81 protein-coding genes, 2 tRNA genes, 1 other RNA gene and 1 pseudogene (1 of these 85 cut by a window edge) are annotated in these 89,216 nt (G+C 67.5%); 44 read left to right on the forward strand and 41 right to left on the reverse strand.

Annotated elements, in window-relative coordinates; translation table 11 throughout:
- Both ACWDTD_RS11120 and ACWDTD_RS11125 read left to right on the forward strand, forming a co-directional pair.
- On the forward strand, positions 1 to 720 hold the 3' end of the coding sequence (locus tag ACWDTD_RS11120; RefSeq protein ID WP_449747157.1) for a DEDD exonuclease domain-containing protein. The gene continues 1,059 nt to the left of window position 1, outside the view; only the last 720 of its 1,779 coding nucleotides appear in the window; the start codon falls outside the window, past its left edge; it ends in the stop codon at positions 718 to 720.
- Complete coding sequence (locus ACWDTD_RS11125; RefSeq protein ID WP_449747158.1) at positions 717 to 995, forward strand: Lrp/AsnC family transcriptional regulator; 279 nt, start codon at positions 717 to 719, stop codon at positions 993 to 995. The genes ACWDTD_RS11120 and ACWDTD_RS11125 overlap by 4 nt, the downstream gene beginning before the upstream one ends.
- Before the next feature lie 20 nt (positions 996 to 1,015).
- Here the strand turns inward: ACWDTD_RS11125 and trpD are convergent, their stop codons facing one another.
- Both trpD and ACWDTD_RS11135 read right to left on the reverse strand, forming a co-directional pair.
- On the reverse strand, positions 1,016 to 2,080 hold the full coding sequence (gene trpD / locus ACWDTD_RS11130; RefSeq protein ID WP_449747159.1) for an anthranilate phosphoribosyltransferase: 1,065 nt from the start codon (positions 2,078 to 2,080) through the stop codon (positions 1,016 to 1,018).
- Positions 2,081 to 2,132: 52 nt separating this feature from the next.
- Complete coding sequence (locus ACWDTD_RS11135) at positions 2,133 to 2,657, reverse strand: hypothetical protein (protein WP_449747160.1); 525 nt, start codon at positions 2,655 to 2,657, stop codon at positions 2,133 to 2,135.
- A gap of 211 nt (positions 2,658 to 2,868) precedes the next feature.
- On the opposite strand from ACWDTD_RS11135, the gene ctaE reads away from it, so the two are divergent.
- The 5 genes from ctaE to ACWDTD_RS11160 all read left to right on the forward strand — a co-directional run bounded on the left by ctaE (position 2,869) and on the right by ACWDTD_RS11160 (position 8,971).
- Entirely contained in the window at positions 2,869 to 3,483 is a 615-nt protein-coding gene (gene ctaE, locus ACWDTD_RS11140; RefSeq protein WP_449747161.1) for an aa3-type cytochrome oxidase subunit III, read from the forward strand.
- A gap of 105 nt (positions 3,484 to 3,588) precedes the next feature.
- Positions 3,589 to 4,560: a cytochrome bc1 complex diheme cytochrome c subunit gene (qcrC, locus tag ACWDTD_RS11145; RefSeq protein ID WP_449747162.1), complete on the forward strand. Its 972-nt coding sequence runs from the start codon at positions 3,589 to 3,591 to the stop codon at positions 4,558 to 4,560.
- Positions 4,557 to 5,717, forward strand: coding sequence for a cytochrome bc1 complex Rieske iron-sulfur subunit (qcrA, locus tag ACWDTD_RS11150; protein ID WP_449747163.1), 1,161 nt, complete (start codon positions 4,557 to 4,559; stop codon positions 5,715 to 5,717). The genes qcrC and qcrA overlap by 4 nt, the downstream gene beginning before the upstream one ends.
- The gene (gene qcrB / locus ACWDTD_RS11155; protein ID WP_449747164.1) at positions 5,714 to 7,327 is read left to right on the forward strand and encodes a cytochrome bc1 complex cytochrome b subunit; all 1,614 of its coding nucleotides are present in this window, start codon (positions 5,714 to 5,716) and stop codon (positions 7,325 to 7,327) included. Before qcrA ends, qcrB begins: the two co-directional genes overlap by 4 nt.
- A 93-nt stretch (positions 7,328 to 7,420) precedes the next feature.
- A complete protein-coding gene (locus ACWDTD_RS11160) occupies positions 7,421 to 8,971 on the forward strand; it encodes a diacylglycerol kinase family protein (protein ID WP_449747165.1) in 1,551 nt (516 codons plus the stop codon).
- 65 nt (positions 8,972 to 9,036) lie between these two features.
- Here the strand turns inward: ACWDTD_RS11160 and ACWDTD_RS11165 are convergent, their stop codons facing one another.
- Both ACWDTD_RS11165 and ctaC read right to left on the reverse strand, forming a co-directional pair.
- Positions 9,037 to 9,453, reverse strand: a complete 417-nt coding sequence (locus ACWDTD_RS11165; protein WP_449747166.1) for a cytochrome c oxidase subunit 4 — start codon at positions 9,451 to 9,453, stop codon at positions 9,037 to 9,039.
- Positions 9,450 to 10,604, reverse strand: coding sequence for an aa3-type cytochrome oxidase subunit II (ctaC, locus tag ACWDTD_RS11170; protein ID WP_449747167.1), 1,155 nt, complete (start codon positions 10,602 to 10,604; stop codon positions 9,450 to 9,452). Before ctaC ends, ACWDTD_RS11165 begins: the two co-directional genes overlap by 4 nt.
- 349 nt (positions 10,605 to 10,953) lie before the next feature.
- On the opposite strand from ctaC, the gene asnB reads away from it, so the two are divergent.
- The gene (gene asnB, locus ACWDTD_RS11175; protein WP_449747168.1) at positions 10,954 to 12,879 is read left to right on the forward strand and encodes an asparagine synthase (glutamine-hydrolyzing); all 1,926 of its coding nucleotides are present in this window, start codon (positions 10,954 to 10,956) and stop codon (positions 12,877 to 12,879) included.
- Between the two features lie 9 nt (positions 12,880 to 12,888).
- On the opposite strand, the gene ACWDTD_RS11180 is transcribed toward asnB, so the two are convergent.
- The 3 genes from ACWDTD_RS11180 to ACWDTD_RS11190 all read right to left on the reverse strand — a co-directional run bounded on the left by ACWDTD_RS11180 (position 12,889) and on the right by ACWDTD_RS11190 (position 15,545).
- On the reverse strand, positions 12,889 to 13,860 hold the full coding sequence (locus ACWDTD_RS11180) for a carbohydrate kinase family protein (protein WP_449747169.1): 972 nt from the start codon (positions 13,858 to 13,860) through the stop codon (positions 12,889 to 12,891).
- Positions 13,861 to 14,005: 145 nt separating this feature from the next.
- Positions 14,006 to 14,365 carry a HesB/IscA family protein gene (locus ACWDTD_RS11185; RefSeq protein ID WP_449747170.1) on the reverse strand — a complete coding sequence of 120 codons (360 nt, stop codon included), beginning with the start codon at positions 14,363 to 14,365 and terminating at the stop codon, positions 14,006 to 14,008.
- A 112-nt stretch (positions 14,366 to 14,477) separates the two neighbouring features.
- Positions 14,478 to 15,545 (reverse strand): glycerate kinase family protein, encoded by a 1,068-nt coding sequence (locus ACWDTD_RS11190; protein ID WP_449747171.1) that lies wholly within the window; start codon positions 15,543 to 15,545, stop codon positions 14,478 to 14,480.
- Positions 15,546 to 15,604: 59 nt separating this feature from the next.
- On the opposite strand from ACWDTD_RS11190, the gene ACWDTD_RS11195 reads away from it, so the two are divergent.
- From ACWDTD_RS11195 to ACWDTD_RS11205, 3 genes are read left to right on the forward strand one after another with little or no spacing between them, the layout of a single operon-like run.
- A complete protein-coding gene (locus tag ACWDTD_RS11195; protein WP_449747172.1) occupies positions 15,605 to 16,282 on the forward strand; it encodes a DUF3043 domain-containing protein in 678 nt (225 codons plus the stop codon).
- 7 nt (positions 16,283 to 16,289) lie between these two features.
- Positions 16,290 to 18,029: a nicotinate-nucleotide--dimethylbenzimidazole phosphoribosyltransferase gene (cobT, locus tag ACWDTD_RS11200; RefSeq protein ID WP_449747173.1), complete on the forward strand. Its 1,740-nt coding sequence runs from the start codon at positions 16,290 to 16,292 to the stop codon at positions 18,027 to 18,029.
- Between the two features lie 6 nt (positions 18,030 to 18,035).
- Positions 18,036 to 18,827, forward strand: a complete 792-nt coding sequence (locus ACWDTD_RS11205; RefSeq protein ID WP_449747174.1) for an adenosylcobinamide-GDP ribazoletransferase — start codon at positions 18,036 to 18,038, stop codon at positions 18,825 to 18,827.
- A gap of 21 nt (positions 18,828 to 18,848) precedes the next feature.
- Here the strand turns inward: ACWDTD_RS11205 and ACWDTD_RS11210 are convergent, their stop codons facing one another.
- From ACWDTD_RS11210 to ACWDTD_RS11225, 4 genes are all read right to left on the reverse strand, one after another.
- Positions 18,849 to 19,424: a mycothiol transferase gene (locus ACWDTD_RS11210; protein ID WP_449747175.1), complete on the reverse strand. Its 576-nt coding sequence runs from the start codon at positions 19,422 to 19,424 to the stop codon at positions 18,849 to 18,851.
- A 117-nt stretch (positions 19,425 to 19,541) separates the two neighbouring features.
- On the reverse strand, positions 19,542 to 20,648 hold the full coding sequence (locus ACWDTD_RS11215; RefSeq protein ID WP_449747176.1) for a branched-chain amino acid aminotransferase: 1,107 nt from the start codon (positions 20,646 to 20,648) through the stop codon (positions 19,542 to 19,544).
- Positions 20,649 to 20,721: 73 nt separating this feature from the next.
- Positions 20,722 to 21,831: a glycine cleavage system aminomethyltransferase GcvT gene (gene gcvT, locus ACWDTD_RS11220; RefSeq protein ID WP_449747177.1), complete on the reverse strand. Its 1,110-nt coding sequence runs from the start codon at positions 21,829 to 21,831 to the stop codon at positions 20,722 to 20,724.
- 104 nt (positions 21,832 to 21,935) lie between these two features.
- Positions 21,936 to 22,568 carry a CHAP domain-containing protein gene (locus tag ACWDTD_RS11225; RefSeq protein ID WP_449747178.1) on the reverse strand — a complete coding sequence of 211 codons (633 nt, stop codon included), beginning with the start codon at positions 22,566 to 22,568 and terminating at the stop codon, positions 21,936 to 21,938.
- A gap of 86 nt (positions 22,569 to 22,654) precedes the next feature.
- Between ACWDTD_RS11225 and ACWDTD_RS11230 the strand changes: the two genes are divergently transcribed.
- The 6 genes from ACWDTD_RS11230 to ACWDTD_RS11255 all read left to right on the forward strand — a co-directional run bounded on the left by ACWDTD_RS11230 (position 22,655) and on the right by ACWDTD_RS11255 (position 29,550).
- Entirely contained in the window at positions 22,655 to 24,181 is a 1,527-nt protein-coding gene (locus ACWDTD_RS11230; RefSeq protein ID WP_449747179.1) for a leucyl aminopeptidase, read from the forward strand.
- A 178-nt stretch (positions 24,182 to 24,359) separates the two neighbouring features.
- Positions 24,360 to 26,111, forward strand: a complete 1,752-nt coding sequence (gene sucB / locus ACWDTD_RS11235) for a 2-oxoglutarate dehydrogenase, E2 component, dihydrolipoamide succinyltransferase (protein WP_449747180.1) — start codon at positions 24,360 to 24,362, stop codon at positions 26,109 to 26,111.
- An 8-nt stretch (positions 26,112 to 26,119) separates the two neighbouring features.
- Complete coding sequence (locus ACWDTD_RS11240; RefSeq protein ID WP_449747181.1) at positions 26,120 to 27,004, forward strand: TIGR01777 family oxidoreductase; 885 nt, start codon at positions 26,120 to 26,122, stop codon at positions 27,002 to 27,004.
- A gap of 7 nt (positions 27,005 to 27,011) precedes the next feature.
- On the forward strand, positions 27,012 to 27,731 hold the full coding sequence (gene lipB, locus ACWDTD_RS11245; RefSeq protein ID WP_449747182.1) for a lipoyl(octanoyl) transferase LipB: 720 nt from the start codon (positions 27,012 to 27,014) through the stop codon (positions 27,729 to 27,731).
- Positions 27,732 to 27,733: 2 nt separating this feature from the next.
- Positions 27,734 to 28,792, forward strand: coding sequence for a lipoyl synthase (lipA, locus tag ACWDTD_RS11250; RefSeq protein WP_449747248.1), 1,059 nt, complete (start codon positions 27,734 to 27,736; stop codon positions 28,790 to 28,792).
- A 17-nt stretch (positions 28,793 to 28,809) separates the two neighbouring features.
- On the forward strand, positions 28,810 to 29,550 hold the full coding sequence (locus tag ACWDTD_RS11255; RefSeq protein WP_449747183.1) for a DUF4191 domain-containing protein: 741 nt from the start codon (positions 28,810 to 28,812) through the stop codon (positions 29,548 to 29,550).
- A 43-nt stretch (positions 29,551 to 29,593) separates the two neighbouring features.
- Here the strand turns inward: ACWDTD_RS11255 and ACWDTD_RS11260 are convergent, their stop codons facing one another.
- The gene (locus ACWDTD_RS11260) at positions 29,594 to 30,322 is read right to left on the reverse strand and encodes a gamma-glutamyl-gamma-aminobutyrate hydrolase family protein (RefSeq protein WP_449747184.1); all 729 of its coding nucleotides are present in this window, start codon (positions 30,320 to 30,322) and stop codon (positions 29,594 to 29,596) included.
- Positions 30,323 to 30,325: 3 nt separating this feature from the next.
- The gene (locus ACWDTD_RS11265; protein WP_449747185.1) at positions 30,326 to 30,823 is read right to left on the reverse strand and encodes an RDD family protein; all 498 of its coding nucleotides are present in this window, start codon (positions 30,821 to 30,823) and stop codon (positions 30,326 to 30,328) included.
- 336 nt (positions 30,824 to 31,159) lie between these two features.
- On the opposite strand from ACWDTD_RS11265, the gene glnA (ACWDTD_RS11270) reads away from it, so the two are divergent.
- A complete protein-coding gene (glnA, locus tag ACWDTD_RS11270) occupies positions 31,160 to 32,593 on the forward strand; it encodes a type I glutamate--ammonia ligase (RefSeq protein WP_449747186.1) in 1,434 nt (477 codons plus the stop codon).
- 92 nt (positions 32,594 to 32,685) lie between these two features.
- On the opposite strand, the gene ACWDTD_RS11275 is transcribed toward glnA (ACWDTD_RS11270), so the two are convergent.
- The gene (locus tag ACWDTD_RS11275) at positions 32,686 to 34,149 is read right to left on the reverse strand and encodes an MFS transporter (RefSeq protein ID WP_449747249.1); all 1,464 of its coding nucleotides are present in this window, start codon (positions 34,147 to 34,149) and stop codon (positions 32,686 to 32,688) included.
- 145 nt (positions 34,150 to 34,294) lie between these two features.
- Here ACWDTD_RS11275 and ACWDTD_RS11280 point away from each other — a divergent pair, with 145 nt between their 5' ends.
- The 3 genes from ACWDTD_RS11280 to ACWDTD_RS11290 all read left to right on the forward strand — a co-directional run bounded on the left by ACWDTD_RS11280 (position 34,295) and on the right by ACWDTD_RS11290 (position 36,884).
- Entirely contained in the window at positions 34,295 to 35,047 is a 753-nt protein-coding gene (locus ACWDTD_RS11280) for a TetR/AcrR family transcriptional regulator (protein WP_449747187.1), read from the forward strand.
- 65 nt (positions 35,048 to 35,112) lie between these two features.
- On the forward strand, positions 35,113 to 36,603 hold the full coding sequence (locus ACWDTD_RS11285; protein ID WP_449747188.1) for a hypothetical protein: 1,491 nt from the start codon (positions 35,113 to 35,115) through the stop codon (positions 36,601 to 36,603).
- A 92-nt stretch (positions 36,604 to 36,695) separates the two neighbouring features.
- Positions 36,696 to 36,884: a hypothetical protein gene (locus ACWDTD_RS11290; protein WP_449747189.1), complete on the forward strand. Its 189-nt coding sequence runs from the start codon at positions 36,696 to 36,698 to the stop codon at positions 36,882 to 36,884.
- 28 nt (positions 36,885 to 36,912) lie between these two features.
- Here the strand turns inward: ACWDTD_RS11290 and ACWDTD_RS11295 are convergent, their stop codons facing one another.
- From ACWDTD_RS11295 to ACWDTD_RS11320, 6 genes are all read right to left on the reverse strand, one after another.
- Positions 36,913 to 37,542: a biliverdin-producing heme oxygenase gene (locus ACWDTD_RS11295; protein WP_449747190.1), complete on the reverse strand. Its 630-nt coding sequence runs from the start codon at positions 37,540 to 37,542 to the stop codon at positions 36,913 to 36,915.
- A gap of 81 nt (positions 37,543 to 37,623) precedes the next feature.
- On the reverse strand, positions 37,624 to 38,571 hold the full coding sequence (locus tag ACWDTD_RS11300) for an endonuclease/exonuclease/phosphatase family protein (RefSeq protein WP_449747191.1): 948 nt from the start codon (positions 38,569 to 38,571) through the stop codon (positions 37,624 to 37,626).
- Positions 38,571 to 41,654: a bifunctional [glutamine synthetase] adenylyltransferase/[glutamine synthetase]-adenylyl-L-tyrosine phosphorylase gene (locus tag ACWDTD_RS11305; RefSeq protein WP_449747192.1), complete on the reverse strand. Its 3,084-nt coding sequence runs from the start codon at positions 41,652 to 41,654 to the stop codon at positions 38,571 to 38,573. Before ACWDTD_RS11305 ends, ACWDTD_RS11300 begins: the two co-directional genes overlap by 1 nt.
- 55 nt (positions 41,655 to 41,709) lie before the next feature.
- A complete protein-coding gene (locus ACWDTD_RS11310; RefSeq protein ID WP_449747193.1) occupies positions 41,710 to 42,120 on the reverse strand; it encodes a hypothetical protein in 411 nt (136 codons plus the stop codon).
- A gap of 54 nt (positions 42,121 to 42,174) precedes the next feature.
- On the reverse strand, positions 42,175 to 43,515 hold the full coding sequence (gene glnA / locus ACWDTD_RS11315; protein WP_449747194.1) for a type I glutamate--ammonia ligase: 1,341 nt from the start codon (positions 43,513 to 43,515) through the stop codon (positions 42,175 to 42,177).
- Between the two features lie 85 nt (positions 43,516 to 43,600).
- Complete coding sequence (locus ACWDTD_RS11320; protein WP_449747195.1) at positions 43,601 to 45,106, reverse strand: alpha/beta fold hydrolase; 1,506 nt, start codon at positions 45,104 to 45,106, stop codon at positions 43,601 to 43,603.
- A gap of 205 nt (positions 45,107 to 45,311) precedes the next feature.
- Here ACWDTD_RS11320 and panB point away from each other — a divergent pair, with 205 nt between their 5' ends.
- From panB to ACWDTD_RS11335, 3 genes are read left to right on the forward strand one after another with little or no spacing between them, the layout of a single operon-like run.
- A complete protein-coding gene (gene panB, locus ACWDTD_RS11325) occupies positions 45,312 to 46,190 on the forward strand; it encodes a 3-methyl-2-oxobutanoate hydroxymethyltransferase (RefSeq protein ID WP_449747196.1) in 879 nt (292 codons plus the stop codon).
- Between the two features lie 56 nt (positions 46,191 to 46,246).
- Positions 46,247 to 47,215 (forward strand): prolyl aminopeptidase, encoded by a 969-nt coding sequence (gene pip / locus ACWDTD_RS11330; protein ID WP_449747197.1) that lies wholly within the window; start codon positions 46,247 to 46,249, stop codon positions 47,213 to 47,215.
- Between the two features lie 44 nt (positions 47,216 to 47,259).
- Entirely contained in the window at positions 47,260 to 48,759 is a 1,500-nt protein-coding gene (locus ACWDTD_RS11335) for a CYTH and CHAD domain-containing protein (RefSeq protein WP_449747198.1), read from the forward strand.
- Positions 48,760 to 48,762: 3 nt separating this feature from the next.
- Here ACWDTD_RS11335 and ACWDTD_RS11340 read toward each other — a convergent pair whose 3' ends face one another.
- From ACWDTD_RS11340 to cobC, 6 genes are all read right to left on the reverse strand, one after another.
- A complete protein-coding gene (locus ACWDTD_RS11340) occupies positions 48,763 to 50,187 on the reverse strand; it encodes an RNB domain-containing ribonuclease (protein WP_449747199.1) in 1,425 nt (474 codons plus the stop codon).
- A 56-nt stretch (positions 50,188 to 50,243) separates the two neighbouring features.
- An RNA gene (rnpB, locus tag ACWDTD_RS11345) (RNase P RNA component class A) lies at positions 50,244 to 50,652 on the reverse strand.
- 34 nt (positions 50,653 to 50,686) lie between these two features.
- Complete coding sequence (locus ACWDTD_RS11350; protein ID WP_449747200.1) at positions 50,687 to 51,331, reverse strand: histidine phosphatase family protein; 645 nt, start codon at positions 51,329 to 51,331, stop codon at positions 50,687 to 50,689.
- A gap of 25 nt (positions 51,332 to 51,356) precedes the next feature.
- Positions 51,357 to 52,094 (reverse strand): zinc ribbon domain-containing protein, encoded by a 738-nt coding sequence (locus ACWDTD_RS11355; RefSeq protein ID WP_449747201.1) that lies wholly within the window; start codon positions 52,092 to 52,094, stop codon positions 51,357 to 51,359.
- Between the two features lie 51 nt (positions 52,095 to 52,145).
- Positions 52,146 to 53,288, reverse strand: coding sequence for a Nif3-like dinuclear metal center hexameric protein (locus ACWDTD_RS11360; RefSeq protein WP_449747202.1), 1,143 nt, complete (start codon positions 53,286 to 53,288; stop codon positions 52,146 to 52,148).
- Positions 53,275 to 54,384, reverse strand: a complete 1,110-nt coding sequence (gene cobC / locus ACWDTD_RS11365; RefSeq protein WP_449747203.1) for an Rv2231c family pyridoxal phosphate-dependent protein CobC — start codon at positions 54,382 to 54,384, stop codon at positions 53,275 to 53,277. Before cobC ends, ACWDTD_RS11360 begins: the two co-directional genes overlap by 14 nt.
- Before the next feature lie 33 nt (positions 54,385 to 54,417).
- Between cobC and ACWDTD_RS11370 the strand changes: the two genes are divergently transcribed.
- From ACWDTD_RS11370 to ACWDTD_RS11380, 3 genes are all read left to right on the forward strand, one after another.
- On the forward strand, positions 54,418 to 55,101 hold the full coding sequence (locus ACWDTD_RS11370; protein ID WP_449747204.1) for an HAD hydrolase-like protein: 684 nt from the start codon (positions 54,418 to 54,420) through the stop codon (positions 55,099 to 55,101).
- On the forward strand, positions 55,094 to 55,570 hold the full coding sequence (locus tag ACWDTD_RS11375; RefSeq protein ID WP_449747205.1) for a low molecular weight protein-tyrosine-phosphatase: 477 nt from the start codon (positions 55,094 to 55,096) through the stop codon (positions 55,568 to 55,570). Before ACWDTD_RS11370 ends, ACWDTD_RS11375 begins: the two co-directional genes overlap by 8 nt.
- Before the next feature lie 73 nt (positions 55,571 to 55,643).
- Positions 55,644 to 56,624 carry an SURF1 family cytochrome oxidase biogenesis protein gene (locus ACWDTD_RS11380; RefSeq protein WP_449747206.1) on the forward strand — a complete coding sequence of 327 codons (981 nt, stop codon included), beginning with the start codon at positions 55,644 to 55,646 and terminating at the stop codon, positions 56,622 to 56,624.
- Here the strand turns inward: ACWDTD_RS11380 and ACWDTD_RS11385 are convergent.
- Positions 56,602 to 57,579, reverse strand: a complete 978-nt coding sequence (locus ACWDTD_RS11385; RefSeq protein ID WP_449747207.1) for a cobalamin biosynthesis protein — start codon at positions 57,577 to 57,579, stop codon at positions 56,602 to 56,604. The two genes, ACWDTD_RS11380 and ACWDTD_RS11385, sit on opposite strands and share 23 nt — an antisense overlap.
- A gap of 47 nt (positions 57,580 to 57,626) precedes the next feature.
- Between ACWDTD_RS11385 and ACWDTD_RS11390 the strand changes: the two genes are divergently transcribed.
- A complete protein-coding gene (locus ACWDTD_RS11390) occupies positions 57,627 to 58,499 on the forward strand; it encodes a spermidine synthase (RefSeq protein ID WP_449747208.1) in 873 nt (290 codons plus the stop codon).
- 212 nt (positions 58,500 to 58,711) lie between these two features.
- A complete protein-coding gene (locus ACWDTD_RS11395) occupies positions 58,712 to 60,607 on the forward strand; it encodes a protein kinase domain-containing protein (protein WP_449747209.1) in 1,896 nt (631 codons plus the stop codon).
- A 27-nt stretch (positions 60,608 to 60,634) separates the two neighbouring features.
- Here ACWDTD_RS11395 and ACWDTD_RS11400 read toward each other — a convergent pair whose 3' ends face one another.
- Both ACWDTD_RS11400 and ACWDTD_RS11405 read right to left on the reverse strand, forming a co-directional pair.
- The gene (locus tag ACWDTD_RS11400) at positions 60,635 to 61,456 is read right to left on the reverse strand and encodes a maleylpyruvate isomerase family mycothiol-dependent enzyme (protein WP_449747210.1); all 822 of its coding nucleotides are present in this window, start codon (positions 61,454 to 61,456) and stop codon (positions 60,635 to 60,637) included.
- Between the two features lie 26 nt (positions 61,457 to 61,482).
- On the reverse strand, positions 61,483 to 62,814 hold the full coding sequence (locus ACWDTD_RS11405; protein ID WP_449747211.1) for a family 1 glycosylhydrolase: 1,332 nt from the start codon (positions 62,812 to 62,814) through the stop codon (positions 61,483 to 61,485).
- A 137-nt stretch (positions 62,815 to 62,951) separates the two neighbouring features.
- Here ACWDTD_RS11405 and ACWDTD_RS11410 point away from each other — a divergent pair, with 137 nt between their 5' ends.
- From ACWDTD_RS11410 to ACWDTD_RS11430, 5 genes are all read left to right on the forward strand, one after another.
- Positions 62,952 to 63,929: an alpha/beta hydrolase family esterase gene (locus ACWDTD_RS11410; protein ID WP_449747212.1), complete on the forward strand. Its 978-nt coding sequence runs from the start codon at positions 62,952 to 62,954 to the stop codon at positions 63,927 to 63,929.
- A gap of 80 nt (positions 63,930 to 64,009) precedes the next feature.
- Positions 64,010 to 64,993 (forward strand): helix-turn-helix transcriptional regulator, encoded by a 984-nt coding sequence (locus ACWDTD_RS11415; protein WP_449747213.1) that lies wholly within the window; start codon positions 64,010 to 64,012, stop codon positions 64,991 to 64,993.
- Positions 64,994 to 65,065: 72 nt separating this feature from the next.
- Positions 65,066 to 66,166, forward strand: coding sequence for an SDR family NAD(P)-dependent oxidoreductase (locus tag ACWDTD_RS11420; protein WP_449747214.1), 1,101 nt, complete (start codon positions 65,066 to 65,068; stop codon positions 66,164 to 66,166).
- A gap of 4 nt (positions 66,167 to 66,170) precedes the next feature.
- Entirely contained in the window at positions 66,171 to 66,869 is a 699-nt protein-coding gene (locus ACWDTD_RS11425) for a CPBP family intramembrane glutamic endopeptidase (protein WP_449747215.1), read from the forward strand.
- Positions 66,870 to 66,969: 100 nt separating this feature from the next.
- A tRNA-Val gene (locus ACWDTD_RS11430) sits at positions 66,970 to 67,041 on the forward strand.
- Here the strand turns inward: ACWDTD_RS11430 and ACWDTD_RS11435 are convergent.
- Positions 67,015 to 67,245, reverse strand: a complete 231-nt coding sequence (locus tag ACWDTD_RS11435) for a hypothetical protein (RefSeq protein ID WP_449747216.1) — start codon at positions 67,243 to 67,245, stop codon at positions 67,015 to 67,017. The two genes, ACWDTD_RS11430 and ACWDTD_RS11435, sit on opposite strands and share 27 nt — an antisense overlap.
- A gap of 77 nt (positions 67,246 to 67,322) precedes the next feature.
- Here ACWDTD_RS11435 and glgX point away from each other — a divergent pair, with 77 nt between their 5' ends.
- The gene (glgX, locus tag ACWDTD_RS11440) at positions 67,323 to 69,437 is read left to right on the forward strand and encodes a glycogen debranching protein GlgX (protein ID WP_449747217.1); all 2,115 of its coding nucleotides are present in this window, start codon (positions 67,323 to 67,325) and stop codon (positions 69,435 to 69,437) included.
- A gap of 27 nt (positions 69,438 to 69,464) precedes the next feature.
- Here glgX and ACWDTD_RS11445 read toward each other — a convergent pair whose 3' ends face one another.
- The 3 genes from ACWDTD_RS11445 to ACWDTD_RS11455 form a co-directional block, all read right to left on the reverse strand.
- A complete protein-coding gene (locus tag ACWDTD_RS11445; RefSeq protein WP_449747250.1) occupies positions 69,465 to 69,974 on the reverse strand; it encodes a peroxiredoxin in 510 nt (169 codons plus the stop codon).
- 11 nt (positions 69,975 to 69,985) lie between these two features.
- A complete protein-coding gene (locus tag ACWDTD_RS11450; protein ID WP_449747218.1) occupies positions 69,986 to 70,423 on the reverse strand; it encodes a DUF3052 domain-containing protein in 438 nt (145 codons plus the stop codon).
- Between the two features lie 119 nt (positions 70,424 to 70,542).
- On the reverse strand, positions 70,543 to 71,256 hold the full coding sequence (locus ACWDTD_RS11455; RefSeq protein WP_449747219.1) for a hypothetical protein: 714 nt from the start codon (positions 71,254 to 71,256) through the stop codon (positions 70,543 to 70,545).
- Positions 71,257 to 71,403: 147 nt separating this feature from the next.
- On the opposite strand from ACWDTD_RS11455, the gene aceE reads away from it, so the two are divergent.
- The 6 genes from aceE to ACWDTD_RS11485 all read left to right on the forward strand — a co-directional run bounded on the left by aceE (position 71,404) and on the right by ACWDTD_RS11485 (position 79,879).
- On the forward strand, positions 71,404 to 74,286 hold the full coding sequence (gene aceE, locus ACWDTD_RS11460) for a pyruvate dehydrogenase (acetyl-transferring), homodimeric type (RefSeq protein ID WP_449747220.1): 2,883 nt from the start codon (positions 71,404 to 71,406) through the stop codon (positions 74,284 to 74,286).
- Between the two features lie 40 nt (positions 74,287 to 74,326).
- Positions 74,327 to 75,583: a PucR family transcriptional regulator gene (locus tag ACWDTD_RS11465; protein ID WP_449747221.1), complete on the forward strand. Its 1,257-nt coding sequence runs from the start codon at positions 74,327 to 74,329 to the stop codon at positions 75,581 to 75,583.
- Between the two features lie 211 nt (positions 75,584 to 75,794).
- On the forward strand, positions 75,795 to 76,691 hold the full coding sequence (locus ACWDTD_RS11470; protein ID WP_449747222.1) for an ACP S-malonyltransferase: 897 nt from the start codon (positions 75,795 to 75,797) through the stop codon (positions 76,689 to 76,691).
- A gap of 125 nt (positions 76,692 to 76,816) precedes the next feature.
- Positions 76,817 to 77,128: a meromycolate extension acyl carrier protein AcpM gene (acpM, locus tag ACWDTD_RS11475; RefSeq protein ID WP_449747223.1), complete on the forward strand. Its 312-nt coding sequence runs from the start codon at positions 76,817 to 76,819 to the stop codon at positions 77,126 to 77,128.
- Entirely contained in the window at positions 77,125 to 78,393 is a 1,269-nt protein-coding gene (locus tag ACWDTD_RS11480) for a KasA/KasB family beta-ketoacyl-ACP synthase (protein ID WP_449747224.1), read from the forward strand. Before acpM ends, ACWDTD_RS11480 begins: the two co-directional genes overlap by 4 nt.
- Before the next feature lie 34 nt (positions 78,394 to 78,427).
- On the forward strand, positions 78,428 to 79,879 hold the full coding sequence (locus ACWDTD_RS11485; RefSeq protein WP_449747225.1) for an acyl-CoA carboxylase subunit beta: 1,452 nt from the start codon (positions 78,428 to 78,430) through the stop codon (positions 79,877 to 79,879).
- Between the two features lie 116 nt (positions 79,880 to 79,995).
- Here the strand turns inward: ACWDTD_RS11485 and ACWDTD_RS11490 are convergent, their stop codons facing one another.
- From ACWDTD_RS11490 to ACWDTD_RS11515, 6 genes are all read right to left on the reverse strand, one after another.
- Entirely contained in the window at positions 79,996 to 80,514 is a 519-nt protein-coding gene (locus tag ACWDTD_RS11490; protein WP_449747226.1) for a DUF3145 domain-containing protein, read from the reverse strand.
- A 148-nt stretch (positions 80,515 to 80,662) separates the two neighbouring features.
- On the reverse strand, positions 80,663 to 81,472 hold the full coding sequence (locus ACWDTD_RS11495; RefSeq protein ID WP_449747227.1) for a serine hydrolase domain-containing protein: 810 nt from the start codon (positions 81,470 to 81,472) through the stop codon (positions 80,663 to 80,665).
- A 59-nt stretch (positions 81,473 to 81,531) separates the two neighbouring features.
- The gene (locus tag ACWDTD_RS11500) at positions 81,532 to 82,662 is read right to left on the reverse strand and encodes an NDMA-dependent alcohol dehydrogenase (protein WP_449747228.1); all 1,131 of its coding nucleotides are present in this window, start codon (positions 82,660 to 82,662) and stop codon (positions 81,532 to 81,534) included.
- A gap of 103 nt (positions 82,663 to 82,765) precedes the next feature.
- The gene (gene fadD5 / locus ACWDTD_RS11505; RefSeq protein WP_449747229.1) at positions 82,766 to 84,403 is read right to left on the reverse strand and encodes a fatty-acid--CoA ligase FadD5; all 1,638 of its coding nucleotides are present in this window, start codon (positions 84,401 to 84,403) and stop codon (positions 82,766 to 82,768) included.
- Entirely contained in the window at positions 84,400 to 85,269 is an 870-nt protein-coding gene (locus ACWDTD_RS11510; protein WP_449747230.1) for an enoyl-CoA hydratase-related protein, read from the reverse strand. The genes fadD5 and ACWDTD_RS11510 overlap by 4 nt, the downstream gene beginning before the upstream one ends.
- Before the next feature lie 112 nt (positions 85,270 to 85,381).
- A complete protein-coding gene (locus tag ACWDTD_RS11515) occupies positions 85,382 to 86,014 on the reverse strand; it encodes a hypothetical protein (protein WP_449747231.1) in 633 nt (210 codons plus the stop codon).
- A gap of 70 nt (positions 86,015 to 86,084) precedes the next feature.
- On the opposite strand from ACWDTD_RS11515, the gene ACWDTD_RS11520 reads away from it, so the two are divergent.
- From ACWDTD_RS11520 to ACWDTD_RS11530, 3 genes are all read left to right on the forward strand, one after another.
- Positions 86,085 to 86,639, forward strand: coding sequence for a dihydrofolate reductase family protein (locus ACWDTD_RS11520; RefSeq protein ID WP_449747232.1), 555 nt, complete (start codon positions 86,085 to 86,087; stop codon positions 86,637 to 86,639).
- A gap of 59 nt (positions 86,640 to 86,698) precedes the next feature.
- The gene (locus tag ACWDTD_RS11525) at positions 86,699 to 86,893 is read left to right on the forward strand and encodes a hypothetical protein (protein ID WP_449747233.1); all 195 of its coding nucleotides are present in this window, start codon (positions 86,699 to 86,701) and stop codon (positions 86,891 to 86,893) included.
- 360 nt (positions 86,894 to 87,253) lie between these two features.
- Entirely contained in the window at positions 87,254 to 88,099 is an 846-nt protein-coding gene (locus ACWDTD_RS11530) for a DUF2510 domain-containing protein (RefSeq protein ID WP_449747234.1), read from the forward strand.
- A 633-nt stretch (positions 88,100 to 88,732) separates the two neighbouring features.
- Here ACWDTD_RS11530 and ACWDTD_RS11535 read toward each other — a convergent pair.
- Positions 88,733 to 88,805: transfer RNA gene (locus ACWDTD_RS11535), tRNA-Asn, on the reverse strand.
- Between the two features lie 114 nt (positions 88,806 to 88,919).
- A pseudogene (locus ACWDTD_RS11540) lies at positions 88,920 to 89,123 on the reverse strand (regulator); the annotation flags it as partial.
- Positions 89,124 to 89,216 lie beyond the last annotated feature (93 nt).

The following is an 89,216-nucleotide window of genomic DNA, read 5'->3' on the forward strand; positions in this document are numbered from 1 at the left end:
GCCGACACCATCTCCCGCGCAGCGGGTCTGCGGACCTGCACCACCCGACTCTCCGGTTCGGCGACGCATCATTGGTGTCGCACACCCGAGGACGGCGGATCACCGGTCGGCGGTTGCGCGGCCGCCGACACCCGTCCCCAGACCGTGCCCGACTACCTGCCACGCGTCACCGCCACCGTCGACCTCCTCACCGGGCAGCGCGACGACCTGCTCGACACGCTCACCGGTCGCCTCGAACGGCTCTCCGCGGCGCACATGTTCGAGACCGCGGCCCGCCACCGCGACCGGGTGGCGGCAACGATCGACAACCTTGCCCGCTGCCAACGCCTGACCGCCTTGTGCTCGATCGCGCAGCTGGTGGTGGCCCGCGGCAACGACTCGGGAGGATGGGAGATCGCGGTGATCCGCCACGGCCGCCTGGCCGCGGCCGGTGTCGCTGCCCGCGGTGTGGCGCCGATGCCCGTCGTCGACATCCTGGTGGCGTCCGCGGAAACCGTGGTTGCCGCCGACGCCGGTCCGCTGCTGGGCGCGCCCGCCGAGGAGGCCGCGCTCCTCTACCGGTGGGTGACCGACACCGGGTCGCGGATCGTGTCGGCCACCGACGCGTTCGCGCTACCCGCCCGCTCCGCACAGCGCAGACTCGAGTGGTCGCAGACGGCCCGGGAGGCCCGTGAGTCGCGAACCGCGGTGCCCGCCCGCCCACTAGGCTTGCGGCCATGATCACCGCCATCGTCCTGATCGACGCCGACGTCCATCAGATCCCGGAAACCGCGCAGGCCGTCGCCGACATTCCCGGTGTCGAAGAGGTGTATTCGTGCGCCGGCGACGTCGACCTGATCGCGAAGATCCGGGTGCGCGATCATGAACAGATCGCCGAGGTGGTGACCGGCCGGATCAATCGACTGCCCGGGGTGCGCCACAGCGCCACCCACATCGCGTTCCGGAGCTACTCCAGTTCCACCGTGGAGGGCGGATTCTCCATCGGCGAGGAGTAGAGACAGCAACCGATGACGGGTCAGGCGCGCGCGAGTGCCCCCGACAGCGCGACCCAGCGATCCAGCAGCGCCGCCGCGGCGCCGGAGTCGATCGCGTCGGCCGCGCGGGCCATGCCCGAACGCAACATGGCGTGCATGCCGGCGTCATCGGTCGGGCCGGTCTGCTCGGTGGCGACGATCGCACCGGCGGCGTTGAGCAGCACCGCATCGCGTACCGGACCGGTGGTGCCGGCCAGCAGGTCGCGCGCGATCGCCGCGTTGACCGTCGCATCACCGCCCTGCAGTGCCGAGAGTTCGACGTAGTCGATGCCGAGTGCTGCCGGGTCCACCGTCAGCGTCCGCACCTCACCTCCCACCACCTGCCACACCGTCGACGTGGTGGTGGTGGTCAACTCGTCGAGACCGTCGTCGCCGCGCACCACCAGCACCGAGCTGTCCCGGTCGGCGAAGGCCCGGGCGAGCACCGGGGCGAGGTCGGCGAATGCGCACCCGATGAGGCCGTGTCGGGGTTGCGCCGGATTCGTCAGCGGTCCGAGCACGTTGAACACCGTCGGAATGCCGATCTGCTGACGCGGCGGGCCGGTGAACCGGAAGGCCGGATGAAAGACCGGGGCGAAGCAGAAACCGATGCCGATCTGGTCCACACCGCGCGCCACGTCGGCCGCCCCGAGCGTGATGGTGACGCCGAGCGCCTCGAGCACGTCGGCGCCACCGCTCTTCGACGATGCCGCGCGGTTGCCGTGTTTGACCACGGCGATGCCGGTGGCCGCCACCACGATCGAGGTCATCGTGGAAATGTTCACCGTGTGCGACCGGTCGCCGCCGGTACCGACGATGTCGACCGCGGGCCGGGACACGTCGACGAGGGTGGCGTGCTCGATCATGGCCTGCGCCAGACCCGACAACTCGGCCGGGGCGGCGCCCTTCATCTTGACGCCGACACCGAAGGCCGCGATCTGCGCGGCAGTGGCGCTGTCGGTCATGATCTCGTTCATCGCCCAGCGGGCCTGCTCGTCGGAGAGGTCGACGCCGTCGGTGACCAGACCGAGGATCTGCGGCCAGGTGAAAGTCTGCGTGCTGCTCACGCCTTGCCACCTTAGTGGGGCCGGTGCGACGAACCTCCCCGGGAGCAGTCCGTCATCCGCCACGATGTTGCAGGATCTGCCACCCGAGGGCGACGCCGCCATGGCGTGAGGCCAGGCTGGCCATCCGCGAGCGCTCCTGTGACAGGTGCACGGCGTCGACCAGCTGCACCCGCGCGAACACCACCACCGTCGTGCCCGCGGGCGCACGCAACCCCGACAATCCGCCCTCGCCGGGGACTCCGCTGTCGGGACCGGCGACCGGTCGGTATCCGTCGAGCGCGGCCAACGTCGCCGCCGCGTCCACCCCGGCGTCGGGCAGGGCGAGCAGGTGGCGCACCACCGACTGCGCGTCGGGTCGCCACATCGAGCCGTCGAGCGCCGCCGACGAGGCCAGCGCGTCGTCGGCGGACTCGGCCACCACGATGAGCGCCGCATCGTCGGGCGTCAGCGTTTCGTCGGATGCGCGCTGACCCCCGGTCACCGCGCGCCGCAACCGATCCCACCGTCGTGGCGGTACCGGCCGGCCGTTCACGTCGTAGGCGCCCGCACCCTGCCCGCCGTGTTCACCCGCAGCCATGAACCGAGCAAACCACCATCGGTCGCGGCCCGCCCGCGTGCGCACCCTCGAACCTGAGAACCTTCCACCGTCCGAAACCGGGCCCGTACCCGCTCGGGCAACACGCCGGAACCCGCCCACCGGCGTCGTCTACCTGCGCGAAGAGAAATAGTTCCCGCGAATATTCGACCCGAGTGGTCACCGCGTACTACGAACCGTCATACTTCAACCTGTGACTAGCGCTGTAGGTACCTCAGGAACAGCCATCACCTCGCGCGTGCACTCGCTGAACCGTCCCAACATGGTGAGCGTCGGCACGATCGTGTGGCTGTCCAGTGAGCTGATGTTCTTCGCGGGACTCTTCGCGATGTACTTCGTCGCACGCGCGAACGCCGGACCCGCCGGCTGGCCGCCGGAGCCCACCGAGCTGAACCTCAAGCTGGCGATTCCCGTCACCACCGTGCTCATCCTGTCGTCGGTGACCTGCCAGATGGGGGTGTTCGCCGCCGAACGCGGTGACGTCTTCGGGCTGCGCCGCTGGTACCTGCTCACGTTCTTCATGGGCGCCTTCTTCGTCTGCGGCCAGGCGTACGAGTACTACCACCTGGTCCACGAGGGCACCACGCTCTCGTCGAGCGCCTACGGGTCGGTGTTCTACATGGCAACCGGCTTCCACGGTCTGCACGTGATCGGCGGACTGATGGCCTTCATCTTCCTGCTGATCCGCACCAAGCTGGCCAAGTTCACGCCGAACCAGGCCACCGCGGCGATCGTCGTCTCGTATTACTGGCACTTCGTCGACATCGTCTGGATCGCCCTGTTCGTCACGATCTACTTCATCCGGTGACGCGACCGTGACGACACACTGACCAGACGCGGGCACCGCTGACGCTCGAGACGCAGCCGCCCCAAGACACAGCACAGAGTCCGTCCGCTTAGTAGAGAGACCAAGATGAGTTCATCTCCACCGCGACCGTCGGATAGCGACGAGGATGCCGGTCAGGCCGACGTGGTCACGTCGAACCGGCCGAGTGCCGCCGCCGCCCGGAAGGCCAAGGCCCGCCGAAAGTTGCGCCGACGCGCCAGCGGCGCACTCCTCCTGCTCGCCGGCCTGCTGTCGGCCGGCGTCATCGCATCGGTGTTGACGCCCAAGCCGCAGGTAGCGGTTGCCGACACCAGCGACGCCGCGCTGATCCAGGACGGCAAGAAGCTCTACGAGAGCTCCTGCATCACCTGTCACGGCGCCAATCTGCAGGGTGTGCCCGACCGCGGACCGTCGCTGATCGGGGTCGGCGACGCCGCCGTGTACTTCCAGGTGTCCACGGGCCGCATGCCCGCAGCCCGCGGTGAAGCGCAGGCACAGCGCAAGCCGGCAAAGTTCAACATGACGCAGATCGACCAGCTCGGCGCCTACGTGCAGTCGATGGGCGGCGGCCCGCGCCCGTATTACGAGCGCAACGCCGACGGCACCCGCAAGACCGAGACGGTGATGCAGCGCCAGCCCGACGGAAGCATGAAGGCCGTGGTCCTCCCGGTGCTCGCGCAGTCGTCGCTGCGCGGCGAGAACCTCGGGCGCGGTAGCGAACTGTTCCGGCTCAACTGCGCGTCGTGCCACAACTTCACCGGTCGTGGTGGCGCGCTGTCGTCGGGCAAGTACGCCCCGACCCTGAGTCACGTCGAAGAGCAGCAGATCTACACGGCCATGCTCACCGGCCCGCAGAACATGCCGAAGTTCTCCAATCGTCAGCTCTCCGTCGACGAGAAGAAGGACATCATCGGATTCATCAAGTACGTCACCGAGTCGAAGCCGCAGGGCGGATTCAGCCTCGGCGGGTTCGGCCCCGTCAGCGAGGGCATGGTGATGTGGTTTGTCGGAGTTGTGGCGGTCGTCGCCGCCGCGATGTGGATGGGATCACGAGCATGAGCGCCAGCGGTAAGGACACCCCGTCGCCTGACGAGCTGGACCAGATGAGCAACGACGAACTGGTCAAGCTCGGCACCAACCTCGACGGCGTGGAGATCATCCACCGCGGCGAGCGTTTCCCCGAGCCGGGTACCAAGGTCGAGAAGCGCGCGGAGCGCCAGGTCGCCCTCTGGTTCACGATCTCGGGAATCTCGGCGATCGCCTGTTTCGTCATCTTCCTGTGGGATCACTGGCACTTCGCCATGCCCGGCACCGCCGGCTACTGGTGGTACACGCTGTACACCCCCTTGCTGGGCGTGACATTCGGCCTGTCGATCCTGTCGATCGGCATCGCTCTGGTGCTGATCACCAAGAAGTTCATCCCGTCGGAGATCTCGGTGCAGGACCGTCACGACGGCCCCGGCTCGACCGAACTCGACAAGAAGACCATCGTCGCCGAGCTCACCGACTCGGGTACCTCGTCGACGCTGGGTCGCCGCAAGATGCTGATCGGCTCCGCGTTGTTCAGTTTCGGCGCCCTCGCGGTCACCGGCCTCGTCGCCGGACTCGGCGGGTTCATCAAGAACCCGTGGGCCAAACGCGAGGACGCCCCGCTGTGGCACACCGGCTGGTCGCCGATCTACAACCCGAAGTCCCAACCCAACGAGACGGTCTTCCTGCGCCGCGACACCGGCAACCCGCTGCAGGTGGCGCTGGTGCGACCCGAAGACCTCGATTCGGGCGCGATGGAAACGGTGTTCCCGTGGCGTGTGTCCGACGGATTCGGTGAGACCGAGGAGTCCCGGGAACGCCTGATCTGGGGATTGCGCTACGTCTCCAACCCCGTGATGCTGATCCGCCTGCGGCCCGAGGACGGCGCTCACGTGATCAAGCGTCGCGGCCAGGAGAGCTTCAACTACGGCGACTACTACGCCTACACCAAGGTGTGCAGCCACCTCGGCTGCCCGACGTCGCTCTACGAGCAGCGCACCAACCGCATCCTCTGCCCCTGCCACCAGTCGCAGTTCAACGCACTCGAATACGCCAAGCCGGTCTTCGGCCCGGCCGCGCGTGCCCTGGCACAACTGCCGCTCACGGTGAATGATCAGGGATACATGGTCGCCGCGGGCGACTTCATCGAACCCGTCGGACCGGCATTCTGGGAGCGCAAGTCATGAGCAATCGTCTCGCGAAGCAGGCCGAGGAGATGGACAGCCGCTATCACCTCGCGTCGGGTATGCGGCGGCAGATCAACAAGGTCTTCCCCAGCCACTGGTCGTTCATGCTCGGTGAGGTCGCCCTCTACAGCTTCGTCATCCTGCTGATCTCGGGCGTCTACCTGACCTTCTTCTTCGACCCGTCGATGTCGGAGGTCACCTACCACGGCGCCTACCAGCCACTCAACGGCGTCATGATGACGCGGGCGTACGAGACCACCCTGAACATCTCGTTCGAGGTCCGTGGCGGCCTGTTCGTCCGTCAGGTGCACCACTGGGCGGCACTGCTGTTCGCGGCGTCGATCATCATCCACATGGCGCGCATCTTCTTCACCGGTGCGTTCCGTCGCCCGCGTGAGGCCAACTGGATCATCGGCTGCCTGCTGCTGATCCTGGCGATGTTCGAGGGCTTCTTCGGCTACTCGCTGCCCGACGACCTGCTCTCGGGTACCGGCGTCCGCGCGGCCATGAGTGGCATCGTGCTCGGAATCCCGTTGGTGGGCACCTGGATTCACTGGGCGCTGTTCGGCGGCCAGTTCCCCGGCGACATCATCATCCCGCGCCTGTACGTGCTGCACATCCTGTTGTTCCCGGGCATCATCCTGGCGCTCATCGGCGCACACCTCGCGCTGGTCTGGTACCAGAAGCACACCCAGTTCCCCGGCCCGGGACGCACCGAGAAGAACGTTGTCGGCGTCCGCATCATGCCGGTCTTCGCTGCCAAGGGTGGTGCGATGTTCGCCCTGACCGCCGGCATCCTGGCCATCATGGCCGGCATCTTCCAGATCAACCCGGTCTGGGTGCTCGGGCCCTACAACCCCGCGCACGTGTCGGCGGGCTCCCAGCCCGACATCTACATGATGTGGACCGACGGTTTGGCGCGTCTGATGCCCGCCTGGGAGCTGTACCTGGGTCATTACACGATTCCCGCGATCTTCTGGGTGGTCGTGATCATCACGATCATGTTCGTGGTGATGTTCGCCTACCCGTGGATCGAGAAGAGCCTCACCGGCGACGACGCCCATCACAACCTGCTGCAGCGGCCGCGTGACACCCCGGTGCGCACCGCGATCGGCGCGATGGCGTTGTCCTTCTACATCATCCTGACGTTGAGCTGCATGAACGACATCATCGCGCTCAAGTTCCACATCTCGCTCAACGCGACCACGTGGATGGGCCGTATCGGCCTGATCATCGTGCCGCCGATCGCGTACTTCATCGCCTACCGCTGGGCACTGGCGTTGCAGCGCAGCGATCGGATGGTGCTCGAGCACGGCATCGAGACCGGCATCATCAAGCGGCTGCCGCAGGGCGAGTACATCGAGGTGCACCAGCCCCTCGGACCTGTCGACGATCATGGCCACCCGATTCCGCTGCCCTACGAGGGTGCAGCACTGCCGAAGCGGATGAACAAGCTCGGATCGTCGGGTGCGCCCGGCACCGGCTCCATTCTGCTGGCCGATCCGCCGGAGGAGCAGCGACGCAACGTGGACGTCGAGCACGAGAACGAACTCGCCGAACAGAAGGCGTTGCGCGAACTGCAGGCGAAGGGCGGCAACCCGCTCGAGTAGCCGCACCCGCGGGCGAGACACATCTCGGCTGCCGACACGTCCATCGTGTCGGCAGCCGAGTTTCTTTCCTGTCCCATCACCTACGGTGGACTGATGCGCCCCAGACGTCTTCGCCGGCCCCGTCCCCTCCCCCACCCCACCGGGTCGGGAAACCAGGACGCCCTGCAGTCGCACGTGCGTGAGCTCACCCGTGGACTCGGTACCCTCGACGCCGAACTCTTCGAAACCCTTGCGCGATCACCGAATCGGCTGCTCGACGAGACGATGCCACCGCTGTCGCGTGCCGCCGATCACGGCAAGCTGTGGTTCGCGATCGCCGGGGGAATGTTGCTCACCGGCAACACCCGGCTGCAGCGTGGCGCGGTGCGTGGCGTGCTGTCCCTGGGGGTCACCAGCGCGTTCACCAACCAAGTGGCCAAACGCGTCCGGCGGCGCCCGCGGCCCACCCCCACGCTGGTCCCGATCCCGCGACGCGGTGCTCATCAGCCGACGTCCAACTCGCTGCCGTCCGGACACTCGGCGAGCGCAGCCGCCTTTGCCGTGGGTGTGGCACTGGAGTCACCGCCGGCCGGACTGATCACCTCCGCGCTGGCCGGCCTGGTCGGTCTCTCCCGGGTCGCCACCGGAGCGCACTACCCGGGTGACGTGATCATCGGTTGGGGCATCGGCGCCGGAATCGCAACCCTCGGCGGCCAGATCGCTCCTCCGATCACCGTGCGCCACATCTCGATCGCCGACCCGTCACTGGTTGGCACACGTCCTCGACCGCACGGAGAGGGCGTCGTCGTGCTCGCCAATCCCACTGCGGGAGACGGCAACGGTGGCGACGTCATCGATCGGGTACGCACAGCACTGCCGCATGCCGAGATCGTGGAACTGGGCCCCGACGACGACTATGCCGAAGTGGCGCAGGCCGCGGCGGCGGGTGCCGAGGTGCTGGCCGTGGCCGGCGGCGACGGTACCGTGTCGACGGTGGCCGCCGCGGCCCATGGTGCCGGAATCCCGCTGGCCGTGTTCCCCGCGGGAACACTCAATCACTTCGCCCGCGATATCGGCTGCGCCACCGTCGACGACACCATCGCCGCCCTGCGTACCGGGACGGTGACACGTGTCGATGCGGTGTGGCTCAACGACACCCGCCTCATTCTCAACACGGCGAGCATCGGCGCCTATCCCCACTTCGTGCGGGCCCGCTCACGCCTCGAACACCGGATGGGCAAGGTGGCCGCGTCGGTGTGGGCACTCGTGCACATCGTGCGGCACACCGAACCGGTGCGGATCGCCGTGGACGGGCGGACCGTCGAGACCTCGTTGTTCCTGCTGGGCAATTCGATGTACGGCTCATCGGGGTTCGCTCCCGCGCGTCGTGCCAGGCTCGACGACGGCCTGCTCGACATCCGCTACATCGACGCCGGCCGGCGATTCACGGTGCTGCGGTTGGCCACCAGCGCGCTCACCGGCCGGTTGCAGCGGTCACCGCTCTACCACGAGGTGCAAACACCGCAGTTCCGGTTCACCGCAGACGATCCGGTGGTCGTCGCGCACGACGGCGAGGTCGGCGAGGATTACCGGGATGCGCGGTTCCGGGTGGACTACCGATCACTCGAGGTGTACGGCACAAGTGTCACGCCCCGTCACATCTGAACGGGCGCAACACGAACGCGCCGCGTCCGGGATCTCCCGGACGCGGCGCGTGAGGTTGATGATCGTCAGTGTTTCTCGGGACCGACGACGTACTCGAACACCAGACCTGCCGCCGAACCCACGATGCAGGCTGCTGCGAAGATCGCGAGCCAGAAATTGCTCGTCGCGAAGCCGATGGCGAACAGTGCGGCGCTGCCGGCGATCAGGATCGGCCACCAGGAGCCCGGACTGAAGAAACCGAGTTCACCTGCGCCGTCTTCGATCTCGGCGTCCTCGTAGTCCTCGGGACGGATCTCGACGCGCCGTGACACGAACCTGAAGTAGGTGCCCGCGATCAGTGTCAGGCCGGCGCTGAAGAACATGCCGACCACACCGACCCACTCCACGCCACGGCTGGTGATCGCGGTGAGGATGGTGTAGACGACGCCCGCGAGAAAGAAGAAGACCGTCAGCAGTTCGAAGATCCGGGCCTCGATTTTCACTGTTGCGCTCCGATCGTGCAGTTGGGCAGGCGAGTGTTGTTCGGATCACCTGTCGCCGTTGCGGTTCCGTTGGACTGTCGTCGGGTGTCGAAGGGAACGGTGACCACCGAGTTGGGTTGCTGGCAGATGTACTGCAGCGCCTGCGCAGGCGTCACGGCCGGATGCCCCTCGCGGTACTTGATGTAGGTGTCGAAGTCCTCCGGAGAGACCGCACGCACCTCGAAATTCATCATCGAATGGTAGGTGCCGCACATTTCCGCGCAGCGGCCCACGAATGCGCCCTCGCGCTCGATCGAAGACACCTGGAACGAGTTGTCGCTGTGGTTCTGCTTCGGGAACGGCAACACGTCGCGCTTGAAGAGGAACTCGGGCACCCAGAAGGAGTGCACCACGTCGGCCGAGGCCAGGTCGAACTCGATGCGACGGTCGGTGGGCACCACCAGAACCGGGATGGTCGAGGACGAACCGATGGTCTCGATCTTGTTGAACTGCAGGTAGTCGCGCACCTCATCGCTGCGTCCGCCGTCGGGTCCGGGGATCTCGATGGTCTCGCCGCTGCCGATCTTCTCGCTCTGCTGCACCTGCAGTTCGAAGGGGTTCGCCCCGCGGACGAAACCGTCGTACTTGGCGCCGTCGGCGAAGGTCACCTCGCGGTAGCCGAACTTCCAGTTCCACTGGAACGCGGTGACATCGACGACGACCTTGGGATCGTCGGTCTTCTTCTCCACCGTTGTCTGCACGATGACGGTGAAGTAGAAGAGCACCGCGATGATGACGAAAGGAATGGCGGTATACGCCAATTCGAGCGGCACGTTGTATGCGGTCTGGCGGGGGAACTCGTCCTTGCCCGGGGCCGACTTGTGACGGTGGAAGGTGATGGTCCAAAAGATCAGGCCCCACACCAGGATTCCCATGACGAGCGCGGTGATGACCGACCAGGTCCACAGATTGCCCATGTCGGTGGCTTCCGGGGTCACACCCGCCGGCCAGCCGAATCGCATCGCGGTGCGGGCGTCGCAACCCGACATCAACAGCGCACCGACACCGAGCGCCACGACAGCTCCGACCCGCTTGAGGCCGACCCGGTTGGCCTTCCGCGACGCGGACGTTGCACGCCGTACGCGGGACCGTTCACCGTGTGCCAATTTCACGCCTTCCTGCTCGCCCGCCGCGCAGTTGCCGCGCACCGAGTCGCATCCCACCTGACCTGCACTGACACCATCGTCCGGTTTCGGTTCCCGCCCCGGTTCTGTGAACGGGGCCCAGCCACCGAAAAACGGTCGTCGCGCCATGTACTACGCAGCGTAGACCAACTCGTGGGAACTTTTTCGGTTGGGGTGTGAACGCGCGTCGTTTTCCGCGCGTCGCGGCCCGCACGGCCCGCGAACCTCCTGCTCGGCTCCGGCCGACGGGTTGGTCTTCCGCGGATACGGCATACTCGTCAGGCAGCCCGGGTATCCATCCCGGCCCCCGTCATCCGCGTCGAAAGAGGCTTTTCTGGTGTGTGGTTTGCTCGGTCTTCTGTCCGCCGACGGTACGGCCGCCGACGCCGTCGAGCTGGTGGCCGACGCTTCGCATTGCATGCGCCACCGCGGCCCGGACGAACCGGGCACCTGGAACGACACCGATCTGGTGTTCGGGTTCAATCGGCTGTCCATCATCGACATCGATCACTCACACCAGCCGCTGCGCTGGGGCCCGACCGACAATCCGGAACGGTACGCACTGGTCTTCAACGGGGAGATCTACAACTACCTCGAGTTGCGTGAGCAACTGGCCCGCGAGAAGGGCGCGCAGTTCGCCACGCAGGGCGACGGTGAAGCCATCGTCGCGGCGTTCCACCACTGGGGTCCCGAGTCGGTACGCCGCCTGCGCGGGATGTTCGCCTTCGCGATCTGGGACACCGAGACACGCAACCTGTTCCTGGCCCGCGACCGGTTCGGCATCAAGCCGATGTTCATCGCGACGGGCCCGGGCGGCACCGCGTTCGGTAGTGAGAAGAAGAGCCTGCTGGAGCTGATCGGCCACCTCGGGCTGTCGGAGGAACTCGACGTGCGCGCGCTCGAGCACTACGTCGAGTTGCAGTACGTACCCGAGCCCGAGACGCTGCACAGCTCGATCCGCCGACTCGAATCGGGCTCGTACGCAACGGTCCGTCCGGGGCAGCCACCGGCGATGCGCCGCTACTTCCACCCCCAGTTCACGGTGCGCCCGTTCACCGACGCCGACCGGCAGAAACGCTACGACGAGATCGCCGAGGTGCTCTCCGATTCGGTGGCCAAGCACATGCGCGCCGACGTCACCGTGGGTTCGTTTCTCTCCGGCGGCATCGACTCGACAGCGATCGCCGCACTGGCCATCCGACACAATCCGGACCTGATCACCTTCACCACCGGCTTCGAACGCGAGGGCTACTCCGAGATCGATGTGGCCGTCGAATCGGCGGAGGCGATCGGTGCCCGCCACATCGTCAAGGTGGTCAGTCCCGAGGAGTACATCGCCGCGATTCCCGAGATCATCTGGTATCTCGACGACCCGGTGGCCGACCCGTCGCTGGTCCCGCTGTACTTCGTCGCGAAGGAAGCGCGCAAGCACGTCAAGGTGGTGCTCTCCGGCGAGGGGGCCGACGAACTGTTCGGCGGGTACACCATCTACAAGGAACCGCTCTCGTTGTCGGCGTTCGACCGGCTACCCGCTTCGGCGCGCCGCCTCGCCGGCAAGATGTCCGACCGAATCCCGGAGGGCACCCGCGGCAAGAGCCTGCTGCACCGCGGTTCGATGACACTCGAGGAGCGCTACTACGGCAACGCGCGCAGCTTCGACGAGGCACGGCTCGCCGCGGTGCTGCGTAAGTACCGGCCCGAGTGGACACACACCGACGTCACCGCGCCGATCTACGCGATGAGCAAGGGCTGGGACCCGGTGGCCCGCATGCAGCACATCGACCTGTTCACCTGGTTGCGCGGCGACATCCTGGTCAAGGCCGACAAGATGACGATGGCCAACTCACTCGAACTGCGGGTGCCGTTCCTGGACCCGGAGGTGTTCGCGATCGCCGAACAACTCCCCTACGACGAGAAGATCTCGCACGGCACCACCAAATATGCGCTGCGCAAGGCACTCGAGCAGATCGTCCCACCGCACGTGCTGCATCGGAAGAAGCTCGGCTTCCCGGTTCCCATCCGGCACTGGCTGGCCGGCGGGGAGATGTACGAGTGGGCGCGCACCACGATCACCTCGTCGCAGACCGACCACCTGTTGAACAAGCCGATGATCCTCGGCATGCTCGACGAGCATCGGGCCGGGACGGTGGACAACAGCCGCCGCCTGTGGACGGTGCTGATGTTCATGGTGTGGCACGCGATCTTCGTCGAACGCTCGCTGGAACCGAAGATCACCGACCACAGCTACCCCGTCCGGCTGTAACCGCCGGTCCTAGAGGGCTTCGGCGATCTCCTTGGCCGCCTCGGCGCCGTAGGCCCCTTCGATGCGCGCGATCGCGGTGTCGAGGTCCCAGGTCCAGTCCTGTGTCGACACCGTCTCGAGAACCAGCACCGCCACCATCGAACCCACCTGCGCGGCCCGCTCGAAGCCGAGTCCCTTGGACAGCGACGAGAGGAAACCGGCGCGGAATCCGTCGCCCACGCCGGTGGGGTCGACCTTCTCGGTTTCGGGCACCACCGCGACGTGCGTACGGGTGCCGTCCCGGTCGACCACCTCGACGCCGCCCGAACCCAGGGTGGTGATCCGGACCCCGATGAGTTCGGACACCTGCGCTTCTGAGAGCCCCGTCTTCTGCCGCAGCAGGCCCCACTCGTATTCGTTGGTGAACAGATAGGCCGCGCCGTCGATGAGCTCACGCGCCTGCTCCCCGTCGAGCCGGGCGAGTTGCTGCGACGGATCGGCGGCGAACCGGACGCCGAGTCGGCGGCACGTCCTGGTGTGGCTCAGCATGGCGGCGGGGTCGTCGGCGCCGATCAGGACGAGGTCGGTGTCGCCCACTCGATTGAGCACGCCGGCAAGGTCGATGTCGCGTGCCTCGCTCATCGCCCCGGCATAGAACGTGGCCAGCTGTGCCATCGTCTCGTCGGTGGTGCACATGAATCGCGCTGTGTGGTGTACGTCGGAGACCTGCACGGCGCTGCAATCCACGCCGTGGGCCTCGAGCCATTGCCGGTAGTCGTGGAAATCCGATCCCACCGCGCCGACGAGGACCGGCGAACCGCCGAGCTCACCCATCGCGTAGGCGATGTTGCCGCCGACCCCGCCGCGCCGGATCACCAGGTCTTCTACGAGGAAGCTCAGCGAGATGTGATCGAGCTGGTCACCGAGGATCTGCTCGGAGAACTTGCCCGGGAACTTCATCAGATGATCGGTTGCGATGGAGCCACAGACGACGATTGTCACGGCGACGACCTCTCGGGGTGCAGTGATGAACACAACATGAACGGCACCCACACGCTACCCAACCGTGCGTGGCGGCCGATGGGGGGCACACGACAATCGACCGCACCCCGGCGTCGGGGTGCGGTCGATGTGGAGGTGCGGTCGATCAGTTGAAGGAGTCGCCGCAGGCGCAGCTGCCGGTCGCATTCGGGTTGTCGATGGTGAAACCCTGCTTCTCGATGGTGTCGACGAAGTCGATCGTGGCGCCCTGCACATAAGGGGCACTCATCCGGTCGACCGCGAGGGTGACACCGGCGAACGCTGCGGTCACGTCGCCGTCGAGGCTGCGATCGTCGAAGAACAGCTGGTAGCGCAGGCCCGCGCAACCGCCGGGCTGCACCGCGATACGCAGCGAGAGGTCGTCACGCCCCTCCTGGTCGAGCAGTGCCTTGGCCTTGGCCGCAGCTGCGTCGGTGAGGATGACACCGGTGGTGGTGGCGGTGCCGGATTCGTTCTGCACGGTCATCGATGCTCCTTGTGTCGGTGTCCAGGCTCTTGAGAAGAGGATTTCGGTGTCGAGGATCTGGATGTCGGGTTCCGGTGTCCGGATTTCGTCATCAACGGTACTCCCCGTCGCGCTATTCCCGCGCGAACCGCCCGGCGGCCTGCGCGGCCAGCAGGGTCAGTTGATGGTCGGCGTCATTCATCGCCACCTCGACCGAACCCGCGATCTCCACGATCGAGTACGCCGCGGCGATCCCCGCGGCCTCGATCTCGGCGGCGGGCAAGGTCACCTGTCCGGCGAACACCACGGTGGGTATGCCGGCCGCCGACGCGGTGGCGGTGAGCGCCGACACAACCTTGCCCCGCAGGGTCTGGGAGTCGAACTTGCCTTCGCCGGTCACCACGAGGTCGGCACGGCTCACCTCGGCGACCTGATCGGTGGCGTCGGCCACGACCGTCGCACCCGACACGCGGTGCCCGCCGAGTGCCAGCAGGGCTGCCCCCAGGCCGCCCGCGGCACCCGCCCCCGGTTCGGCGCTCACGTCGTTGCCCGACATCCCGGCCAGGACGCGCGACCACTGCGTCAGCCGCTCCTCGAGCACACCCACCGTGTCCGGATCCGCGCCCTTCTGCGGACCGAACACCGACGCTGCGCCGAGGGGCCCGAGGAGCGGATTCTCCACGTCCGACGCGGCCACCACCGCGATCCCCGCCATCCGTCGTGTCGCCTGGTCGGGGCCGCCGAGGGCGTCGATCATGCCGCGTCCTCCGTCGGTGGTGGCGCTGCCGCCCAGGCCCACCACCACCTCGGCCACACCGGCGCGCACGGCGGCATCGACGAGTTGACCCACGCCGTAGGTGTCGGCGGCCAGCGACGTCCGGCGCGTGGGACCGCCACCGAGTTGATGTAGGCCGCACGCCTGCGCGCATTCGATGTACCCGACGAGGTGCGCGGGATCGCGGTCGTCGAGCAGCCACTGCGCCGACACCGATGCGCCGAGCGGCCCGGAGACGGTCTCGGTGATCGTGCGACCGAACCGGGTGGCGAGCACATCCACAAACCCCGGTCCGCCATCGGATTGCGGGGCGCGCACGAGGTCGTCTGCGGGACGGACACCACCCCAGCCGCGGGCGATCGCATCGGCGGCCTGCACCGCGGTGAGGGTATTGCCGAAGGAGTCCGGCGCGATCAGGATGCGCATGCCGGGAGTATAGGGAGGTCGGGGAACCCCGGCAGCGCGGATCACCTACCCTCGTGGATGTGAAGTTGCCATGGAAGAAGGACGACGACTCGGCCGTCGAAAGCGCGGTGTCCACGCAGGACTCCGCACACACCGAGGCCGACGAGGCAACCGAGTCGAAGGGCAGTGCGTACACCCCCGGCAAGGGTCGGCCGACGCCGACACGACGTGAGGCACAGGGCCGTCGACGCGGCCCGGTGGCGCCGCCGCCCACCACCCGCGCCGAGGCGCGCGCCCGCAAGAAGGAACTCAAGACCTCGCTGAGCAGGGAGGACCGGCGCAAGGCCGCCGACGATCGAAAGGCGCAGCGCCTCGAGCAGCGCGAGCGCATGATGGCCGGCGACGAACGGTATCTGATGCCACGGGACAAGGGGCCGGTGCGGCGCTATACCCGCGACCTCGTGGACTCCCGTCGCAATTTCGCGGGACTGTTCATGCCGTTCGCGATCCTGCTGATCGTGGTGATGTTCCTGCCCAGCATCCAGGCGTTGTCGACGTATGTGCTGCTCGTGTTCGTCCTGTTCATGGCGATCGACGGCGTGATCCTCGGGCGCATGGTGAATCGACGTGTGGCCGAACGATTCCCGGACTCCACCGACACCGGCTTCCGTCTGGGCTGGTACGCCTTCACGCGCGCGATGCAGCTGCGCATGATGCGGGCGCCCAAGCCGCAGGTGTCCCCCGGCGACGCGGTCTGACGCGAGGATGACCACGAGGGGCACCCGCACGCTGGTGCTCGGGGGCGTGCGGTCGGGCAAATCCGCGGTCGGCGAATCGCTGTTGGCGGCTCACGACGCGGTGCGCTACCTGGCGACCGGTCCGACGTTGACCTCCGACGCGGACTGGGTGGCGCGCGTCGACGCCCACAAACGCCGGCGCGACTCCCGTTACACCACCGTCGAAACCACCGAACTGACCGCGGCGCTGCGCGATGCGCCAGCCACCCCCACGCTGATCGATGACCTGGGCAACTGGCTCGCGGCACGGCTCGACGCCTCGAACGGCTGGGCCGGCGGTGACGGGGGCGCCGACATCGGCGATCTGTGCGCGGCCGTCGACTCATTCGAGTCCGACCTCGTGCTGATCAGCCCCGAGGTGGGACTCTCGCCGGTGCCGCCGACCCCGGCGGGCCGGGTGTTCCAGGACCGGCTGGGGACGCTCAACGCCGCCGTCGCCGCCGTCTGCGATCGCGTGCTGCTGGTCGTGGCCGGCCGGGTCGTGGAGCTGCCGAGCGTGCCCACAACCGCGTCGAGCGTGCCCACATCCGAGTCGAGCGTGCCCACAACCGCGTCGAGCGTGCCCACATCCCCGTCGAGCGTGTCCGCGGCGGCGGCGTTCGGGGTGACCGCCGGCCGCGTGGATCCCACCGACGCCGAGGTTTTCGACGCCGTCGATCCGCCCGACGCACAGATCGTCGACGCCGCCCGAGACCGCCAGCGCTCGCTGACCAAACCTGCCGGTTCGCTGGGCCGCGTCGAGGAATTGGGGGTATGGATCTCGGCATGCCAAGGCGTTTGCCCGCCCCGGCCGATCGAGCAGCCGACGGTCGTGGTCTTCGCCGGCGACCACGGCGTGGCGGCCGACGGTGTTTCTGCCTACCCGCCGGAGGTCACCGCGCAGATGGTGGCGAACATCGCGACCGGTGGCGCGGCGGTCAATGTGCTGGCGCGCGCCGGCGGCGCGCTGGTTCGCGTCGTCGACATGGCCGTCGACGCCGACACCGCCCCGGAGATCTCCACGTTCAAGGTGCGACGCGGCAGCCGCGACCTGAGGGTCGAGGATGCGTTGACCCTCGCCGAGACCCGCGAGGCTCTCGCCGCCGGCCGGGCGATCGTCGACGATCTCGTCGATTCCGGCGTGGATCTTCTGATCGCCGGCGATATGGGCATCGGCAACACCACGCCCGCCGCCGTCATCGTCGGCACGCTCACCCGGCACGAGCCGGTCGAGGTGGTGGGCCGTGGCACCGGCATCGATGACCTGGGCTGGATGCGCAAGACCGCCGCGATCCGCGACGGCATGCGACGTGGACGCGCCTATATCCACGATCCCCTCGCCCTGCTTGCCGCCGTCGGCGGCGCCGACATCGCGGCGATGACGGGATTCCTCGCCCAGGCCGCAGTGCGCCGCACGCCGGTGATCCTCGATGGCGTGGTGGTGACCGCCGCGGCGCTACTGGCCGCCGACCTCGCGCCCGGTGCGGCGCGGTGGTGGGTCGCCGGACACCGCTCGGTGGAACCGGCGCACTCCTTCGCACTCGAGCACCTCGACCTCGAACCCATCCTCGACCTCGGCATGCGGCTCGGCGAGGGCAGCGGAGCACTCATGGCGCTGCCCACGGTGACCTCGTCGGTGCACATCCTGCGCGGGATGGCGACATTCGGTGAGGCCGGTGTCAGCGAATCCGCCGACACCGAGTCGGCGACGCGCGGCGCGAGCGTCTGATCCGTCGTGACCGAGCGCGACCGCACGGGGCGCGTCGGCCTCGTCCGTGCCCTCGGCGGTGCGCTGTCGTGGCTCACCGTGATCCCGGTGCCCGCCCCGCACACGATCGACCGGCGCTTCGGCGGCGCCGTCATCACCGCGGTGCCGGTTGTCGGGGCGCTGCTCGGCGCCACCGCGGCCGCGCTCGCCTGGGCGCTGTCGCAGACCGCGCTCCCGCCGACGCTGATCGGCGTGTTGACGGTGGCCACGCTCGCGCTGCTGACCCGCGGCATGCATCTCGACGGCCTCGCCGACACCGCCGACGGTCTCGGCTGCTACGGATCGCCCGAACGGGTCGCGGACGTGATGCGCAGCGGCAGTACCGGGCCGTTCGGGGTGGCCACCGTCGTCGTCGTGATGCTGATCGAGGCGGCGGGTATCGCGGCTCTCGGCGAACAGCACCGGTGGGCCGGGATCGCCGTGGCCGTGCTGCTCGGACGGGTGGCGGTGATCGTCGCCTGTCGACGCCGACTCCGACCGGCTCATCCGGACGGGTTCGGCGCCCTGGTCGCCGGAACACAATGGTGGTCGATATGGGTGTGGATCCCGATCGCGATCGTCTGTGCAGGCCTGGCAGGTGCCGCCGACAGTGGACCGGGCGGGGCCGTGCGGGCGGCGCTCACCGCGCTCGTCGTGTTGGGGTTCGCGTGGATGTTCACCCGACATTGCGCACGCCGGATGGGCGGCATCCCCGGTGACGTACTCGGGGCCGTCATCGAACTCGGCACGGCGATCGCCCTGGTTGGGCTGTTGATCTAGCCGGATCGTGGATCGAGTCGATCAGCCGTGCCACTCCTGCCCCTCGGCGCGGGCGTTGAGTTCATAGGCGATGGCGCCGTCGATGCTCTCACGGATGATGTCGGCCTGACCCGCATGCCGCGCCACCTCGGTGATCAAGTGATCCAACACCCATCGCACGTTCCACGACTCGAGGTCCTTGGGAAACCACGGCGCGTCGGGCACCGGCACCCGGGCGTCGAGATCGAACACCGCGATCCGCGCCGGAAGCGATGCCACCAACCGGTCGTACACCGCGAGCACGTCGTCGAGACCGAGATCGGGTACCTCCGCCCCGCTGAAGTTCTCCACGGGCAGCCCCATCTGTGCGGTCAGCTCCGCGACCTGCTCAACGGTGCGCCGCGCCGGTGCGCTCTCCACGCTCGACATCCACATCTCCACGCACTGCGCGACGTGGGTCAGCAAACCCAGGATGGACAGTGCGCCCGCGGTCGGGGTCAGCCGCGACTGCGCGTCGTCGAGCCCGAGCGCGGTGGTCCGCAGTTGCTCGCATTGCTGCACCAGGAATCGGGTGAGGGCGTCATGTTCGTCGGTGACGGTCGGTGCCAGAAATCCCATTGTTCTCTCCTCGGATCGGGGATCGGTCACGACGAGAATGACGGGTATCGCGGACACCTGCGGTCCCCGATACCCGCCTTCACGGGAAAGAGATTCTGGGCGGCTGCCGACACCGCCTCAGCGGTGATACAGCTCGGTCATCCAGCCATGGGTGTCGGCGAAGGTGCCGCGCTGAATCCCGGTGAGCGTGTCACGCAGCGCCTGGGTGACCTCACCGGTGGTCCCGTCGCCGATGGTGTAGTCCTCGGTCTCGCCCTTGACCCGGCCGACGGGGGTGATCACCGCGGCGGTGCCGCACGCGAACACCTCGGTGATGTCGCCGGAGGCGACGCCCTTGCGCAGTTCCTCCGTGCTGATCCGGCGCTCCTCCACCGAGAACCCCGCGTCGGTCGCCAGGGTGAGCAGCGACTCGCGAGTGATACCGGGCAGCAACGACCCGGTCAGTTCCGGCGTGACCAGTCGCGCGTCCGCGCCGGAACCGAACACGAAGAACAGGTTCATGCCGCCCATCTCCTCGATGAAACGACGTTCGACGGCATCGAGCCAGACCACCTGGTCACAGCCCTCGGCGGTGGCCTGGGCCTGCGCCAGGAACGCGGCCGCGTAGTTGCCGCCGCACTTGGCGGCCCCGGTGCCGCCGGGCGCGGCACGCACGTACTCGGTGCTCAGCCACACACTCACCGGTTTGATCCCGCGGGAGAAATACGCCCCGGCCGGTGAGGCGATCACCGCGTACACGTATTGACCCGACGGCGCGTTGACACCGAGGCCGGCCTGCGAGGCGAACATGAAGGGCCGCAGATACAGCGACTCCTCACCGCCGGCATCGGGCACCCATTCGTTGTCGGCGTCGAGCAGCGCGCGTAGCGAGCCGATGAAGTCGTCCACCGGGAGCGGCGGCATCGCCAGTCGCTCGGCGGAGCGCTGCAATCGCAACGCGTTGGCCTCGGGCCGGAATGCCGCGATCGAACCGTCGGGCTGCCGGTACGCCTTGAGCCCCTCGAAGACCTCTTGGCCGTAATGCAGCACCATCGCCGACGGGTCGAGCGCGATCGGACCGTAGGGCGTCACCTTCGCGTTGTGCCAGCCCCGGTCCACGTCGTAATCCACCAGCACCATGTTGTCGGTGAAGTACTTGCCGAAACCGGGGGCGGAGAGAATCTCCGCGCGCCGCGTCTCCGACACCGGATGCGGATGCTCGGTACGGGTGAACTGCAAGGTCATTGCGCAATGGTAGCGCCGCACCGCAATCGATTTCGAACCGCGGCGTGCACCCCGACCGGCCCCTGCCCCGGGATCACACGTGCGACTCGACGAACGGCGGGATCACCACCTCGCAGGTCAGTGCGCGTCCACGCACGTCGACCACCACCTCGGCGCCCTTTTTGATGCCCGACGCGGTGTCGATCAGCGCCAGCGCGATCCCCTGTTTGAGGGTCGGCGAGAAGGTCCCCGAGGTGCATTCCCCCACCTTCTCGCCACCGGGACCCGACAGCACGCTCAACCCCGCACGCGGCACGCCACGGCCCGTTGCGCGCAGCCCGTACAGCCGACGGGCGGGTCCGGCCTCTTTCTCGGCGCGCAGCGCGTCGCGACCGAAGAAGGCGGGTTTGTCCCATCCGACGGCCCAGCCGGTGCGCGCCTGATTCGGCGTGATGTCCGGGGACAGTTCATGTCCGTGCAGGGCGTATCCCATCTCGGTGCGCAGTGTGTCGCGCGCGCCGAGGCCCGCGGGTTGGCCACCGGCCGCACTCACCTGCGCGAGGAGAGCGTCGAACACCGGGCCGGCGTCGTCCCACCGCGGCAGGATCTCGTAGCCGCGTTCGCCGGTGTATCCGGTGCGGCACACCCGTACCGGATAGGCCGCGTCGCCGGCACGCAGTTCGGCGTCGGCGAAGGCCATGTATTCCATCTCGGTGGGCAACCCCACCGCCGCGAGCACGTCGGGACTCTTCGGGCCCTGTACTGCGAACACCGCGTAATCCCGATGCTGATCGGTGATCTCCACCCCGTCGGGTGCGACCGCGGCCAACGCCGCCACCACCGTGGCGGTGTTGGCCGCGTTGGGCACCAGGAACACTTCGTCGTCGGCCACCAGGTAGGCGATCAGATCGTCGATCACACCGCCGGAGTCGTTGCAGCACAACGTGTATTGCGCCTTTCCGGGGCGGATCTTGCCGAGATCGTTGGTCAGCGTGGAGTTGACGAACGTCGCCGCGCCCGGCCCGGCGACGAGAGCTTTGCCGAGATGGCTGACGTCGAAGATGCCCACCGCCTCGCGCACCGCGGTGTGTTCGGCAACGGTGCCCGCGTAGGAGACGGGCATGTTCCATCCGCCGAACTCGGCGAACGTGGCTCCGAGGGCGCTGTGACGATCGGCGATGGGTCCGGCGAGCAGTTCGGTCATGGCGCTCAGGTTAGCGTCACGCCGCAAGCACGGTCACGCCGCTTCAGCCTCCGACCATCCCCGACGGGACTCGCGTCAGCCAGGTGATTCACCGGTCTCGCGCCTCACGGCACCCCGTATCCCTGAATCCCCCGTACGGTGCGCACGTCGAAATGGGCCAGCGTGACTCCCTGCGCCTCGGCACCCCCGACAGTGGTCACGGTGTCACCGTGGCGTGCGACGACGATGTTGGTGTGCTGGCGGAAGTGACTGGGTTTGTCGTAGAGCACGATGTCCCCGGGTTCGGGGGTGCGGGTCGGCGGACGCCACCGCCCGCTGGCATGCAGATAGTCGGTCAGCGTCGCCACACCGGGGATCCGCCACGACCCCGAATTCGGGTTGTCGAACGGCACTCCCGCCTTGCGCATCGTGGTGCTGACGAAGTCGGCGCACCACGACTCCTCGACACCGTCGGAATACGTAGTGCCGGGCGCGTTCTCGTCGTACTGGGCGTGCACGATGGCGACGATCCGCGCCCGTACCGGACTCAGCCCGGCGGTGTCGACGGCGGGAAAACGCGGTCGCGCCGATCCCAGGAAGGGCGTACCCGCCGCACGGGTGAGAATGCCGTCGGGGTCGGATGCCCGATGCACCGCAACCACCGCGCCCACCCCAACGACGATGGCCACCAGGATCGCCGCGCCGGCGACCCGGGGCCACCTCCGTCGGTTGTGCGACGCGCTGGTAGTGCTGGTCACCGCGTCAGCCTAGGTGCCACACCGGCGCCGGCCGACCGAACGGGGCAGCGATGTCGGTCCGCCAAATGACGTGGCAGAGTTGACCCGTGAGCAAGAACGAGAACGTCGACCGCACACGCGGCCCACAGATCCAATTGGCCTCTTCCCTCGACAAGGCGGATGACGCCCTGGTCATCGGCCTCATCTCCCCCGACCCCGACGCCGACGAGCCACCGACCCTCGTGGTGGGCGACGGCGTGCTCGACGACGCGCAGGCGTCGGCGATCACCACCGCGTTGACCGCACTCGGCGCCACCGGCAAGCACGGCGAGGTGACATCGGTGCCCGCACCGCCGACCCTCGGCGTCGACGTCGTGGTCGCCGTCGGCGTGGGGTCCGCCGACGACCTCGACGACGACGAGAAGCTCCGACAGGCCGCCGGGGTCGTATCTCGTGCGCTCGACGGGCACACGCGGATCGCCACCACCCTCGCGACCGCTGCGATCGCGCCGGTGGCCGAGGGGTTCTTTCTCGGCTCGTACCGTTTCGACGAATTCCGCTCCGACAAGTCCCGGCCGAAGAAGACCCCGCCGTCCACCGTTCGGCTCCTCGTCGAGGACACCGGCAAAGCTGCCGCCGCCGAACTCGACCACGCCGTCGCCGTCGCCGACGCGACCGCCATCGCCCGTGACTTCGTGAACACACCGCCGAGCCACCTCTACCCGGCCGAGTTCGCCGAGCGTGCTCGGGCGTTGGGCAGCAAGGCCGGACTGAAGGTGGAGATCCTCGACGACGCGCAACTGGCCAAGGACGGCTACGGCGGCGTCATCGGCGTGGGACAGGGCAGTTCCCGCCCGCCCCGCCTGGTACGGCTGACCCACGCCGGCGCCAAGGGCGCCAAGAAGGTCGCTCTGGTGGGCAAGGGCATCACGTTCGACACCGGTGGCATCTCCATCAAGCCGGCCGCGAACATGGAGAACATGACCTCCGACATGGGAGGTGCCGCGGCGGTCATCGCCGCGACGATCCTCGCCGCGCGGCTGGGCCTCGACGTGTCGGTGACCGCAACGGTCCCGATGGCCGAGAACATGCCGTCGAGCACCGCGCAGCGGCCCGGCGACGTCCTCACCCAGTACGGCGGCACCACCGTCGAGGTGATCAACACCGACGCCGAGGGGCGTCTGGTCCTCGCCGACGCCATCGTGCGCGCCTGCGAGGACGAGCCCGACTACCTCATCGACACCGCCACCCTCACCGGCGCGCAGATGGTGGCGCTGGGCAACCGCACCTCGGGTGTGATGGGGACCGACGACTTCCGCGACCGCGTGGCCGAACTCTCGGCAGAGGTCGGAGAAAACGCCTGGCCGATGCCGCTGCCGAGCGAGCTGCGCGCCGACCTCAAATCCCGTGTCGCCGACCTCGCCAACGTGGCACCGCACCGCTGGGGCGGCATGCTCGTCGCAGGGCTCTTCCTCAAGGACTTCGTGCCCGAGGGCGTGCAATGGGCCCACATCGACATCGCCGGACCGGCTTTCAACACCAGCGGCCCGTGGGGCTACACCCCCAAGGGTGGTACGGGCGTACCCGTCCGCACCATCGCCCGGGTTCTCGAGGACATCGGCGAGAACGGGTGAGCCGGTGACCCGCCGGTGAACCCACAGTGACCCTCGTGCCGACATGCCACGTGTGCCGGGCCACCGGCGGGTAGGGTTTACACGCGTGGGGGCCGACCACCCGCAGCCACCCGGATCCGGTGACACACCCGCCACCGGCACCACCACAGACACACGTCGAGTTGAGGAGTCAACAACGATGGCCTTCTCCGTCCAGATGCCCGCCCTCGGTGAAAGCGTCACCGAGGGGACAGTCACCAGGTGGCTGAAGGAGGAGGGAGACACCGTCGAGGCCGACGAGCCATTGCTCGAGGTCTCCACCGACAAGGTCGATACCGAAATCCCCGCACCGGCGTCGGGCGTGCTCACCAAGATCATCGCGAATGAGGACGACGTGGTGGAGGTCGGCGGCGATCTGGCCCTGATCGGCGAGGAGGGCGAGTCGCCTGCCGACGACGACTCATCGGATTCCGCGTCGTCGGGCGGCACCGAGCCCGAGGACGCCGCCGAACCGGAACCAGAGCCGGAAGCACCCTCGACCGACTCCGACGCCCCGGCGGAGAAGCCGACGGCGAAGGCCGCTCCGAGCGGGTCGTCGGGCACGGACGTGCTGATGCCCGAACTCGGCGAATCGGTCACCGAGGGCACCGTCACCAACTGGCTCAAGTCGGTGGGCGACGAAGTGGCCGCCGACGAACCGCTGCTCGAGGTGTCCACCGACAAGGTCGACACGGAGATTCCGTCGCCGGTTGCCGGCACGCTGCTCGAGATCGTCGCCGAGGAGGACGACGTGGTCGAGGTCGGCGGCAAGCTGGCGGTGATCGGAGACGCCTCGGCGGCGAAGTCCGAACCCGAACCGGAGCCCGAGCCCGAACCCGAGCCGGAACCCGCGAAGTCCGAGCCGGAGCCCGAACCGGAACCGGAGCCCGAACCCGAACCGGAGCCCGAGCCGGAACCCGCGAAGGCGACGGAGTCCGAGCCGCCGACCATGGAGTCGACGCCGTATGTGACCCCGCTGGTGCGAAAGCTGGCCGCGGAGAACGACATCGACCTCAACTCGCTGAAGGGCACCGGCGTCGGCGGTCGCATTCGCAAGCAGGACGTCCTCGCTGCGGCCGAGGCGAAGAAGGCTCCCGAACCAGAGCCCACCCCGGCACCCGCTGCCGCCGCCCCGGCGGCACCCTCGGCGCCGAGCGCGGGCAAGGAGATCCGTCCGGAACTCGCCGAGTTGCGCGGCACCACCCAGAAGATCAACCGCATTCGGCAGATCACCGCGAAGAAGACCCGGGAGTCGCTGCAGACCAGCGCACAACTCACGCAGGTGTTCGAGGTCGACATGACCAAGATCGTCACGCTGCGCAAGGCGGCCAAAGATTCGTTCCGCACCGCCGAGGGCGTCAACCTGACGTTCCTGCCGTTCATCGCCAAGGCGGTGGTCGAGTCGCTCAAGCTGCATCCCAACGTCAACGCGTCGATCGACGAGGACAAGAAGGAGATCACCTACTACGAGAAGGTGCATCTCGGTATCGCGGTGGACACCGAGCAGGGCCTGCTCTCGCCGGTGATCCACAATGCCGATGATCTGTCGATCGCCGGACTCGCCCGGGCGATCGCCGACATCGCGGGCCGGGCCCGCAGCAACAAGCTCAAGCCCGACGAGTTGGCCGGCGGCACCTTCACGATCACCAACATCGGCAGCCAGGGCGCGCTGTTCGACACGCCCATCCTGGTTCCGCCGCAGGCGGCGATGCTGGGCACCGGCGCGATCGTCAAGCGTCCGGTGGTGATCACCGGTGAGGACGGTTCGGAGTCGATCGCGGTGCGGTCGATGTCGTATCTGCCGCTGACCTACGATCACCGCCTGATCGACGGCGCCGACGCGGGCCGCTTCCTGACCACGATCAAGAAGCGACTCGAGGCCGGCGAGTTCGCCGCGGATCTCGGGCTCTGACGGAACCGATGCTCATTGCCGTCGCGGGCTCACAGGGACTGATCGGGTCGTCCCTGACCACCGCGCTGACCGATGCCGGCCACACCGTGCGGCGCCTGGTCCGGCGTGAGCCGCACGCCGCCGACGAGTTCGCCTGGGACCCCGAGACCATCGGGGTGCCCGCTGAGGCGATCGACGGTGCGGACGCGGTGGTGAGTCTCGGCGGTGTCGGGGTTGGCAACCAGCGGTGGACGGGCAGATTCAAACAGGAACTGCGTGATTCGCGCGTCACCCCGACAGAGGTGATCGCCGAGGCGGTCCGCGACGCCGCGGTGCCCACCTTCATCAGTGCGAGCGCCACCGGTTTCTACGGCAACACCGGTGACACCCCGGCCACCGAATCCACCCCCGCCGGTGACGGATTCCTGGCCGACCTGGTGACCGACTGGGAGGACGCGGCCACCGCCAACGCCGGCCCCGACACCCGGGTGGTGCTGCTGCGGACGGCACCGGTGCTTGCGCCCTCCGGGGGCATTCTGGGCAAGCTCAAGCCGTTGTTCACCCTCGGTCTCGGCGGCAGCATCGGCAGCGGAGAGCAGTACTTCTCGTGGATCAGTCTTCTCGACGAGGTACGTGCGATCGAATTCCTGCTGACCTCGTCGGTCCGCGGTCCCGTCAACCTCGCCGCCCCCGGGGCGGTTCGGTTCGCCACGTTCGTCGACGAGCTCGGGCGTGCGGTGCACCGGCCCACCCTGTTCAAGGTGCCGGCCTTCGCGGCCCGGCTGGCGGGCGGCGAGATGGCCGAGGAAATGATTCTGTTCAGTCAACGCGTTGCACCCGGTGTGCTGACCGACAACCACTTCGAGTTCACTCATCCCGACCTCTCCGCGGCCCTGGCCTACGCGACAGCCTGAGGCGGCGATGAGCGAGCGCACCCGCCGGGAATCAATCCGCGTCGTCGACACGCCCGTCGAGGTCTCGCGCCTCGGCGTCGTCGACTACGGCGCCACCTATGACCACCAGCACGCCCTGGCCGCCGACCGTGCCGGCGGTGCGCTCGATCACGACGTGCTGCTGCTGCTCGAACACCCGTCGACCTACACCGCGGGCAAGCGGACCGAAGACGCCGACCGGCCCACCAACGGCGCGGAGGTCGTCGACGTCGACCGGGGCGGGCGTATCACCTGGCACGGCCCCGGACAGCTCGTCGGGTACCCGATCGTGGCACTCGCCGAGCCCCTCGACGTCGTCGACTATGTCCGGCGCATCGAGTCGGCGCTGATCGAGGTGTGCGCCCACTTCGGTGTGGACGCGGGCCGCGTGGCGGGACGCTCGGGGGTGTGGGTGTGCGACGCCGCGGGTGAACGCAAGCTCGGTCAGATCGGTATCCGGGTGGCACGCGGGGTCACCCTGCACGGTTTCGCCCTCAACGTGAATCCGGACATGAGTGCCTTCGACGCGATCGTGCCGTGCGGCATCGCCGACGCGGGCGTCACGTCCCTGTGCGCCGAGGCCGGCGCACCGATCGGTGTCGACGATGTCATCGGTCCGGTCGCCGAAGCAGTCGCGTTCGCCCTCGACCATCGCGGTCCCGCGCCGACGGGAACCCTCACCGCACCGCGCGTAGCATCGGTGCGGTGACCGTGACCGGAGATCCCACCCCCTCGTCCACCTCCCGGGTCGCAGCGCAGACGCCCAACGCGCCGGACGGCCGCAAGCTGTTGCGCCTGGAGATCCGCAACGCGCAGACCCCCATCGAGCGCAAACCCAAGTGGATCAAGACCCGTGCCACGATGGGCCCCGAGTACAGCGAACTCAAGGGCCTGGTCAAGCGCGAAGGCCTGCACACCGTGTGCGAGGAAGCCGGCTGCCCCAACATCTACGAGTGCTGGGAAGACCGGGAGGCCACCTTCCTCATCGGTGGTGAACAGTGCACCCGACGCTGCGACTTCTGCCAGATCGACACCGGCAAACCCGCCGAACTCGATCGCGACGAGCCCCGCCGGGTCGCCGAGAGCGTGCAGGCCATGGGCTTGCGCTACTCGACCATCACCGGTGTGGCCCGCGACGACCTCCCCGACGAGGGCGCGTGGCTCTACGCCGAGACGGTGCGCGCCATCCATCAGCTCAATCCCGGTACCGGCGTGGAGAATCTGATTCCCGATTTCCACGCCGAGCCGGACCTGCTCGCCGAGGTCTTCGACGCACGCCCGGAGGTGCTGGCCCACAACCTCGAAACCGTGCCACGCATCTTCAAGCGCATCCGGCCCGCATTCCGCTACGACCGGTCCCTCGATGTGCTCACCCAGGCACGCGATTTCGGCCTGGTCACCAAGTCGAACCTCATCCTCGGCATGGGCGAGACCCCCGACGAGGTGCGGGAGGCGATGGTCGACCTGCACGACGCCGGCTGCGACATCCTCACCATCACCCAGTACCTGCGGCCCTCGCCGCGCCATCATCCGGTGGAGCGGTGGGTCAAGCCCGAAGAATTCGTCGAGCACTCCGACTTCGCGCGCGACCTCGGCTTCGCCGGGGTGATGGCCGGACCGCTGGTGCGCTCGTCCTACCGGGCGGGGCGGCTCTACGCACAGGCCATGGCACACCACGGGCGGACCCTGTCGCCGGCGATGGCGCATCTCGCCGAGGAGGGGTCGGCGAGCCAGGAGGCATCGAGCCTCTTGCAGCGCCTCGCCCGCTGAGCCGTATCCTGGACGGCATGGCAAAGGCGCAGTCCACGAGCAAGGAAGCGAAGGCCGCTGCGAAGCAGGCCCGCAAGAAGGCGTCCAAGGAGCGTCGCCAACAGCTGTGGCAGGCCTTCCAGATGCAGCGCAAGGAAGACAAGCGGCTGATCCCGTACATGGTCGGCGTGTTCGCGGTGATCGTGGCGATCTTCGTGGTGCTCGGCCTCGCGTTCGGGAATGTCTGGCTCTTCACCCCGATGGGTGTGATCCTCGGTTTGCTCGCCGCCTTCGTACTCTTCGGCCGCCGTGTCCAGAAATCGGTGTACACCAAGGCCGACGGCCAGCCGGGCGCCGCCGGGTGGGCACTGAGCAACATGCGTGGGCAGTGGCGGGTGAGTCAGGCCGTTGCCGGTACCAGTCACCTCGACGCGGTGCACCGGGTGATCGGCAAGCCCGGCATCATTCTCGTCGCCGAGGGCTCCCCCACCCGGGTGAAATCGCTGGTGGCACAGGAGAAGAAGAAGGCCGCACGCGTGGTGGGCGACACCCCGATCTACGAGGTGTACGTGGGCAACGAGGACGGGCAGGTCCAGTTGTCGAAGCTGGAGAAACACCTCAACAAACTGCCCAAGAACATCGACGGCAAGCGCATGGATGCGCTCGAGGGTCGTCTGGCGGCCCTGGGCGGCCGGACCTCCGGCCCGGCGATGCCGAAGGGACCGGTTCCCGCGAACGCCAAGATGCGCAGCATGCAACGGGCCGCCAAGCGCCGCTGAGCGGCCGTCGACTTGCCACGTGACGTGCCCGATACGGCGTCCGTCATCGGCACCGTGAGTCACGGCGTGAGCGCGCGGCATCGACCACCCCGGTGAACAGCCGCAGGTCGTCGGGCGATTCCTCGGGATGCCACTGGACCCCGAGCACGAACGGTTCTCCGGGTCTCTCAACCCCCTCGATCACCCCGTCGGCGTCGCATGCGGAAACGGTCAGCGAGTCGGCAGCCCGATCGATCGCCTGATGGTGATAGCACTGCGCGGTCACCCGGTGACCGACCAGCGACGCGAGCCGGGTGCCCGGCGTCACCGTGATGTCGGTCGCCGAGAACACCGCGTTTCCCGCTCGGTGGCCCGAGTGCCCCACCACGTCGGGTAGGTGCTGGTGCAAGGTTCCGCCGAGGGCCACATTGAGCACCTGCGCTCCGCGGCAGATGCCGAGCACCGGCACGCCCTGCGCGAGCGCGGCGTCGAGGAGCGCGAACTCCCAGTCGTCCCGTGCTCGGTCCGGGGCGTCGTTCTCCGGATGCGGAACCGTGCCGTACCGTGCCGGGTCGACGTCCTTGCCACCGGTCAGCACCAGCGCGTCGAGTCCCGCCATCACGGCCTCGGCCCCGGTGATTGCCTGCGGCGGCAACATCACCGCCACCCCGCCCGCGCGCGTGACACCGTCGAGATACACATGTGGCAACAAGCTGGCGTGCACATCCCAGACGCCGGTTTGTGCCTGCTGCAGATAGGTGGTGAGGCCGACGATCGGCGGCGGCGTAGCCACCGGTCAGCGGGTGCGGATGATCGCGGTGCCGGTCGCGCGGTCGTGCAGAGCCCGCCCGTTGTAGTCGTTCATCAGGGCCGGGACGATGAAGACGATGAGGACCTGCCGCGCCAGGGCGCGCACCGGGCCGACGGCCGCCGTCGGCTCTTCGCCGGCAACCTCGGCGGCCGCGCGGTCAGGCCCGTGATCGACGCGTGCCACCCGCAGTCCGAGGGCGAACTGCCCCGGTGTGAACCCGAAGATCGACACCGTCACCACGCCGATCACGAACCACACGCCCAGCACCATCGTGCTGATGGTCGGCGAGTCGAGACGCACGAACAGCAGCGCGAGACCGTAGGCGATCAGCCAGTCCAGCAACAGCGCCGCGGTGCGATGCCATCCGCCGGCCAGCGAGCCCGGCCCGTACTCGGGCAGCCCCAGATCGGCGCCGCGATACTCGATGTCGACGTTCTGGCCGGACTGCGGTCCCGAGAGCCAGGAGCCGGTGGCGCGCCCCATCAGCAGCCCACCCAGGCCGAATCGGGGCGGGTCGGGCCGAGACAGGTGGCGCGATAGTCCATGGGTTCCATGGTAGGAGCAGGTGGCGGTACGCGACCCGCCGGATCCGGGAGTGGGCCGATTCACCCTCCACGTATGGTCGTCTTCGGGAATAGTGAGTAATGCCCCCCGTCGAGTGCGCGTAACAGATGAGAAACACGCAATTGACGTGCGTGCAACGTCACATCCATAGGTTTCAGTCAGAGATCCGCTGCTGTCTCTCGGTGGCGGTCCAGGCATGCCAGGCGAACCCTCGGGGCGCGTCTGGCCGGCGACAAGTGAAGGAGTCACCGCACGGTGTACAGCAGCAACGAAGAACTTCTCGAGGGCATCAAGTCAGAAGGTGTCGAGTACGTCGACATCCGATTCTGCGACCTGCCCGGTGTGATGCAGCACTTCTCGATCCCCGCGTCGGCTTTCGACGAGTCGGTGTTCGAGGACGGTCTGGCGTTCGACGGTTCGTCGGTCCGTGGATTCCAGTCGATCGACGAGTCGGACATGATGCTGCTGCCCGACGCGACGACCGCACGGATCGACCCGTTCCGCAAGGCCAAGACGATGAACCTCAGCTTCTTCGTCCACGATCCCTTCACCCGTGAGGCCTACAGCCGCGATCCGCGTAACGTCGCACGCAAGGCCGAGGATTACCTGGCCTCCACCGGGATCGCCGACACCTGCTTCTTCGGCGCCGAAGCAGAGTTCTACATCTTCGACTCCGTGGCGTTCGCATCCGAGATGAACGGCACGTTCTACGAGGTCGAGTCGGAGTCGGGCTGGTGGAATTCCGGTTCGCCGACCGATCCGGACGGATCACCCAACCTGGGCTACAAGGTGCGCCCGAAGGGCGGCTACTTCCCCGTAGCACCCTACGACCACTACGTCGACCTGCGTGACGAGATGTCGACCAACCTGCAGAACGCGGGATTCGTCCTCGAGCGCGGGCACCACGAGGTGGGCACCGGCGGTCAGGCCGAGATCAACTACAAGTTCGACACGCTGCTGCACGCCGCCGATGACGTGATGCTGTTCAAATACATCATCAAGAACACGGCGTGGGCGAACGGCAAGACGGTGACCTTCATGCCCAAGCCGCTCTTCGGCGACAACGGGTCGGGTATGCACGCCCACCAGTCGCTGTGGAAGGACGGCAAGCCGCTGTTCCACGACGAGGCCGGCTACGCGGGTCTGTCCGACCTGGCGCGCTACTACATCGGCGGCATCCTGCACCACGCGCCGTCGCTGCTGGCGTTCACCAACCCGACGGTGAACTCCTACAAGCGTCTCGTGCCCGGTTACGAGGCTCCCATCAACCTGGTGTACAGTCAGCGCAACCGCAGTGCCTGCGTGCGTATCCCGATCACCGGCAACAACCCGAAGGCCAAGCGCCTCGAATTCCGTTGCCCGGACAGCTCGGGCAACCCGTACCTGGCGTTCGCGGCGATGATGATGGCCGGACTCGACGGCATCAAGAACAAGATCGAGCCGCACGAGCCCGTCGACAAGGATCTCTACGAGCTTCCGCCGGAAGAGGCCAAGGACATCCCGCAGGCACCGACCTCACTGTCCGCGGTGATCGACAAGCTCGAGGAGGATCACGAATACCTCACCGCCGGTGGCGTGTTCACCGAGGACCTCATCGACACCTGGATCGCGCTCAAGCGTGAGAACGAGATCGAGCCGGTGCAGATCCGCCCGCACCCCTACGAGTTCGCGCTCTACTACGACTGCTGATCGGCTGTCGCACGTGATGATTCGGCCCGCCCGCGCGTCCGGGCGGGCCGCTTCATGTCGGCGACCGGTTGGTCGACTCGACCGGTTTGCGTTCAGCCTCGCGAGAGCACATCCGACGATTCCGGGGGCTTCTCGACGGGTCGACGGCGCATCGCCAAGGACGCCAGTACCGCGGTGACCAGTAGAATTCCGGCGCCCACCCAGCTTGCGGCGGTGAGTCCGGAGACGAACGCCGAACGTGCGACGTAGGTGAGCGGCCCAGCGCGTTCGGGCGTCAGGTGGGCGGCCTCGACCAGGGCAGCGCTCAAGCTGCGAGTTGCTTCGCCGGTGGCAGCGCCATCCGGAAACGTGGTGCGGTACACAGCGTTGACCACGCTGCCCAGTATCGCGATGCCGAGTGCTCCGCCGAGTTCACTCGACGTTTCGAGCAGACCCGATGTAGCGCCGGTTCGGTCGGCCGGCGCCACACTGACGACATAGTCGGCAATCATGGAGGTCGCCGCGACGATGCCGGCTGCCAGTATCGACGCTCCGATCAGCACACTCACGATCGAATCCGATGTGGTCAGTGCCGCCAGAACCACGAATCCGCATGCGGCAACGAGCAATCCGGCCACGATCACCATTGGCCGGCCGACACGTCCGGCGGCGACCGCCGCCACCGGGGCGGCGACCCCGACGACGATCGAGGGCACCAGACTCCACAGCGCGGCGCGCAATGGTGAAAACGCCAGCACCGACTGCAGATATTGGGTCATCAGCACGGCATTACCCAGCATTGCGAACATGCAGATCAAATTGATCCAGATCGACGTGGCGAAACGCCGTTCGGCCAACAGCCCTACGTCGAGCATGGGCTGATCGATCCGTCGTTGGCGTGTAACGAAGACCGCTCCGAACGCGAGTCCGATTCCCAGCACCACCAGATGGACCCACGACCAGCCGTCGGCGGCGAGGTTCTTGATGGCCGCCACCGTAGGCAGCACAGCAGCCAGGGCGAGCAATGCACTGAGGACATCGACACGGCGTGCCGACGATCCGGTGTTTCCGGGCAACAGGATCGGGGCCACGACGAGCAGGACGGCCATCACCGGCACGTTGATCAGAAACACCGATCCCCACCAGAAGTGTTCCAGCAGAAGACCACTCACAATGGGACCGACCGCAACGCCGCCGGCCATCACGGCGTTCCACGTCGCGACGGCCTTGGTGCGTGCCGACTCGTCGTCGAAGATGTGCCGGATCATTGCCAAAGTGGACGGCATGAGGGTCGCCCCGGCAACAGCCAGCAGCGCGCGTGCGCCGATCAACATCTCTGCCGACGTCGACAGTGCCGCTCCGATCGACGCCAGACTGAAGGCAGCGGCGCCGAGCATCAACAGCCGTCGGTGCCCGATCCGGTCGGCGAGCGAACCCATCGTGAGCAGCAGACCGGCCAGGATGAAGCCGTAGACGTCGAAGATCCAGAGTTGCTGCTCGGGCGTCGGTGCCAGGTCGGCGGCGATATAGGGAACCGCGAAGAACAACACCGAGACATCCATCGACACGATCAGCATCGGCAGGCACAACGCGGTCAGTCCGATCCAGGGTGAACGAGTCACGATCACCACTTCCTTTCTGCGTATGACATAGACTGTTTAGTCCGTACGCAAATATATGGACTAACTGTGTATTTTGCAAGCAGTTAGTAGAATGCTTGGCATGGCCGCCAACGACGAGGGTGTTCCCATACCCCGCTACCTCGCACTGCTGTGGGGACACGAGGATCCGACGCCACGACGCGGACCCAAGCCCACCCTCACCGTGCGCGACATCGGGCGGACCGCCGCAGCCATCGCCGACCGCAGTGGATGGGAGGCGGTCACGATGAAGGCGATCGCGGACGAACTGGGTATGACGACGATGTCGCTCTACCGATATGTGGACAGCAAAGAAGACGTCCTGGAGATCCTCGCCGAGGAGGCCTACGGTCGCGCCGATCCGGCACTGACCGCGTCGGGTTCGTGGCGTGATCGGATCACGGCGTGGGCGAGAGCAGCTGTCGACGGCTTCCGTACTCACCCGTGGTTGGCTACGCTGCCGTTGTCTCGTCCGCCGATGGGACCGAATGTGTTGTCCTGGACCAATACCGGACTGCAAGCCTTCGACGAGACCGCGCTGAGCGGACAGCAGAAACTGAATGCGCTGCTCGTCGTCGACGGATTTGTGCGGCAACATGTCCGGCAGAGCACCCAGCTGGGCATGTTTCCCACACCGACCGCCACCGCGGCCGAACCGGCATACGAGGCGCTCGTCGGTGCGGTGATCGACGCCGAGTCGATGCCGAGCCTGGCCGCCGCGGTCCGCTCGGCGATGGCCGAGGCGACACCGGACGACGACTTCTTCGCCGAACAGTTCGACTTCGGCCTGTCCATCGTGCTCGACGGCCTGGGCATACTCATCGACGGATCGTGAAATCTCGATGAGAAATTCAATACAGATGTTTGCTCGACGCACTCTCTGGTGATCGACTGTGGGACATGATGCTTCGCCGAGTGTTCGCGCTCCTGTTGCCGGTGATCGCGCTTGTCACACCGTCGCCGGCGCACGCGGCCGGGCCGGTGATCCCGATCCCCGGCCAGGCGGCGCCGACGATGAGCCTGCACTCCGCCGTCACCCCACGTCCGGTCGACGGTGTGGCGCCGTTCTATCAGAATCGCTTCATGGCGCCCAACCCGGACGCCTCGATCCACAACGACGCCTGGCAGACCAACACCTATCACCGTGCCGGACCAGCGGCCGGGCTCAGCACGGTACGGTCGAATAGTCTTCCGGGAGAATGCGCTTCGATCACCTTTGACCGGCGCGGACGCATCCTGACGACCTGCATCGGTGCGGTCCGCGGGCTCTACCTCCTCGACCCGAACACGCTGGCCGAGATCGCGCGGTACCCCCTCCCCTCGAATTCGGGTTCCCTCGTGACCGGCGCGGCGAAGTCCGGCACGCTCAACGGCTTCGGCGGCGGCGGGTATTTCTATCTCAACAACCGCGATCAGGCGGTGATCGGCACCAGTGATCGGCACCTGCTCATCGTCGGGGAGAACAGTGCCGGCGATGGTCTCGTGCGCGTCGCCGACATCGACATCGGTGTGCACCTGCGCCCATCGGAGACACTGACCTCCACGTTGCCCGATTCGAACGGATTGCTCTGGTTCGTCGGCAAGGAGAACGGCGTCATCGGGACGGTCGACGCCGCGAGCGGGACCCTCCGCGTGATTCGGGTGGGTTCCGGAGCCGAGGGCGAAATCGAGAATTCGTTCGCCACCGGCTCCGACGGCGACGTCTACGTCGTGACCAACCGCGAACTCTTGCGGCTGCATGCCGCGGCCGACGGAACACCGCAGATCGACTGGCGGGTGACCTACCCCAACAGTCGGCAGCACAAACCGGGTCAGGTCGACGACGGCAGCGGCACCACTCCGGCGTTGCTGCCCGGCGGTTACGTCGCGATCGCCGACAACGCCGACCCGATGAATGTCGTGGTGTATCGGACGGGGCCCTCGGCGTCCCGCACACCGCTGTGCACCACTCCGGTGTTCTCGCGCGGCGCGAGCGCCACCGAGAACTCCCTCATCGCGGCCGGCAACTCTCTGGTGGTGGAGAACAATTACGGATACTCAACGGCCAGAACGTCTTTGGGTGGGTCATCGACGCCGGGTTTCGCGCGTGTGGACGTGTCGGAGTCGGGTTGCTCGGTGCGGTGGACCAATCACACGGTTGCCGCGCCGAGCGTGGTGCCGAAACTGTCGTTGGCCACGGGGCTGGTGTACACCTACACGAAGAACTCCGGCGTCATGGCTCCCTGGTCGTGGACGGCCATCGATTTCCGCACGGGCGCCATCGTGTGGCAGCGACCGGCGGGAAGTGGACCACTGTTCAACAACAATTACGCCGGAATCGCGATCGGACCGACCGGCACCGCATATCTGGGTGTCCTCGAGGGAATTGTGTCCTTGCGAAGCCCGACGTGAGTCGAGGCGCTGAACACCGCGATTGCCGAGAAGTATCAAGTCAGGGACTTTCTTCCCTCACGTCCTCGCCACTTTTCCTTTACCGTTAATTCATGGCCCCTAGAACACGCTTTGTCGAAGATCTGGCCCCCGGAGACCGCATCAGCTTCGACGGGATGCACGGAGTCGTCCGCACCACCTCACCGCACGGCACCGACGAGCGCCTCGTCGAACTCGTCCACTCCTCCGACGACCGCAATGAGATCGTGCTCACTGTGGGTTCAAGGGTGGAAGTGCTCTAGCCTTCTCGCAACGGTTGCGCCGCGCGGGTCACGTCACCGGCGCGGCGTCGAGGTCGGCGAACATCTGCTGGTTGTGACCGAAGGCGGCCACCGCTTCGGCCACAAGTCGCTCGACGCCGTCGTCGTCGAGTCCGAGCGCATCGAGCCGCTCCCGGTAGGCATCCTTGTATCGCTTGAGCTTGTCGATTCCGTCGAATGCGAAGAAGCTCAGCGTCGTCTCGTCGAGTCCGTAGTGCAGGCGCATCCGGTGCGCCACAATCTGTCCGCCGGAGAGGTCACCGAGGTAGCGGGTGTAATGGTGCGCGACGAAGCGCACCGGATCGTGCCGCGTCGCGCTGATCGCATCGACATAGCGCCGCGTGGCCGGTAACGGCGTTCTCGCCGCGCCGGCCCCGAGCGCGGCGAGGTCGGCGTCGAGCCGCGCCGCTCGGCGGAGGCGATCGTCGAGAACCGCGTCGGCGACCGGATCACCGGCCAGATCATCACCCACATCTTCGAGCGCGCGGTACACGAACCACAGTTGGGTGGCCAGGCGCCGGTAGGCATCCACGTCGAGCCGCCCCGACATCAGGTCGTCGACGAAGGTCGCGTTCTCGGCCTGCTGATGAGCCGCAGCTGTTGCCGCACGCAGGCGCGCGGAGATCGTGGACGTGGACATGATGTGTCAGTCATACCACCGACGGCGATACCACCGAAGGGGGCGCCAACGACCGGCGATCCCGGCACACGCGCGTGGACCTCACCCGGCCACCAGGTTCACCACGATGGTCCGGTGATCGGAGCCGCGCAGCTCGTGAGTGTGCACCGACGTCGCCACGAACCCGCGCACGAGGACGTGATCGATACCGATCAGCGGCTGCTGCGCCCATCGATCGGTGGGGAAGGTCGGGACGAATCCCGCCCCGGCCTGGTCGGTGGCCGCGGCGAAACCGTTCTGCAGTAACTCCCGGAACCGCGCCTGATCCCAGGTTGCGTTGTAGTCGCCGGCCGCGATCGCGGGTCCGGGTGGAAGCGATCGCAGGTAGTCCCGGACCGATCCGAAGTCATCGAGCCAAGTGTTGCTCTGCCCGCGCAGAGGTGCGGCGGGATGGATTGCGAGTACCTGCGCGTCCGGCGCGCCGGGCAGTGACGTGCGCGCAGACAGATTGTGCAGCACCGTGTTCGGGATCTGTGCCTGATCGGTGAGTGGGTGTTTGCTCAGTAACGCGCTACCCACCGCTTCCGGTCCGGGTATCGCGTAGGAGTACGGCAGCTGTCTGCCGATGCCGCCGGCACGCACCTTCGCCAGCGCCTCGGGCGTCAACTCCTGCAGCGATACCAGATCGGCGTCCGCGTCGGCGACGATCGACGCGAGTTGGTCGATGTCGGCCCCACCGAACAGCAGGTTCGACGACACCACGGTGAATCGCTCTCCGGCCGGTGCGGTCTGCGAGACCCACAGTGGCGCTTGCGTGTAGCACAGGGCCAGGGACGCGACGACGGTCAGCGAGAGCATCATCCATCGCCGCAACGCCGCGAAGAGCACCAGCGCGAGAACACCCGGGACGATGGCGTACGGTACCGCGCTGGTCAGGTAGATGCTGAGTTCGCCACGCGAGGGGTAGTAGTGCAGCCATACCGCCACGGCGACCACGGCCAGCAGCACCCAGCCGAATACGATCAGCAGAAAGAATGCGGCTCTGCGCATTACGCTCCGAAGACCTTGCGTACCACGGCTTTCGCCCGACGGGTGACGCGCAGATAGTTCTCCAGGAAGTCGCCGGCCTGATCGTCGGGCCATCCCGCGGCGAACGCGATCTGCCGGAGCTGCCTGCCGGGGCCGGGCAACTGGTCGATGGGCTTTCCACGCACCAGCACGAGCGCGTTACGCGCTTTCGTCGCAGTGAGCCAGGCGTCCTTGAGCAGGGCGACGTCGTTCTCGCTCAACAGTTCCGCGGCGCCGATGGCGTCGAGCGTCTGCAGCGTCGAGGTGTTGTGCAGTGACAGGAAGCGGTGACCGTAGCGCAACTGCATCAGCTGGACGGTCCACTCGATGTCGGCGAGCCCACCGCGACCGAGCTTGGTGTGGGTGGCCGGATCGGCTCCCCGTGGTAGTCGCTCGGCGTCGACCCGGGCCTTGATCCGCCGGATCTCTTTGACCGCGTCGGCGGACACGCCTCCCGCCGGATACCGGATCCGGTCGGCCATGTGCAGGAATTCGACGCCCAGCGCATCGTCGCCGGCCACCTGGTGCGCCCGCAGCAGTGCCTGGATCTCCCACGGCTGTGCCCATTGCTCGTAATACGCGGCGTAGGCGGCCAGGGTCCGCACCACCGGGCCGTTTCGTCCCTCCGGACGCAGCCCGGTGTCCACTTGAAGCGGCGGGTCGTCGCTCGGGGAGCCCAGCATCGAGCGGACCTTCTCCGCGATCGTCTGCGACCACCGCACGGCAGCCGACTCGTCGACGCCGGGATTCGGCTGGCACACGAACAGCACGTCGGCGTCGGAACCGTAGCCCAGCTCCCCACCGCCCAGCCGGCCCATTCCGATGACGGCGATCCGCGCGGGCGCATTGGCCTGCGGGTCGATCCCGCCATCCCCGGTCCCCGATCCCCCGGTTTCGGATTCCTCGCTCCCCGATCCGGCGTTCCCGGCGTCGCGAACCTCCGAATCGTGGATCGCGTAGATGAGAGCGGCATTGAGCACCGCGGCCCACACACTCGACAGCGCCGCGCACACCTGCGGCACGTCCATCATCCCGAGCACGTCGGCCGATGCGATGCGCGCCAACTCTGCCCGCCGATGCGATCGCGCCACCGCCACCGCGCGCCGCAGATCGGGCTGCCGCACCGTCGATGCCACGAGTCCGCGCGCCACTTCACCGGAATCGACCTCACACAGTTTGGGGCCGCCGGCGCCGTCGGAGTACAGGTGGATCACCTCCGGTGAACGCATCAGCAGGTTGGCGATGTACTCCGACGCGCCGAGCACGTGCATGAGCCGTTTGGCCACCACACCGTCGTCGCGGAGCAGCCGCAGGAACCACTCGTTGTCCATCAGGTCGCACAGTCTGCGATAGTTCAGCAGCCCGGCGTCGGGATCGGGGGTGTTGCCGATGTACTCGAGGAGCTGCGGCAGCAGCAATCGCTGCACCTGGCCCCGCCTGCCGCCGGTGGAGGCGAGCGCCCGGATGTGGCTGAGCGCGCGGTCGGGCTGGGCGTAACCGAGTGCGGACAGTCGGCGCTGCGCCGACACGTCGGTCAGCGTCAGCTCGTCGGTGTTGAATCGGGTCGCCGCGTCGAGCAGCGGCCGGTAGAAGAGTTTCTGATGCAGTCGTCGAACCCGCAGGCTCTGGTGTTTGATCTGGTTGCGCAGCACCGTGGTGGCGTCGAGATCGCCCTCGCGGCGGATGTGCGCCGCCCGCGCGAGCCACCGCATGTTCTCCTCGTCGTCGAACGCGGGGAGCATGTGGGTGCGGGACAGTCGCTGCAACTGCAGGCGGTGTTCGAGCAGGCGCAAGAACTGATACGACGCAGTGAGGTTTGCGCCGTCGTCGCGTCCCACGTATCCGCCCGCGGTGAGCGCGTTGAGTGCGTCCACCGTGGCACGCACCCGCAACGTCTCGTCCACCCGGCCGTGCACCATCTGCAGCAGTTGCACCGCGAACTCCACATCGCGGATGCTGCCACTGCCCAGTTTGAGGTTGCGGTCGCGTTCGCTTTCCGGGACAAGCGATTCCACGCGCCGGCGCATCGCTTGCACTTCCGGCACGAAGTCGTCTCGCTCCGCGGCCTGCCATACCATCGGGTTGAGCGCCTCGTGATATCGCTCGCCGAGTTCCATGTCGCCGGTCATCGGGCGCGCCTTGAGTTGCGCCTGGAACTCCCAGGTCTTGGCCCACCGACGGTAATAGGCGACATGCGATTCCAGCGTCCGGGTGAGCGCACCGGCCTTGCCCTCGGGTCGTAACGCCGCATCGACCTCGAAGAAGGCCAGCGTACCGACGCGCATCATCTCCCCCGCGATCCGCGCCGACGTGCCGTCGGCCGGTTCGCTCACGAAGACGACGTCGACGTCGCTGACGTAATTCAGTTCGCGCGCACCACATTTGCCCATCGCGATCACCGCGAGCCGCACCGGGATCGGCCGGTCGGCGCACACCTCGCGGAACGCCACGGCCAGCGCAGCGGTCAGCGCCGCGTCAGCAAGATCGGCCAGCCGCGAACCCACCTCCGGGAACGCGAGTACCGGTTCGTCCTCGACGGTCGAGGCCACGTCGTGCGCCGCAACCTCCATCAACAGGTTGCGATAGGCCAACCGCAATGCGACCACCGCGCGGGGCCCGCTGAATCCGGCACGGTAGATGCTGTTGCCCTGTTCGATCTCGCCGGGCTCGGCGGTCGCATCGACCGCGTCGAGCATCCGCGCGAAGACCTCGTCACGGTCGGGCAGTTCGTCCTCGAGGAGCAGACGCCACGACTGCGGCTCGGCCACCAGATGGTCGGCCAGCGCGTCCGAGGACCCCGTCACCGCGAAAAGCCGGCCACGGAATCCGGTGTTCGACCGCAACCGCGCATCGATCTCCGCCCACTCCGATCCGTCCGTGGCGGCCAGGCGCACCATGGCGCGCAGCGCCAGGTCGGGGTCGGGAGCCCGTGACAGCGCCCAGAGCAGATCGACCGATTCCTCGTCGTTCCACCCCAGCTCGTCGAGGCTCACCGACGCCGAGGGGTCGAGTAGACCCAGCCGCCCCACGCCCGGCACGCCACCACGGCCACGAAGAGTTGTCACACCCCGAAAATAGCGGCCCGGCCGATCGTGCCGGAAGCGCGGGTCGTGCAATCCGCTATTTCGCCCCACTCTCCCGGTTCTCACGGGCGTGCGCCACGCCCGCCTTCGCCAGCAGCCACGGCACCACCAGGGTGGCCAGGGCTGTCACCACCCACACGATCACCGTGGCTGCGATCCAGGTGCCCACGCCACTGATCGAAATGCCGTCGCCGCCGAGCAAGGAGGCAAGCAGTAGCGCGACGAACGTGGATACCAGGCCCACTCCGCCGATGAACGCTTCCGCGTTTCGATGTACGAACTTGACGATGAACGGGCTGAGGATCGCCTGCGCGGCAGCGAAGATGATCACCGCGAGCAGGAAGCCGGCCACGTGGACGGTCATCTTGTCCAGGATCGCGGTGGCGACGAGAATACCGATCGCCGCGGAGATCAAATACACCAGGACACGAACAACGATGCGCATCATGAGGTCATCGTAGGGGTCGGCGGCCACCCCGGGTGGCATGTTCGCCGGGCCACGTCACAGCGGCAGGTAGCGCTTCAGCTCGAACGGGGTCACCTGGCTGCGGTAATCGTTCCACTCGGTCCACTTGTTGCGCAGGAAGTAGTCGAAGACGTGCTCGCCGAGCGCCTCGGCGACGAGTTCGGAACCCTCCATCGCGTGCAGGGCCTCGGCGAGGCTGCCGGGCAGCTCCTTGTAGCCCATCGCCCGCCGCTCGCCCGGGGTGAGCGCCCACACGTCGTCCTCGGCCTCGTCTGGCAGCTCGTAGTCCTCCACGATGCCCTTGAGTCCGGCCGCGAGCAGCACTGCGAACGTGAGGTAGGGATTGCACGCGGAATCGGGGCTGCGGATCTCCACGCGGCGCGAGGACGCCTTGTTCGGGGTGTAGAGCGGCAGCCGGATCAGGGCCGAGCGGTTGGCGCCTCCCCAGGTGGCCGACGTCGGCGCCTCGCCACCGTGGATCAGACGCTTGTAGCTGTTGACCCACTGGTTGGTGACGGCGCTGATCTCGGAGGCGTGGTGCAGAATTCCGGCGATGAACTTCTTGCCCGTCGCCGAGAGCTGCATCGGATCGTCGGGATTGTGAAAGGCGTTGGTCTCGCCCTCGAACAGGCTCATGTGGGTGTGCATCGCCGAACCCGGGTGCTCGCTGAAGGGTTTGGGCATGAACGTCGCCCAGGTTCCCTCCCCGATCGCCACTTCCTTGATGAGGTACCGAAATGTCATGACGTTGTCGGCCATGGACAGCGCGTCGGCATAGCGCAGGTCGATCTCCTGCTGACCCGGGGCACCCTCGTGGTGGCTGAACTCCACCGAGATGCCCGTCGACTCCAAGGCCTCGATCGCATGCCTGCGGAAGTTGGGGGCCGCGTCGTGCACGGCCTGGTCGAAGTATCCACCCGAGTCGGCCGGTGTCGGCACGCTGCCGTCGAGCGGCGCCTCCTTGAGCAGGAAGAACTCGATCTCGGGATGCACGTAGCAGCTGAAACCCCGCTCGGCGGCCTTGTTGAGCTGTCGACGCAGCACCTGGCGGGAGTCAGCCCAGCTCGGTGTGCCGTCGGGCATCACGATGTCGCAGAACATGCGGGCCGAGTGATGCTGGCCGGCGGATGTGGTCCACGGAAGGATCTGGAAGGTCGACGGATCGGGACGGGCCACCGTGTCGGCCTCGGATACACGCGAGAAACCCTCGATGGCCGACCCGTCGAATCCGATGCCCTCGGCGAATGCTCCTTCGAGTTCGGCCGGCGCGATCGCCACAGATTTCAGATAGCCGAGTACGTCGGTGAACCACAGCCTCACGAATCGGATGTCGCGCTCTTCGAGGGTCCGCAGCACGAATTCCTTTTGGCGATCCATGATCGCCGACATTAGAAGTAGCCTGTTAAATCCGTGTTACATTCACAAATCGAACTCGACATGCTGCGGAAATATACCGCAAATCTCAACATGTGAGAGGGCCGTTCGGAATCGCGAGACGCGAGAAATAGGCATCGACGGCCGAGTCCACGCAGACGTTTCCCTGCAGTGCTGCCGTATGGCCGTACCCGCCGACGCTGATCAACCGGGCCCGCAGCCGAGTGGCCGCCGCAACCCCCGCCGCGTACGGGGTGGCCGGATCGTGCACGGTGGCCACCACCACCGGTGTCGGCGCGCCATCGGCGATGCCTTCTCGTCGCGGGGCCTCCTCACGCCGCCGGTCCGATGTCGGCCAGAATGCACACTCATCGAGCACACCACGGCCGGTGCCGCGACCGTCGTCGGCATACGGGGCCGCCTGCCGCTGCTCCCGATCCAACCGGTCCACCAGCGCGCGTTCGGTGATCTGCGGACCGTCCGAACACCGCACCGCCAGAAACGCGTCGGCCGAGTTGTCGTAGTGTCCCGCCGCGTCACGGCCCTCCATCGTGTCGGCCAACGACATCAGGGTTTGCGCGCCCCGGTTCTGCCCATCAGGTCCGGGCGCGATGCCGGCCAACCCCGAACGCAAGGTGGGCCACAGGTCGCGCCGATACAGCGCCATGCCGGTCGCCTCCACCGCGGCGTCGTAGGTGAGCAGGCGACCGTCGGCAATGCGGACCGGGCGTTGCCGCAGCGGCCGGACCAGGCGTTGGTACTCCGACACCGCACCGGCGGGATCGGCACCCAGCGGGCACTCCGGAATCCGGGCGCAGTCGGCGGCGAAACCCGCGAACACATCCTGGAAAGCGCGCGCCTGGGCCAGCGTCGCGGCGATCGGATCGGCGTCGGGATCATCCACGCCGTCGAGGACCAGTGCCCCGATGCGCGACGGATGGTTGCGCGCGTACTCGATGCCCAGCCGGGATCCGTAGGAGTACCCGAGAAAGTCGATTCGGTTCTCTCCCAGAGCGATTCGGATACGCTCGAGATCCTCGACAACGAAGCCGGTGCCCAGGCGGGTCAGCACTTCGCTACCCACGCGTGTGCGGCAGAGTCCGGCGACACGGCGGGCGTCGCGTTCTGCGGCGGCGATCCCCGCCGGCGACCGGTCTCCCAGATCGGCCGAGCGTTGCGCGTCGCGTTCGGCGTCGGTGCGGCACCGGACGGTCGGCGTGGAGCGACCCACACCCCGCGGATCAAAGCTCACCACGTCGTGATCGAGAGTGAATCGCATGGCGCTCAGGCGTGGCGCCGCCCCCAAGAGATACCGCACCCCCGAGGCGCCCGGCCCGCCCGGATTGATCACCACCGTGCCCTGCGCGGGTCCGGAAGCGCGTAGCCGCGCGAGCGCCAGCGTCACGGTGCCGCCGCCCGTGGCCGGGTCCAGCGGCACGCGCAGCAGACCACATTGCAGACGCCCTGCCAGGTCGCCGACCGCGGGCGCGTCCGGGCACGCTTCCCACCCGATCGCGCCGGTGTCACCGGGTCGCGATGCGGGCGCGCAGGCAGACACCAGGCCGATCGCGACCACGAATACGGCGGGCAGCACTCGGCGCGACCACCCCCGCCGACGGGCTCGACCTCCCCCGCATCCGCCCGGCATGCCGCGAATCGTACGGCGTCGGTCCGGGCGAAGATGTGAGCAATGACACTCCGGTGCCGGGTTACCGACAGGTTGCCTGATGGGAGAATCGGGGTGTCATCAACCGCCCGGGTACCTGCCACGCAGGACTCGAGGAAGAAAAGAGACAACGATGTCGCCTGAGGCAACCTCTTCAGACGTGCCCGTATACGGCACGACTCCCGATTCGACCCCCACCGATTCCGGCACGGCCCGGCGCCGCACCACCCGTGTGCATCATCTCGCCGCGATGAAGGAAAGCGGCGAGAAATGGTCGATGCTCACCGCCTACGACTATTCGAGTGCCCGCATCTTCGACGACGCCGGAATCCCGGTTCTGCTGGTGGGCGACTCCGCCGCCAACGTCGTCCTCGGCTACGACACCACCATCCCGGTATCGATCGACGAACTGATGCCGCTGGCCCGCGCCGTGGTGCGCGGAGCACCGCACGCCCTCGTGGTCGCCGACCTGCCGTTCGGCAGCTACGAGGCCGGACCGCAACAGGCGCTGGCCTCGGCGGTGCGCTTCTTCAAGGAGGCGGGTGCGCACGCGGTCAAGCTCGAGGGCGGCGAACGCGTCGCCGAGCAGATCGCCACCCTCACCGCCGCAGGCATCCCGGTGATGGCCCACATCGGCTTCACCCCGCAGAGCGTCAACGGACTCGGCGGGTTCCGTGTGCAGGGCCGTGGTGATGGCGCCGACCAGCTCATCGCCGACGCCATCGCCGTGCAGGAGGCCGGAGCCTTCGCCGTGGTGATGGAGATGGTGCCCGCCGACATCGCCGGCCAGATCACCCGTAAGCTCACCATCCCCACCGTGGGTATCGGCGCGGGCAACGAAACCGACGCCCAGGTGCTCGTCTGGCAGGACATGGCCGGATTCACCCACGGCAAAACCGCTCGGTTCGTCAAGCGCTACGCCGACGTGGGCGGGCAATTGCGCACCGCCGCAGCGACATACGCCGACGAGGTGCGTCGCGGCGTGTTCCCCGGTCCCGAACACAGCTACTGAGCAGCTCGTGCGCCGACACCGGCGCACGAGCCATCGGCGCCCCCTACAGTTGGGGCATGCGCGACTTCTACCCGGCCCTCGAACCATATGCACGGGGCCACCTCGACGTCGGTGACGGGCAGCAGATCTATTGGGAGACCTCGGGGAATCCGGACGGCAAACCGGCCGTCTTCGTGCACGGCGGCCCCGGTGGCGGTACCGCGCCGGACCAGCGACGCTTCTTCGATCCGGCGCGCTACCGCATCGTGCTGTTCGACCAGCGCGGCTGCGGCAAGTCGCGTCCGCACATCGCCGACGGAGCCGACCTGTCGGTGAACACCACACCCAAGCTGATCGCCGACATGGAGGCGTTGCGATCGCACCTGGGCATTGATCGCTGGCAGGTGTTCGGCGGGTCGTGGGGTTCCACGCTGGGTCTCGCCTACGCGCAGACACACCCCGATCGGGTGACCGAGCTGGTACTGCGCGGCATCTTTCTGCTGCGTCGCAGCGAGATCGACTGGTACTACAACGGGGGCGCCGCCCACATCTACCCCGATGTGTGGGAGTCGTACCTGGCCCCGATTCCCGACGACGAACGCGACGGCGACCTCGTCGCCGCCTATCACCGGCTGCTCACCTCCGACGATCCGCACGTCGCGCAGTCGGCGGCCCGAGCGTGGACCGGGTGGGAGCAGGCCACCAGCTACCTGCTACCCAAACCCGAGGAGGCCGCGGCGGCGAAGGAGGACGCGGGCCCACGTTTCGATCTCGCCTTCGCCTCGATCGAGAACCACTACTTCGTCCATCACGGCTTCCTCGACGACGGTCAGTTACTGCGCGACATCGACCGCATTGCCGGCATTCCCGGCGTCATCGTGCAGGGACGCTACGACGTGGTCTGTCCGCTGCGCAGCGCATGGGATCTGCACCGGGCGTGGCCGTCGGCGACGCTGCACATCGTGGCCGATGCGGGCCACGCATCGTTCGAACCGGGAATCAAGCATCACCTCATCGAGGCCACCGACGCCTTCGCCGACCGATGATTCCGCTGCCCTAGACTGGATTCAAGCGACGAACAGGAGGACCCGTGCCGCCAACCGAACAGGTCGAGGTGGAGTTGAAGTTCGACGTCGGGTCGAACGTCGCCGCCCCGGACCTGAGGGTGTTGCCCGGTGTGGTGTCGGCCAGGGTCCCGGAGACATTCGGCCTCGACGCCACCTACTTCGACACCGAGAACCTCGATCTGGCCACCAACAAGATCACCATGCGCCGGCGCCGCGGCGGCCATGACGAGGGCTGGCACCTCAAGCGCCCCGCCGACGTTCCCGGTGCACGTCGCGAGCTCCGCATCGGCTTCGACGACGCTCCCGCCGACGGCGACATCCCCGACGCGCTGCTGATTCCGGTGCTCGCCCTCACCCGGCACCGCCCGCTGATCCCGGTGGCGGCGATCTCCACCTCGCGCACGATCACCACCCTGCTCGGCGTCGACGACGAACCGCTCGCCGAGTTCGCCGAGGATCGCGTGACCGCGCAGTCGCTGCTGCCCGGCGGGGCCTCGCAGCAGTGGTCGGAATGGGAGTTCGAACTCCTCGAGGGCGGCACCCCCAAGCTGCTCAAAGCAGCCCACAAGCTGCTGCGCGGTGCCGGCGGTACCGAACCGTCGAGCGCTTCCAAGCTCGCCCGGGCAATCGGTTCCACGCCTGCCGCCGACAACGCCGTGCCCGCACTGGGGCGTCACCCCACCGCCCTGGAACTCGTCATCACCGACGTCGCGATCCATCGCAACTCGTTGATCGCCTACGACCCCCTGGTCCGAGTGGATGCCGACGACGCCGTGCATCAGATGCGCGTGGCCACCCGACGCCTGCGCAGCGTGCTCTCGGGGTTTCCCACCGTGCTCGACGCGGCGCGCACCGCGCACCTCGACGCCGAACTGAAACTGTTGGCGCGCATCCTCGGTGAGGCCCGCGATTCAGAGGTGCAGCTGGCGATCGACACGTCGCTGCTGCGCAGCGAGTCGGCGTCGGATGCGCTGCGCAGCGTGCTCACCGGAGCCGAATCGGCGGTGCACGACCGCGCGATACGGGCCGCGCACGCGGCGATGAACTCGAACCGCTACTTCGAATTGCTCGACGCGATCGACGAACTGATCGCCGACCCGCCGCCGGGCCCGGACGCGGACATGTCGGCCTCCGATGCCGTCGACAAGGCGATCGCCAAGAGCCGCAAGCAGATCCGCAAGGCGCAGGGCACCTTGGCCGGCCTCGCCGAAGGCTCCGACGAGTGGTCCGAGCATCTGCACACCATCCGTAAACGCGCCAAGCGGTTGCGCTACAGCACCGACGCCGCCGAGCCGTTGGGCAAGAAGAAGTATCGGCAGATCGGCGACGTCGCCAAGGAGATCCAGTCGGCTCTCGGGGATTACAACGACACCCACATCAACCGGTCACGGTTGGCGGAGCTGGCCGCGTCGGGCGAACTGTCCGGGCACGATCTGTTCGTCCTCGGTCGCATCGACGCGCATCAGGAGTTCGACGGTGCGCGCGCGATCGAGGCGTACCGGAAGGCCGCGAAGAAGCTCTGAACGTCACGTCGCGGGCGAGAACAGCACTGTCCGGGTGGCGGGGTCGGCGGCGGCGAGCCGCACCGAAAGCCGGCTCGCCTGCGCGGGACTGCCCTCACACGCGGCGATGATCGCGGGTTGGTCGATCACGATGCGCGCCGGACGTGTGTCGGTGGCGGCGGCGAGCACCACGGCGTCGAACCGTTCGCCGACGCGGTCGGCGAGTACGACGGACTCGGCGAGGTCGATGCTCTGCCGGTCGGCGGCAGAACCGAGTGAATCGGCCGAGCGCAACAGTTTCGGCATCGTCGGCAACGCGCGGATCACCCAATCGGGTACCGGCTCGCCAGCGGTGACCGACAGGCACACCTCGGTGGCGAAGCGGTCACCGAGTCGGCGCAGCGGCGCTGTCACGTGCGCGTACACGCCCCCGATCGCGGCGTGCACCATCTCATTCGGCGTCTGCGTCCGGCTCTCGCCCGTCCCGGCAGGCAACGCGAGATAGCCCGCACCCCGCATCAGCGACGCGGCATGCGACATCAGTGCGAGCGTTTGCGGAGTGTCGGCGGGTAGCCCGGCGAGGAACTGTCCCGGGGTGGCTCCGGTGGGCCACGTCACCCCGAGTGCCGTGGCGGTCGCCGCGAGGTCGTCGACGGCCTCGGGCGCGGCGGGCGGCAGGGTCCGGAGCAGCCCGACCCCCGCGTCGCGCATGATGGTTCCCGCGCACATGCCGGTGAGCAGCGACAGCTCGGAGTTCCACATGTCGGCGGGCGTCTTCGGTGCGATCTGTAGTGTCCACCCGTCGGGTTCGCGCACGACCTCCTGATCGGGCAGGTCGAGTTCGATCGCTCCCCGGGCCAGCGCCACCCGGTGTCGCAGTTCCCCGAAGGCGGGCAGTGCGGCGATCGCGGGGTGCAAGCTGCCCGACTGTGCGTCGGCCCACACCCCCGCGTAGTCCAGGCGGGCGACCGAGCGTACCGACGCGCGGCGCACCGCCACGTCGGCGACCGCACCCTGCGGCGTCACCAGGATCGTCCAGAGCACGGCGGGCCGAATCCGGTCGGGCAGCAGCGATCCGGCGCCCTCGGAGAGCACCCGCGGGTGCAGCGGCACCGATCCGTCGGGAAAGTAGATGGTGCTGCCGCGGCGGCGGCTCTCCGCATCGAGTGCGTGTTCGGGGATCACCAGCGCGGCCACGTCGGCGATCGCGTAGTTCACCTCGTACCCGTCCTCGGTGACCGAGATCATCACGGCCTGGTCGAGATCCTTCGACCCCGGCGGGTCGATGGTGACCAACGGCAGGTCGGTGCGGTCTTCCCGGTCGGCGGCATGGGCGTCGACCGCGTGTTCGGCCTCGGCGAGCGCAGCGTCACCGTAGTCCTCGCTCACCCCGAGTTCGGTACGGATCGCGTCGAAGTCGATGTCGGGTGCGGAGAATCTGCGCTGCACACCAGCGACAGTATGTGAGCGCACCCTCCCGCGGGGCGCTGCACGCAGAACGGGGGCGAACGAGTCGGCGTGTAAGCCGGATCCTGTTCCGGCCCCGGGTCGGGGCCGGCGGCGACCATCCATCTGGGCACACCGTCGCCGGGTACCTCGAGCGGCCAACCCGCGGGCTCGGGCGAGCAGCCCTCGTGCACCCGCGCACGCGCACCGACCGGTGCGCGCTTCGGCCTTGCTCCGGGTGGGGTTTACCGAGCCGACGCGGTCACCCGTGTCGCTGGTGCGCTCTTACCGCACCGTTTCACCCTTACCGGTCTCGCGACCGGCGGTCTGTTCTCTGTGGCACTGTCCCGCGGGTCACCCCGGGTTGCCGTTGACAACCACCCTGCTCTGTGGAGTCCGGACTTTCCTCGGCGTGCGGCGTCCCCGGTGACCGGTCGTTCCGCGCGCCGCGGCCGCCCGGCCGACTCGTTCGCCCGTTCAGGATAGCGGGACCGCAGACGGGTCAGCGCAGGTGTGCGGTCTCGTTGACCGACCGCACCACCGACCCGCCGTCCGGGAAGAACTCGGTGACCGACACCGACGCCAGGTCGAGGTGCAGATGGAACAACAGCTCGGGTCCCACCCTCAATGCATGCTGCAGCAACGTCTTGATCGGGGTCACATGCGAGACCACGATCACCGTCTCGCCCGGGTATCGCCGCACCACCTCGTCCTTGGCGGCGATCACCCGTTGGGCGACCTGCGCGAAGCTCTCGCCGCCCGGGGCGGGCACGGTGGGGTCGCCGAGCCAGCGCGCGTGCACATTCGGATCACGATGCGCCGCTTCGGAAAACGTGAGCCCCTCCCACTCGCCGAAGTCGTTCTCCACGAACCCGGCGTCGCAGATCACCTCGCCACCGATGCGGTCGACGACGGCCTGCGCGGTCAGCCGGGCACGGTCGAGTGGCGAGCTGATGACGGCGGCGACGGGGGATTCGGCGGCGATGCGTGCGGCGGCGGCCTTCGCCTGCTGTTCACCGAGATCGGTGAGCGCGGGATTTCCCCTGCCCGAATACCGCCGATCCACCGACAGCGGTGTCTGGCCGTGCCGGAGTAGCACGATGCGGGTCGGCCGTGCACGCTGGCCCTGCCACGAGGGAGCGCTCACCGCCGGCGCGCTCCGGCGAGGTGGCTCACAGACCCGACTCGCCGGTCCGCACCAGCACCGCGCCGCACTCCTCGCAGCGGATCACCTCGTCGGCGTCGGCCCCGGCGATCGACGCGAGCGTGCCGCGGTCGATCTCCATTCGGCAGGCGCCGCAGCGGCGGGCCCGCAATAGTCCGGCACCCACCTTGCCCGCGGCACGCTGCCGCTCGTAGATCGCCGACAGTTCCGGCGCGATGTCGGCAGCGATCGCCGCGCGTCGCTCGGTTGCCGCCTGCCGGTCGGCTTCGATCTCCTGATACGCCGTGTCCCGGCGGTCACGGACGGCCGCCAGTTCGGTCTCGAGGTGTTCGGCCGTGGCCGAGGCCCGCTGACGCTCGGCCTCCACCGCCTCCTGCCGTTCCATGATCTCGAGCAGGTCGTCCTCGAGCATCGCCCGTCGGCGACCCAGCCCGGTGAGCTCGTGCTGCAGTTCGGAGAGCGCCTTGGCGGCGAGGCCACCTCCGGTCAGCAACGCGGAGTCCTTCTTCTCGCGGTCGGACATGCCGGTGACCTCGCTGTCGACGCGGCGGTACTCGCGGGTGAGGTCTTCGGCCGAGATCTCGGCGCGGACGTGGTCGTCGCGTGTCGACTCCAGCTTGCGGGTCAGTTCGGCGATCTCGGCGTCCTCGGGCAGCGTGCGGCCACGGTGATCGATCCGGGCAAGTTCGGCGTCGGCGTCGGCCAGATCGAGTAGGAGTCGTTGTGCCGCAGCATCGATCTTCATCGCACCTCCTCGGTCTCGGGTTCGCTCCACCGTACGCGCCCGCAGGTGGGCTCAGGCATCGGCATGCACGGTGAACGGATCGGTGGGCGCCGCGTACACCCGGGCGTCGATCCCGAGGGCACCACCGAGCAGTTCGACGACCTGCGGGCACCACGGGAACTCCGTCGCCCAGTGCCCCGCATCCACCAGCACCGGCCCGCCGGCACGCGTGGCCTCGTCGACCGGATGGTGGCGCAGATCTGCGGTGAGGTACAGGTCGGCGCCCGCTGCGGCGACGGCGCCGAGGAGCGAGTCGCCCGCACCGCCGCACACCGCCACCCGCGACACCAGTGCGTCGGGGTCGCCGGCGGCCCGCACGCCCCACGGCGTGCGCAGTCGTCGTGCGGCCAGCGCGGTGAACTCGCGCACGGTCATCGGGCGTTGCAGGGTGCCGATGCGTCCGAGACCCGTGTCGGAGTCGATGGGGGCGAGTTCGAGGACGTCGAATGCCGGTTCCTCGTACGGGTGGGCGGTGCGGAGCGCGGCGAGCACATCGCGTCGTATGCGTCGCGCGGCGACCATCTCGACTCGTGCCTCGTCGACGTGGGTGCGCTGCCCGATCTCCCCGATCGCCGGATTGGCCGCGTCCTGGGCCTCGAACTGGCCCGTCCCGACCACCGACCACGCGCAGTCGCGGTACTCGCCTATCGCTCCGGCGCCGGCGGCGAACATCGCCTCGGTCACCTGCTCGGCGTTGCCTTCGGGCACCATCACAGCCCATTTGTCCATCGGCGCGCGGGTTTTCGGCTCGATGGGCGAGGTGTTGTGTACGCCGAGGACATCGGCGAGCGCGTCGGAGACCCCGGGGCGTGCGCTGTCGGCGTTGGTGTGCGCGGTGAACAGGGCGGTGCGCGCCCGGATGAGCCGGTGCAGCACACGACCTTTCGGGGTGTCTGCGGCCACCGACTCGACGCCGCGCAGCAGCAACGGATGGTGGGCGACGATGATGTCGACGGCGGCGTCGGGATCGCAGGCGATGTCGACGACCGCGTCGGTCACGTCGACACACACCAGGGCGCGTCGCGCCGGTTCGTCGCGGTCGCCGCAGACCAGCCCTACCGCGTCCCACGTCTCGGCGAGTGCGGGCGGGTAGGCCAGATCGAGCAGATCGATCACGTCGCCGACCGTCGTCGCGGTCTGCTCAGCCGGTGCCATCGCCGACCTCCTTTCGCGCCCCGGTGAGGGCATCGAGCAGGGCGTCGACCTGCTGCGCGGGACGTACCGCCAACCGTAGGTGGTCGTCGGTGAGCCCGACGAAATTGGCACAACTGCGGACCGCGAATCCGCGGTCCCGCAGCGCCTGCCTGACCTGCAATCCGTTCGGCATGGCGACGAGTACGAAGGGCGCGGCCGGGTGGGTGCACACCGCCACCCCCGCATCGGTGAGCCGCTCGACCATCGCGGCCCGCTCGCCGATCATCTGTTCCGCGGCCCGGTCGGTGTACCGCCGGCCGTCGGGACCACAGCATTCGGCGAGGGCGACAAGCGCGGGCGTCGACACCGGCCACGGGCGACGGCCGCGGCTCAGCCGCTCGACGAGGTGGGGCGGGGCGAGCAGGTAGCCGGCGCGGAGCCCGGCCAGGCCGAAAGTCTTGGTGACGCTGCGGATGACGACGACATCGGGAAGCGCGACGCCGGCCAGCGACTCGGGTTCACGCCGACCGGTCACCGGGTGGGTGGTGAGATCGGCGAACGCCTCGTCCACGACGATGATCCGTCCGGGACGACGCATCGCCTCGATGGCTGCTCGTGGATGCAGCACCGAGGTCGGGTTGGTGGGATTGCCGAGCACCACCAGGTCGGCGGTGGGTGGCACGAGGTGGGCACTGTCGGTGTCGCGCAGCACCCACGGCGGCGGCAGCACCACCTGGCTGATCCGGGTTCCGGCGGCTCGCAGCGCCATCTCGGGTTCGGTGAATGACGGCTGGATCAGCGCGGCATGAGTCGCGCCCAGCCGCGGCAATGCCTCGAAGCCGTCGGCGGCCCCGGCGAGAAGCATCACCTCGGCGGGGTCGCGGCCGTGCAGGTCGGCGATGGTCGTGATCGCCCGCGTGACCAGTGCCTGGCCCGGATAGGACGTCACGTCGGCGAGCGAGGACACCAGTGCGTCGCGAAGGAACGCAGGCGGGTCGCCCCGCACATTCACCGCGAAGTCGATCAACCCGGCACCCGTGTCGGCGTCGCCGTGACGCCCGGGTGCGCGCAGTTCCTCCGTGCATTCCGGAACGCCGTGGACCGGCCCGACCGTCATACCCGACGAGCCTACGTGCACGATGGAACCGTGATGTTGCAGGCAGACCCCCGCGACCCGGCCACGACCCTGCTCGTGGACCTCGACGGCACCCTCACCGACAGTTTCGCCGGTATCGCCAACAGTTTTCGGCATGCGTTGGACGCGGTGGGCGCACCACCCCCACCCGACGAGGTGGTGGCGGGAATCGCCGGACCGCCGATGATCGACACCCTGCTCGGGCTGGGGCTCGACCAGGCCACCGCCGACGCCGCGATGCGTGCCTACCGGCGCCGTTACACCGACGTCGGGTGGCTGGAGAATGCGTTGTTCGACGGTGTCGCCGATCTGGTGGCCGATCTGTCGGCAAGTGACCGACGACTGGCGATTGCGACGTCGAAGAATCAGAACACCGCGCGCACCATCCTCGACCACTTCGGCCTGGCCGGGTATTTCGAGGTGATCGCCGGAGCCAGCGACGACGGCTCGCGGCGCAGCAAATCCGACGTGATCGCCCATGCTTTGGCAGAATTGGACATTGACCCCGATTCGGGCCCGCCGCGCCTCGATCGGCCGGCTGTGATGATCGGCGACCGATCGCACGACGTCGAGGGTGCGGCGGCTTTCGGTATCCCCACGATCGTCGTCGGATGGGGATACGCGTTGCCCGGAGAAGGGCACGACGCCGCATGGCGTGTCGAGACCGTCTCCGATCTGCGAAAGGTGCTGGGTGTCTGATCAACTGCACGTGTGTTTCGTGTGCACCGGCAACATCTGCCGTTCGCCGATGGCGCAGAACATCTTCCGTTCCGCGCTCGCCGACGCCGGACTCGCCGACCGGGTGCAGGTGTCGAGTTGCGGCACCAGCGGCTGGCATGTGGGCGAGCCCGCCGACAACCGCGCACGGACCGAACTGCTCGCGCACGGGTACTCCGACGGTCACGTCGCGTCGCAGCTCAGCCCGGACCACTTCGACGCCGACCTGCTGGTTGCCATGGACGCCGGGCACGTGAAGGAACTCGAACGCAAACGCCTCGGCGACCGGGTGACGCTGCTGCGCAGTTTCGATCCCGCTGCCGGCGACGACCTCGACCTCGCCGACCCCTATTACGGCACCGAAGCCGACTTCGCCGTCGCACGCGAACAGATCGAGGGCGCCATGCCCGGCCTGCTCGCCTGGGTCAATGCCGAGTTGGCGGAGCGCTGACGCGCCCGACCATCGGGTGCTGATCGCCACCCGCCGCCGTCTCGGGGTGCGCGATGCACAGTAACGTTGAGGTATGCGGACGCTGCGAACCTTCCTGCGGCCCGGGTGGATCGCCCTGGCCATCGTGGTGGTCGCATTCGCCGCACTGTGCTTTTCCATCCTGGCGCCGTGGCAGCTGGGCAAGAACACCCGAACCTCCGAGCGCAATCACCTGATCGAACAGGCGGTGACCATCAAACCGGCTCCGCTGGAATCGCTGACCACTCCGGGCGTCTTCGACGCCGGCAAAGAATGGCGTGAGGTCACGATGACCGGCGAGTTCCTCACCGACAAACAGGCGCTGGTCCGTCTTCGTTCGGTCGACGAACAGCCGGCGGTGGAGGTGCTGACGCCGTTCCGGGTGGCCGGTGGCGACCGGGTACTGGCCGTCGACCGCGGTTATGTGCGGCCACAGCAGGGCGGACTGCCCGACGTTCCGGCGCCCCCGTCCGGTGAGGTGACCGTCACCGGACGCATCCGGGCCGCCGAGGGCACCATCGCCGGGCGCGGCGCGGGGATGGTGGACGGGGCGTTGTCGATGTACACCGTCGACCCGCCCGAACTGGCCCGCGCCACCGGCACCCGCATGGATCCGTTCTACATCCAGCTCTCGCCCGACCAGCCGGGATCACTCGGCGAGATCCCGCTGCCCCAGCTCGATTCGGGGCCGTACCTGTCCTACGGGCTGCAGTGGCTCGCCTTCGGCATCATGGCCCCGCTCGGCGCCGGTTACTTCATCTACTCCGAGATCGGGCAGCGGCGCCGCGCGAAGGCCGCGGCCGAGGGTGTCGGCGACCCGGACTCCGTCAGCGAACCCGCGCCTGGCGAGGCACCAGCGGCCGGACGCCGACCACCACCCGACCGGGCCGCCCGGCGCCGCCTGCGACGCGCGGAACTGCGTGGCGAGACTCCGACCGGCCCCGATGACGAGTTGACCCGGATCGGCGCCGGACCCGACACCGAACACGCCCCACGGCAGGTGCGCGACAAACTCACCGAACGCTACGGCGGCTGACCCCGAGGATCGATCCCGCCACCACCGCCACCGCAACGGGCACGGCCGCGGCCTGCACCCGCTCCGACAGCGTGGCGGCCGCGCGCAACTCAACGACCCCGGGAGGCCGCCCGCGACCGAGCACCGGTCGCTCCTCGACACCGTGCGGGTAGACGGTACGGCCGCCGAGTCGCAGGCCCAGGGCACCGGCGAACGCCGACTCGACCACGCCCGCATTCGGGCTCGGGTGACGCCGCGCGTAGCGCCGCCAGGACCCCAGCGCGGCGCGTGATCGGGAACCCATGGCGGCGGTGAGCACGCCGGTCACCCGCGCCGGGATCAGATTCGCCGCGTCGTCCAACCGCGCCGACGCCCACCCGAACCTGCGGTATCGCTCGTTGCGGTATCCCACCATCGCGTCGAGTGTGTTGATCGTGCGGTACACCAGCAGACCGGGGACCCCGGCGACCGCACCCCACAGCAGCGGCGCGACGGTGGCGTCGGAGGTGTTCTCGGCGATCGACTCCACGGCGGCACGACAGATTCCCGCGGCGTCGAGCGATTCGGGATCGCGACCGCACAGGCTGGGGATCGTCGCGCGCGCGGCACCGATGTCGCCGGCGGCCAGCGCGTCGGCAACCTCATCGCCCACCCGGACGAGACTGGTCCCGCCGAGCACCGTCCACGTCGTGGCCGCGGTCAGGACGAGCAGCGGGATCGGTGAGCTGCCACGCATCGCGACCCGCTGCGCGCAGGTGCCCGCCGTGGCGCCCGCGGCCACCCAGACCGCCGTGAAGATCGTTCCCCGCATCCGCGAGTCGGCGTACAGCAGGTGTTCGGTGACCGCGATCGCCCGCCCGAGTCCGGCCACCGGGTGCAGCCGCTGCGGGTCGGCCACCAGACGGTCGAGGACGAACCCGGCAGCGAGGCCGATCGCGGTGGCCCATCGGCGGTGGCGGCCACGCGGATCGGTCATCGCGCGATCCTAACGCGCATCGCCGCACCGGTAGCATGGACTGCTCGATGGTCAGATCAGTCCCCACCCCCGTTCCCGGCAATCACCGCATCGACACCGGCATCGCCGAACTGCAGCCGGACCCGATCTCGGGTGGCTGGCTCCTGCTCATCAATGGCACGCACAGCTCGCACATTCATCCCGACGACCCCACCGCGTTGGATTTCGAGTATCTGCGGCAGATGGCCGCGGTCATCGAGGATCGATACGGGCACCGCGACGGTGGGGATGGCGCGACGCCACCGCTGCGCGTGCTGCATCTCGGTGGCGCGGCCTGCGCACTGCCCCGCTACCTCGCCGACCGGTATCCGCGCGCCCGCCAGGTTGCCGTCGAGATCGACGCCACCCTGGCGCGACTGGTGCGGGAGTGGTTCGACCTGCCACGGGCGCCCGCCCTGCGCATCCGCGTCGGCGACGCACGTGAGGTTGTCGAGGCGCTCACGGAGGGTTCCCGCGACGTCGTGGTGCGCGACGCGTTCGACGGTGACCGCGCTCCGTCGCACCTGACGACGGTGGAATTCGTCCGTGCGGTCCGCCGGGTGCTCGCGCCCGGGGGTCTGTACCTCGCCAACTGTGGCGACGGCCGCAACCTGGAGCTGGTCCGGGCCGACGCGGCCGCGGTGGCCGAGGTGTTCGCGAATGTCCTGCTCGTCGCGGACCCCGCGATGCTCAAGGGCAGACGGACCGGCAATGTGGTGGTGGTGGGCAGCGACGCTCCGCTGGAACCGTCCGCGGCACTGGTGCGGACCCTGCTCAGCGACCCGCTGCCGGCGCGAACCATCTCGGGTGCCGCGGCTCGCCAATTCGGTCGCGGGCGTGCCCGCCGGGACCCGCAGCCCGGCGACGTCGGCGAAGTCGATCAAACGAAGGACAAACGCTGAAGTACCGCGAATCTGCGAGTGTGGCATCGCGGATTTCCCGTCAAAAGCCCAGGATCGCTGTCGTCTCACCGGCCGACACGTCGCTCGATCCGACATCCGAGCCGATAGGGTGAGCACCATTCCCAACGGGCGAATCCGACGCGGATGGCGTCGTCACCCGCACCGCCGCGCGACCACTCGGAGGACACCACACGCATGACCGGGCCGAACCCATGAGCGCGCCGAACACGCGTACGGGTCAGCAGCTGGGCCCCTACCGCATAGGAAAGCTGCTGGGCCGCGGCGGTATGGGCGAGGTGTACGAGGCGTACGACACGACGAAGGAACGCACGGTCGCGCTGAAACTGCTTCCACCGCAGTACATCCAGAGCGCCGAATTCCGCGACCGGTTCGAACGCGAGTCACGCACGGCCGCGCGGCTGTCCGACCCGCACATCATCCCCATCCACGATTTCGGCGAGATCGACGGCCTGCTGTTCATCGACATGCGGTTGGTCGACGGCAGGGATCTGCGGGCCGTCCTGGCCGACGGACCACTCGACCCGGCACGGGCGGTCGCGCTGCTCAGCCAGATCGCGGGTGCGTTGGACGCCGCCCATCGCAACGGCCTGGTCCACCGCGACGTGAAACCCGACAACATCCTGGTCGACGGGGAGGACTTCGCGTATCTCGTCGACTTCGGTATCGCGCACGGCACCACCGACCCCCGCTACACCATGGTGGGAACCGCGCTCGGATCGCTGGCCTACATGGCACCGGAACGATTCGACGACGCCCCCGCCGGTCCCCCGGCCGACATCTATTCGCTGGCCTGCGTGCTCTACGAGTCCATCACCGGTCACACCCCGTTCGAGAGCAACTCCGATCAGGCGCTGATGACCTCGCACATCACCAAACCACCGCCGACAACCGGCGGGCCGCTCGACCCGGTGATCGCCAAGGGCATGGCGAAGAATCCGGCGGAGCGGTACTCCGGCGCCCGGGAGATGATGCGCGCGGCCGCCGCCGCGTTGTCGGCACCCACGACACCGATGCGCGGCCCGGCACCCGGTCTCGCGCCTCGCCCGGGTCCGCCGGCGACACCGCCGCCCGGGATCGGGTCCGGGCCCACCGTGGTCGGTCCGCTGGGTGGGGCCGCGACATCGGGCCCTACGATGCCACGCGGACTCTACGGCCGCCCCGATATGCACGCCGCTCAGCACCCGTCCGGGCCGCAGGGCTCCTGGCCCGCGGGCCCGCCCGCCCCGGCGGGCGGCGGGGGCGCATCCGGCCCACCGCCGTCGGCGTCGGGACCACAGTCGTTCTCGGGGCCGTGGTCGCCGGGCGGGCCGCCGCCGAAGAAGCCCGGGCGCGGGCGGATGATCGCGGTGTTCTCGATCATCGGCGTGGCGGTGGTCGCGCTCGCGGTGACCGCGGTGGTTCTGGTGTCCGGTGGCGGCGATTCACCACCGCCCGGACCCGCCACGTCGTCGTCGACGCCCGTCGCCGCCGCGACATGCGAGTTCCACGACACCCCGGTCACCGGACCGAAAGCTCCCAAACCCGCTGCGCAACAGCCGGACACCGGAACCGTGGACGTCACGATGAACACCACCGCGGGTTCGATCGGACTGGAACTCGACCGCGCGAAGGCGCCGTGCAACGTCGGTGCCATCGTGTCGCTGACCAAGTCCGGCTTCTACGACAACACCACGTGTCACCGAGTCGGCGACGGCTACCTCATCTGCGGCGATCCCACCGGCGGGCAGGACTCGAATCCGGGATGGTCGAGCCCCGACGAGTTCCCCACCGACCTGGTCGCGGCCGGCGGCAACGACGACAAGGGACGACCACTGGTCACCTACCCGCGCGGCTCCATCGCGGTGGTCAACGTCGATCCGCCCGACCGCAAGGACCCGAAGCAGACGTTTGCCGCCAGCGCGTTCTTCATGCTCACCAAACCGGTCGACCAGCCGGCGGCCTACACGATCGTCGGCACCGTCGACGACGCCGGGCTCGCTGTCCTCGACCGAGTCGTCGCGGCCGGCTACGTCCCCGCGAAACCCGACGCGAAATACGGCCGTCCGTCGACGCCGGTCATCGTCACCACCGCCACCGTGCAGCAGTGATCGCTACTCCCCTGCGCGCCGGATTATTCAAATGACATAGTCGAGCCGGTCGAGGATGCTCTTGCCGAGTGCCTCGTCGCCGTCGATGCGCACCGCGCCGGGGTCCGCGTCGCGCCGACCGCCCGCGAGTCGCGCGAACACGGCGGTGTCGGCCCGCAAGGACACATCGGCCGACGCGTCGCCGTCGGGAAACTCCTCGACCGCGGCGGCGCGCTGGTCCACCGCGATCCGGACGGTGCGTCCCCCGGGTCCGGTGAGTTCGATGAGAACCCGTCGGCCCGACGGGACACCTGCGCGTTTGCCGACGACGAACGGAAGCGAGGCCTCGATCTCGTCGAACGCCCAGCCCGCCGTGACCGGGTCCGAGGGCGGTGCGACCGCGACGCCGTCGCGGAGATCGAGTTCGTGCATCCAGCAATCGAACACACGGATGCGCATGAAACGCCCATAGGTGTCGGGGCCCGCGGGGGTCATGGCCTCGGCGTCGAACTCCTCGTCGGACATCGCTTCGAGTGCCGCGGTGCGCACCCCCACGATCTCGTCGAATGCGGCGAGAACGTCGGCGCGCGGCCGATCGCGGAAATGCTCCACCCAGCCCTCATTGAGTTCGCCGATGGGGTTCCGGACGTGCGAGCGGCCGGAGATGTCCGCGGCCTGCGGGCGGCGTCCGGCCAACATGCTCTCGGTGCCGACGACATGCGCGATCACGTCGGCGTTGGACCAGCCCGACAGCACCGCGGGTGCCGACCACTGCGCCTCGGTGAGATCGCCGGCCAGTGTTCGCAGTGCGGCCCATTGGGCGCGCAGTGCGTCGGTGATCGCGGCCTTGTCGATGTGGGTGTGTGGCATGGATTCTCCTGATCGTCGTGTCGTTCTCAGCGGACCGGTTGAACACAGCTGTCGGGTGCTGCCACCACAGAACACCATTGCGGTGGGCGACTGGGCCGGTAGCCGGCGGGCACCCCACCGTCCGCGGTGATCTGCCGATAGACCGGCACCGCGTCGGTGGGGCGGCGACGAAGCGCCGGATCGGCCTTCACGTCCACCGTGTAGAGGCCGAATCGGGGTGTGTAGCTACCCCATTCGTAGTTGTCGGTGAGACTCCAGTAGTTCAGGCCCAGCACCGGGATACCGTCGCCGAGGGCGCGCTGCACCCAGTAGACGAGGTCACGCAGGTGATCGCCGCGCCGGTAGCCGTCGGGGCGAGGCGCACCCTTCTCGGTGGGCATCCCCGTTTCCACCACGTAGAGCGGTATGCCGGGGTTGCGGCGCGCCAGGTCGCGCAGGGCGTAGTAGAGGCCGTCGGCGGCGATGGACGCCTGCCACGGCGAGCCGGTGGCCGCGTTGATGGCGCTGAGGTCGGTCGGTGTGCCCGCGTAGTAGTAGTCCACGCCGAGGAAGTCGAGGGTGTCGCGCACCCGGTCGACGAAGGTGGTGTCGATGGCCGGCTCCGCAGTCGGCATGTAGGCGATGTTCGACGACACCATCGCGGTGTGGTCGCGACGGTGGATGTGCTGGTAGATGGCGCGATGCGCGGCGACGAGCCGGTCGAGCATGGCCGGCGCCAGGGCGGCGGGCAGACCGCCCATCCGTAGTTCGTTGATCACGTAGAACGTCGGTTCGTTGATCGTGATCCACAGGGGGTGGTAGTGCGCGTAACGGTCGACGACGAATCGCGCATTGCGCAGCCACGCGCCGGTGGTGCGCGGATCGGCCCAGCCGCCGCGGTCGGCGATCCATCCGGGATACACCCAGTGGTCCAGGGTGATCATCGGACGCATCCCCGCGGCGACGATCGCGGCGATCATGGTGTCGTAGTAGGAGATTTCGCGGGTGTCGAGCACACCCGGCCGGGGTTCGATGCGCGCCCATTCGACGCTCACGCGATACACCCTGACGCCCAGTCCTTTCGCGAGCGCGATGTCGGAGGCATAGCGATGCCGGAAGTCCACCGACGTGCCCACTCGATCGTCGGTGCGACCGGCCCGCTCGTAGCGCACCCAGTTGCTGTCCGGGGAAAATCCCTCGCTCTGGAAACCCGACGACGAAACACCCCACAGAAAGCCGGCAGGCACCGGACGCACCGCGCGCGGTGCGGCACCGGCTACCGCCGGAGTGACCACCGACGGCGCGAGTAGCGCACACGCCAGCGCCACGAGCACGGCGGCAACCACTGGTGATCGCCGTCGTCGTGCCGACCTCCGCATCGGTTCAGGATCGCAGACGGGGGGCGCCGCCGCGGCGGCAACGATCGAACTCGGCTCTGCCGCGGCATCGGCCTGAGCGCAGGTTTCGGCCGATTACCGCGCGCGATGTGTCATCGCGACCGTCTAGGCTGTAGCGCGTGCCCGAACCCGACCAGCGCTGTGTCCGGCGATCGCTGACCCGTGCGCTTGTGCTGATGGTGCTCGTCGGTGCAGTCATCGCCGCCGGCGTTACCCCTCCGGCCGCGGCGGCACCTCGACACGTCGTGGCCGACACGGGCTGCGGGCTCGGCACACTTCGCGCCACCGCGGGCAGTACCGGTCACACCACGGTGGTCGACGGCGTCAGCCGCACCTATCGGGTGCACCTGCCCAGCGGTTACACCGGTCTCTCGTCGTACCCGCTGATCGTCGCCTACCACGGACACGCCGAACGCAGCACCAGTTTCGAGACCTACACCCGGCTCTCGTCGCTCCCGGCGATCGTTGTGTACCCGGATGGGTTGCGTGGCACCGACAACAAGGTCTCTTGGCAGGGCGCACCGTACTCGTCGCCGCGCTCCGACGACATCGCGTTCACCCGCGCTATCCTGCGCGAGGTTCGGGCGTCGACCTGCGTCGATTCGCACCGCATCTACGCGGTGGGTCGCTCCAACGGCGGTGGAATGGTGTCGGTGCTGGCCTGCCGGATGCCCGGCGAGTTCGCCGCCTTCGGCATCGTCAGCGGCGCGTTCTATCAGCAGACCATGTCCGGTTGCGGGGCGGCGCCGGCCGCGTCGATCATCGACTTCCACGGCACCGCCGACGGCGTGATCCATTACGACGGGGGTGTGCGCTTCGGCGAGCGGTACTGGTCGGTGCCCGACTGGCTGCACATGTGGGCCGCGAAGGCAGGGTGTGGCACCACCCCCGTGACGGTGCCGGTCAACGTCTTCGTCGACCGCCTCGACTGGCCGTGGTGCAGCGGCTTACGCGGAGGCGAGATCACCCACTACCGCATTCGTGGTGGCACACACCGCTGGCCGGGCTCCACCGGCAACCGCGCAGCCGGACAGGTGAGCGATTCGATCTCGGCGACGTCGCTGATCTGGCAGTTCTTCCAGACGCACACGAGCTGACACCGCGGCCGCGACGGACCGGTGACTCTCGACCCTCAATGCGGACGGCATCTGTCCGCGATGTGGGGCACGATGAGGTCATGTTGGAGACATCGGCACGCCTGCTGCAGCTGCTGTCGCTGCTGCAGATGCGGCGCGAGTGGTCGGGCGCTGCACTCGCCGAGCGGTTGAACATCACCACGCGCACGGTTCGGCGCGATGTCGACAAGCTGCGTGAGCTCGGTTATCCGGTCGACGCCACCGTCGGGGTGGGCGGCGGGTACCGGCTCGGCGCCGGCGCGGAGATGCCTCCCCTGCTGCTCGACGATCAAGAGGTTCTCGCCGTCGCGCTCGGGCTCAACGCGATCTCCACCGGCTCGGTCTCCGACATGGCCGAGGCGTCGGACGGTGCACTGACGAAACTTCGGCAGGTGATGCCGTCTCGACTGCGCCACCGCCTCGATGCGCTGTCGATGGATGCGGTGCCGCACAGCAGGGGCGACGCGACGGTGTCGGCCGAGCATCTCACCGAGATCGCCACCGCGTGCCATCGACACGAACGCCTACGGTTCGACTATCGCCGCGGCGACGGCACCGAGAGCCGCCGAGAGGTGGAGCCGCATCGTTTGGTGCGCAACGGTTTTCGTTGGTATCTGCTGGCCTGGGATCTCGGCCGGGAGGACTGGCGTTCGTTCCGGGTCGACAGGCTCGACCCGAAAACACCCACCGGACCACGGTTTACGCCACGCGAGTTGCCCGGCGGCGATGCCGCCGCCTTCCTGGCGCGCAGCCTCGGTGAGGTCTATCGCCAGGCCGCCGCACGGGTTCGGGTGTACGCGCCCGCCGAGACGATCTCACCGATGGTCGACGACGCCTGGGGCACATTGGAATCGGCGGACGAGACGAGTTGCGAGCTCACGGTGTACAGCAGATCCCTCACCTCGATCGCGTATTGGTTGCACAAGTTCGGCCATGACTTCGCCGTGATCGAACCCGAGTCGCTGCGACGGGAATGCGAGGCGGCCGCAGATCGCCACGCCGCGATCGCCGAGCGGTACCGGCGGGCGAGCACATCGTCGCCGTGACCTTTTCGTGACCGGAGCGGGCGGGCGATCACAAGTGGGCCACGCCACTCGAGCGTGTCTATCGTGGCGCCCATGAGAGTCCTTGTGACCGGAGCGTCCGGCTACGTCGGATCACGGCTGGTGTGCGCGTTGCTCGATGCCGGACACGACGTGATCGTGAGTTCGCGCAACCCCGATCGGCTGTCGAAGTATGGGTGGTCGGCGCAGGTGACTCCGGTGGCGATGGATGTGGACGATGCCGACTCGGTGCGCCACGCCCTCGGCGACTGCAGCGCCGACGGCACGATCGATGCCCTCTACTATCTGGTGCACGGAATCGGTCAGGCCGATTTCGCCGACGCCGACAGCAACGCCGCCCGGCACGTCGCCGAGGCCGCCCGGGACGCGGCGATCCCGCGGATCATCTATCTCGGCGGTTTCGTTCCCGACGACGATGAACTGTCTGATCACCTCCGGGGTCGCGCGCAAGTGGGAGAAGGACTTTCGATCGAGAACGGCCCCGAGCTGGTGTGGTTGCGGGCGGCGGTGATCCTCGGTGCCGGCTCGACGTCGTTCGAGATCATCCGCTACATCGCCGACCGCCTTCCGGTGATTCCGGAACCCTCCTGGCTACGGAACCCGATGGACCCGATCTCCGTCCGCGACGTGGTGCACTATCTCGTTGCGGTGGCCGATCCGGCGGTGCCGCCCGGCGCCTACGACATCGCCGGACCCGACACCGGTGAGTACAAGACCGTACTCGACCAGTATCTGCGTGCGGTGCGGATGCCGCGGGTGCGGATACCGATGCCGCGCATCAGTACCCGTCTGGCGGGTAGGGTCGGTGGCATCGTCACTCCAGCACCCGCCGCCCTCACCGAGGAACTGGTCACGTCACTCGACCACCCGATGCGTGCGTCCGAACACCGCATCCGTGAATTCGTGCCGCCTCCGCCGGGTGGGCTGACCGGGATGCGCGACGCTGTGGCCGCGTCGGTGGCCTCACCGTCGCCACGTGGCGTATGCGAACTCGACGATCTGCATCATCTGGCCGACACCGACCCCGATTGGGCGGGTGGGGACTGGCTCCGCGCGCGGCGCGCCGCATGCGGCGCGGCCTCGAGCGCGGTCTCGATGGTGCCAGGACTCGGGGGTGCGCTCACCCGGGTGCGCGCCATGGTGGGTCTCGGCTGACCCGATGTCGGTGCAAGACGGCATGGTCGCCGCGGTGTCGGCCGACCGCAACGCAGGTCAACCCGTCTATTCGACGCGTCGCCGCGTCGGGGTGGGCGTCGTGCTCGTTGCCGGTGCGGTGGTCCTGGGAGTGTCGCTGTCGGTATCTCCCGGTGATACCGCCTTCTATCCGCTGACCTTCGGCCTGGCCGCGGTGTGGATCGTCGGCGCGTTGATGACCGGGCCGCTGAGAGCCGGAACGTTCAGTCCGTCGAGTTCGGCGCGGGGCACGGTGGCCGGAGCCGCGGGACTCGGAGTTGCTGCGGGGGTGGCGATGGGCGCGATCTTCGTCATCGGCGCGCTGCTCACCAGACTGATCCCGGCGCTGAGCGACCTGGTGAACCAGGTCCTGGCATTCGCCGATTACGGCAGCCTGCCCGTGGTGGTCGCGATCACGCTGATCAACGCGGTCGGCGAGGAGATGTTCTTCCGCGGCTCGGTGTACTCGGCCGTCCGACCCCACCACCCCGTCGTGGTGTCCACGGTGATCTACGTGGCCGCCACACTCGCGAGCGGGAACGTGATGCTCGGGTTCGCCGCGGTGCTTCTCGGTGCCCTGTGCGCGCTGCTACGGCGCTGCACGGGCGGGGTGCTGGCGCCGGTCTGCACACATGTGGTGTGGTCGGCGATCGTCCTCGGAGCACTGCCGCCGCTCTTCGGGTGAGGTGATCCCCACTCCCCTGGCGAAGCCATTTTGAGTGTTCACCCACTCACCCGCTACATTCGTGTGTTGGTGCGCCCACTCTTCAGAGTGGGGCACACCGGCGCGTATAGCTCAGCGGTAGAGCTCTGGTCTTACACACCAGCGGTCAGGGGTTCGAATCCCTTTGCGCGCACTCATTGACGTATCCCAACTCGAGCGTGCCCAAAAACCCGTCGAGCGTGCCCAAAATCCCGTCGAGCGTGTCCACTTCCACGTCGAGCGTGCCCAAAATCCCGTCGAGCGTGCCCAAAAACCCGTCGAGCGTGCCCTCGCAGACGATGCCACCGGCCGTGGTGCGCAGCACAAGGCATGGCCCCCTGCCCGTGTTGTGCATCATCACCGGTTGGTGTGCGATGTGAAGGGCGCCTGGACACGTGCTCCGCTCGTCAGCGGCACCGGCGGCAAAGGAGCGAGATGAACACCGAAAGCACCACCGCACTCGGCGCAACACCAGTCTCGGGCGGCACTCATTTCGCGGTGGCCTCAGGTGGAGATGCAGTGTGGCTGTGTCTTTTCGACGACACCGACACCGAGACCCGCCTCGCACTCACCGACAGGGACGGTGACCTGTGGCACGGATTCGTCCCAGGAGTCGGCGCGGGGCAGCGGTACGGATTCCGTGTGGAGGGACCCTTCGACCCTTCCCGCGGTCTGCGATACAACCCGGCAAAACTCTTGCTCGATCCCTACGCCCGGTTCATCGACGGAGCCGTGCGGTACGGGCCCGAAGTACTCGGACACGACGTCGACAACCCGCGCCGCCCCAGCGCGCTGGACTCGGCCGGGCACGTGCCGCGGAGCGTCGTCATGCCCATGCCGCCCACCGGCGGGCGCCCTGCCGGCGTGCACCGACGGCCGGCGGCCGACCTGATCATCTACGAGGTTCATGTACGCGGCTTCACCGCAACCCATCCCGACATTCCGGCGCCGCTACGCGGAACCTATGCCGGGCTCGCTCATCCCGCAGCCATCGACTATCTCACCCGTCTGGGCGTCACCGCGGTGGAACTCCTGCCGATCCACCACAACGTGCCCGAACAGACGCTGGTGACTCGTGGGCTCACCAACTATTGGGGCTACAACACCATCGGTTTCCTTGCGCCGCACGCCCCGTACTCCGCGGCGGTCCGCGCCGGACGCAACGACGAACTGCTACTCGAGTTCCGCAGCATGGTCGACGGTCTGCACGCCGCAGGGATCGAAGTGATCCTCGACGTGGTCTACAACCACACCGCCGAAGGCGACGACACCGGCCCCACACTCTGCCATCGCGGCCTCGACAACCGTGGCTACTACGTCCTCGACCCGGACGACCCGGCCAGATACCTGGACACCACAGGCTGCCTGAACTCGGTCAACATGACCCACCCCACCACGCTCCGCCTGGTCGCCGACTCGCTGAGGTTCTGGGCGCGGGACATGGGAGTCGACGGCTTCCGATTCGACCTCGCACCCACCCTGGCACGCCACGGAAATCCTTACGGCGGTGGAGCATTCGATCGCTCGGCAGCATTTCTACAGGTGCTTTCGCAAGATCCGATCCTGTCGCAGGTGCGCCTCATCGCCGAGTCATGGGATGTCGGGCAGATGGACAGTTACCAAGTGGGCGCCTTCGGCCCCGGCTGGAGCGAGTGGAACGACCGCTATCGCGACACGGTGCGCGATTACTGGCGCAGCCACGAGGGCAGACTCGCCGACCTGGCGACAAGGGTGAGCGGCTCGACAGACATCTTTCTCGCTTCCACCTCGACCGGTGACGCTGCCGCACGACGCCGCGGCGGATCGGTCAACTTCGTCACCGCCCACGACGGCTTCACCCTGCACGACCTTGTCTCATACAACCGAAAACACAACGAGTCCAACGGCTTTGACAACACGGACGGGAGCGACCACAACCGTTCGTGGAACTGCGGAACCGAAGGGTCCACCAGCGATCCGCAGATCAACCTATTGCGGCGTCGACAAACGCGCGCGTTCCTGACCACCCTCATCGTCTCCGCGGGAATCCCGATGCTGCTCGGTGGCGACGAACGAGGCCGGACCCAGCGGGGAAACAACAACGCCTACTGCCAGGACAACGAGACCACCTGGTTCGACTGGTCGGCGGACGAAGAAACCGACGCACTCGTCGAGTACACCGCGAACCTGATCGCATTCCGAGCAGCACATCCACACCTGCGCAGGCTCTTCGACATCGCCCGGTCAGATGCCGCACCGCGGTGGTTCACACCTGCCGGAGAGCCGATGACCGCTCCGGACTGGCACGACCGCGCAGCGCGGTCGGCCGCATGGCTCATCGACCCCGCACCGACATCGGACACTGGCCCCCACCGGATTCTCGTGTTGTTCAACGCGTGGTGGGAGCAGTTGGACTTCGTCATTCCGACCGAGTTACGCACTCACACATGGACGGTGGCACTCGACTCGTATGAGGTCGAGACCCGTCAGGACACACCCCGGTGCGACAGGACGGACACGTGCCTGGTGGGGCCACGGTCGGTGATGGTTCTGACCTCTCCGGCACAGTGAGACCGTCTCGGTGAACGGTCTGCGACCTCAGGCCGGAGCTACCGCTGCCAGCGCTTCGTCCCACTGCTCCCGCTCACGCGATTCGCCGGGGCCCATGATGTCGGAGAAGATGATCCGTCCGTCGGTGCCCACCACGAATGTTCCGCGACGGGCGAATCCGCGCTCTTCGTCGAAGACACCGTAGCGGCGCGCGACCTCGCCATGCGGCCAGAAGTCCGAGAGTATCGGGAACAAGAAGCCTTGCGCAGACGACCACACCTTGTGCGTGGGTGGCGGTCCGATCGACACCGCCACCGTGGCCAGGCTGTCGTTGACGAACTGAGGGTAGTGGTCGCGGATGAACCCCAACTCGCCCTGGCAGGTGCCGGTGAAGGCGAGCGGGAAGAACACGATCATCACCGCACGACCGGCCGTCAACGCGGCGAGGGACACGCGCTGGTTGTTCTGGTCTCGCAACTCGAAGTCGGGGGCGAGGTCACCAGAACCGATTGACCGGCACTCGTTACGGATTCCGGCATCGACCGAGGCGCTCGACATCACCTCGTCGTTCATGCCCGTTTGCCGGAACGTGTCTTCGGTTGCACCAGACGCGAACCCGACCATTCGCCCAGACTCACGACGTTCGTCTGGGTCAGGCCCGCCGTCGGCGCGGCCTCCGCGATCTCACTGGGGTCCACGTGCCCGGGTTTTCCGGTCTTGGGCGAAATCACCCAGACGAAGCCGTCGTCGGCCAGCGGAGTGATCGCGTCCATCAGCCGGTCCACCAGGTCACCATCGTCGTCGCGCCACCACAACACCACGACGTCGATGACGTCGTCGGCGTCCTCGTCGAGCATCTCGGCGTCGATTGCGTCCTCGATGTCGGCACGCAGATCGTCGTCGGTGTCCTCGTCCCAGCCGAGTTCCTGCACCACCATCCCGGGCGAGATCCCGAGCTTCGGGGCACTGCTGCCCTCGGGGCCCTGGCCCCCTTCGGCGGCTACCACCGCGTACGACCTCCTGCTGGTGTCATGAAATTCTGTGACCGTTCGACTGTCAGCTTACGAAACAGCCTAGAGACTCACAGTGCAACACGGATAGCGCGTCGCGACAACATCGGCAGGATTCATCCGCCCGGCGTGGGCGCCGTCGATGTACCCGGCGTGGGCGCCGCCGTCGATGTACCCGGCGCGGGCGCCGTCGATGAGCCCGGCGCGGGCGCCGTCGATGTACCCGGAGACGACGGGGTGGGCGAGGCCGGTGTCGCCGGCGGGGCCGGCAGGTAGGTGGCACACGCGTCGAGCAGGGCACGCCGGTCCCGCGTCCACGCTGCCGCGGCACCGTTGAGGCCCGTCATCTCCCGGCGAGCGATGACGTCACCGAGCCGCGCGGTGGAATCCAGGAACGTCTGCGTCGTCGCACCGAGCTCAGCCGGCACGGCAGCGGTGAGCTCGGCGCGCACCATGTCGCCCCCGGCGATCAGGCTCGCCCTCGCCTTGTCGTCGAGATCGCCGAGTTTGTCGTACGACTGCACGGTGTTGAGGCGCTGCACGAATGCGTTATAGCCGCGCAGCATCAACACCATCGACGTGGTCGCAACTCGGCACACCTCGGCGGCCGCGGTGTTGGTTTGCGCCACGCGTGACACCGAGAGTTCCGACTGATAGGCGGCAACTTCTCCAGGCTTGACCACCGCGTGTCCGGTCACTCCGGCACACGCGGTGACGCTCGCCCCCAACAGCGCGAGCGCACAACCCGCACCGACCACCCGGCCGATCGTCGTCGACCACGGGCGGCCGCGAGGCAGCCCGCGACCACCTTGTTGTCCCGTGCTCGGCATTCGCCCCCCTACGCACCAGTAACAAACACCGAAACGCTACCCCAGTCCGACCAGCACAGTCATCAGCCTTGTGTTCGGCGGTGCCAAGCGGGGTCGTATGGGGCACGATGTGAGGTGACGGCGCAGTCCACACCACACCGCTGTCACATGTTCGTCGGACGCCGGCCACCACCGTGGGCGGCCTATCGAGGGAGTACACACACCGTGACCGATCAACGTACCGAGGCCGCACCCACTGCGACCGGCGCATCCACGAACGGCGCGGCGCGTGCGAGCAACAACGGTCACCCGACAACCAGGGTGCGGGTCATCCGCGAGGGTGTTGCGTCCCACCTTCCCGACATCGACCCCGACGAAACCGCCGAGTGGCTCGCGTCGTTCGACGGATTGGTCGAATCGGCCGGCCCGGCTCGCGCCCGCTACCTGATGCTGCGCATGCTGGAACGCGCGAGCGAGCAACACGTGTCACTGCCGTCGCTGACCTCCACCGATTACGTCAACACCATCCCCACCGACCTCGAACCCTGGTTCCCGGGCGACGAGACCGTGGAGCGTCGGTTCCGCCGCATCCTGCGCTGGAACGCCGCCATCATGGTGCACCGCGCCCAGCGTCCCGGCGTCGGCGTCGGCGGGCACATCTCCACCTACGCCTCGTCGGCAACCCTCTATGAAGTGGGCTTCAACCACTTCTTCCGCGGCCCCGACCATCCCGGCGGCGGCGACCAGATCTTCTTCCAGGGACACGCATCCCCCGGCATCTACGCCCGCGCCTACCTCGAGGGACGCATCGACGAGAAGCGGATGGACGGCTTCCGTCAGGAGCACAGTCACGCCGGCGAGGGCGGGGGGCTTCCGTCCTACCCGCACCCCCGCCTGATGCCCGACTTCTGGCAGTTCCCCACCGTGTCCATGGGCCTGGGCCCGATGAACGCCATCTACCAGGCGCGCTTCAACCACTACCTGCACGACCGCGGCATCAAGGACACCTCCGATCAGCATGTGTGGGCGTTTCTGGGCGACGGCGAAATGGACGAGACCGAGTCACGCGGTTTCGCCAGCTTTGCGGCCACCGAAGGCCTCGACAACCTCACCTTCGTCATCAACTGCAACCTGCAGCGCCTCGACGGCCCCGTACGCGGCAACGGCAAGATCATCCAGGAACTCGAGTCGTTCTTCCGCGGCGCCGGCTGGAACGTCATCAAGGTGATCTGGGGCCGCGAGTGGGACAAGCTGCTCTCCGCCGACCGCGACGGCGCGCTGGTCAACCTGATGAACATCACCCCCGACGGCGATTTCCAGGGCTACCGCGCCAACGACGGCGCGTTCATCCGCGAACACTTCTTCAACCGCGATCCGCGGACGAAGGAACTCGTCAAGGACATGACCGACGCGCAGATCTGGGAACTCAAGCGCGGCGGCCACGACTACCGCAAGGTCTACGCGGCCTACGCATCGGCCATGGCGCACAAGGGTCAACCCACGGTGATCCTCGCCCACACCATCAAGGGCTACATGTTGGGTACCCACTTCGAGGGACGCAACGCCACCCACCAGATGAAGAAGCTGACCCTCGACGACCTCAAGGCCTTCCGCGACAGTAACCGCATCCCGGTCACCGACGAGCAGCTCGACGAAAACCCTTATCTGCCACCCTATTACCACCCCGGACCCGACTCGGACATCATCCAGTACATGATGGACCGTCGCCGCGACCTGGGCGGTTCGTTGCCTGCCCGGCGCACCAAGTCCAAGGCGCTGAAGCCGGACATGACCCAGGCGCTGAAGACCTCGGGCAAGGGCTCGGGCAAACAGCAGGTGGCCACCACCATGGCGCTCGTACGCATCTTCAAAGATCTGTTGCGCGACAAGGAGATCGGCAAGCGCATCGTGCCGATCATCCCGGACGAGGCGCGCACGTTCGGCATGGACTCGTGGTTTCCGACACTCAAGATCTACAACCACAACGGCCAGCTCTACACGTCGGTCGACGCCGATCTGATGCTCGCCTACAAAGAGAGCGACGAAGGCCAGATCCTGCACGAGGGCATCAACGAGGCCGGCTCGGCCGGCTCGTTCGCCGCGGTGGGTACGTCGTACTCGACCCACGACGAACCGATGATCCCGCTCTACATCTTCTATTCGATGTTCGGGTTCCAGCGCACCGGAGACAGTTTCTGGGCGGCCGCCGACCAGATGGCACGCGGATTCATCGTGGGTGCCACTGCGGGCCGCACCACCCTCACCGGCGAGGGCCTGCAACATGCCGACGGGCACTCGCCGCTGCTGGCGGCCACCAATCCCGGTGTGGTGGCCTACGACCCGGCATTCGCCTTCGAACTCGGCCACATCATCGCCGACGGCATCACCCGGATGTACGGCGACGAGCCGGAGAACATCTACTACTACCTCACGGTGTACAACGAGCCGATCGATCAGCCTCCGGCCCCCGACAATCTCGACGTGACCGGCGTCCTCAAGGGCATCCACCGATTCCGGCCCGCGCCCGAGGGCAAGAAGTTCCCGGCCAACATCCTCGTGTCGGGAGTGACGATGCCCGACGCGTTGCGCGCGGCCGAGTTGCTCGCCGACGAGTGGGATGTGGGCGCCGGCGTGTACTCGGTGACCTCGTGGGGCGAGCTCGCGCGCGACGGTGTCGCCGCCGATCGCGCGGAGGTTCGTGAACCCGGCCGGACACGGCCGAAGCCGTATGTGACCGAGGTTCTCGAACAGACGTCGGGGCCGTTCGTCGCGGTCAGCGACTACATGCGTGCGGTGCAGGAGCAGATCCGCGCCTACGTACCGGGCACCTACCTGACGTTGGGCACCGACGGGTTCGGATTCTCCGACACACGGCCTGCGGCGCGGCGCTTCTTCAACGTGGATGCGCAGTCCATCGTCGTCGGGGTGCTGGTTGCCCTGGCCCGCGACGGGCACATCGGCCACGAGGTGGCGCAGCGGGCCGCCGAGAAGTACCAGATCACCGACGTGACCGCCGCCCCGAAACAGACCAGCGATCCCGGCGTCGCCTGAGGTGGCGTACGGGTGAGGTCGCACGCTCTACATTGAAGAGATGTCCGACGCCCGGCTGAACCTGACGCCCCCGAGCACCGATGTGTTCGGCGCTCGGGGCGCCCACGTTCCGGCGCCGGCCACGGTGCACGATGCGTTGCCCGACACCCTGCTGCGGCGGGTCAAGCAGTACAGCGGACGCCTCGCGACCGAGGCCGTGCATTCGATGGCCGACCAGCTGCCCTACTTCTCCGATCTCGACGCAGCCCAGCGCGCCAGCGTGCAGCTGGTGGTCCAGACCGCGGTGGTGAATTTCGTCGAGTGGATCCAGGACCCCGAAGGCAACGTCAAGTTCACCGTCCAGGCGTTTCAGGTGGTCCCCCAGGATCTCGCACGACGTATCACGCTGCTGCAGACCGTCGAGATGGTCCGCGTCGCGATGGAGTTCTTCGAGAAGTGGTTGCCGCTGCTCGCCCGCAACGACGCGCAGCTACGAGCGTTGACCGAGTCGGTGCTCCGCTACGGACGTGAGATCGGTTTTGCCGCGGCGTCGATCTACGCATCGGCCGCCGAATCCCGCGGCGCATGGGATTCGCGGCTGGAGGCCCTGGTGGTCGACGCGGTGGTGCGCGGCGACACCGGTCCGCAGCTGATGTCACGCGCCGCAGCGCTCAACTGGGATTCGGATGCGCCCGCAACGGTCATCATCGGTGCGCCCCCGCCCGAGCAGAACGTGTCGGTGCCGCTTGCGATCCACAACACTGCCAAACAGTACGACCGTGCGGCGTTGTCGGTCGTGCAGGGAACCATGCTGGTCGCCATCGTCAGCGGACCCATCCGGGCCGAGGAGCGGTTCACCACGGATCTGCTCGAACATTTCGCGCCGGGGCCGGTGGTCATCGGTCCGACCGTGCCCAACCTCGGCGGAGCGCACGCGAGCGCCACAGAAGCCATGGCCGCCATGGCGGCGGTTGTCGGCTGGCCCGGCGCCCCCCGGCCGGTGCACAGCCTCGAACTACTCCCCGAGCGGGCGCTCAACGGCGACACGTCGGCGACGGCGACATTGATCGACTCCCTCGTGCGCCCGCTGGCCAAGGGAGGAGCCACCCTCAACGCGACGCTGCAGTCCTATCTGGACTCCGGTAGCTCCGTCGAGGCATGCGCGCGGGAACTGTACATACATCCAAATACTGTTCGTTATCGACTAAAAAAAATCATGGAGATCACCGGACGTGATCCAACTAACCCTCGCGACGCCTACATCTTGCGTGTCGCCTCCACAGTCGGACGTTTGACACACTCTGGGAACGAATCATGATCAGAAACCACACCAATCACACCCGTTTCAGCCTCACTTTGGCGTTGTTCCTGCTAGTCGGCATTTAGACACTTTTGTGTAACGAATCTCGGAGTGATGACGATGCAGGTGCGGTCGCGATCACCTTTGTAGGAAACCTACAAAAGTGGTCCTCAAGGTTCATGGACCTCTACACCCACATCCGGCGACGAAACAGTGTTCTCTAATCAACGTGCTTTCGTTGCTTGCGCCCGGACAGGGCTCACAGACACCCGGAATGCTCGAGCCGTGGCTGGATCATCCAGGCGCTCGCGATCAGCTCGCGCTGTGGTCGAAACTGACGCGCCTGGACCTCGAACGGCTCGGGACCACCGCCACCGCCGAGGAGATCACCGACACCGCGGTGACCCAGCCGCTCGTGGTGGCCGCCGCACTCCTCGCGTTCAAGGCTTACGCCGACACCACCACGTTGCCCGACGACGTGATCGTGGCCGGGCACTCGGTGGGAGAACTGGCCGCTGCGGCGGTGACCGGCGTCATCAGCGCCGACGAAGCCGTCACGCTGGCCGCCGTGCGCGGGGCGGAGATGGCCAAGGCGTGTGCGCTGGCCCCCACCACGATGGCTGCGGTACTCGGCGGCGACGAGACCGCCGTCCTCGCGCGACTCGACGAACTCGAGCTGGTTCCCGCCAACCGCAACGCCGCGGGCCAGATTGTCGCCGCGGGTGCGGTCGAGGCCATCGACGAGCTCATCGCCAGCCCGCCGGAGAAGGCACGGACCCGCAAGCTGGCCGTGGCAGGCGCGTTCCACACGCACTTCATGGCACCGGCCCAGCAGGCCGTCGCCGCCGCGGCAGCCAAGATCACCCCCGCCGACCCCAGCGGAATCCTGCTGTCGAACTCCGACGGTCAGCCCGTCCGGAGTGGCGTCGAGGCACTGGACAAGCTGGTCGCGCAGGTCACCCGACCCGTTCGCTGGGACCTCTGCTCGGCGTACATGCGTGATGCGGGCACAGATTCGATCGTCGAGTTGCCGCCGGCCGGAACGCTGGTGGGCATCGCCAAACGCGAACTCAAGGGCACGCCGACCGTCGCACTCAAGACACCCGAAGACCTCGCGAAGATCTAGAACTTGGACAGCGGTCACGGCCACGCCGACGACCCCCGGAAGACCGGAACACCGGTTGTCCAACCATCCGCACCACGGATGCTCCGGAAGTCAACAACAGCGAATTCGAAGAAGGGAACCACACAGTGGCTGCCACCCAGGAACAACTCATCGCCGGCATCGCCGAGATCATCGAAGAGGTCACCGGCATCGAGCCGTCCGAGGTGACCATGGAAAAGTCGTTCGTCGACGACCTCGACATCGACTCGCTGTCCATGGTCGAGATCGCGGTCCAGACCGAGGACAAGTACGGCGTCAAGATCCCCGACGAGGACCTCGCCGGCCTGCGCACCGTCGGTGACGCGGTGTCCTACATCCAGAAGCTCGAGGCCGAGAACCCCGAAGCCGCGGCCGCCATCCAGGCCCAGGTCGAGGCCGACCAGAAAGCCGGCTCGTGACGGAATCGCTTCGCGACTATTCCACGCTGGGGGGTAACTTCCCCAGCGTGGTGGTCACGTCGATGGTGGCCACCACATCGCTCGGCGAGGATCTCGACTCCACCTGGAAGCGACTGATCGCCGGTGAGTCCGGCATCCGGCTGCTGACCGACGATTTCGTCACCCAGTACGGCGAACTCCCCTGCCGCATCGGTGGTCGGATGCTCAAGGATCCGGCCGAAGAGGTCACCCGCATCGAGGCGCGCCGCATGGCCTACGTCGAGCGGGTCGCCCACGTGATGAGCAAACGTCTCTGGGCGCAGGCCGGCGAGCCGGAGGTCGACCAGGACCGTCTTGCCGTCGTCATCGGCACCGGTCAAGGTGGCGGCGACGCCATGGTCGACAACGTGAAGGCGATCGAGCAGTCCGGGAACTACCGCAAGGTGTCTCCGCTGGCCGTGTCGATGGCCATGCCCAACGGCCCCGCCGCCGTCGTCGGCCTGAACGTGGGCGCGCGGGCCGGTGTGATCACCCCGGTCTCGGCGTGCTCGTCGGGCGCCGAGGCGATCGCGCACGCGTGGCGCCACATCGTCATGGGCGACGCCGACATGGTGGTGTGCGGTGGCGTGGAAGGTCACATCGACGCGATCCCGATCGCGGCGTTCTCCATGATGCGTGCCATGAGCACCCGTAACGACGATCCCGCGGGCGCCTCACGCCCGTTCGACAAGGATCGCGACGGATTCGTGTTCGGCGAGGCAGCGGCCATGCTGATCATCGAACGTGAGGAGCACGCCAAGGCACGCGGGGCGCACATCCACGCCCGGATTCTGGGTGCTGGAATCACCTCGGACGGCTTCCACCTCGTTGCCCCCGACCCCAGCGGTCAGGGCAATGCGCGTGCGATGAAGCGGGCGGTGCAGACCGCGGGCCTGCAGCCCTCGGACATCCAGCACATCAATGCGCACGCCACCTCAACGCCCATCGGTGACACCGCCGAGGCTGCGGGCATCAACGCGGCGATCGGTCAGCATGCGGCCGTCTACGCGCCCAAGTCCGCTCTCGGTCACTCGATCGGCGCGGTCGGGGCGCTGGAGTCGGTGATCACGATCAAGAGTGTCGAGGAAGGTGTCATCCCTCCCACGCTGAACCTGGAGAACCAGGACCCCGAGTGCGATATCGATGTCGTGCACGGGGAGGCGCGGTACGGGCAGATCGACTACGCCCTCAACAACTCGTTCGGATTCGGTGGCCACAACGTGGCCCTCGCGTTCGGTCGCTACTGATTCACCATCCCGACATTCAGGAAGAGACGGCGCGATGACCACATTGGCACCGATCACCGGTCATGAGGATTCTGTCGACCCGCGCGATCCGATGCTGCGGCTGACCAACTTTTTCGACGAAGGTACGGTCTCGCTGCTGCATCCCCGCGACAAGTCGGGCGTGCAGGCCGCGATCGGGCTGGTCAATGGGGTCCGCACCGTCTCTTTCTGCACCGATGGCACCGTGATGGGCGGTGCCATGGGTGTGGTCGGGTGCGCCCACATCGTCAACGCGATCGACACCGCCATCGCCGAGCAGGCACCGGTGGTCGGCATCTGGCATTCGGGCGGTGCCCGGCTGGCCGAGGGTGTCGAAGCCCTGCACGCCGTCGGCGGAGTGTTCGAGGCGATGGTGCGGGCGTCGGGGTACATCCCGCAGATCTCGGTGGTCGTCGGATTCGCCGCGGGCGGTGCCGCCTACGGCCCGGCGCTCACCGACGTCGTCATCATGGCTCCTGCCGGACGGGTGTTCGTGACCGGTCCCGATGTCGTCAAGAGTGTCACCGGCGAGTCGGTCGACATGGAATCGCTGGGCGGTCCGCACACCCACGGCAAGAAGTCGGGCGTCAGCCACATCACCGCCGATTCCGAACCGGATGCGTATTGGCGCGCACGACGCCTCGTCTCGACGTTCGGGCGACAGGGTCACGTGGATCTGGAGCAGGCGCGGGCCGGGGACACCGACCTGCAGGCACTGTTGCCCGAATCGGCCCGCCGCGCCTACGACGTGCACCCGGTGGTACACAATCTGCTCGACACTCAACTCGCCGCCGACGGCGAGACGGAGATCTCGACATTCGAGGAACTCCAGGCCAAGTGGGCGCCGAACATCGTCGTCGGTTTCGGCCGGTTGGCCGGCCGCAGTGTGGGCGTCATCGCCAACAACCCGCTGCGTATGGGTGGCTGCCTGAATTCGGAGAGCGCCGAGAAGGCGTCACGGTTCGTTCGCCTGTGCGACGCCTTCGGGATTCCGCTGGTGGTCCTCACCGACGTTCCCGGGTACCTCCCCGGAGTCGGGCAGGAGTGGAACGGCGTCGTGCGACGCGGCGCCAAACTGCTACACGCCTTCGCCGAGTGCACCGTCCCGCGCGTCACCCTGGTCACCCGCAAGATCTACGGCGGCGCCTACATCGCGATGAACTCGCGGGCACTGGGCGCCACCGCGGTGTTCGCGTGGCCCGGTTCCGAGGTTGCGGTGATGGGCGCCAAGGCAGCCGTGGGCATCTTGCACAAGAAGGCTCTGGCCGCCGCACCCGACCACGAACGCGAGGCACTGCACGACCGCCTCGCGGTCGAGCACGAGGCCATCGCGGGCGGCCTCGGGCGCGCGCAGTCGATCGGCGTGGTCGACGAGGTGATCGATCCGGCGAAGACGCGCAGCATCATCGCCGAGGCACTCGCCGCGGCACCGGCGCGACGTGGCCGGCACAAGAACATTCCGCTGTGACCGGTTCATGCGATAGCTGACCGCACAGCGATTCGGCCCCGGCAGTTGACTGCCGGGGCCGAATCTCGTTTCGGTGGTTGATGATCGGAGGGGCTCAGCAACCGCCGCAGGGGTGTTTATCCGGTGCGCTGCGCCAGCCAGGTCACCTCGGCCCCGGCGCCACCCATGCGGTAACGCTCCAGCGCGGTGTCCCACGCGGTGCCGAGTGCGGCCTCGAGTTCGCCGGCCAAACCCACACTGTCGGGTTGCGCGGCGATCATCGAGCGCAACTGCATCTCCCCGATCACCACGTCGCCGTTGGCGCTCGTCGAACCGCGCCACAGTCCCAAACCCGGTACGTGGCTGAATCGTTCACCGTCAACCCCGTCGCTGGCGTTCTCCGTCACCTCGAATCGCAACACAGACCATTCGCGCAGCGCGTTGACGAGCCGTGCCGCGGTGCCCACGGGCCCCACCCAGTCGACGGTCGTGCGTTGCATGCCGCGTTCGGCCTCTTGCGCCGACCATTTCAAATTGGCCCGCGCATTCAGGGTCGACGACAGCGCCCACTCCACATGTGGGCACAATGCCGTCGGCGCGGAGTGGATGTACACCACTCCGGTTGTCATGTCCGCAAACTGATTCAGGTTGCGCACCTTGTTCACCTCCGTTGTCGACGAGGAACGTCTTCCCCAACACACCTCGCGACAGCGGATTATCACACTCGTGTGATTAATTGTGCCTCATGTTGTACGTGTTGCGCTAGTTTCTGGGGTGCATTCATGAAACTGGTGTGAGTAACCGCTAGTCGTGCAGGCTTTCCACGACGGTGTCGTTGAAATCGGTCCACAGCGGTTTGGCCCAGGCGCCGAAGGGACGATCGGTCAGTACGACGCACGCCGCGCCGATCTGCGGGTCCACCCACAGGAACGTCCCGGACTGCCCGAAGTGCCCGAACGTCGACGGCGAATTGCGTGTCCCGGTCCAGTGCGGCGACTTGTGCGAGCGGATCTCGAAGCCCAGTCCCCAGTCGTTGGGTCGATGCTTGCCGTACCCCGGCACAAAGCCGTCGAGTCCGGGAAACCACACACTGGTCGCCCGCGCGATCGTGTCCGTTGAGAGCACGGTCGAGACCATCAAGTCCTGGGCGAAGCGGGTGAGGTCGCGCACCGTGGAACGCGCACCGTGACCGGCCGGACCGTCGAGCGAGGTGTCGGTGAGACCGAGTGGCGCGCACACCGCCTCCGACAGATATCCCGCGAACGAGATGTCGGTGGCCTGCTCCACGGCCTCGGCGAGTACCTCGAATCCCGCACTCGAGTAGATCCGCTTCTCCCCGACCGGCGCCTGCACCTCGCGGCTGTCGAAGGCCAAACCCGACGCATGCGCGAGTAGATGGGCGATGGTGGCGCCGGGCGGACCGGCCGGGTCGTCGAGGGTGATCGCCCCCTCCTCCACCGCAACGAGAACCGCCTCGGCCACCAGTAGTTTGGTGACCGAGGCGAGTTCGAAGACGCGACCGACGTCACCGTACTCGACGACGCCGCCGGGGGAGATCAGGGCTGCGGCGGCATTGTCCACCGGCCAGCCGGCGAGTTCATCGAGAACGGACACGTGGCATCACATTACCGGCCCCGCCGCTCGCGGCGGTGCGATCACCCGGCCGATGCGTGTCAGTGATCCTCGTCGGTGTAGCGGATGACGCCACGAATGTTCTTGCCGTCGAGCATGTCCTGATAGCCCTGGTTGATCTGATCGAGGCGGTAGCGCCGGGTGATCATGTCGTCCAGATTGAGCTTGCCCATCTTATACATCGACAGCAGTTGCGGGATGTCGAGCTTGGGGTTGGCGCCACCGAAGATGCTGCCCTGCAGGTTCTTCTGCAGCAGCGTCAGCATCGCCAGGTTGAGAGTCACGTCCGTCTCGAGCATGTTGCCCATGCCGGTCAGCACGCAGGTGCCGGCCTTGGCGGTGATGGCCATCCAGCTGTCGACGTCCTTGCCGTGCACCTCGCCGACGGTCACGATGACCTTCTGACACATGCCACCCTGGGTGACTTCGGCGATTCCTCCCATGGCCTCCTCGATGGACGCGAAGGTGCGGGTGGCCCCGAACTTCATGGCCTGCTCGCGTTTCCATTCCACCGGGTCGACGGCGAACACATTGCGCGCGCCGGCGATCACCGCGCCCTGCAGCGCGGCGGTACCCACGCCGCCCACGCCGACGATCGCGACATCCTCGCCGGGACGCACATCACCGCTGCGCGTCGAGGAACCATAGCCGGTGGGCACCCCGCAGCCCACCAAGGCGGCCACCTCGAACGGGATGTCCTTGTCGATCTTCACCACCGACGCCTCGTGGACCACCATGTACGGCGAGAACGTGCCGAGCAGGGTCATCGGATAGACGTTTTCACCCGCGGCCGTGTGGATGCGGAAGGTGTGATCGGAGACCGCCTCGCCTTGAAGAAGCATGGCGCCGAAGTCGCAGAGGTTGGCCAACCCGCTCCGACACGAGGGGCACTTGCCGCACGACGGGATGAACGAGAGCACCACGTGGTCGCCGACCGCGAAATCGGTGACACCCTCACCGATCTCCTCGATCACACCGGCGCCCTCGTGTCCACCGAGGATCGGGAATCCGGCCATCGGGATGCCGCCGGTCATCAGGTGGTGATCCGAGTGGCACATGCCGGCCGCTTCCATTCGGATCTTGATCTCGTGCGCCCTGGGGTCGCCGATCTCGATCTCCTCGATCTCCCACGGCTTGTTGAGTTCGCGCAGCAATGCACCCTTGGTCTTCATGCAGGCCCTCCCGCTTGTCCGACGTGCCCACCACTCGGCGTCGACGACACCCCGGGCACCTGACTGAGACCCTAGTCACTTTTCCAAGGAAATGGAACGTGTTCTAGTTCGACGGCGAGTGCCGGTCTGCGAGGCCCTTGTCTTTGCTGCCGAAACGTTCGCGCAACCGGGGCTTGACCACCTTGCCGCCCGCGTTTCGCGGCAATTCCTCCACGACGACAATCTCCGCGGGGTGCTTGAACCGGGCCAGGTTCTCATTCAGATGGGGACGGAGGTCGTCGATGACGAGCTCCTCGCCGTCGTCGGTCACCACCACCGCGACGGGCACCTCTCCCCAACGTTCGTCGGCGCGCCCGATCACCGCGGCCTCGCTGATCCGTGGATGGGCGTAGAGGACGTTCTCCACCTCCGAGCAGTAGATGTTCTCCCCACCGGAGATGATCATGTCCTTGGCGCGGTCCACCACGTAGAGGAAGCCTTCCTCGTCGCGACGCACGAGGTCTCCCGAGTGGAACCAGCCGCCACGGAAGGCGTCACCGGTGGCCTCGGGATTGCGCCAGTACCCGGCCATCAGGTTCGGTCCGCGGTAGACGATCTCCCCCACCTCACCGTCGGCGACATCGTTTCCGGCCGGGTCGACGATACGTGCGGTGACCGCAGGCACCACGCGTCCGATCGACCCCAGTTTGCGCAGCGAGTCCTTTCCCTCCAGCACGCAGGTGATCGGTGACATCTCGGTCTGGCCGAACACCGCGACGTTCAGTGCATCCGGAAAGGCCTCGCTCATGGCGCGGAGCACGGTGTCGGATGCGGGCGCTGCACCCCACATGATGGTGCGGAAGCAGACGTCACGCGGCCTCGACAGCTGGGCGGCGCACACGGCTTGCCATTGTGCGGGCACCAAGAAGATGGATGTGATGCGCTCCTGTTCGCACATGTCGAGCATGGCGTCGGGGTCGAAGGCACCCAACGGATGGATCACGGTCAGCGCACCCATGAAGAACGACGGCGCCATCGCACCGAGGCCCGCGATGTGGAACAGGGGCGCCACGCCGGCGGAAACATCGTCTGATCGGGTCTGCACCGCCTGCAGACACGTCACCGCCTGGGCCTGCATATTCGTGTGGGTGAGCATGGCGCCCTTGGGTTTTCCGGTGGTGCCCGAGGTGTACATGATGAGCGCCACCGTGTCTTCGGGAACGTCGGTCTCCGGCAGGTCGGCAGCATCCTCGGCAACCAGTTGGGCATAGTCAAGGCGAGCGGTGTCGAGGTGGTCGGGGCCGGCCGGACCGCCTACGACGATCACCCGGTCGATCCCGGTGGTGGCCGACACCACGGCATCGGCCAGCGGGGTGAGCACCGCGTCGGTCACGATCGTCTCGGCTTCACTGTCGGCCACCAGAAAAGCAACCTCCGCCGGACTCATCCGGACATTGACGGGCACCGGAATGGCACCGATCAGGTTGGCGCCCAACACCACTTCCACATACTCCGGGCGGTTGAGCATCAGCACCAGAATCCGGTCGCCGAACCTCACTCCCCGCCGGTGCAACGCCGCGGCAAATGCGCGGGTCCGTTGATCGAGCTGCGCCCACGTGGTGACCTCTCCGAGGTATTTCAGTGCCGGGGCGTCGGGAGTCATGAACGCGTGACGGTTCACCTGGTTGTTCCAGTGGTTGCGTCGCGATCGGAGCGGTTCGGTACCGAGGTCGTGCGCAGTTGCGGCGGTGGTGGCGGTCATCGGGATCTCCTCCGTGTGTCTGTGTCGGTTCCGGATGTGTCGGCCCCGGATGTGTCGGCCCCGGATGTGGCTGTGCCGGCGAAATGCGCCATCACCGTGCGGAATTCGGGCGACTGGAGCAGTTCGGTCTGCCCGGTCGTCTCGCGTTCGAGCGCATCGCCGAATCCCGCCATCGTGGTCGCGTCGACGGCGCGTTTGGCCAGGCGCAGCGCCGCGGGCGGTGTGTTGACCAGCTTGCGGGCTGCGTCATCGACGGCGAGGTCGAGGGCGGCTCGATCGGCGACGAGCGCACTGACAAGGCCCGCCCGATAGGCGTCGGCGGCCGGGAGCTTCTCCCCCAACAGGATCAGCCGGTTGGCACGTGCCCGGCCCATCGACGCCGCGACGGTCAGCGAGGCGCCACCGTCGGGCATCAGTCCGATGTTGATGAATGCGAGCAGGAAGTAGGAGCGTTCGGTGGCATAGACGAGGTCTGCGGCGAACGCCAGTGAGGCGCCGATCCCAACGGCAGGTCCGTCCACGGAGGCGATGACCGGCGCCTGCACCAGGCGTACCGCACGAGCGAGCGCTGAGCCTCCGGCGATCACCGCTGCCGCCTGTTCCTCGTCGAGTCCACCGGCCGGACCCGTGCGCGCCGTTGCGATGTCGCGGATGTCGGCTCCGGCGCTGAAGCTTCCTGCTGCGCCGTCGATCACCACCGCGCGCACGTCCTCACCGGTGCACCTTCGGGTCAGGAAGTCGATGATGCTTCGGCTCGCCACGGAGTCGAGCGCGTTCATCCGGCCCGGACGACAGATTTCGATGCGAGCGAGGCCGCGCTCGTCGACCCCGGTACGTACCCCATCCGACGTCTCGGCACTCGGCATCGGTCACCTCTGCCCTCGATCGCCGTCGCGTTGTCCGCGCGGCCTGCGCCCACTGTACCCACACCTGAGACGCAGATCACATTCCTGGGCGTACCGGGTCGGTGCGGGACCCTCACACCGCCGACAGGTCGTCGAGCAGCCATGTGCCGTCGCGTCGGACCAGGGTCAGCTTCACCCGCGACTGGTACGGAATACCTTGTGGCACTTGCGCTGCGATCTCCGATGAGGTCACCGTCTGGTCAAGTGCGACCAGTACAACAGCCTTGTCGGTGGTCATCGACTCGATTCCGGCGTTGTCGGCCTTGGCGGTGGATACGCCCTTCGCGTTTGCGTTGCCCTTACGGGCATCGGCGGACGAGGCGATGTAACTCTTGGCGAACTCCGGCGTGGAGATCTCGCGAATCCGACGGTCGAGGTCGGCATAGTTCGCCGGGTCGTAGCTGGTCAGCTGTACCGCGTATCGCTTCGCGGTATCCAGCACGGCGCGGCGGTCTGCGTCGGTGGGGCCGGCCGCCGCCACCCTGTCCTCGGCACGTGCGTACTCGTAGGCCAGGACCGCGGTCGCGACCGCCAGGATCGCCACCAGAGTGACCAGCGAGGCGACAAGGACGAAGAGTCGGCGGCTGCCGGCTATGCGAAACCGGCGCCGCGGGCCGGCGTCGGCAGCGCCGTCGAGCTTGCGTGGCACCCTGTCGGTCTGAACCGAATCGTCCTCGACGCCGGTCCGGGTGCGCACTTTGGGCATCAACCCAATGTAGCGACCACTTCTGTGGCTTATGTCACCACCGCCGTCGCCGAATCGGTACGGTGAGGCCGTGCTTCTGTATTCGATGGGCGTGTCGGTGGACGGCTACGTCGCCGACCGACGTGGATCATTCGCGTGGTCGGCGCCCACCGATGAGCTGTTCGCATTTCACACCGCACGCATCCGCGAGTTGGGCGCCACCGTGCTCGGGCGCCGCTTGTACGAGGCGATGCTGGTGTGGGAGAACGATCCCGCGATGCGTCACGATGAGGCCAGCAATGAGTTTGCTGACCTCTGGAGCGCACTTCCGAAGGTGGTGTTCAGCCGCACGCTCGATGCGGTGCAGGGAAACGCGAGACTCGCGCGGGGTTCGGTGGCCGAGGAAGTTGCCGCCGTACTCGACGCGACCGACGCCGACGTCGAGATCGGCGGCGCGACGCTGGCCGGGCAGGCGCTCGAGCTCGGATTCGTCAATGAGCTGCGGATCTTCCGGTACCCCGTCGTGGTCGGGGGTGGAACACCGTTCCTCCCGCCGGTCACCTCCGACATCGCACTGGAGCTGATCGAGACCCGCGTCTTCCCCGAGCGGGTGGTCTACGAGCGTTACCGACGTGCCATGGGTTAAACTCCGAGACGTTCTCCGTCGGGTGCCGACGGAGGTGGCAACCTCGGGAGGTTTGAACCATGTCGTCGCGTTCACCGCTCTTCTACATCATTCCGGGACTGGTGATCGCGATGGGCCTCATCTTCGTCGCCGCCGGAATCGGCAACATCGCGAATTACGGTGGCGGCGTCGCGGCATGGTTGTACCTGATCTTCGGCCTGCTCGCCGCCGTTGTCGGTGCCGGTGTGATCGGTGTCGGCAAGGGCGGTTCCTGAACCACATCGGTGACAAGACGTGTCGGTGGCGATTGCCACCGCACCTGCGCCATCTGAAGACTTAGCGTGTAACAAGACCGCCTGACCTCAGGCGGTCTTGTTCTTTCGCGCGCCACACTTGCGGCCCATTTGCGAAGTTCAATGGCGCACCGAACCGAGCGATCAACAGCGCTGCCGATTTGCGCCACCAGAGGATGAGCGCACGGACGCAATTTTGTGCCTGAATAATTGCATTCTGCGTAACCTTCGCCACAGATGATGAGGTCCTTTTTCCCATATCGCCGATGCACAAAGGCGAGCTAGTGTGGTTCTAATGCTCGTGAAACATTTCGATTTGCGAGTATCGAAAAGGAGGGCGTGGTGACAACTCCCACTGTGCCGCCTGACTGGTATCCGGATCCTCAAAACCCCGACGGTGGCACTTACCGCTGGTGGGATGGACACCAGTGGACGAACAACACACACACGACCGTGTCGGCGCCGCCGCCGATATCGGTATCGCCCTTTGCCGAAACATCGTCGGTGAATCAATCGGCCCCGGAATCGCTCGCGCGGGACGGGTCGGACATGTCGCCAACACCCCTGCCCTCGCCTGTGGCCCCCAACTCGCCTGTGCCCCCCAAGAAGCGCAAGTGGTTGTGGTACGGCCTTGCCGCCGTGGCGGTCGCGGTCGTCGTCGGCGTTGTCATCGCGGCCGTCTCTGTGACAGGTTCGAAGCAGACAGATCGAGCAGGGGCGGTGGCAACAACAACAACTACCACTGTCGACCCCGCGGAGCAGTCACGACAACAGGCCGCGGCAGAATCTGCCGAACGCGAGCTCGAACAGCAGAGGGCGGAAAGCCTGGACAAAGCGACATACCAAACCACGGACTCGCGCGGCTGGCAGCTCATCGCGAAGAGTCCTGACTCACATGTCGGAGAAAAGTATGTGATTTACGGACGTGTCGTGCAAGCAGATGTCGCACTGGGGTCATCCGAGATTCGCGTCAATACCGACGGAGCCCAGGTCGACTATTACGACATGGACATCAACACAATTGCCAAGGCAGGTCTGGCATCTTTCGCAGATATCGTCGAGGACGATCTCGTGACGATGTGGGTAGAAGTCAAGGGATCAGAAACCTATGACACAACAATCGGGGGAAGCGTCACCGCTCCCGTTGTGGAGGTCAACATCATCGAAGTCACCGGTAACACCAAATAGCTTCACTTCCACACGCGCCGATCGAAAGACTCACCAGCCATGCGAACGCGGATCATCGTCTCGGTCGCCGCATTGGCATCGTGCGCGCTCGCCGGATGTGCCACCTCCACGGATGACGGCGCCACATCGTCGGTCTACTCGTCGACGAGTATCTCCGTGCCGGCTACCCCGAACGAGGTCAGCGGCACGATGGTGCCGGCACCGATAGTCGAGACAACGACCGAGACGACGACAGTTCCCAGCGGACCGGTCCACAGGCAGGGTGAACCGTGCATCGGCGCCGAGATCGGCGTACGTGCCAACGATCCCGATGGAAACGCGATCATTTGCGATAACTACATGTGGGCGCCTGACGTCGGACAGCGTCCATCAGATCCCTGGACCGAGGGACAGCGGAAATGGACAGAGTGTCTCCAGACCCACACCGCTGACCAGTGCCGCGCCGTGGACGGCGACGCGTCCAGTACCACCGCTGAGCCGCAAACAACCTCTACCGATACGGCAGAGACACCCGCTGGCTGATGGCGCTCCGCACCCGTCGGCTCGAGCTCATGATTGGCGGCTATTGCACGAATCTGGCAAGCGGCCGACGCCCGAAAGCAAAAAACCGCCTGTGACCAGGCGGTTTACTTGCTCCCCCAACTGGACTCGAACCAGTAACCGTTCGATTAACAGTCGAATGCTCTGCCAATTGAGCTATGGGGGATTGCTCTCCGGCCCGGATGAACCGCGACCCAGCGGGGGTGTCGGAGTCCATCAGAACCGAACGCTGACTCTAGCGCATCGGTGGGCCGGAGAACAAAACGGCTGATCGTACGGTTCAGTGCCCGGCGACCACATCCGCCTCGTTCACCGTGACCGGTGTGCGGGCGCTCGGCAGGAACCAGTAGGCGATGCACACGATGCCGAAGAACAGATAGCCCAGGGCCACCTCCGGATTGGCCGCCCACGACACCTCGGAGGCGTGAATGAGTCCGATGAACGAGAGCACCGCACCCACGCCGCAGGCGATCGCGGCGAAGTGACGGCGCTCATCGAAATTCCCCAGTGATGCTCACCTAAATTCCCCACCCGTGTGGCTCCGCCAGCGAAGGCGGGCCTCCCGAGATGCTGATGG

The sequence above is a fragment of the Gordonia sp. NPDC003425 genome, from assembly GCF_053588635.1.

Coding starts and splice junctions, on each gene's coding strand:
- ACWDTD_RS11525 (WP_449747233.1), top strand. CDS start 86,699: ATGTCGTCGCGTTCACCGCTCTTCTACATCATTCCGGGACTGGTGATC.
- ACWDTD_RS11285 (WP_449747188.1), top strand. CDS start 35,113: ATGATGCTTCGCCGAGTGTTCGCGCTCCTGTTGCCGGTGATCGCGCTT.
- ACWDTD_RS11370 (WP_449747204.1), top strand. CDS start 54,418: ATGTTGCAGGCAGACCCCCGCGACCCGGCCACGACCCTGCTCGTGGAC.
- ACWDTD_RS11300 (WP_449747191.1), bottom strand. CDS start 38,571: ATGCGCAGAGCCGCATTCTTTCTGCTGATCGTATTCGGCTGGGTGCTG.
- qcrA (WP_449747163.1), top strand. CDS start 4,557: ATGAGCGCCAGCGGTAAGGACACCCCGTCGCCTGACGAGCTGGACCAG.
- ACWDTD_RS11160 (WP_449747165.1), top strand. CDS start 7,421: ATGCGCCCCAGACGTCTTCGCCGGCCCCGTCCCCTCCCCCACCCCACC.
- ACWDTD_RS11425 (WP_449747215.1), top strand. CDS start 66,171: ATGTCGGTGCAAGACGGCATGGTCGCCGCGGTGTCGGCCGACCGCAAC.
- ACWDTD_RS11255 (WP_449747183.1), top strand. CDS start 28,810: ATGGCAAAGGCGCAGTCCACGAGCAAGGAAGCGAAGGCCGCTGCGAAG.
- ACWDTD_RS11210 (WP_449747175.1), bottom strand. CDS start 19,424: ATGGGATTTCTGGCACCGACCGTCACCGACGAACATGACGCCCTCACC.
- ACWDTD_RS11355 (WP_449747201.1), bottom strand. CDS start 52,094: ATGAAGATCGATGCTGCGGCACAACGACTCCTACTCGATCTGGCCGAC.
- glnA (WP_449747194.1), bottom strand. CDS start 43,515: ATGGATCGCCAAAAGGAATTCGTGCTGCGGACCCTCGAAGAGCGCGAC.
- ACWDTD_RS11310 (WP_449747193.1), bottom strand. CDS start 42,120: ATGATGCGCATCGTTGTTCGTGTCCTGGTGTATTTGATCTCCGCGGCG.
- cobC (WP_449747203.1), bottom strand. CDS start 54,384: ATGACGGTCGGGCCGGTCCACGGCGTTCCGGAATGCACGGAGGAACTG.
- pip (WP_449747197.1), top strand. CDS start 46,247: ATGCGCGACTTCTACCCGGCCCTCGAACCATATGCACGGGGCCACCTC.
- ACWDTD_RS11395 (WP_449747209.1), top strand. CDS start 58,712: ATGAGCGCGCCGAACACGCGTACGGGTCAGCAGCTGGGCCCCTACCGC.
- ACWDTD_RS11185 (WP_449747170.1), bottom strand. CDS start 14,365: ATGACCGTGCAGAACGAATCCGGCACCGCCACCACCACCGGTGTCATC.
- cobT (WP_449747173.1), top strand. CDS start 16,290: ATGACCACGAGGGGCACCCGCACGCTGGTGCTCGGGGGCGTGCGGTCG.
- ACWDTD_RS11265 (WP_449747185.1), bottom strand. CDS start 30,823: ATGGGGCGCGCCACCGGCTCCTGGCTCTCGGGACCGCAGTCCGGCCAG.
- ACWDTD_RS11455 (WP_449747219.1), bottom strand. CDS start 71,256: ATGCCGAGCACGGGACAACAAGGTGGTCGCGGGCTGCCTCGCGGCCGC.
- ACWDTD_RS11280 (WP_449747187.1), top strand. CDS start 34,295: ATGGCCGCCAACGACGAGGGTGTTCCCATACCCCGCTACCTCGCACTG.
- ACWDTD_RS11275 (WP_449747249.1), bottom strand. CDS start 34,149: ATGCTGATCGTGTCGATGGATGTCTCGGTGTTGTTCTTCGCGGTTCCC.
- ACWDTD_RS11380 (WP_449747206.1), top strand. CDS start 55,644: ATGCGGACGCTGCGAACCTTCCTGCGGCCCGGGTGGATCGCCCTGGCC.
- aceE (WP_449747220.1), top strand. CDS start 71,404: ATGTTCGTCGGACGCCGGCCACCACCGTGGGCGGCCTATCGAGGGAGT.
- lipB (WP_449747182.1), top strand. CDS start 27,012: ATGAGCGAGCGCACCCGCCGGGAATCAATCCGCGTCGTCGACACGCCC.
- ACWDTD_RS11400 (WP_449747210.1), bottom strand. CDS start 61,456: ATGCCACACACCCACATCGACAAGGCCGCGATCACCGACGCACTGCGC.
- ACWDTD_RS11500 (WP_449747228.1), bottom strand. CDS start 82,662: ATGAAGACCAAGGGTGCATTGCTGCGCGAACTCAACAAGCCGTGGGAG.
- ACWDTD_RS11420 (WP_449747214.1), top strand. CDS start 65,066: ATGAGAGTCCTTGTGACCGGAGCGTCCGGCTACGTCGGATCACGGCTG.
- ACWDTD_RS11435 (WP_449747216.1), bottom strand. CDS start 67,245: ATGATGCACAACACGGGCAGGGGGCCATGCCTTGTGCTGCGCACCACG.
- ACWDTD_RS11485 (WP_449747225.1), top strand. CDS start 78,428: ATGACCACATTGGCACCGATCACCGGTCATGAGGATTCTGTCGACCCG.
- ACWDTD_RS11445 (WP_449747250.1), bottom strand. CDS start 69,974: ATGTCGAGCGCCTCGGTCGATGCCGGAATCCGTAACGAGTGCCGGTCA.
- ACWDTD_RS11390 (WP_449747208.1), top strand. CDS start 57,627: ATGGTCAGATCAGTCCCCACCCCCGTTCCCGGCAATCACCGCATCGAC.
- ACWDTD_RS11215 (WP_449747176.1), bottom strand. CDS start 20,648: ATGACCTTGCAGTTCACCCGTACCGAGCATCCGCATCCGGTGTCGGAG.
- ACWDTD_RS11360 (WP_449747202.1), bottom strand. CDS start 53,288: ATGGCACCGGCTGAGCAGACCGCGACGACGGTCGGCGACGTGATCGAT.
- qcrB (WP_449747164.1), top strand. CDS start 5,714: ATGAGCAATCGTCTCGCGAAGCAGGCCGAGGAGATGGACAGCCGCTAT.
- glgX (WP_449747217.1), top strand. CDS start 67,323: ATGAACACCGAAAGCACCACCGCACTCGGCGCAACACCAGTCTCGGGC.
- ACWDTD_RS11125 (WP_449747158.1), top strand. CDS start 717: ATGATCACCGCCATCGTCCTGATCGACGCCGACGTCCATCAGATCCCG.
- fadD5 (WP_449747229.1), bottom strand. CDS start 84,403: ATGACCGCCACCACCGCCGCAACTGCGCACGACCTCGGTACCGAACCG.
- ACWDTD_RS11415 (WP_449747213.1), top strand. CDS start 64,010: ATGTTGGAGACATCGGCACGCCTGCTGCAGCTGCTGTCGCTGCTGCAG.
- ACWDTD_RS11290 (WP_449747189.1), top strand. CDS start 36,696: ATGGCCCCTAGAACACGCTTTGTCGAAGATCTGGCCCCCGGAGACCGC.
- gcvT (WP_449747177.1), bottom strand. CDS start 21,831: ATGACCGAACTGCTCGCCGGACCCATCGCCGATCGTCACAGCGCCCTC.
- panB (WP_449747196.1), top strand. CDS start 45,312: ATGTCGCCTGAGGCAACCTCTTCAGACGTGCCCGTATACGGCACGACT.
- ACWDTD_RS11385 (WP_449747207.1), bottom strand. CDS start 57,579: ATGACCGATCCGCGTGGCCGCCACCGCCGATGGGCCACCGCGATCGGC.
- ACWDTD_RS11465 (WP_449747221.1), top strand. CDS start 74,327: ATGTCCGACGCCCGGCTGAACCTGACGCCCCCGAGCACCGATGTGTTC.
- ACWDTD_RS11135 (WP_449747160.1), bottom strand. CDS start 2,657: ATGGCTGCGGGTGAACACGGCGGGCAGGGTGCGGGCGCCTACGACGTG.
- ACWDTD_RS11295 (WP_449747190.1), bottom strand. CDS start 37,542: ATGTCCACGTCCACGATCTCCGCGCGCCTGCGTGCGGCAACAGCTGCG.
- ACWDTD_RS11510 (WP_449747230.1), bottom strand. CDS start 85,269: ATGCCGAGTGCCGAGACGTCGGATGGGGTACGTACCGGGGTCGACGAG.
- ACWDTD_RS11190 (WP_449747171.1), bottom strand. CDS start 15,545: ATGCGCATCCTGATCGCGCCGGACTCCTTCGGCAATACCCTCACCGCG.
- ACWDTD_RS11515 (WP_449747231.1), bottom strand. CDS start 86,014: ATGCCCAAAGTGCGCACCCGGACCGGCGTCGAGGACGATTCGGTTCAG.
- qcrC (WP_449747162.1), top strand. CDS start 3,589: ATGAGTTCATCTCCACCGCGACCGTCGGATAGCGACGAGGATGCCGGT.
- ACWDTD_RS11240 (WP_449747181.1), top strand. CDS start 26,120: ATGCTCATTGCCGTCGCGGGCTCACAGGGACTGATCGGGTCGTCCCTG.
- ACWDTD_RS11405 (WP_449747211.1), bottom strand. CDS start 62,814: ATGCGGAGGTCGGCACGACGACGGCGATCACCAGTGGTTGCCGCCGTG.
- sucB (WP_449747180.1), top strand. CDS start 24,360: ATGGCCTTCTCCGTCCAGATGCCCGCCCTCGGTGAAAGCGTCACCGAG.